The organism is Luteibacter sp. GL_149 (assembly GCF_057834065.1).
In genome coordinates this window covers 4,645,687-4,728,874 of sequence record NZ_CM174395.1, presented here as the reverse complement: position 1 = coordinate 4,728,874, position 83,188 = coordinate 4,645,687, and the positions used below count along the sequence as shown (strand labels likewise).

Genomic DNA, 83,188 nt, shown 5'->3' with positions numbered 1-83,188 from the left:
TAGGTATGCTTGCCACAGAAGAGGCGCTTGCGCGCGGGGTGGACGGCAAAGTCTACCAGTCTTGACCCTCTCCCAGAGGTCGGCGCAGGGATCGGGTCCGTCACCCCCGTTTGACACTCCCGTAATAACCCCGCATACTTTCTAGCCTTTTTTAATCTTCACCCGGATGTAAGAGCCATGAAGCGGACTTTCCAGCCAAGCAAGCTCAAGCGCGCCCGCACCCACGGCTTTCGTGCTCGCATGAAGACCGCGGACGGTCGCAAGATCCTCAACGCGCGTCGCGCGAAGGGTCGTAAGCGCCTGATCCCGTAAGCGGTTCGCCGTCGTGCGTGCCGCTGCCATGCCGCGCGAAGCGCGGCTCCGCCGCGCCGCCGATTTCGCCGCCCTGCGTACTGTCAGCGGCCGCCTCGGCGGCCGCTGCTTTCTTTTGCGTTTCGGAAACAACGAGACCGACACGGCCCGTCTTGGCCTTGCCATCTCGAAGCGTTGTTCCAAGCGCGCGGTTGATCGCAACCGCATCAAGCGCCTCGTGCGCGAATCTTTCCGTCGCGCCCGGCCCGGTCTTCCCACGGTAGACGTCCTGGTGACCGCCCGCGACATCGCGGTCGCCGAATCCGGCGCCGTGCTCCTGGCCGAACTCGATGCCCTGTGGAAGAAGTTGCGGCCGTTGAAGCCGGAGCAGTCGAGCGTCACAATCGCGCGTTGACCTTCCTGTCCCCACCGTCCTTCCGCGGTCGTATACCGCGGCGCCCTTCGGATTTGGCCCTGCAATGAATCAAACGCGCACGTTCCTCTTCTTCGCGCTCATGTTTGTGGCGTACATGCTTTGGATGGAATGGGAGAAAGACTATGTCACTCCGCCTCCTGCACCGACGCCCGCCGCGCAGACCACCGGGCAGGCCGCTGCCGGCGACTCCAGCATTCCAGGTGCCGCCGCTCCCGCTGGCGTTCCCTCCGAATCGGCTAACGCCACCGGCCCGGCGCAACTCGTCACCGTTACGACCGACGTTCTGCGTCTGACGATCAATACGCGTGGTGGCAGCGTCGTTCGCTCCGAATTGCTGGCTTATCCCAGCGAGCCGCGTACCAAGAAGAATCCGGATTCGCCGCCCGTCCGTCTGCTCGACGACGAAGACGCGCAGTTCTTCGCGGCACAGGACGGTCTGGTCAGCAGCGCCGGCGCGGCACCCGATCACAACGCCCTCTTCCACGCCGAGAAAACCGAGTACACGCTCGCCGACGGCGAAAAGAGCGTCAGCGTCGACCTGACCTGGACCGATCCGTCGGGCATCAAGGTCGTCAAGCGCTATACGCTGAAGCGCAACGACTATGTCGTCGACCTCGATCAGCGCATCGAAAACGGCAGCGCCACGGCCTGGACGGGTAACGCCTACCAGCAGCTGCAGCGCGTACCGGCCGCCAAGGTCAACTGGTTCAAGGCCTATACCGATCCGGCGCAGCACAGCTTTTTCGGTGCCGCGTGGTACAGCCCGGAAACCAAGTTCGACCAGCTGCTCTTCAACGACTTCGCCAAGAAGCCGCTGAACCGCCAGATCACCGGTGGCTGGATCAGCATGCTCCAGCATTACTTCTTCGTTGCGTGGATTCCGCCGGCGGACCAGGCCGTCACGTACACGACGACCACCGTCAATCCGGATACCGCGAATCCTCGCTATCTCGTCCGCGCATTCGGTCCGTCGTTGCAGGCCGCGCCGGGTCAGAGCGTCGACAGCGTCGCTCGTCTGTACATCGGTCCGAAACTGCAGGGCACGCTGGACGCGATCGCGCCGGGTCTGGAACTGACCAGCAACTACGGCTGGCTGACGATCATCGCGCAGCCACTGCACTGGTTGCTCTCGCAGTTGCACGCGATCAGCGGCAACTGGGGTCTGGCAATCATCCTGCTCGTGCTGCTGATCAAGGCCGCGCTGTACAAGCTGACCGACGCGCAGTTCCGTTCGGGTGCACGCATGCGCAAATTGCAGCCTCGCGTCCAGGCGCTCAAGGAGCGTTACGGCGACGACAAGGTCAAGATGCAGCAGGCCATGATGGAGCTGTACAAGAAGGAGAAGGTCAATCCGATGGCGGGCTGCCTGCCCATCCTGATCACCTTCCCCATCTTCATCGGTCTGCTCCGCGTTCTGTCCGAAAGCATCGAACTGCGTCACGCGCCGTTTTTCGGCTGGATCCACGATCTGTCGGCATCCGATCCGTATTACGTACTGCCGGTGCTGTACATGATGGTGACGCTGGCCACCCAGCGTCTGACGCCGATGACCGGCATGGACCCGACCCAGGCCAAGATGATGAAGGTGATGCCGCTGCTGTTCGGCGTCTTCTTCGCCTTCTTCCCGTCCGGTCTGGTGCTGTACTGGACCGTTAACGGTGCCACCAGCCTGCTTCAGCAGTGGTGGATCACACGAAGTGTCGACCGCGCCGAGCTCAAGGCCCGGACGTCCTGATAACCCGAAGCGGCGCGTCGAAAGACGCGCCGCTTCGCTATGAGGCTTGCGAAGTGACCCAACACGACGACACCATTGCCGCCATCGCCACGGGTGCGGGCGCCGCGGGCGTCGGCGTGGTGCGCGTATCGGGTCCGGGCGTTCCCTTCATCGCCGCCACCCTGCTCGGTCGCGAACCTCGTCCGCGTCACGCCCACTTCGCCGCATTCCGCGACGCGTCCGCTGAACTCGTCGATCGCGGATTGCTGCTGTTCTTTCCCGGTCCTGCTTCCTATACCGGTGAGCACACACTCGAACTCCAGGGGCACGGCAGCGTCGTTCTTCTCGACGCCCTGCTTCGTCGCGTCATCGAACTCGGTGCACGCCTTGCGCGCCCCGGCGAATTCACCGAACGCGCATTCCTCAACGGCAAGCTGGATCTTGCCCAGGCCGAAGCCGTCGCCGACCTCGTTGCCGCGCGATCGGAAGCCGGTGCGCGCGCCGCGCTTCGTTCCATGGAAGGCGTGTTCTCCGCGAAAGTCGACGACCTGCTGGCCGATCTTGTCGCGCTGCGCGTCCACGTCGAAGCGGCGATCGACTTCCCCGAGGAAGAAATCGACTTCCTCGCCGATCCGGCGATAGAGAAGCAGCTCACGTCATTGCGCGTACGTCTTGCCGATCTTCTCGTCGAAGCGCGACGCGGCGTTCGTCTCAACGACGGCATCGCGGTCGCCATCGTCGGACGTCCGAACGCGGGAAAATCGAGTCTGATGAACGCGCTTGCGGGCAGCGAACGCGCCATCGTCACCGACATTCCCGGTACGACGCGCGATGTACTGCGCGAATCGGTCGCGATCGACGGCGTGTCGTTCGAACTCGCCGACACCGCCGGTCTTCGCGAATCGGACGACATCGTCGAACAGGAAGGCGTGCGCAGAGCGCGCGCGCAACTGGAGCGCTGCGACGTCGCGCTGCTTGTCACGGAAGCATCGCATGCGGACAACGATCTGACGTTCTTCGCAAACCTTCCCGATAGCGCGGAACGCATCGTCGTCGTCAACAAGATCGACATCGCCGGCGACAGCGCACATACCGAGCAACGCGCCGGCGCGACATGGCTGTGGCTATCCGCGAAAAGCGGTAGCGGCCTCGATGCGCTTCGCACGACACTGAAGACCCTGGCCACCGCCGGAGCGGGCGAAGGCGCGTTCAGCGCGCGCCGCCGCCACGTCGTCGCACTCGAACACGTCGCCGCCCACCTTGCACGCACAGCGATCGTGCTGGCCGAAACCCGCTCCGGCGAACTTGCCGCGGAAGAACTACGCCACGCGCAGCACGAGCTCGGCGAAATCACCGGCACCTACACGTCCGACGATCTCCTCGGGGCGATCTTCGGTTCGTTCTGTATCGGGAAGTAGAGCGCCACTCGGCCGGCCATCAGGCGGGTGCACGATCCGCGAACTTCCACGACGACGCTACCCATGAACGGACACGCGACGCGATCCACCTCGTCATCGGACGTTCGATAAAACGATGTGCGATGCAGCCGGCCGCAATCGTCGCCAGAAGCGTGGCGCACCAGAAAGCGATCTCCAGGCCAGGCCCGTAGTTCCCGAGTTGAAGCAGTCCGAATGCACGGGACGCGGCGCCCAGTACGAAAACGTGAATCAGATACAACGAATACGACGCGTCGCCCAACAGCAACCACAATCGCGACGGCCTCGCCATGGCCCACGGCTCCAGCGACAGTGCGCCAACGACCAGGAGCGCGGCGGGAATACCGGCCTGCCACCACCGCTCGGACAGTACGAGCGCGCCGGGCATATTGAGCAGCGCGAACCCACCGATCCCGCTGGCCAGGCAGGCCAGTCCAGCCAGGACGGGCAGTCGCTCCCGGGCTTTCGCGAACCACGCGAAGATCAGCATGCCGAATGCGAATTCCAGCAGGAGCGGACTCGTAAACAGATAGGTAGCGAACATACCGGACAACGACCCGCAAGCCAGAAACAGGACGATTGCCAGCGCCGTCGTCAATCCCGCGCGGCGCGCAGGGATCAGAAAAATGAGAGTGAAGATCGTATAGAAGTAGAGCTCGAAACTAAGACTCCAGCCTGGTCCGATGAGGAAGGTGATATCGCTCTGTTGAAGAGTAGGAATCAAGGTGTAAGAGCGCCAGATGCTGGTTGGGCCGCTGTTGGCGTTTACCAGCGAAGGACTCAGCAGATACAGCGCAAGGGCGGCGGTCGTTACCAGCCAGTACATCGGGAAGATGCGCACGAAACGCTTGAGCCAGAAGTCTCCGGCAGACGGAATCCCATGGGGTGTCCGCCAGTAGATCATCGCCATAACGAATCCCGAGATGACGAAGAACACATCGACGCCGCTTGCGCCGATGCGGAATCCACCGAAGACGTCGGCACCCGCCACCTTGCTTTTGAAGGCGATGTGGGACATCACGACCATGATGGCCGCCATCGCCCGCAGATACTGAAGCGTGTATATCAAGGTATCCCCTTTTTGCGCGGCCAGGCATCGAAGTATAGGCGCCGCACCGGACATAGCCGGCTCCGGACGATGTCCCTTCCTTCGGGAGGCGCGCTGCGTGTCCTGTTTAGGAAGGTCCCGAGCATGGCATGACGGTGAGCTTCGTCGAGCGCACGCTATACGGCGGCGCTCGATATGCCTGAAGCAAACATCAACAACGTCAAACGGTTGCATGACAACCCCATATCGAACGTGAGCAACTGCGTTAAACTGTCTGACTTTGCACGGATGTCCCTCTGTCCGTGCGCTCACGACAGTCGATTCCACGCATGCTCAATTTTGTCTTCGGCGGCCTCGGCGTTTCCGTTCTCTGGCTGATTCCTCTTATCTGGCGTGTCGCGCGCGGGCTGCTGCGGCGCGGTCCCGACGTTCTTCGTGGGCAGGGCGCCATACGATTCTGGGCCGGTGCGCTGGTCGTGCTTGTCGCGAGCATGACGCTCGAGGGCCTCGTCATCGCGCATTACACCGACGATCCCGCCATGGGCGGTTATCTGTGTCGCGTTCTGGGCCATGCGTTTGGCGAATCGCTCGGCGGATTCCTTACCTCGTTGCTGATGCTTGCCGCGCTCGGCGCCGCGTTGCCCTGGTATCTCGGCGTCTCGTGGCGCGGCGCTTTCACCGGCGCGACGCGGGCGCTCGAGCCGCTCGGCGCATTGGCGATCGAAGGCACCCGGCAGACATTCGCTCGCCTGAATGCGCGGGGCCGCGGCGGTCGTTCCGGTGGCGCGGTACGTCGTGCCGATCGACCGGCAGCGCGTAGACGGTCGGCGCCGCCGGCCGTGCGCCGCGAAAAGACAACGGTGGAAGCAGCGGTCACCCTGCCGACACGCACCGGTCCCGTTTCCGCACCACCCGCTCGTCGACACACGCCGATGCGCGAAACGGTGATTCGGGAACCCTGGCTTGCGCCGAGGAACGCGTCGGCACCGCCGGAGCAGCTTCCGCGCATAACGCCCGCATCAATGCCGATGATGGCCGCCGCGCCAACGCCCGCCCCTCGCGCGCCGGAACGATACGAATCGCTTGCGACGATGCCTGTTTCCGAATTGAACGTAGTGCCCGTTGCGCCTGAGCCCGTGGTGAAACCGATCGTCGTTGCACCGGCACCGGCACCGCACGCTGAAGCATTCGATCCAACGGCTGGCTTGATACGTGCCGCGCCTGTCACCGCCGTACCGGCGAGATGGAAAGCGGCAAACGAAGAAAGTATTGCCGACGTTTCCGCCGTAACGGTTACGCCGGCTGCGACGCCCGTCGTTTCGCGCACACCCTCGCCCGTCGGCGTACCGCCGCTTTCGCTTCTGTCCGCATCGGCACACGAGCCGGCCACATCGCTCGACGAAGCCCAGCTTGTGGAAACGGGCGAACTGATCGAACAACGTCTGCGCGAGTTCAAAGTGCCCGTCACCGTAGTCGGTGCTTCGGCCGGTCCCGTGATCACGCGCTTCGAAGTGGAGCCCGCGGTCGGCGTGCGCGGCAATCAGATCGTCGCGCTGATGAAAGATCTGGCGCGAGGTCTCGGACGGACGTCTATCCGCGTGGTCGAAACGATCCCCGGCAAGACGTGCATGGGCCTGGAGCTGCCGAACGAACAGCGCCAGATGATCGCGCTTTCCGAAATTCTCGACTCTGGCGAATACCGCGATTCCGACTCGCTGCTGACGCTGGCCATGGGCAAGGGCATCACGGGAGAACCCGTGGTAGCCGATCTTGCGAAAGCGCCGCATATGCTCGTTGCCGGTACCACGGGTTCCGGCAAGTCCGTCGCCGTGAACGCGATGATCCTGTCGATGCTGTACAAAGCAACGCCCGACGACGTGCGCATGATCATGATCGATCCGAAGATGCTGGAGCTTTCGGTATACGAAGGGATTCCGCATCTTCTGGCACCGGTCGTCACCGACATGAAGCTCGCCGCGAACGCGCTCAACTGGTGCGTGGCGGAAATGGAGAATCGCTATCGCGTGATGTCGGATCTGCGCGTACGCAATCTCGCCGGGTACAACCAGAAGGTTCGCGAGGCACGCGCCGTGGGTCGCCCGTTGTTCAATCCCTTCCCTGCGCATCCGGAAGTACCCGAGCATCTCGACACATTACCGATGATCGTCGTCATCATCGACGAGCTGGCGGACCTGATGATGGTCGCCGGGAAAAAAATCGAAGAATTGATCGCGCGACTCGCCCAGAAGGCGCGTGCGGCCGGTATTCATCTGATCCTTGCCACACAGCGTCCGTCGGTCGACGTCATCACCGGTCTTATCAAGGCGAACATTCCGACGCGCGTTGCGTTCCAGGTATCGTCGAAGATCGATTCGCGAACCATCCTCGACCAGATGGGTGCCGAAAGCCTGCTCGGCCAGGGAGATATGCTGTTCCTTCCACCGGGCACCGGTTATCCGCAGCGCATCCACGGTGCGTTCGTGGCGGACGAAGAAGTGCATCGCGTCGTCGCATGGCTGAAGCAGTTCGGCGAACCCGACTACAAGGACGAGATCCTTGCCGGACCGCCAGCGGAAGGTTCGAGCGATATGTTCGGCGAGGACAATGCGGATGCCGAACTCGATCCGCTTTATGACGAAGCGGCGGCGTTCGTACTTCGCTCGCGTCGCGCGTCGATCTCGTTCGTGCAGAGGCAGTTCCGTATCGGCTACAACCGCGCGGCGCGTCTGGTCGAAGCGATGGAAGCGGCGGGGCTCGTATCGTCGATGGGTATCAACGGTCAGCGCGAGGTGCTCGCACCGGGGCCGACGGACTAGTCGAAGTCGTTCCGATAAAACGACTGTAGGAGCGCTCTCGAGCGCTCCTACACAAGAACTGCTTTTACGGCGTGTCTTTTGTCAGGAGCTTCAGCGGTACGGCGATCGTCTTGTCCACCGGCTGCTTGTCGATGAGCTTCTTTGCGGTTTCGACACCGAGACGGCCGATTTCCGCCGGCTGCTGCGCCACGGTCGCGGCCATCTTGCCGTCTTTCACCGCCTGCTTGCCATCGGGCGTTCCGTCGAAGCCGACGACAGCAACATTGTTGCGCTTGGCGCCGTCGAGCGCGCGCACCGCACCCAGGGCCATTTCGTCGTTCTGCGCGAAGATGGCTTGTACATCGCTATTGGCCTGCAACAGGTTCTCGCTGACCGACATACCCTGCGCACGATCGAAATTCGCAGGCTGCTGGGCAACGACCTTCAGGCCCGGCGTCTGTGCGATTTCGTCGTCGAAACCCTTGCCGCGATCGCGTGCCGCCGACGTGCCGGCAACACCTTGCAGCTCGATGATCTTGCCCTTGCCGTTAAGCTGCTTTGCCAGGTAATCGGCCGCCATCTTGCCGCCGGCGATGTTGTCCGACGCGATATGCGAAGCGACCTCCGCGCCGTCTACCGCCCGGTCGAGTGTAACGACGGGAATGTTCGCGCGATTGGCCGACTGCACGGCGCCCGCGAGCGCGGACGAATCGGTCGGATTGAGCAGGATGACCGAGACGCGCTTCTGGATCAGATCTTCCACGCTGGAGATCTGACGCGCGGGATCGTCCTGCGCATCGACGACGACGAGCGAAACATTCGCGTCCTTGGCGGCTTTCTGCGCGCCATCCTTCAGTTCGACGAAGAACGGATTGTTCTGGGTCGACAAGGCGAGACCGATGGTCGGCGTGCCGCTGGCCGGTGCGGCGCCCGCGGTCGATGCCGGCGCGGTGGACGATTCCCCCGGGCCCTGCTGGCTGCAGGCGGCGAGGAGCGTGGCCGCGGCTGCGGCGAGGTAGGCAAGTTTACGCATGGACGTTCTCCCAGAGGTGCGACGGTTCGTTACCGCCGGTCGAGCAGTACGGCGATGAGGATGACGATGCCCTTGACCACCTGCTGGTAGAACGAGGACACGCCCAGAAGATTCAGACCGTTGTTGAGGAAGCCGATCAGCAACGCGCCGATCAGCGTACCGAAGAGCCAGCCGCGACCGCCCGACAGGCTGGTGCCGCCAAGTACCACGGCGGCAATGGCATCGAGTTCATAGCCCGCGCCCGCGGTCGCTTGCGCCGAATAAAGACGCGACGTGAGCACGACGCCGGCGAAGGCGGACAACAGACCCGAGAGTCCATAGATCGCGAGTTTCATCGGGCTGATGCGTACGCCGGAAAGCCGCGACGCTTCTTCGTTGCCGCCGATGGCAACAACATGCCGGCCGAATACCGTGCCGCGAAGCAGGAAACCGCAAACCGCGAACACCACGAACATCAACACGACGGGAATGGGTATCAGCTGCCCGACATAGCCACCGCCAAGCAAGGCGAAATCGTTGTTGGTGACGGGAATCGGACGTCCTTCGGTATACGAGAGCGTCAGGCCGCGAATCAGCGTCATCGTGCCCAGCGTCGCGATGAACGGCGCCACGCGGCCCCACGACACCAGCGCGCCATTGATGACGCCGAGCAAAGCACCCAGGCCAAGACCGGCGACAACGGCCAGAACCACGCCGTGGCCTGCGGCCATCAGACCGGCGGTGACGGCGCCGGACAGCGCGAGGATCGCACCGACCGAAAGATCGATGCCGCCGGAAAGAATCACGAAGGTCATGCCGAAAGCGATCAGTGCATTGATCGAGACCTGGCGGAGCACGGTGAGCAGGTTGCCGGTGGTCAGGAATTCCGGGCTCATGATCGACAATACGATGAACAGCAGCATCAGGCCGATGACCGAACCCAGACGCTGTATCAGGGCCAGCGAACCATTCCAGGAAAAGTGCGTCGTCATATCACTTTCCTCCCGTCGCGGCGCGCATGATGCTTTCCTGCGTAGCCGTCGCCGCATCGAGTAGCGCCGTGGCGTGTCCTTCGTGCATCACCAGGATGCGGTCGCTCATCGCGAGCACTTCCGGGAGTTCCGAGGAAATCATGAGAATGGCCACGCCCTGCTCCGCGAGTTGATTGATGATGTGATAGATCTCGGCCTTGCCGCCGACGTCGACGCCACGCGTCGGTTCGTCGAGGATCAGTACGCGCGGTTTCAGTGCTAGCCACTTGGCCAGTACCACTTTCTGCTGATTGCCGCCGGACAGCGCACGCACGTCCAGTTCCATGTCCCGCGTACGTATCTTCAGCTGGTCGATCAGTCCGCGGGTCTGTTTCTTCTCGCTGCCGCGATCCACGAGACCCGCATGCGCGGGCACCTTCGGCAGGCTTACGTTTTCGCGAAGGCTCATGTCCAGCACCAGACCCAGTGCCTTGCGATCTTCCGTAACGAAACCGAAACCGGCGTGGATCGCTTCATTCGGCGAGCGTGCGGTAAGTGGCTTGCCGTCGAGCAGAACGCGGCCCTGCGTGGGCTTGTCGATGCCGAACAGCAGACGTGCCAGCTCGGTGCGTCCGGCACCCATGAGTCCCGCGACGCCAAGCACTTCGCCAGCGCGCAGATCGAAGCTGACGTCGTGCACGGCGCCATCGCCTATGCCTTCGACCTTCAGCAGTACATCGCCGGGCGTGGATGTGCGCTTGGGGAAGCGCGCTTCGAGCGTGCGTCCGACCATCATGCGCACGACTTCATCCAGCTCGAGTCCGGGTACCGGTCGGGTGCCGACGAACTTGCCGTCGCGAAGGACGGAAATGCGATCGCACAGCGCGAAGATTTCTTCCATACGATGCGAGACGTAGACGATACCCGCCCCCTGCGTGCGCAAGTCGCGGATCAGCGCGAACAACGTTGTCGTCTCGCGTTCGGTAAGCGCGGCGGTCGGCTCGTCCATGATGATGGCGCGCGCGTTCTGGCCGATGGCCCGTGCGATCTCGACCATCTGTTGCTGACCGACGGAAAGCTTTTCGATGCGCGTGTCCGGATCGAGCGCGGACATACCGATGCGCGCCAGCCATTCCTTCGCGCGTTCGCGCATGGCCTTGCGATCCAGCAGACCGAAGCGATGCACCTCGCGGCCGAGGAAAAGATTGTCCGCGATGGTCAGCGACGGAATCAGGTTGAGTTCCTGATGAATGATGGCGATGCCGTAACGTTCGGCATCCGCGGGTGTGGCGATGGTGACGGGCTTGCCGTCGACGAGGATGCGGCCTTCGTCCGGCGCGTAGATGCCGGTGAGGATTTTCATCAACGTGGATTTGCCGGCGCCGTTCTCGCCCATCAGCGCGTGCACTTCGCCGGCCAGGAGTTCGAAGTCGACGCCTTCCAGTACCTTCACCGGCCCGAAGGCCTTATGGATACCTTCCATCCGGATCAGAGGGGCGTCCATCAGAAGGTCACACCCGCATGAAGGATGACATTGGCGTACGGCGAGGTTTCGCCGGTACGGACCACCGCGACCGCGCGTGCGCATAAGCGCTTGAATTCTTCATGGGACACTTCGTCGACCGCCATGCCTTCGTTGCTGAGTTTGCCCGCGAGGGAGGCGAGCGCGGCATTGCGTTCGTGGATCTCGCGAGCAAAGGTCACGCTTTCTACCGCCAGTTCCGCGAACACGGCGTCAAATACGATCCGGAACGATGGCGTGCCGGGAAGCACGGCAAGGTCGATGCAGGGAACGCCGTGAGGCACGGGCAGTCCGACATCGCCGATGACCAGCGTATCGGTGTGGCCCATCGCCGCAACGATGCGATTGAGTTCGGCGTGCAACAGACCGTTCCGTTTCATGCGTGCCGTTCCAGAAAACGTTCGACTTCATCGGCGCGCGGCATGCCGCCTTGCGCGCCCAGCCGGGATACCGCGATCGCCGCGGTCGCGCACGCCTTGCGTACGGCGGTCGGCAACCCTTCGGACAGATACACCGCGAGCGCGGCATTGAAGGTATCGCCGGCGCCCGTGCTGTCCACAGCGTCGACCTTGAATCCGGTTTGATGCACAGGCTCGCCATCTTCGCGATACCAGGCGCCTTCTTCGCCGCGCGTCAGCACGACCGGGCAGGGCGCGCGACGCATCAGGTCGCGGAAATCCGACGAGGGGTCCGCATCGAGTACGGTCGCCAGTTCGTGCTGGTTCGGCGTCAGATAGCGCACCTGCGACAGCCATTCCAGCGGCAAACGCTGCGCGGGCGCCGGATTGAGGATGACGGGCACGCCGGCGCGCTTGCCGATGCGTAGCGTGGCTTCCACGGAAGCCAGCGGAATTTCCATCTGTACCAGCACGACATCGGCTTGTTCGATCGCGCGCGAGGCGGCTTCGACATATCCCGGCATCACGCGCGCGTTCGCCGCTGGCACGACGACTATCTGGTTTTCGCCGCCGGCCACGGTAATCGACGCCGTGCCGCTGCCGATACCGTCCATGCGCGAGACATGCGCAACGTCGATGCCTTCGGCGACCAGGCCGTCATATAACTGCGTTCCGAACGCGTCGTCGCCTACCGCGCCGACCATGGCGACTTTCGCGCCCAGCCGGGCCGCGGCAACCGCCTGATTGGCGCCCTTGCCGCCCGGTACGGTAAGGAAGCGTTCGCCGATCAAGGTTTCGCCCGGCGCGACGAAACGCGGCGCGAGCGTGACCAGATCCATATTGATACTGCCGATGACGACAATGCGCGTCATGTACTGCTCCACGGAAGCGTTTGAGAACACCGGTCCGTTGTCACACGATCCGGTCAGGCCGCCGACAAGCATAATCCCATCGTCGCGGACCGGCTTTCATGGATGTGCTGTCGTCATGTAGCTTCATCCGCGCGACAAGCCCTTAGCTTCGAGTTCCGCCAGGTACGCAGGCCATGCGGTGTCGTAGCTACGGCCAAGTTCCAGAAGCGTGTCCCAGCCGAAGATGCCGCTGGCGTGGCCGTCGTCGAAGCGCAGCAATACGCCGTAATGGCCGACCGGTTCGATGGCGGCGATATTCACGTTGCGTTTGCCGGGTACGGTCACTTTCTGGCTGGGCCCATGCCCCTGCACTTCGGCGCTGGGCGAATTCACGCGCAGGTATTCGCAGGGAAGCTGGAAACGTTCGCCGTTGTCGAACGCCACTTCGAGCACGCGCGAAGTGGCGTGCAACACGATATCGAGGGGATGGGGTTTCACGGTGGGGATCGGCTGGGGATTGGGGATGGGAAGTGGGGGCGTAGTTCCGGCGATCGCCTGAGGGAACGACAAGCATCAAGCGGACGCTGCTTCCGCCGGACGATACCTGTTCCCTCAGGCGATCGCCGGACACAGGCCCCCACTTCCCATCCCCAATCCCCTAAAGCAGGCAAAACGGGATTTCGATAACCCACCAACTCAATGGGCGTGTCCGACGCCACCGCCGGCATCGCCTTGTTCCAGTGGCGGCGGATCGCCGGCCACGGCGAGCAGCGACTGCGCGTACGCGTCTTCGAGGCTCACGGTCGAGACTTCATCCCACGCGAAGAACGACGGCTCGGTCAGCCATTCGGCATCCGGGGTGATTTCCTGCATGTTGAAGCCGTCTTCCTCGACGCTGACCATGCGCCCGATGTAGCAGACCTCGGCCTCGTCCTCGCTGTCGACATGCACGCCGATGACCGGCGCATGCTTCGATGCGGCGCCGACCACCTGCGCGATGTCGTCCAGCGGGAAGTCCGCGGGCGGCGTCGGCACGATGCCTTTCAGCGCAAGCGCCTTCTCCAGGAAGGACGAATGCTTGTCCGGGACCTCGAGTTCGGAAATATCGCGATGACGCATGATGTACATGCCGTCATAGCTGATGCCGTCGCCGATGACCCACAGCAGGAAAAATTCGCAGCCGACCCCGCCGACGTAGCCACAAAAGCTGCCGTGTTCGAGTTCGCCGCGCCATAGACGGACCAGCTGCTTCGATTCCTGCGCTTCGCGCAGGCTCGCTCGCTGTCCGTTGGTTTTCAGTTGGATGATCTTGCCCATATACGTCAATAGTTTAGCAGGAGGGGGGCCTTCCCATGTTTAGAGGATGTAACGGCTGAGGTCTTCGTCCTTGACCAGCGAGGCCAGGCTTTTATCGACATAATCGGCGTCGATTTCGTATTTTTCGCCGTTTTTATCGGCAGCTTCGAAGGAGATCTTCTCCAGCAGGCGCTCCATCACCGTATGCAGGCGGCGGGCGCCGATGTTCTCGGTGCGCTCGTTCACCTGGAAAGCCACCTCGGCCAGGCGATCGATGCCCGAATCGGTGAAGTTCAGCGCCACGCCCTCCGTATGAAGAAGCGCAACATATTGTTTTGTAAGTGCATTATTCGGTTCTCGCAGGATGCGCTTGAAGTCGTCCACGGACAGCGCCGATAGCTCCACGCGGATCGGCAGACGGCCCTGCAGCTCGGGAATCAGGTCGGACGGCTTGGCCAGCGAGAACGCGCCCGAGGCGATGAACAGGATGTGGTCGGTCTTGATGGCGCCGTACTTGGTGGACACCGTCGAGCCTTCCACCAGCGGCAGCAGGTCGCGCTGCACGCCTTCGCGGCTGACGCCCGCCCCGCCCCATTCCGAACGCTGGGCCACTTTGTCGATCTCGTCGATGAAGACGATGCCGTTCTGCTCGGCCGCTTCGACGGCCCGGGCGCGCAGCTCTTCGTCGTTCACCAGCTTGCCCGCTTCTTCCTCGACCAGAAGTGGCCGGGCGGCGCGGATCGTCATGCGGCGCTTCTGGGTTTTGGTGCCACCCAGGTTCTGGAACATCTTGCCCAGCTGCTGGCTCATTTCTTCCATGCCCGGCGGGGTCATGATTTCCACGCCGATGTTCGAGGCGAAATCGAGCTCGATCTCGCGGTCGTCCAGCGAGCCCTCCCGCAGCTGTTTGCGCAGCTTCTGGCGGGTATCGCTATCGATCGCAGGTGTCGTCGCGGCCGAATCGTCCCAGCCGCTGGGCTGACGCCGGGGTAGCAAGGCGTCGAGCAGGCGGTCTTCCGCCGCGTCTTCGGCCTGGCTTTGCACGCGGCCCTTGGCCTGGTCGCGCACGAGCTTGTAGGACACGTCGACGAGGTCGCGGATGATCGATTCCACGTCCTTGCCCACGTAACCGACTTCGGTGAATTTGGTCGCTTCGACCTTCACGAAAGGCGCGTTCGCCAGCGTGGCGAGGCGGCGCGCGATTTCGGTCTTGCCCACGCCGGTCGGTCCGATCATGAGAATGTTCTTCGGCGTAACCTCGTCGCGCATGGTCGGATCGAGCTGCATGCGGCGCCAGCGGTTGCGCAGGGCAATGGCCACGGCACGCTTGGCATCGTGTTGGCCGATGATGAAACGGTCGAGTTCGTTGACGATCTCGCGTGGCGTGAGTTCGGACATGGTCTGCTCTTGGATTCGTTAGGGAGACGATCGAAGCTCGGCGCGTGGCGCTCAGAGCTCTTCGATCGACACGTTGTGATTGGTGTAAATGCAGATATCACCGGCGATCTTGAGCGCTTTTTCGACGATCGTGCGCGCATCCAGGTCGGTGTTTTCCATCAGCGCAAGCGCCGCCGACTGGGCATACGGTCCGCCGGAGCCGATCGCGATCAGGCCATGTTCGGGTTCGAGGACATCGCCATTGCCGGAAATCAGCAGGGACGCTTCCTTGTCGGCCACGGCCAGCATGGCTTCCAGGCGACCCAGACGGCGGTCCGTACGCCATTCCTTGGCCATCTCGACCGCGGCGCGGGTGAGGTTGCCGCTGTGCTTGATCAGTTTTTCGTCGAACAGCTCGAACAGCGTGAAGGCGTCGGCGGTCGCACCGGCGAATCCGGCGAGGACGTCGCCCTTGCCGAGGCGGCGTACCTTGCGGGCATTGGCCTTCATCACGGTGTTGCCGAGCGTCACCTGGCCATCGCTACCGATAACGACCTTGCCGTTCAGGCGGACACAGACGATGGTCGTGGCGTGCATCGATTCCATATCGGGTGGGGTCCGTTGGGTGGGGAGACGAGAGATGTGGGGGTGGGGGCGAGACAGACCAAGAGTCGGCGAGCGCCTTGCCCAGCCCCGGTCAAAGCTCGTGTTTGCTCAGTACCCCACCGCGATACACGTATAACTCATAGCTGCGACGGCCGATGGATCGGACCTCCTCCACCATGATCCGGTCGGCCGCTTCGATCAGCCCGGCCGCCACGGCTTTCCGGTCGTCGGGCAGATCGTCCCAGTCGATCACGGTTTCGATCTCGAAACCCTCGTCGTAGGCGAATTCGAGGGTCACGCGACTGTCCGCCCAGTCGAGATACCCGTGGAAACCGTTCTTCGTACCGGTTGCCTGGAGGCCGATCCCGTGACGGGTGGCAATCGCCCCGCCCGCGTTGGTCGACATGATCGCCCCGGAAAGCACCATGGCGGCGTATCCGATGCGTTTGAACATCGCTTCGCTCAGGTAGGGCAAAACCCGGCGGGTCAGCCACGTCGCCGACAAGGCGGCGGCGCCGACGATCGCGCCCACGGTGAGGACATCGCCCGTAAGCAGCCCGAACAACCCGTAAAGCACGAGCTTGATCAGGTGCAGGATGATCTCGTTGGCCGCGCGCGTCGCGACGATTTCGTCCTTGGACAGGCCATAGCGCAGATAGAAACGATTGAAGATCAGACCCACGGCGCCGGTCAGACCCGAAATGAAGCCTGCCGCCGCACCCACGATGCAAAGCGCCCAGACAGGGCCTGGCCGTTCGTCGGACGGTTCGGCCTGTCGCCGGAACAGCATGGGAAGGTTTGCGAGGAGGAACAGGCCCAGAACAGCCTCTAGGTAAACCGGGTCGATGTACGTCAGCAACCACGCGCCCAGCCAGACGAACGGCAGCGCGGCAGGGACAAACCAGCGCACGACCCGCCAACGGATGTGTTTGAAGAACAGGGTAATTCGCGACGCGGAACTGATCGTGCTGCCGATCGACAACGCGGCCGGCACCATCGCGGCGGGCAGCACCATCCGCAGGACGGGCAGAAGTACCAGACCGGCACCGCCGCCGCTCATCGCGCTGACAGCGAACGCGGCTACCGCGGCGCCGAATACCAGAAACAACGACGTGACCATCGGATTTACCGCAAGCGAAACGCGCGAACCTAGCGCGCGCTGCCTTACTGAAACCTCAACGTACGCAGTGGCGCCGTTTCCGGGGCTAGCGCGCCGTTTTCTTCTTCGCCCGGGGATGAGAAGAATCGTAGACGCGGGCCAGGTGCTGGAAGTCCAGATGGGTATAAATCTGCGTCGTCGCGATGTCCGCGTGGCCGAGCAGTTCCTGCACCGCACGCAGGTCGCCCGACGACTCCAGCATGTGGCTGGCGAAGGTATGCCGCAGCAAGTGAGGATGTATCCGTTTGGCCAGGCCCTGGGCCAGCGCCAGGTGTTTCATACGTAGCTGCACCGCCCGCGCGCTGATGTGCGCGCCGCCACGTCCCTTGAAGACGGGCGCTTCCGGCGCGATGCCGCCCAGCGCCGCCAGTCCGCGCAAAGCGGCGATGGCGAAACGGCCCACCGGCAGGATGCGCGCCTTGTTGCCCTTGCCCAGCACCCTGACCTGCCCGTCGTCCAGGTCCAGGTCGCCCCAGCGCAGGCCGATCAGTTCGGACAGACGCAGACCGCTGGAATAGAAGAGTTCGAGCATCGCCCGGTCGCGCGGCGCGAGCGATCCGCCGACATCGGTTTCCACCAGTTCCTTGGCTTCGTCGGCATCCAGCACCTGGGGCAACTTGCGGCGGACTTTGGGGCCGCGAACGCCCGCGGCCGGATCGTGCGCCAGGTGGCCTTCGCGGGTGAGATAGCGGAACAGCGTGCGACAGGCGGACAGAAGTCGCTGGATGCTGTTCGGCGCCAGGCCACCGCGATGTTCGCGGGCGATCATCCCGCGCAGCCGTTCGGGCGCCAGACTGTCGAAGTCGGACAGGCCCTCGGCCTCCATGAAACGAAGCAGTTTGCCGAGGTCGCGCCGGTAGGCGTCCAGCGTGTTGGCCGACGGTGCCCGCTCCGCGGCGTAATGCCGGAGGAAGGCATCGACGGCCTCGGTCGGACTCACGCCACTTTCCGCGCCCGCTCGATGGCCGAACCGACCGTCGTCGAGATCATCTTCAGGAACAGCGTGCCCATGCCCGGCTGAAAACGGTCCGGATCGGCGCTGCCGATGGCCAGCATCGCGTCGTCGCCTATACGCATCAGCGCAGCGGAGCGCACGTCGCCGGCATCGTCGCCGAACAGGCGCTGGAGCTTGGGCTGCGCCAGTCGGCCGGCCATCGATTCGCCCTGCGCGAGGAAGCTCTCGAACTCGGGCAGACCCGCCACGCCGCGCGGTTCGCGCAGCAGCCAGCTTTCGTCGGGCAGACCGTTGAGGTCGCCGTAGAACAGCACGCGGACGCGCTCGGAATGGAAATCGTCGGCCAGCCGCGTCACGACGCGGCGTACGGTGTCTTCGACACTCTCGGCCTGAAGCAGCGCCAGCATCAGTGCGTGCACGCGCTGCATCAGGCTTTCGTTGTCGCCGGCGATGTCCGTCAGCTCGGCCAGCCGGGCTTCGAGCGCGGCGTTCTTTTCCCGCAGGTTCTGCAACTGATACAGCGACAGCGACGCCGCCGGGCCGTTCGACCGCGGCATAACCAGCTGCGTGGCCAGATCGGGGTAGTCGGTAAGGAATTCGGGGTGGCGACGCAGGTACGACGCCACGGTGGCTGGCTTCAGATCGCCTTCGAGCGCGGTGTCGGTCATGGGTACGTCCTGGTGCGGCATTGGGGATGAGTGTGCTGCGTTTACGCGTCGCGGGCCAGCGACGCGTCAGATCTCGCCTTCGAATACGAAGGCGGCGGGGCCGGTCATCCACAGCGTATGGCCGGGACCGTGCCACTCGATGGTCAGGGTGCCGCCCGGCAGGGAGACGTCGACCACGGCATCGACGAGGCCGCGACGCTGGAGGACGGCGGCGGCCGCGCATGCACCGGTGCCGCACGCGCGGGTCCAGCCGCTGCCGCGCTCGTGCACGCGCAGACGGATCGTCTTTCTGTCCACGCGCAGCGCGAAGCCGGTGTTTACGCCATCCGCAAAGCGCGCATGGCCCGTGACGACCGGACCGAGGTTTTCCAGATGCGGATCGCCAAGGTCGGGCACCTCCAGCACGGCGTGGGGGTTGCCCATCGATACGGCGCCGATCGTGACGGGCGTTCCGTCGACATCGAGCATGTACGAGCTGGCTTCCTGCGGCGCATCGAACGGGAGGTGCGACGGTGTGAAATCCGGCTCGCCCATATCGACGGTCACGCGATCCGCCGCCAGCACCCTGACGGTCACCGGACCCGACGGACTTTCCAGGCGCACGTCGGTATCGCGGGCGATGACGCCTTCGCGATAAAGCCATGCGGCCACGCAGCGCACGCCGTTGCCGCACTGCCCGGACGGCGAACCATCGGCATTCCAGACGCCGTAATACCAGTCGCAGGACGGATCGCGCGCCGGTTCCACGCTGAGCAGCTGGTCGAAACCGATACCGGTGTGTCGGTCGGCGAGCGCGGCAATGCGTTCCGCGGGCGGCAACCTGACGTCGTCCCGCCAGTCCACGACAACGAAGTCGTTGCCGATGCCATGCATCTTGGTAAAGCGCATGCTCACGATGGTCTACTGCACCATGTGGTTACTGAACGGCGTCAGCGGCGCGGTCGTGCTGGGCGCCGGCGCCGCCATGGTCGTCGGCGCGACCGTCTTCACGGCGGGCGCATTCGGCTTCGGCGGTGCGGGAACCAGCGGACCCTTGTTGCCGCAGCCGGCCAGCGCCATGCAGGCGAGCAGGAGCACCAGAAGTGGAATCGTTCGACGCATGGCTCGGATCCTCTTAAATACGCGCCCGAGTATGGCCTAGGCGAAGAGCTTTTCGAAGCGTAGCGCGTCCGCCCCGTCCTGGTAGTACTTCGGATAGGTCCCGATGCGGGTGTAGCCCAGGCGTTCGTAGATGCCAATGGCGGCGACATTATCCGTACGCACTTCCAGACGGAGCGACCGGCAGCGGTGCGCACGGGCAGCGATTTCGGCGGCTTCGATCAGCGCCGAGCCCACGCCCTTGCCCCGTGCCTCCGGCTTCGTCGCCAGGGAATAAAGACGGGCGACCTGTGAGCCACGGCGGAAGAACACCACGGCGGTACCGAGAAAGCGTCGATGGTTGGCGCTGGCGACCAGCACCTGCGCCGATTCGCTATCCAGATGTCGACGGTATTGCGCGCGACTCAGCCGGTCGTGCGCAAAGCTGCTTTCCTCGAGGGCGACGAGGTCGTCGAGATCGCTGAGTTCGGCGCGACGGACTCGCACCGGAACGGTAACCGGGGGGGGACGCATGCGGATGGACTCCGGCGCGGTGTAGGGCGGCGACGAGCCGGGGGAGGATAGCGACACGCGCGGCACTCTAGTCCTCGCGTGGGTGTCTATCAATCGTTTTCTTCGCCGGACGTTTACGCCAGCTTCAGCGCGCGGCCTTGTACCGTTGCATGGTCAACCCCACACTGCGCACGTGGTGAACCGTGGGCCCATGAGGGGCCTGTCGCGTGCTTCGCCCACATCTCGAGGTCTCATGAGTCGGCTCGTCATCGTCGTGGAAAAAGCCTCCGACTGGGGCTCGTACTACCCTTCCGTCGACGTCGTTACCGCAATGGATTACCTGCGAGAGCCGGTAGGTGGGGACGACGACGAGCGCACGCACGTCATCAACCTCTGCCGCAGCTATAAATACCTGGGTACGGGCTATTACGTGTCCCTTCTGGCCGAAGCGCGTGGCCACCGGGTCATCCCGTCCGTACGCTCGGTCAACGATCTGCGCCGACGTTCCCTCTATGGCCTGGATATCGACGACCTCAACCAGAAGCTCGCCAACTTCCTGCCTGCGGGCGGGCGCGACACGACCGATTTCGGCGTACTCGTCTATTTCGGCGAAACGGCTTACCCCGATCTGCAAGATCTTGCGAGGCAGGTGTTCGAAACATTCCCCTGCCCGCTGATGCGCATCGAGTTCGAGCGCGACCGGGTATGGCAGGTCGCGGCCATCAAGCCGGTCGGACTGCACACGCTGGACGACGCGCAGGAAGACGCGTTCGCGCAGGCGCTCGACAAATTCTCCAAGAAGCTCTGGCGCAAACCGCGCGCGCGCAAGCGCTTCCGTTACGACATCGCCATGCTCGTCGATCCGAACGAATCGATGCCGCCGTCAAACCGCAAGGCACTGAAGCAGTTCATCGAAGCGGGCAAGCATCTGGGTATCGAAGTCGATCCGATCGGCAAGAACGACTACCAGCGTCTGGCCGAATACGACGGCCTGTTCATCCGCGAAACCACGGCCAGCAACAACCATACCTATCGCTTCGCGCATCGGGCCGAAAAAGAAGGCATGGTCGTCATGGACGACCCGACGTCGATCTTGCGCTGCACGAACAAAATCTTCCTCAACGACCTGATGGTGGCGCGCAAGCTCGCCACGCCGCTGACGGAGATCCTCTACCGCGACGATCCGAAGCGCGTACGCGACCTGCCCGAGCGCCTGGGCCTGCCGATCGTGCTGAAGATTCCCGACGGCTCTTTCTCGCGAGGCGTGGTCAAGGTCGAAACCCAGGAAGCGCTGGAGAAAGCCGCGGCCGAACTCTTCAGTCACAGCGCGCTGGTGATTGCGCAGGAATATGTGCCCACGGACTTCGATTGGCGCATCGGCGTGCTCAACCACGAGCCGCTTTACGCGTGTCAGTACTACATGTCGCGCGGCCACTGGCAAATCTATAACCACGGCGCCAAAGGCACCGCCAAATCCGGCGGCTTCAAGACCGTGCCCGTGCGCGAAGCGCCCAGCGAAATCGTGAAGCTGGCGCTGAAGGCCACGCAGACCATCGGCGACGGTATCTATGGCGTCGACCTGAAGCAGGTCGGCGATCGCGCCGTGGTCATCGAGGTCAACGACAACCCGTCCATCGACGCGGGCGTCGAGGATGCGTATCTGGGCGAGGATCTCTACATCCGGATCATGCAGGAGTTCATGCGCCGGCTGGAACTGAAGCGACTGGGCCTTCCTCGCTGACGAAGTGTCTGCGGTCCTCCCGTAGGAGCGCTCTGGAGCGCGATCCCCACGAAGCGAATCGCCCGGCCAGCGGGTGACGTGAGTGGACAACGATCATCTGCCCTGATCGTCGGCTCTTCACGCACAGGGATCGCGCTCCAGAGCGCTCCTACAGCAGCGAGCACTTCAGCCCCGGCGGCGCAGCGCCACCAGCAGGCTCGCCGGCGCCAGCACCAGCCAGAACGCGGGTGTCCAGCCCAGGCTTTCGCTATGCATCGGCAACGGTGTCAGCGCCAGCAGCGTCGTGCCGGCGGCGAGCCAGCCCAGGGCAATCAATGCGCGGACACGGCGGGGCGAGAGCGATTCGTGGCGGTCGATCATGGCGGTTCCTCCCAGGTCTGGACCCGAGATTAGGCGGCGCCCGTCTCACGGATCGCGACCCCGGAGCCGGACTGCTCCGGACCGGTGCGGCCCGTTACAATGGCGCTAGCTGGCTCTTCGCCGGTGTTCCGTCCCAGGAGAGAAGCATGAGCGCAGTCGCGCACCGTTTTGCCGTCTTCGGTCATCCGATCGCGCACACGCTGTCCCCCGAAATTCATCAGGCGTTCGCCGCGCAGTTCGGCATTGCCCTGAGCTACGAAGCCATCGACGCGACGCCGGAGCAATTCCCCGAGGCGGTACGCCGCTTTTTCGCCGAAGGTGGACTCGGCGCGAACGTCACCCTGCCGCACAAAGGCGCCGCGTGCCTGCTGGCCGACCAACACACTGCCATGGCCGGGCGCTGCGGCACGGCCAACGTCCTGACGCCGCTGGTCGACGGCCGCATCGAGGCGCACAACACCGACGGCGACGGCATGGTCCGCGACATCACCGAGCGCCACTCACTCGACCTGCGTGGCCACAACGCCCTCCTTCTCGGCGCCGGCGGCGCGGCACGCGGCGTGGCGTGGGCACTGATGGATGCCGGCGTCGACACACTCACCATCGTCAACCGTTCGCCCGAAAAGGCCGACGAACTCGCCGACGCTATCGGCGACCCGGAACGCGCGCATACGCGCTATTGGGAAGACCTGGCGACCCTCGGCAGCTTCGACCTCATCGTCAATGCCACCTCGGCCGGCGTAGTCGGTGGCGGGCTCGACCTGCCGACGCACCTCGTCGGCAACCGCGCTCTCTGTTATGACCTTTGCTACGGCGCGGCAGCATCCGGTTTCGTCGGCTGGGCAAAAGCCGCCCATGCGAAATACATTCACGACGGTCTGGGCATGCTGATCGAAACGGCGGCGGACGCCTTCGAACGCTGGCATGGCCGGCGTCCCGACACCGATCAGGTCTACGCCGGGCTGCGCGAGCGCTACGGCTAAGCGATGAGCCTGACCTGCCGCGCCGGTTGCGGAGCCTGCTGCATCGCCCCGTCGATCAGCTCCGCCATCCCGGGCATGCCCAACGGCAAACCCGCCGGCGTCCGCTGCATCCAGCTCACCGACGACAATCGCTGCGCGATCTTCGGCCGGCCGGAAAGGCCGGCCGTGTGTTCCAGCCTGATGCCGGAGGTGACGATGTGCGGGCCTGATGCCGTGTGGGCGATGCGCTATCTCGCCGATCTCGAAAGAGCGACTGTAGCTACAGTCGACTGATCAATTTGTTGCCGCCGAGTCGAGTCGGACTCGAATCGTTGACAGCCTCGACAAGGGGAAATAGATTCCTTGTGGGGGATATCCAGTTCAACACACCGTTTGCCTATCAGCTTTTCATCAAGGCTCAGTGGCTCGCGGTGCGCGAATGCCGGAAAAAACGGCGTATGGGGATATCAAAGGATATGGCAAGCGTCGCTTGATCAAGCTTGCGCCGGCAAAGGAAACGCATGGGTTTTCACAGGGGGCGTCGGACCAAGCAATCTATTTTGTTTTTTACGATCGGGTGGATAGCAATATCCTCAGACGCAAGAGCTACTGAAACAGTTACGTACTACCTCACTGATCCGCAGGAAACCGTCCTCGCAACAACTGACGGTAACGGCCAGATCATCTCGACATCCGATTACCATCCATTCGGCGCGCAAGCCGTTGGCTCTCAGCGCTATGGACCGGGATTCACCGGGCATACCGGTGACGCGGATACGAATCTGATTTACATGCAGGCTCGTTACTACGATCCGGATGTTGGTCGGTTCATGAGCCCCGATCCACTCGATCTCGCTGCAGGCAGCGGCTTTACTTTCAACAGGTTTACCTATGTTGAGAACAATCCCACGTCGCTTGTGGACCCTACGGGCTTATACGCTGCCGGAATGAGTTCCTCCCAGATCGCTTGTGAGGTCTATCATTGTGAGAATGCGGGCTCTGGAAATACCGAGCGGGCTCAGATGGGCATTCGAGCTGCAAATATGGCCAATTCGGCTCTTGAGAAAGCTGGCGTAGCGGGCAAGGGCTTCAACTCGGAAGCTGTACTTGCCGTCGCATGGTCTGATGCAGTTGTTCCTGTCGCAACCAGGCTTCAGGTTGAGATTGGTTCGGATATGTTGTTCCGCACGGGACTGGGTTACTTATCGTCGCCGGCATATAGCACGGGAGAAAGGAACACCATCGATATGGACTTCTTACGAGCCATATCCCACGGTGCCGATAGTAAGACAGGAGAGATCCACACGCATCCGGACAACAACAATTTTTCCGGGATGACGGCTCTGGGTATTCCAATGGAAAAATTCTCGAGGAACGGGCGCGGAGATCTTCAAAGATACTTTATGGAAGGAATTAACGGTTACGTGGCCCTTCCTAATGGAGCGGTGTATGGCTGGCAGTACAAGCCGACAAAGAACCGTATCGACAGGAGTGGACCGGAGACGTTGGGGAATAGTGTGCAGACCATCCGACGGGGTCTTTAGATGAAAATTATTGTTCTACTGGTGCTGGCTCTAATGTCTGCCAATGCAGCGGCCCTCGGTCCAGAAAAAGCGTGCTTTCGCATGGGAAAAGACGAGGAAGATACGTGCTCGGTTTCGCTGAGTACGCTGATAGCTCGCGGCGAGGATTTTAATGGCAAGGTGGTGATTGTGAGGGGGTTTTTCGTTTACTCGGAGCGCCCGATGCTTTTCGTATCAAAGGAGGCATTTCTCCTTTCCGACACGGTGGATGGCATCGATGTAAAAATGCCGTCCGATACTGTGCTGGCGAAACGACTCGCTGGGTTCGACCCGCAGTCCGTGGTCATCAAGGGTAGATACCACGCTATCGCGGGCGACGTTACGAAGTATGGCGCCTACCGTACCGGAGGTCGCCTTTCGGAGATCGTAGACGTGTCCACGCGCCCGCTCATGCCATGGGGTTACAAAACCCCGCCTCCTTATGGAATGCGCACTGAAAAGCCTTGACGGTTGTACTGGTGGTTACATACCAGCACCTGGGTTGACTGTGTAAAACAGTCACGCATGACGGAAATGGTATGTGGTCGATCCCGTCGTACTGGCGACAAACGATTTGTCGCGTCGCTCATTCTTGTAAAGGTTTCCGAAATGAAGAAGGCGTTTTTCCTGGCACTGGCTCTGATGTCGGCCGACGTGGCAGCTCTCGGCCCCGACAAGACCTGTTTCAGACGCGGCGGCGAGGCGGAAGACATATGCGCGGTTTCTCTGAGCACGTTGATTGCCCGTGGAGAAGACTTCGACGGAAAGATGATTATCGTGCAGGGGTTTTTTGTTTACTCGGAGCGCCCCATGCTATTTACATCGAAAGATGCGTTCCTGTTATCCGACGCTGCAGACGGTGTGGATATCAGCATGCCAGCTAAGGTCCAGCTTGCCAAACGCCTGGCCGACTTCGATGGCCGCCCTACATACATCACAGGCAGATACCGTGCTATTGCTGGCGACGTTACAAAGTATGGTGCCTATCGCACGGGAGGCCAGATTTCGGAGATCGTTGAAGTAGGAACTCCTTGGCTCATTCCCTGGGGTTACTCTGGCCCTCCCGTTTACGGCGCGCCTAAACAGCCGTAACAACGATAAGTGCATCATTGGGCAAGGACACTGAGATGAAACGAGCGCTGTTCCTCGCTTTAGCGCTGATCTGCACCGACGCAGCCGCTTTGGGGCCTGAGAAGGTATGTTTTCGAGTCGCCGGTGAGGCGCAGGACACATGCTCGGTGTCGCTCGGGACGTTGATCGCGCGCGGAGAGGAATTCGACGGAAAGATCGTGATCGTTGAAGGGGTGTTCGCGTACTTCGAACAAGCCATGCTCTTCTCGTCGCGGGAGGCACTTCTTTCCTCCGATTCCTCCGACGGTGTGCTCATCAGAATGCCGGCCGATCCGGCACTTCTGAAACGTTTGCTGGGTTTCGATCACCAGCCGGTTTACGTCAAAGGCAAGTACAGCGCCCTTGCAGCCGACGTATCGGGATACGGTGGCTTCCGCACCGGAGGCGTTATATCGGGAATCGTCGGCGTGTCATCCGCCGAGCTTAAGCCTTGGGGCTATTTTGGCCCTGATCCCTATGGCACGTCGCGCGTATGGTGACGGTCATGAACTTGCCGGAGAACACGGCAAAGTACGAACCACTAATAAGGTTTTCGACGTGAAACGAGCACTGTTTCTCATGCTGGCTCTGATTTCCTCCAACGTCGCCGCGCTTGGTCCCCAGAAGAGTTGTTTCCGACGTGGAGGCGATGCAGAGGATACGTGTGCGGTGTCATTGAGTACGTTAATTACTCGTGGGGAGGACTTCGACGGCAAAGTCGTGGTGGTTAAGGGGTTCTTCGCTTCTGCCGAACAACCCATGCTCTTTGTGTCGAAAGAAGCGTTTCTTGTGTCCGACGCAGCAAATGGCGTCGACATCCAGATGCCCACTAAGACGGCTCTTGCCAAGAAGCTTGCTGAGTCGGATCACCAGATGGTGGTCGTTGTCGGTAGATATGACGCTATAGCCAGCGATGTCTCCCGTTTTGGCGCCTTTCGTACAGGTGGACGCCTTTCCGAGATCACATCGGCAGGCTCTACGGATGTGATCCCTTGGGGCTATTCGCTTCCGACGCCATACGAGCTCAGAACAAAGTCGCCCTGACCCGCAGGTTCGGCGAACCAGCTATTAACCGTGCGACCGATCCACGCGCGCGGCGTAACAACCGCGCTTGGCGTAATGCGCGTGCATGTAGTCGACGTCCGGTTGCTTGAAGAATGCTTCGATAGCTTCCCCGAGTTTCTCCCCATCGACCACGTCGGCGGCGACCATGTCGTGGTTGGCGTCGAACGCCCGGAGCGAGATCAGGCGACGTTTCAGGACCGCCGGTACGACATCTTCGCAGCGATATGCCTCGGTCGCGCCTTCTCGTACGAAGATGGCGTGGCTGGCGCGGTAGGGTGTATCGGCCGGTTGATGCGTGTAGTTGAGCAGCAGCAGGGTTTCGCCGGGGTCTACATCGCGTAACTCGACGCGGTCGGGAAACCCCGTGGGCGCATCGGCGACGTAGCGGCGTACGCCCTTCGCGCGCAGCTCCTCGTCGGGCAAGCCGTACAGCGCCAGGAACGGGGTGGGGTCGAGACCGGAAATGAGGAAAGACATCGACGTGGCCGGTGTTGGGAAGTGGCGTCCAGCATCGCGCGTCCGTTTTTAGCAAACCATCCGGTTCTTGCGCCGGTCGGGCCCGCCACATCGTTGCAACACAATCCCGTTACCGTGACGCGCCCGCCGGGGACGTCCGACAGGGGGACGTTCTGGATGCGGGTTCCCCCTGGCGTCACCTGTCATGTCCTCTCTTATTCCTGCTGCACTCGTGCGGCGCGCGCTTATCGCGACGGCGGTAATCGCCGTCGTGGGCGCGTCTGCGTACTTCGTCTTGCGCGGTCGCGACGATAGCCCCGCCCAGACGGCCACCGGACCGGGCGAGGTCGCCAGCGCGGCCGCACCAGCGGAAGGCGGTAGCGAAGTCGACATCCTGCTCGGTCTGGCGCGCGACGCCATGAAGGAAAACCGGCTGATCGCTCCGCAGGGCAATAACGCTTACGAGTACTACCTCAGCGTTGTGCAGCTGCAGCCGGAGAATCCCGTGGCGCTGGATGCGTTGCGCGAAACGCTGCCTTTTGCCTCGACCGAGGTCGAGCGACAGATCAACCAGCGCGAACTCGACGAAGCACGTCGTGAAATCGCCTTGCTTCGCGACTTCGATCCGACCAATTACACGCTCGTGATCCTTGGCGCCAAGCTCGATGCGCAACAGCGCGTCGTCACGGCGGAAGACGAAGCGAAAGCGGCGGCCATGCGCAATGTCGATGCTCCGGCCGCCCACGCGGCGCGGACGCCGGAAGCACCGACGCCCACGCCGCCTGCACAGCACGCCGTCGCGAAGACGGTCCCCGCGGCGGCGGCGCATGTCGCCGAACCGCAGGCCGCCGCGCCCGTGCCCGTCGCGCATACCGAAACCGCCCCGGTGCTTCGCCGGGAGGTCCCGCCGTTCTATCCCGCCGATGCCCGGCGCCAGAAGCGGCAGGGCTGGGTCGAGGTCAGCTTCACGATCGAGCCCGACGGGAAGGTAAGCCAGGCAGCCGTCGCCGACGCCGATCCGCGCAATGTGTTCGATCTGGCGGCCCTGGGCGCCGTGAAACGCTGGGAATTCACGCCCGCGACCCGCGATGGCCAGCCGGTGCGCAGTACGCAACGACGCCGGATTCAGTTCCAGCTGTAATTGCGAGTCCATAATCGGCGGGACATTCCACGAAAGGCGTGCCCCATGCGTTACCTGCCCGCAATCGCTTTCGCCGTCGCCTGTTCGGCCATGGCCATCTCCGGCTGCCAGACTGGCAACGTCGTCGCGCAGCCCAAACCGGTTTCCGGTTTCGTCACCGACATGAAAGCCTTCGACGCTTTCATCGCCACGCATCCGACGCCCGATCAATTCCGCGCCACCTATCCCGATGTGCAGCTGGTGCTGCCCGGCATGATCACGACGATGGAAATGCGCATGAACAACAGTCGTTATTCGGCGAAGCTGGATGCGCAGGGAAAAATTACGGGCGGTTCGTTCCAGTAAGTCCGGCATCTGTCCCTTGTAGGAGCGCTCGAGAGCGCTCCTACAAAAGCGCTTCGCTGCATAATCCGGTTACATCGATGAAAGGAGTCTCCCTATGTTTCGTATGTCAGCGGCTATCCTCGCCGTCGCGCTCGCGGGCGCTTCCCTTACCGGTTGCCAGACGGGCAATGTCGCCGCGCAGCCGAAGCCGGTGGCCGGTGTCGTGACCGACATGAAAGCGTTCGATGCCTTTATCGCAACGCACCCGACGATCGAGCAGTTCAAGGCGACCTATCCCGACGTGACGCTGGTGCCGCCCGGCACGATGGCCACACGCGAGATGCGTCACGACAACAGCCGGTATTTCGCACAACTGGATGCCGGGGGCCGCATCGTCGGCGGGAAATTCATGTGAGCCACATTCGTCCATTCAAAGGCGTGATGCCGCAGCTTGGCGAGCGCTGTTATGTCGATCCCGCTGCCGTGCTTATCGGCGACGTCGTCCTGGGCGACGACGTGTCGATCTGGCCGGGCGCCGTGGCGCGTGGCGATGTGCACTACATACGTATCGGTGCGCGTAGCAACCTGCAGGATGGCGCCATCGTCCACGTGACCCACGACGGCCCGTATTCGCCGGGCGGCTTTCCGACGCTGATCGGCGAGGACGTGACGATCGGTCATGGCGCGGTGATTCATGCGTGCACCATCGAGGATGGTTGCCTTATCGGCATGCATGCGACGGTGCTCGACGGTGCCGTCGTGAAAAAGAACGGTTTCGTTGGCGCGGGTGCCGTCGTATCGCCCGGCAAAGTTGTGGGCGAGCGGGAGTTGTGGCTGGGCAATCCGGCGCGGCTGGTGCGTGTGCTGACCGACAAACAGGTGGAGCAGCTTTATTATTCCGCGGCGAATTACGTGAAGCTGAAAGACGACTATCTGCGGTAACGCCACGCCGTTTGTAGGAGCCCGCTTCGCGGGCGAAAGCCAACAGGGCGAGGAAGACGGATGCTTACCTCCGCGAGCCCGATATCCTGGCTGCGGATGCAACCCACATCTTCACCACTCCGTTGGCTTTCGCCCGCGAAGCGGGCTCCTACAACGGCCGATTGAGTGCTTCGGCGGTATACGCATACCCCGCCTCCACCGCTCGCCGCCAGTTTCCCCAGTCCAGCATGCCGATGTGCTCCAGCGGCGGTGACAGCAGCAGGTCGGCCAGGGCGCGGCGCTCGGCGCTCGCCGCCTCCGCGTTCACCATGGCCGCGCGCACCAGGGTCGATACCAGCGACGGCCGCACGATGCCCCGGCGTCTCTGGAACCATACGTGCCAGGGATTCGGACTGATGGCCTCGTCGATGCTGGCGGTCAGCGAGGTGCCCGCACGGATATCCACGGCCGTGATGTGACCGATGCCGTCGTCGCGCATGACGTCGGTCGGCAGATTGTCGACCAGCGCGCCGTCGACGAACACGCCTCCGCCGTGCGTGACGGGAGGCAGCACGCCGGGAATGGCGCTGGTCGCGCGCAGCCATAGCCACAACGGCCCTGCGCGATGCACTGACTTGCCCTCGCCGCTCAGGCTGGTGGATACGCAGAAATAAGGTATGGGCAAGTCTTCGATGTCGATCGCACCGAATGTCCGGCGAAGCATCCGCGTGGCGCGGTGGCCACGGGTAAGCGCAACCAGCGGCAGCGTCCAGTCGGACAACGGGCGCCCCGAAACAAAGGCCTCCCGCATGGTTTCCGCCATTCTTTCGACGGGCCAGCCCATGGCCACGCCGGCGGCGATGATCGCCCCGATACTGGTTCCGCCCACGGCGTCGAAGGTGTGGCCCGCTTCGCCGAGCGCGCGCAGAGCACCCAGGTGCGCCATGCCGCGGGCGCCGCCGCCCGCGAGGACCAGCCCGCGTCCGTTGCCGGATACCAGCCTCGCGATACGGTCGATGTCGGCGCCAGCGCGGACATGGTGCTGGCGCGTCGCCGGGGAAAGCGTCGCCGCCCAGCGGGCGGCCGCACCGTGTGCCACGTCGTGGCCGGGATGGATCAGCACCAGGTGATGGGGCCGGTGGTCCGGAGCCATCCGGGTCCAGTCCTCGGGCCATGCCGCCGGCTGCTGGGCGGCGAGAACGGGCAGCAGAAGTGCATCGGCCTGGCGACGGCATCGATTCCGCCACAGGCCTTGCCCCTCCGTGTCGAGGTAGACCGTGTAGTCCAGTTCGGCTTCGCGTTCCGCGAACCAGGCACCACTGCGCCCTAGCCCATGCTCCGGACCGATCAATGCCGATCTGCCATGTTCGGCGAGTGCCTGGACCAACCGGGTGGCGAAGGCGCGCGCGGGCACGCCGGGGTCGTGGGCAAGCACGGCGAAGGTTCGGGGCGAACCCGCACGCTGATCCGCCAGCGAGTCGCGCAGACGGCGCACGGCGGTTCTCGCGGTGGCCAGCAGCACCGACGCATGATCCGCAGCCAGGTCTGCGAAGGCCGCGGACGGAAGCCACAACAGTTCCGAATCGCGCAGCGCGCGAACGGTACGTCGACGACAGTCGCCCGTGATCTGGCCGACGTCGCCCACGATGCCGCCGGCTACGATCAGATGATCCGTCGAACCGTCCGGCGCGAACGACGCCAGGCTTCCGCTGCGCAACAGGTACATGCCGTCGGACGGTTCGCCCTGCACGAACAGCGTGGCGCCGCCCGGCAACGACAGCCAGATCAGTCGCCGGGCCAGCGCCGACCGTGCGCCCGCGCCCAGGTGGCCGAACGTACCGGAGCGTTCGATCAGGGCGTCGACATCGTGTGGCAGCAGCATGGGGGACGAGGCTCGCAGACCAACATGACAAATACGGGGCGGGCCGCCGCACCCGGCTTGATTTGATACCGTCCTAGCACCACGCTTGCGGCCTAAGGAGACCCACCATGGATAGCAATCCGCTGCTTGCCGAAAATACTTTGCCCGCTTTCTCGGCCATTCGGCCCGAGCATGTCGAGCCGGCCATCGACACCCTGATCGCGGAACAGCGTGCCGCTATCGACGCCATCGCCGCGCCCGACGCGCCGCGCGATTTCGCCCACGTCATGCTCGCCCAGGAGCGGCTCGACCAGACGCTTTCCCGTGCGTGGTCGCCCGTCAGCCACCTCCATTCGGTGGTCGATTCCGAGGCGTTGCGCAAGGCGCATGGTTCGGCGGAAGAAAAGCTCACCGATCACGGTATCGAAGTCGGACAGAACCGGGATCTGTACGCGGCGGTCCAGGCGGTCGCCGACCGGTCGGATTTCGCCAGGCTTCCCATCGCGGAGAAAGCGTCCGTAGAACATGCGCTCCGCGATTTCCGGCTTTCCGGCGTCGCACTGGAAGAGCCGGCGCGCACCCAGTTTCGCGAAATTGGCGTCGAGCTGTCGAAGTTGAGCACCGAGTTTTCGAACGCCGTACTTGATGCCACCGAAGCCTGGCACCAGCACGTAACGGACGAACGCGATCTCGCCGGCATTCCGCCATCCGGTCGCGCTGTCCTGCGCGAATACGCGAAGGAACTGGATCTCGACGGTTACCTGGTGACGTTGAAACAGCCAAGCGTGCAGGCGGTGCTGACCTACGCCGAGAACCGCGAACTGCGCGAACGTGTTTACTGGGCCTACCAGACGCGTGCCTCGGATCAGGGGCCGAACGCGGGCAAGTTCGACAATAGCGCGCGGCTCGAAAGGATCGTGAAGTTGCGTCACGAAGCCGCGCAACTGCTCGGTTTCGCCAATGCCGCCGAGGAATCGCTGGCCACGAAAATGGCGACCTCTCCGCAGGTCGTCCTCGATTTCCTTGCCGATCTGGCCGGTCGCGCGCGTCCCGTCGCCCGTCGCGAACTGGACGAGCTGCGCCGTTTCGCCACCGAAACGTTAAAGCTGGACAACCTCGAACCCTGGGACGTCGGCTTCGCGTCGGAACGCCTGCGTCAGGAACGCTACCAACTGGACGAAGAGCAGCTGAAGCCCTACTTCCCGCTTCCCGCTGTCGTCGAAGGTCTTTTCACCGTGATCCAGCGCTTGTACGGCATCACGCTGAAGAAGCGCGAGGAGGTCGACACCTGGCACCCGGACGTAAGCTATTACGACGTCATGGATGCCGATGGCCGGATCTTCGCCGGTGCCTACATCGATCTGTATGCCCGCTCCGGCAAACGTGGCGGCGCGTGGATGGACGTATGCGCGTCACGGTTCAGGGACGGGGACCAGGTCCAACTGCCCGTGGCTTTCCTGACCTGCAACTTCGCGCCGCCCACGGAGGGTGCGCCAGCCTTGCTGACTCACGACGACGTACTGACGCTGTTCCACGAATTCGGCCACGGCCTGCACCATATGCTGACCGAGGTCGATATTCCCTCGGTGGGCGGTGTTGACGGTGTCGAGTGGGACGCAGTCGAACTGCCCAGCCAGTTCATGGAGAACTTCGCCTGGGACAGGCAGGCGCTGGCGCTGTTCGCGCGGCACTACAAAACCGGCGAACTGCTGCCCGACGATCTGTACGAACGCATGCTGGCCGCCCGGCATTTTCATGCCGGCCTGTTTCTGGTGCGGCAACTGGAGTTCGCGCTGTTCGACTTCCGCCTGCACCTGGAATACGACCCGGAGCGTGGCGCGTGTCCCATGGATGTACTGGAGAAAGTCCGCCGCGAGGTTGCCGTCATGCATCCGCCCGCGTGGCAACGCTTTCCGCATGCCTTCACGCATGTGTTCGCCGGCGGTTACGGGGCGGGTTACTACAGCTATCTGTGGGCCGAGGTCCTGTCCGCCGACGCATTCGAGCCATTCGAGGCCGCCGGGGTGCTCGACCGCGCGACGGGCGACGCTTTCCGCCGTGAAGTGCTGGCGGTGGGCGCGACGCGTCCCGCGCTGGCATCGTTCGTGGCGTTCCGCGGCCGCGAACCGCGGCCGGACGCCCTGCTGAAGAGTTATGGGCTGGGCTGATCCCGAGGTGGCGATCCGGGAAAGGAGATACACCTAAGGATGCTCTGAGCAAGTTTACGTAAACTTGTTCAGAGCATCCCTAGCCGGGGTGCGCCGCCTTTCCCTTACAATGACGCCATGAAAATCGCGTCGTGGAATGTCAATTCGCTGAAGGTCCGCCTGCCGCATCTGCAGCAGTGGCTGGCCGACGCCGCGCCGGACGTGGTGGCCCTGCAGGAAACCAAGCTCGAAGACAGCAAGTTCCCGGTCGACGAGATCGCGGCACTTGGCTATCGCAGCGTCTATTCCGGGCAGAAGACTTATAACGGCGTGGCGATCCTCGCTCGCGACGAGATCGCCGATGTCGTCACCGACATTCCGGGTCTCGACGATCCCCAACGGCGGATTCTCGCCGGGACCGTGGGAGGCGTTCGCGTGGTCAATCTCTATGTGGTCAACGGCAAAGCCGTGGGCGACGAAAAGTACGCTTACAAGCTCGACTGGCTCGCTCGCGTCCGCGACTTCCTTGCCGAGGAAATCGTCCGTTACCCGAAGTTGGTCGTGCTGGGCGATTTCAATATCTGTCCGGACGATCGCGACGTTTACGATCCCGTGGCCTGGGGTGAGGACATCCTGTGTTCTCCTCCGGAGCGGGCCGGCCTTGCCGCCATCACCGCGCTGGGCCTTGCCGACAGCTTCCGTCTCTTCGAAGCGGAGGCCGGCCATTTCAGCTGGTGGGACTACCGTCAGGCGGCCTTCCGGCGCAACATGGGTCTCCGGATCGACCTTATTCTGATCAGCGATGCGCTTAAATCGCTCGCGACATCGTCCGTTATCGATCGCACGCCGAGGACCTGGGAACGGCCGTCGGATCACACCCCGGTGGCGCTGGAGCTAGCTCTGTAATGAATACCCCGAAGTCCGATTGGCCCAGCTCGCTGGACGACAAGGAACTGGAAGAACTGGACCGCTACCTGCGTGCGCACGCGGGCGAAGGCGATCTGATGCTCGACGGCGTCCACGGCATGCTCTCGGCCATCGCCGTGGGTCCGCTGGAGGTGTTGCCCGACGAATGGCTGCCCGAAGTGCTGCATGACGCTTTCACCGACGAAGGCGAAGGCAATCGCGTGCTGGCGCTGCTGGCCAAGCTCAACGATTCCATCGGCGCTGAGCTCGAAGTGGATGCTTACGAGCCGATTCTTGGCGAGATCGATACGGAAAGCGGTCCCATGCTGTCGGCCGCCGGCTGGTGCGAGGGTTTCAGTCGCGGCATCGATATGCGCGCGGTGCTCTGGGAAACGCGTCTCGCGGAAGACCCGACGCTGATGGAGCTGCTGGGTCCGATCATGGCCCTGGCCGTCGATGAGGGCATCCTCTCCGCCGATACCGAATTCGAGAAGCTGACCGACGACGAGTACGACGACTGCCTCGCGCAGGTCCCGGTCGTCCTGGGCGCGGTGGGCGATTACTGGCATACGCACCAGCCGACCGAAGCCGAAGTTCAGGCCATGCTGAAGCCACGTAACGAAGAAGGCGAAGACGGCCCGCCGCGCCAGCGCAGCGGTCACTGGGTGCATTGACCGCCAACGCGGAAACAATCCGTTCGCCGTTGCACGCTTGGCGCGTGTGCCTGCAAGCCGCATTGTAGGTGTCTCTCACACGAGGACCTCCCCATGACCGACCGCAGCATTTCCCGCCGTGTACGCGGCATGGACACATCCGATGGCGCGGGCGTGAAGCTCAAGCGCGTCATCGGCCAGCCGGCGCTCGACATGCTCGACCCGTTCCTGCTGCTGGACGAATTCCGCTCCGACCAGGCCGGCGATTACATCGCGGGCTTTCCCGAGCACCCGCATCGGGGGTTCGAAACGGTGACCTACATGCTCGCCGGTCGCATGCTCCATGGCGATAACCACGGCAATCGCGGCGACCTTACCGCTGGCAGCGTCCAGTGGATGACGGCCGGGCGCGGCATCCTCCACTCGGAAATGCCGCAGCAGGAAGAAGGCCTGATGTGGGGTTTTCAGCTGTGGGTGAACCTGCCTGCCAGCGACAAGATGACCGCGCCGCGCTATCAGGACATCGCTCCGGAGCGCATTCCCGTGGCCCATCCGGCCGAGGGCGTGACCGTGCGTGTCATTGCCGGCGACATCGGCGGCGTGCATGGTCCCGTGGACGCCGTTGCCACGGAGCCGGTCTATCTCGATATCGCGCTGGAAGCCGGCGCCCATTTCGACCTCAGTGTGCCCGAAGGCCACAGCGCATTCGCGTATGTGTTCGAAGGAACGAAGGCCGAGGTAGCCGGCGAATCGCTGGAACGTAGCGAGCTGGCGGTGCTTTCGAGGGGTGATCGCGTCACGTTCGCCGCCGATCGGGCCGCGCGCGTGCTCTTCGTCGCGGGTCGTCCGCTGAAAGAGCCGGTGGCTCGCTATGGTCCGTTCGTGATGAACACGCAGGCCGAGATCCACGAAGCCATCGCGGACTTCCGCGCCGGCAAGTTTTAAGATCGGCGTTCCCCGACTCATTTCCGTGGCCCCCATGTCCAGAGCCAAGCACGCGTTTCTCTTCGATCTCGACGGCACGCTGGTCGATAGCGTCTACCAGCATGTTCTGGCGTGGAAGGAATCGCTGGATATGGAAGGCATCGATCTTTCGGTGTGGCGTATCCATCGGAAAATCGGCATGAGCGGGGGATTGTTCACCGACATCCTCCTGCGCGAAACCGGCACCGAGATCACCCCGGATCGCATCGAGCGCCTTCGCATCAATCATGCGAAGGCATACGGACGACTGGCGGAAGCGGGTGCCGTTCGTCCGCTGCCCGGTGCGCGGGAACTGCTGGCCTGGCTTACCGACGCGGGCATTCCCTGGGCGATAGCGACCAGCGGTCGCATGGAAACCGCGGCGCACAATATCGCGGCGCTTGGCGTCGATCCGAACAAGGTGCCCGTGGTGACGCGCGATCAGGTGCGTCACGCCAAGCCCGATCCCGACCTGTTCGTTACCGCGGCGGAGCGCCTCGGCACGGACATCCGCGATGCGCTGGTGCTGGGCGACAGCATCTGGGACATGCTCGCGGCTCAACGGGCACGGGCGCTGGGCATTGGCCTCCTGTCGGGCGGCTATGGCGAGAACGAACTGGAGCGCGCGGGCGCATATCGTGTTTTCGCCGATCCTGCGGACTTATTGCTTCATATCGACGAAGTTGCCGCTCGTAGCTGAACGGTGACGGGTCGTAAGACCTTGATGTTAAGCGGGGTTAATCGTTTCGGACGCGTGGGTGGCTAGGCTTGGGGTATCCGCTCCCCTGCAGGACCCGCCTATGCGTCTGTTGTTTACTATCGCTCCACTCACCCTCGCCGCGATCCTCGCGGCGTGCTCGCCCTCTTCCCGGGAACCCTCGTCCGCCTCCGCGCCGGCAACGGAACCCGCACCGGGTAAGACCGCGCCCGCCAATCCCGCGTTGGGCTCCCCGGACTGGTATGCCTGGGTCGACCGGACCCTTGCCGTCAGCGACGACGGTCACGGCCCAGCACCCGGCACGCCCGAGTGGAACTCGGCGGTGCAGACCAAACTCGGTGAGGAAGCGCCGCAGCAGAAGTCCGGATCGACGGAATGGCAGCAGGCGGTGGATGCGCTGCTGCGGACTCGCGTGGCGACTCACTGAGCCTTAGCTACCTACGAAGGACGAGGAACTGTGGGAGCGCGCAGGCGCGCTCCCACAGAAAGCGCGACTACAGCCGAATGTCGAGATGGGTCGCGGATTTCGCCACCCGCACCTCACCCTTCGGCAACGCCAGCACATAACCTCCCGGCGGATTCGCATCGCCGGTAATCGTCAGCACAACCTTCCCACCCTCGCGACGTAACGTGTAACCCAGCTTCCCGTATGGCGTACGCATATCGCGTACCGCGATGCCTTTACCATCCAGCCACGTCATCGGCACGCCTGCGCCAAGCACCATCGCGTGATCGCTGGCGCGCTCATAGGCGAACAGGTCCAGTGCTGACCGCACGTAGTCCGAAGCGATCCACGCATGCGGCATGTCGCCGACGAAGCGCGGCTTGCGCGGATCGCGGCCCACGACTTCAGCCCACTGGTTCCACGCGGCGGGTCGGCGATCGGCGAAGAAGAAGGCAAGCAGCTCCTGCACACGATCCCGCCAGCCGAGCCGGACGAACGTCGCTACCGTACGCAGCTCGTACGGCGTGTAATCGTCCCACGCGGTCTTGCCGTCGCGTCGCGCGACGAAACCCTGCCAGTAGCGTTCGAAGGTGCCTTGCACCAGGCCGGCGGCCAACCGCGTCTGCTCATCACCGGGCGATATGGCGATCGTCGTCGACGTCGCATCGAAGTCCCCGAGTTCCGCCGAACCGGGAATGAAATCGATGCCCTTCTCTTTCACCGCGGCGGCGATCGATGCATGCAGATCGGTACGGAACGCATCGCGCGACTCGCCCATGCGTTTCGTGTCGTCCGTCTTTCCGAGCGTCGCGGCCAGCTCGACAGCATCGTCATAGCCCTTCATGGCCCAAAAATCGTCCCAGTACGAATGCATCGGTTTGGCCGAATAGCCTTCGTGACTGATCGAGGCGGGCATCAGTCCATACAGCGGGCCGTTGCGCTGCGCGTCGGTGCGCTCGCTCAACCGCAGCTTGTCCATGTACGCAACCGCGCGTTCGACGTGCGGCCACAGTGCCATCAGTTGCGCGCGATTGTGCGTATAGCGGTAAAGTTCGGCAACGCTGAAGATCAGTTCGCCGTGGCTGTCGTTCTCCGGCACCGGATCGGAACCGCGACCATCCACGCAACACGGCACCTTGCCGTTGCTGAACTGATGCGGCGCGTACCAGTCGACGAACTCGCTCGCGACGTCGGCATGACCGGTGCGCAGCAAACCTTCGAGCATCATCGCGCCATCGCGTACCCAGGTACGTCCATACGAACGCGTGCCGGGCTGTAACGCGGGACCGTTGCGCGACATCAGTATCTGCGCGACGCCACTGCGCATCGTATCGACCACGGATTGCGCGGTCGCGGGGGCTTCGATCGAGACGCGGTTGAGCTTTTCGCGCCATGTGGACGCGATGGCGTTGAGTCGATCTTCCAGCCAGGTCACCGTGTTCGCGGGCACGTCGACATGCGCGGATGAAACGGAAGGAACGACCAGCCCAAGATCGACGTGGCCTTTCGCAGGTACATGCAAGCGATAGAGAAACGCGCCTTGGGCGAAGCCGAGGTCGTCGTGCAGCGTGGCAACCGAAGGATGCTGGCCCGCCGCGATGCGTTCGGGCAACGAACCATCGGTACTCCTGCCGGCAACGAAGTCATCCGTCTTTTGCAGCGGAACGACGACGTGCGCGCCATTGACGGTGAGCTTCTTGCCGTCCCAGGCGAAATCATGGATCGGGCTGATGCCACCGGGCGAATTGAGGAACTGCGTGGGCGGGTTGACCTGGAACGGGCGTGCCATCAAGGCCAGCGTGACATCGCGCGCGGCATCGCCATCGTTCGATACGCGGTAACGCATAACCAGCTCGGAGCGCCCCGCCTCGCCTTGGGCAAATACCGTCGTCTCGAGACCCAGCGTGCCGGTCTTCCACTGAACGGACGGTATCGGGAGATAACCGTCCAGCAGCGACTGCGATGTGTGCACGTCCGCCCAGGTAACGAGCTTGCCGTTGTCCAGCACGAAGGGCTCGATGGAAAAGCCGCCCTTACTCACTTCGATCGCGCCGTCCTCGGAGATCAGCGCGGACTCCGCGCTACCGCCGTCGACGCCGACCAGCGTCCAGTAAGACTGCTCGCCGGAGAATCCGCGCGGATAGAGTCCGCGCCGCACTTTCTTCGCCTGCGCCTGGAAGTACACATTGGGTGGCATCGCGGCTGCCGTGGGCGGAGCGGCATTCGCCGGCTCGGGCGGCAATGGTTTAAGGCGGAGATTGTCGAAGCAGACCTGACCCTTGCCGGCCTTCTCCGCGTAAATCATGAATTCGACGGCGGCGGTTTTCGTAAGCACGCGGTCCTTCGTCGGACCCCATGCGAACTCGATATCCGCGCGGCGCGCTTCGATGTGCCGCCAGTTCTTCGTGGGCACGAAAGCGGGACGCTGATACCACCAGACATTGTCGCCGCTGTCGTCGATGAGTTTCAGCTGCAGGGTATTCGGCGACATCGATCCGCGCACGTCGAACGAAAGCGCGAAGTTGCCGGGATGGTCGATAAGTAGCTCGCGCTTCAGCGACGCGGAACCGGACACGCCGTTGAAGTCGAAATCCAGGCACAGCGAACCACCGTCCTGACGCAGCGTCGCGCTGACATCGTCCGTGTGTCCGGCTGTCCAGTTCGCGGCACGGTCGAAACCGTCGAGAAGACGGCCGTCCGTCTGCGCATACGCGCAAGGCAGCAGACAGCCGGCGGTGAGCGCGGCTGTGGCGAGGATCGAACGAAGAAGCATGTGTTTATCCCTTGACGCTGCCCAGCAGCAGACCTTCGAGGTAGTAGCGCTGCAGTGCGAGAAAGAGCAGCAGTACGGGGAGAATCGTTACCACCGAACCGGCCATCATCAGTTCGCTGTCCTGCACGTGTTCGCGCGACAGCGACGCCAGCGCGATCGGTAGCGTGTAATGTTCCTGGCCGGTCAGCGCGATCAGCGGCCACATGAAGTCGTTCCATGCGGCGAGGAAGGTAAAGATCGCCAGCGTCACCATGATCGGCTTCAGCAACGGCATCACGATGGTGACGAAGATACGCATCTCGCCGGCGCCATCGATCCGCGCCGCTTCCATCAGATCGTCAGGAATGCCGCGTGCATACTGACGCACGAGGAAGATACCGAAAATGGTGGCCATGGCCGGCACGATGACCGCGCCGTACGTATTGACCAGACCCAGGTACTTCAGCAGCAGGAACAGCGGCAGCATCGCCACCTGCGCGGGAATGACCAGCGCACCGAGCAGGCCCTGAAACAATCGTTCGCGACCGGCGAACTGTAACTTGGCGAACGCGTAACCGGCCATCAGATTGAACGCGAGCGAGACGGCGGTGATCGCCGTGGAAACGAGCAGGCTGTTGAGCAGGTAGCGACCCATGCCCGCGTTGGCGAACAGTTCGCGGTAGTTGGCCCAGGTCGCATGTTTCGGGAACAGCGGCGCGGGCAACGAACTGGCCTCGCCCTGCGTCATGAACGATACGGACACCATCCACAGCAGCGGAAGCAGTGCGACGACGGCTCCTGCGATCAGCAAACCATGGATGATCGCTTTGGCGATACGCGGATTCATACGTCACCTCCGCGGCGCGACAGTCGCAGCATGACCGCCGTGACGGCGAACATGATGATGAAGAGCAGGAACGCAACAGCCGACGCGGAACCGAGGTTCCACCATTTGAAGCCTTCCTCATACATCAGGTACAGAACGCTGGTCGTGCTTTGCAGCGGTCCGCCTTCGGTCATCACATACGGTTCGGCGAACAGCTGGAAGTAGCCGGACACCGTCAGAATGCTCACCATCACCATCGTGGGTTTGAGCATCGGCAGCGTGATGTGCCGGAACTGGCGCAGCGCCGAGGCGCCGTCGATGCGCGCGGCTTCGTAGAGATCGGCGGGAATGGCTTGCAGACCGGCCATGAAGATAATCATGTTGTAGCCGAAGTTCTTCCACACGGCGAACAGGATGATCGTCGGCATCGACCAGTGCGGATCGCCCAGCCAGTCGATGGGTGCGACGCCGATGCCGTCGAGCACCGAGTTCACCAGGCCGTACTTGGTATTGAACAGATAACGCCAGATCACCGCGACGGCGACCACGGTCGTCACGACCGGCGCGAACAACGCGGTACGGAAGAACGGCTTGCATCGCGCCAGCGGCGAGTTCAGCAGCATGGCCGCACCCAGCGAGGCGATAAGCGAAAGCGGCACGCCTACCGCCACGAAATACACGGTGTGTCCAAGTGCGGACCAGAACAATGGACGATGCAGCAGCGTCCAGTAGTTCTCCAGACCGACGAAACGCAGGTTGCGGATATCCGCCAGCGCGTAGAGATCGTAGTCCGTCAGGCTGAGAATCAAGGCCGCGAGTACGGGCAACAGGAAGAACATGCCCAGCACGATCAGCGCGGGAGCGAGGAACAGCCAGGCGGCGCGCGAGGTATTCACTTGGCGTCACTCCGGGGATGGTCGAGGATCCAGCGCCGCTTTTCCAGGATTGCATCGGTACGCCGGTCGAGTTCGGCTGCGGCGTCGTCCACGGTTCGCTTGCCACTCGCGGCTTCCGCCGCGAGCAGCTGCATTTCGGTCACGATGCGTTCCCATTCGGGAATGGGCGGCGTCGGCTTCACCCGTTCCAGCTGATCGCGGAACGCGGCGGCTTCCGGGTCGTTACGCAGCGCGTCCATTTCCCATGACGAACGACGCGGTGGCATGTCGCCCAGAATCTCGTAGAAGCGCGCCTGTATATCGGGGCGCGACAGGAAGTCGATAAGCGCCCATGCGTCGTCCTTATGCTTCGACGCGCGGAAGACCACCAGACTGGAGCCGCCCGCATTCGATGCACCCGGACCGGCCGGACCCGGCAGCGGGGCCGTCGACCAGTCTTTCTGCTGCGCTTCGGGAAGCCGCTTGCGGAACTCGCCGATATTCCACGGACCCGAAAGATAGAAGGTGTAATACCCCTGGCCGAAGGCGGCCCACGGATTGCCGACGCCGACGTTCGTGATCAACGGCGCCTGCTTCAGCTTGAACGTATCGACATAGAACGTCAGCGCGCGCTTGAAGCCCGCACTACGGAAATTGCCGTACCGATTGTTATCGCGCAGCGGCGCATCGTCCTGCTGCAGCACCAGCGACAGCAACTGCTCGAATTCATTCGTCGGCATCAGGATGCCGTACGTCGTACCCACCGGCTGACTGAGCTTCGCCATCATCTCGCGCCATTCGATCCAGTCGCGAGGCGGATGGTCGAAGCCAGCCCTGGCCAGCAGGTCCTTTCGATAGAAAAGCAGGCGCGTGTCCACATACCAGGGCACGCCGTAAAGCGTGCCGTCGATGACGTTGGTTGCCCAGATGCTGGGGAAGTAATCGTCGGTCCGGATGATCTTCGATGCATCGACGCGCGACTGCAGCGGTTCCAGCGCGCCCAGCGCCGCCATTTCGGGCACCCAGGTATTGCCGAGCTGCGTGACGTCCGGTGTCGAATTGCCCGCGAATGCCGTCAATAGTTTCTGGTGTGCGGCAGTCAGCGGCAACTGCTGCACATTGACGTGCAAGCCGGGATGTTCTCGTTCGAACTCCGGCAGCAATTTCTCGACCGCCTGTCCCTCGCGGCCGATGGTCCAGAAATCGAGTGTGCGCGATGACGCGTCTTCTTTCGCACAACCGGCAAGGATCATGGCGCCGGTGAGGGCCAGCGCCATGATCCCGCCACGTCGCATGCCGCGTTTGCTCATTCGGCTTTGGCGCCCTGCTCGAGCCAGCCGCCAGTGAAGCCCGCCCGCTCGAGACCCTTGCGGATATATGGGTTCTTCTTCATCACGTTCCAGACGAAATCGCTGCGATGGTTTTCGATCATCAGCACGATCGGACCCTGGTCGATGCCCAGGTGCACGGTATCGAACCAGCCCACGTCCGGCACGAGTTGGCCCGTGCGGATATCGGTCTGCGTATGGAAACTGAGGTTGAACGCATCGACGAAGCCGTATTTCGTATAGGCGTACTGACCGTACTTCTTCTTCATTTCTTCAAGCGCGGGAATGACGATCTCCGGCGCGAACGCGATCGATCCGCCCGCTGCCGTCGGTACGATGGTGCCGTCGTCGGAGATGTAGTCGATGCCGGCACCGCGCGCGGTATAGCCGTGGAACGTACGCTCGGTGTCGCCGTTCTTGACGATCAGGCCGCCCGGGCCGTTGCTGGCCGTGAGACCCCAGACGTTCTTGCCGTACCCGGTCCACTTGCCAGGATTGGCGACCGCATAAGCCTGCTGCGAGTACGTGGCGCGGCGGCTGTTTTCGAAATAGTCGAGGTTGTGGTCGCGGCTCCAGGCATCGCGGATGCCGCGGAAATCGACCCACGTATGACTGTACTGGTGACCGAACATCGGCGCGAAGCCGAGATGCGTCTGACCGTAGAATTCGCCCCAGGTCTTGTCGTACGTCGCCGACCACGCGCTCCATGCATCGTCGCCGATCGGATGGGTGGGCGAACCCAGTGCGAGGATATAGACGAGCATGCCTTCGTCGTAACCCTTCCAGTCGTGCGGAATGAACTTGCCGCCCGGCGTCCAGCCCATGCTGATCAACGGCTTGCGCTGCTGTGCCCAGGTCCACTCGACGCGACGGTAGATGTCGTCGGCGAGCTGGCGGATTTCTTTCTCTTCGGGCGTATCGCGGTCGTAGTAACTCTGCGCGAACAGCACGCCGCCGAGCAGCAGCGTGGTGTCGACCGTCGACACTTCGACCCAGCGCGCAAAGCGCTTGCCGGACTGCATATCGAGGAAGTGGTAATAGAAACCGTGGAAGCCGGTCGCACCGTCTTCCGAATCGTTCTGTGCCGAGTCGTTGAAGAAGCGCAGCGTCGTCAGCGTACGTTCGATAGCCTGCTGACGGGTCACGTAGCCGCGTTCGACGCCGACGCCATAAGCGGTCAGCCCGAAACCCACCGACGCGATCGACGCGAAGGAGTTGGTCGGATAGTGATCGGGAATAAGTCCGTTGGACGGATTGGCGCTGTCCCAGAACCACTGGAACGTCCGCTTCTCAAGATCGGCGATCATCGGTGGAACGGCATGCACCTGTTTCAGTGCCGATGCCGTTGCGACTTCTTTCTCTTTCTTCACCGGTGCCTTGGCGGTCGCCGCGAACGGAGCGGCGCATGCTAGCAGCGCGCCGAGGGCGAGGGAAAGACGCTTGATCTTGTTCACTTGCATGACGCGGATCCTTAAACGGTACGGGGCGGATTCCTAAGGGCGGAACCGGCGGTGGAGCCTCCAGGTGGGAGAGTATGCATGCCGGCCGTGGCATGCACGTAAACGTTTACGTCGTCAGGGCAAATAAAGGGGCCCAAGGGCCCCGATACCATAACGATGTGCGACGGGTTCCGTACCGGAGCCCGTCGCACGGTTCGTCAGAACTTCAGGCCGACCGTGAAGCGGGCTGTACGCGGCACGAACGTGATGTTGCCGTTCGGGTTGTACTGCGCGCCGTTGGCGTTGAACACGCCATTGGAGCCCCAGTTCGTCAGGTAGTCGTTGTAGTTCTTCCAGTTGAAGACGTTGAGAATATCGAAGCGTGCATAGACCTTCGTGTCTGCGTTGATCACGAAGTCCTTGGTCAGCTGAAGATCGATATCGCGGTAGCCCCAGATGTCGCCACCGACCAGGAACTTCGAGCCGCGCGGAATGGCCGAGACCGGGCGGCAACCGCTGCCATTGGAGAACACGGCGTCGTAGCAGGCGATGTCGTTCTTCGGCAGCGGGGTGGCTAGCGTCATCTTGATGGAGCCCGTGATGCCCCAGGGCAGATCGAGCGCACCGGTTGCAACGAAGCGATGCTTCGCGGCGGCATCCGACGTGATGAACGGATAGTCGCTGATGGACGCCTCGTCGAACGCATAGTGCTCGGAGATGGCGCGGTTCTGCTTGGCATGCGTGAAGGTGTACGCGAAGGTCGCGCTCCAGCCCGATTCCACCGTATACGGCTTCTGTGCGGACAACAGAACCTGCGTGGTACGGGTAGCGATGCCGTTGTTACCGATGATCAGACCGCCCAAGCCCGGGATTGGGTTGCCCCACGGCTGGCTCTTGTTCTGGAAAAAGCCGGGGGTCGGGTAACGATTGCCCAGCGTGAACACGAAGCCGTCGTGCGTCAGTACGCGGGTGACGGTCGCGTCGGTCTGCCATTCACCGATGCGGTTGGACATGCCGAAGCTGAACTGGTCCGAGTACGGAGCCTTCAGCTTGTTGTTGAGCATGTCGACTTCCTGACCCGCGTTGGTCGCGCCAACGGCACCGGCAAGAGCCGCCTGACCTTGCAGGAAGCGCGGATCCCACTGCACGCAGTTGGATGCGGCGAGGTCGCAGGTGCGGCCGCCCGGAGCGCCATTGAAGTACAGCGTGGTCTGCGGCAGCGACGACTTGGTCTGCTCGAGCTGCAGGTAGTCGTACAGGTTGCGGTCGTAGGCACGACCGGCACCGCCATGGAACACATGGGCTTCATCGGCGAACAGGTCGTACGAGAAGCCGAGACGCGGCTGCCATTCGCCCTTGTACGCCTTACGGTTCTTGCCCGTGCTGATGTAGTCGTTGATGTTGAGACCGCTGAGTGCGAGCGACTGTGCGTACGTCTGGCCTACCGGCGCACCCTTGTTCGTGTCCTGCGAGTTCAGCGCGTCGATCACGTTCTGCGGCGTCACGAAGTTGGTGTACGACGGTGTGACTTCGTAATCCCAGCGAACGCCGAGGTTCAGGGTCAGGTGATCGTTAACCGCCCAGTCGTCCTGCGCGAAGATGCCGTACTGGCGCGACGTCGTCTGCGAGACAGCCGAAAGGCCCGGGATCGGCGTCGCGAAGAACGCTTTCCAGGGAGTGGCGGCCGTGCCGTTAACGGGATCGACGTCGTAGTAGAACTGCGGATTGTTCGCGGCGGCATCCTGAGCCTTCAGCTCGACCGACTTGAACTTGTAGCCGAACTTGACGACGTGGTCGCCCTTCCACTGCAGATCGTTGAACGTGAAGGTGTCCTGGATCGACGGACCTTCCTGGCTCTTCTTCTGCGTGGCCAGCGGCGAGGCCGAGCCGGTCTGCAGGATCAGTGCATCCTGCTGCGGCTTGAACGTGTAGTTCGAACCGATGGCATCGTTCACTGGTGTCGGGTTCACGAACGCGTTTTCGTACGTGAACATCAACTCGTTGAACCAGCTTTCGCCGCTGTGCTGCCACTTGAAGGTGGCGCGTGTATCGTGATTGACGTTGTTGAAGCCCGCGGAGCCGGCGATCGGACCCGAGCCCACGCCGTCCAGCTGCGTTTCGCGGCGAACCTGCGTGCTGATTTCGATGCGGTCGCGGTCGGTCAGTTCCCAGTCGATCTTGCCGAAGTACAACTTCTCGTTGAACGGCAGGTTCGTCGGCCCGAGTTCCGCCTGCGCGGAAGCCGGCAGCAGGGACTGGACGTTGGAGTAGTTGACAGTGCCGGGGACGACGGAGATCGGCGAATTGAATTTCTTTTCTTCATACGCGATGAAGAAATGCATCTTGTCCTTGATGATCGGACCGCCGACTGCAAAGCCGTATTCCTTCGAATCCGACGTCGACTTCTTGCCGGTATATTCTTCGGCCGCCGTGCGGTTGCGGAAGGCATCGTTGGTGTAGGTGCCGAACACCTCACCGTGGAACTCGTTCGTGCCGGACTTCGTCTCGGCGGTCACGGCCGCGCTCGACACCTGGTCGTATTCGGCCTTGTAGTTCGAGGTGATGACCTTGTATTCGCCGATGGCGAGCTGCGGGAACGGATTGCCCTGGCTGGCGTTCTGACCCGAGATACCGCCTTCCTTCACGTAGCTCTTCTGGCCCACGCCGTCGATGTAGACGTTGGTCGAGCTGTTGTTCTGGGCGCCACCGCGCAGCGAGGTATGACCCTGCGCGTCGACGCTGAAGACCATGCCCGGCACGGTATCGGCGAATTCGAGGAAGTTGCGCGACACCTGCGGGATCGTGCTGATCTGGTGCAGCGAAATCGTCTGGCCGACTTCCGGCGTCTTCACTTCCGTCAGCGTTGTCGCCTGGACGGTCAGACCTTCGAGCGACGCGGCGTTGGCCGCATTAGCCGTGGTGGTAGCGGCGGCAGCCGCTTCGGCGGAGAGGTTCAGCGTGGCGTTCGAGGCCACGGTCAACGTCACCGTCTTCTGGGTGCCCGGGCCGGCGTCGACCTGATAGGTGCCGGGGGGCAGGCCGATGAGGCCGTAGCTACCGTCCGCGCTGACCGTCGTCCTACGGGTGGTGCCCGTGGCGATGTTCTTGGCGGTAACGGTGGCGGCAGGCGTGGCCTTGCCGCGCAGGCTGGCATCGGCCGACTGGGCATAAGCGCTCATCGGCGAGACCGCAGCGGCGGCAACGCTGGCGGTGATGACGCTGGTGAGTAACTTCTTCTTGAACTGCATCGAGGCTCTCATGATTCCCCTCCCAAAAGGTGCTGAATTAAGTGTTTCGACGCGACTGGCCATGAGCACGGATACCGACGTCGTTGTGTCGTTTCGGGCGGTCGCAGCCACCCTTTGTCTGGAGCTTGTTGTCCGTGTCTCATGCCTTCCCGCGTGCCCGGGTCAGCGGATGTCGCGCGTCCTTGGTGTTGAAGCCGTCCTGTGTAAACGTTTCCATGGCGAGGCGAAGTTATGCCCGGCCGTGCGAATCAGAGTCGTCGGGGTACGGTTTCGCCGCCGCCACAGGAGGCCCGGATCACCAGCTCGGTGCTCACGGTCTCTCGAGGTAGGGGCGGTGCGTCGTCGGGTGCTTCGATAATTCCGACCAGGCGTTCGAGCGCCGCGGCGCCGAGTTCGGCGATCCGCACGCGCACCGTGGTCAACGGCGGCGAGACGTAACGCGCCATGGGGATGTCGTCGAAACCGGCGACGCCGATGTCTTCGGGGACGAAGACTCCAGCTTCTTCCAGCGCGGACAGGCAGCCGATGGCCATCATGTCGTTGGCTGCGAAGATCGCGTCCGGACGGGGCGACATTTCCAGCACCTGCTTGCCGGCGCGGTAGCCGGATTCCTCGGTGAAGTCGCCGGGCAGAATGCAGGCCGTGTCGGCCTTGCCCGCGACTTCCAGCGCATCGCGATAGCCGCGAGCGCGTTCCTGTACGTCGTGATTAACTTCGGGACCCGCGATGAACGCGATGCGCTGACGGCCACTAGCGAGCAAGTGCTCGACCATCGCCCGCGCGCCGCCGTAGTCGTCGACATCCAGTACGGCATGACGGTCCGACGTCACGTGGCTGTTCATCAGCACTGTGGGCAGCAGGACCGGAAGGTTGTCGTCGAGGAATACCTGGTCGGCATGCGGCGACATCACCAGCAGACCGTCGACACGTCCCTGCATGGCGCGCAGGGCAACCGCCGCTTCGGCCGCATCGCCGTGCGAGCTGGAGACCAGCAGGTACAGGCCGCGTGCGCGGGCGGCGATGTCGATGCCGCGAATCAGTTCGGAGAAGAAGGCGCCGTGCAGGTCGGGCAGCAGCGCGCCGATCGTCTGCGTCCGCCGGGTGATCAGACTGCGGGCGGCGCTATGGGGTACGTAACGCAGGCGCGTGGCGACTTCACGGATGCGCTTCTGCGTCTCCGGCGTTACGCCGCCGTGGCCATTCAGGGCACGCGAAACCGAGGCCACCGATACGTTGGCCATTTTTGCGACGTCTTTGATGGTGACGCTCACAGTGTCTCGCCTACCCTTGCCCCTGCCCCTGATGGGCTGTCGGCGCGGAACGTAAACGTTTTCATGTGAACTTGTAAAGCCTATTAAATCAAGCGCTTGCTGCACTGCGGGAGGATTGGCCCGGGGGTCGCGGGAAATGTGTCGGAATAGTTAAGAATTCATGTCGGCTCAAGAGCTTGCGACTCGATTCCCAAATGCGGCGACGCAGCATGCGGAACCTTGCGAATCTCGACCATCTGAAAGACTGTCGTGTCAGGCAACGTCCCGAGCCAGCGTCGTTCCAGCCCGTCGATGGCCTGCCCAGACACTGTTCGGATCACCCTCGACGACGCGTCGGCGGGTAGCGACGGCAAGCCAGCCGAAACCGACGCCCATGGCGATGGCCACCGCATCGACACCCGCCACCGCCCAGCGTCCTTCCAAAAGCGATCGCGCGAGGCGTTCGCCGTTGATTGCCACATCGAGCAGGGCAATGGACAGGCTGGCGATTGCCGTGGCCCAGAGCAGCTCGACCGCCGCGCGGGCGGGACGTCGCCATAAGGTCCACGTCACGGCCAGCGCGAATACGCCGAAGCAGACCGGTTGGACGATAGCCTCGGGACGTCCGCCGAAAACGGGGGCCAGCACGTTGGCCACGAACGTGGCGGAAATCGCCAGGCACGAACCGATGCAGACACCGACGGTCGCTGTCGCCATGGCCCGCACTTTCAGCGGCTGATCGGCCTGTCGCCGTTTCCGGCGCGTCTCGATATAGAGCAGGTTGCCCGAATAGAAAAGGAAGGCGCCGGCCAGGCCCAGCACGAAATAAAGCCAGCGCACCGACAGGTTGCCGAAGCTGCCGAAATGCAGCCCGAAGATCGCGGAATAGGTCGCATGATTTGCATCGCGCGCGCCCGCCACCTGCACGGCAAGTACATGGCCGTCGACCGCGTCCAGCGACACCATGCCGTACTCGCCGAGCGTCTTCGTCGATGTGCCGCGGACCTCCGCGGCCGCGCCCGCATCGCCATAGTGCATGTAGCGCATGTAGTCGGGCTCGAAGTCGGCCGCGCCCGCTGCCATCGCAGCACGGCGCGCACGTCCTCCCAGCTCCCGCGGCGACAGCATCGTGGCCTCGCGGCCCGTGGTGTGCGTCGCGGGCATCGCGCTGGTCATGCGTTCCGAAGCGGGTACCAGTTTGCCGTCGAATGCGGCGTAGTCGAAAGCCATCATCGTCACCAGCGAAAGGCATAGCAACGCGCCCGTCACGGCGAAGACGATGTGGAAAGGCAGGCTGAGTATGCCGATGACGTTGTGGGCATCCTGCCAGAGCCGCTTCAGGTTATGCCCCGGACGCAGCGCCGCCAGATCGCGCACGAGATGGGGCAGATGGATCAGAAGACCGGTCAGGAGCGCCAGGCCGTAGATGATGCTGACGACGCCCATCAGGTAAATGCCGGCGACAGGTACGCCCAACGTGTAATGCAGTTCGTAGACGAAGTCGGCCAGGCCGTGTTCGTGGTCTTCCGAGTCGCGCGCTCCACTGTCGGCAAGCGTCTGCGTCTTCCAGCCGTCCTTGTCGAACCAGTAGGCGGCGACCTCGTGCGACGGATGATTGGCGGGGTAGGTCAGGCCGATCTGTTCCTTCGCCGCCGGATGGCTGGCCACGATGTCGGCCAGCATGCGCTGCGCCCGGTCCATGGTGTCGGTTTCGACCGCGGCCGTTTTCGGCACGGCCCAGGTGTCGATTTCGTCGTGGAATACCGCGAGTGCGCCGGCGTAGAACGCGATGAACAGCGCGAACCCGGCAAGCAGGCCGGTCCAGGTGTGGACGGCGGTGAAGATGCGGAGCGTGGCGGGTTTCATTGTCTAAAGGCCGGGCATGGTGTGCTTAAGCGCCCACAGCAGGGCGAACGCGCCGACGTCGGCAACAGCCAGCCACGCCCAGGCGCGCGCGCCGCTGCGGAACAGGAAGGCGGCTGCCATCACGCCGATCCACAGGGGAAAAAACAGGATCAGGAAAGGCATGACCACCGATTCGCTGGACCCGGGCCATGCCCAGATCGCGCAGGCAATCAGCGCGATCGACAGCGGTAGCCCCAACAAAATGCCGGCGAAGCAGCGGGCAAGCATCAGGTGCGCTCCCGTTGGCGTGCGGCGACGGGACGCAGCCACCATGCCAGATAGGGCAATGCGATAGCGCCGAGCATCGCGGCGGTCAGCGTCGCGAAGAAGCCCGGCAGGCCGCGCTCGACCGATGCCCAGAGGGCGATGGCTCCGATGGATAGCACCATGCCGACCAGCCGCATGCTCCGGCCAAGGCCGCGCTTCAGCAGCCGCTGGCTCGGAAGAGTCAGATAGACAAGGGTCACGGCGACGAAGGCCATGGCGCACGCGAGGAGGGTCATAAGTGCCCGAGGTCGAAGGGTGGTTTCCTAATTGATAATTATTATCATTTAGAACCCGGGGGTCAAACCGACGCAACGACGCGGCTCTATACTCCGCGTCACAACGTCGGAGGGGGGCCGGCCATGAACGACGCTCGTAATGGCGACCGGTACCGTATTGCGAAGGACCTGGCACACGAAGCGCTGGAACAACCCGTTCACGAGCGAGCGGCATTCCTTGCGTGCGCTACCGGCGACGACGACGACCTGCGCGCCGAAGTTCAGTGGATGCTCGATGCGATCGAGGTCAGCCATACGACCGATCTGCCTGAGCTCCCACGCGTCGCACTCGACCTCGACGGTCTCGAAGCCGCCAACACGACGCCCCGCCACTACCGTATCGGGCGGCGCCTGGGCGAAGGCGGCATGGGGGTGGTGTACCTGGCGGAGCGCACCGATACCGGGTTCGTCCAGCAGGTCGCGCTGAAATTTCTGCACGCGTACGCGGAAGCCTCGCCGGTGGCACTGGACCGTTTCGCGCAGGAACGGCAGTTGCTGGCGCGGCTGGAACACACCGGTATAGCCCGCCTTCTCGATGGCGGCGTTTTCGCGGATGGCCGTCCCTTCATTGCGCTGGAATACGTGGATGGCGAGCGCATCGACAGTTGGTGCGAGCGACACAAGCTGTCGCTGCGCGAACGGCTCGAACTGTTCCTGAAGGTCTGCGCCGCCGTCGAGTACGCGCACAGCCACCTGATTATCCATCGCGACATCAAGCCCGCGAATATCCTGGTCACGGTCGACGGTCAGCCGAAGTTGCTCGATTTCGGTATCGCGCGCCTCATCGACCCCACGGGCGACATGGAGCTGACCGCAACGTCGCAGCAAGCGCTGACGCTGGCCTATGCCAGTCCGGAACAGATCGAGAAACGAGCACTCACGACCGCCGCGGATGTTTACTCGCTGGGCGTCGTTCTTTACCAACTGGTCACCGGCGCTCGTCCGTTCCAGCAGATCGTCACGCCGCATCTTTTGTACAGCGCCATCATGGGTGGCGATATCGTCGCGCCAAGCCGGCAGATGCGGAAGTCCAGGGACGAAGAAGGTCGCCGCGCGCCGAAGGCGCCTTACACGGTGCCCACCGATATCGATGCGATCGTCCTCAAAGCGATGCGTCGCAAGCCCACCGATCGCTATCTGTCGGTGGCGGAATTCGTCGCCGACGTGCGCCGGTTCCTCGATCTTCGGCCGGTGTATGCCCACCGTGGGCGCCTCAGTTATCGCGCGCGGCGTTTCGTACAGCGCAACCGTTGGATGATCGTCGGTACGTCCCTGGTGTCGGCGTCGATCTTTGGCGGACTGATCGCCGCGTTGCTGGCGCTCTCCAGCGCCAGGGAGCAGCAACAGCTCGCCGTACTGCGTCAGGCCGAACTGCGGCGCGCCGTGAACTTCCAGCAATCGCTGCTCGAAGGGGCCGACATCGATGCGATGGGCCATTCGATCGAGGTCGGATTGCGCCGTGCGATGGCCAAAATCCTCGACGGCAAGACGGATCCGCGGATGGAACGGGCGCTGGACGCACTGACGCCATCGGACATCGCGCGCGAAGCGCTGGACCAACACATCGTGACGCATGCGCTGGACTCGCTGGACGCGCGTTTTATCGACGATCCGTTGCTTGCGGCCAATATTCGCCAGTCGCTCGCCCGTGTGCTCATCACCATCGGAAGTACCGATCACGCCATAAGCGAACTCAACAAAGTCATCGATGTTCGCAAGGCGCTTCCCGCGAGCCAGGAAGCCCGGCTATCCGCGCAGGTCGATCTCGGCAGGGCGCTGCTGAATCGCCATGATTTACCCAATGCGGCGAAAGTGTTTACCGATGCCAATACGGAGACCGTGAACCTTCCCGAGACCGATCCGCTGCGTATCGCCACGACCGCCGGTCTGGCGCGAGTGATGTACGAGCAAGGACATCCGGTCGAAGCCCTGGCCGTGCAGCAAAGCCTTTCCACGCTCCTGGCAGCCCGGCTTGCCGACGACGATCCGCTCTTGCTGCAAACCCGTCGCGAAGAAGCCGATATCCTCATCAAGCTCGGGCGACGGGACGAGGCCCGCGCGATACTGGAGTCCCTGGACCGCCGCTATCGCAACGGCACCGAAAACGAGAGTCCCGCGGCGCTCGACACCATGTCGACACTGGCCGACTTGCTGAATAATCAGAACGAATACGAGCGTTCGCTTACGCTGGCTCGCGAGGTCGCGGCTATCCGCACGCGCCGTTTCGGCGCCAACCATCCCGCGACGCTTCGCGACGAAAACATGATTGCGATGAACCTGATGCGCCTGCGGCAATACGACGAAGGAAAACGTATCTTCGAGCACGTCATTGCCGCGCGTCGCGACTCTCTCGGCGCCGACAATCCCGAAACGCTGGGATCGATGAACCAGCTGGTGTGGCTGCTGGCGAAGGTCGGCGATATGGTTGCGGCAGCCAAGCTGCAGCGAACCATTGTGGAAGGCCGAACGCGAGTGCTTGGTCCGGACCATCCCGACACGCTGTTCGCGCGTGGAGGCCTCGCCACCTTTCTCAATATCGAAGGACAGCATGCCGAAGCGTTGCGCGTAGCTCAGGACGTGTTGGAGGGGCAACGACGCGTACTCGGCGCGAGCCACCCCGTTACCTACGCCACGCTCGACCTCATCGCACGCATCTATCAGGCAGGTGGCGACTGGAAGAACGCCAGTGCCGCCCACGGCGAGGCACTGGATGGGCGCGTTCGTTTGTATGGGCCGATGGATGGACACACGCTGGAAAGCGCGGGGCGTTACTACACAGCTCTGATGGCGATCGGCGAAGACGATAAGGCACGCGATATTCGCGATACCTATCTCGATCCCCTGATTGCGATGAATCCGGCCGACCTGAATGCCTCCGCACGCTCGAACCGCGACGCGGCGATCGATGCCATCGCCCACGCGCAGCGTCTACGCGTGCCCAATGTGACGCTTATTCCCCGCTGAGTTCGCGCTTCAGCCATTCGCGCGCGATGCGCCACTCGCGCTGTACCGTTCGCTCGGAAATGTCGAGCGCCGTGGCGATGTCGCGTTCGGTAAGACCGACGAAGAAGCGCAATTCGACGATGCGTGCCTGGCGTTCGTCCATTTCTTCCAGCCGACGAAGCGCATCGTCGAGATCGTCCGGCGAGGCCTCTTGCCCAAGCGATCCCGCGACCTCCGTAAGCGCTACCCGATCGGCGGAGTTGGGACGTTTCTGTGCCTGACGATATCGCGCGGCGTCGATGAGCACGCGGCGCATGGTGCGCGCGGCCAATCCTATGAGGTGGCCGCGGTCCTGCATGCGTGGCAGCGAAGCACCGGCAAAAATGCGCAGGAACGCTTCGTTGACCAGTTCCGTCGCACTGAGCGTGCAGTCGCCGAACTCGCGTTTGAGCTGGGACTGTGCCACGCGGTGAAGACTGCTGTACATCCGCTTCAGTACTTCGTCGATCGCGGTGTCGTCCTGCCCCAGGCGCGCGGCGTTGAGCAGCTGCGTGATCTCGTCGCGATTCACCGGCGCTATAGCGTCGGACGCGATATCGGCTGGACTGTTGGAATCCGTTGTCATGCAAGCTCCCGGGTGACGCAAGCGCACGCAGAATGCGGCCAGATGGCTGGCCAGACGTGACTATGCGTTTTCCCCCCGAACAGCGATCGCGGGCGAGCGTCGATCGCTCCGTCCCGGGCCACCGCCCCTTCCGTCGCGCAGCGTACATCAAATGTGAAGACGGTGTGGCGGGTTCTGGCCGACGCCTGCGCATACCTCTATAGAGCCCGCATGTCGCGAGCCTGTAAACCGGGGGATCCATTGAGCCTGATGTACAGCGCACTGCGTCGGATGCAGTCGGAGGAGAACGCGCGTGCTCCAGGTATGCCCTTGCCTACCGTGGACCTGACCCGCGCCGTCCGGCCGAGCCACGGACTGTGGTTTGGCATGCCCTTGGCTGCGCTGGCCGGGTTCGCCTTTTCGTGCGCGGTCTTCGTCCTGCGCAACGACATTGCCATTGTCGAAGTCCAACCGTTGTCGGTGCCTGCGTCGCAGGCACGAGTAACCGCTGGTGGCGATGCGACGGGTAGGCGTCAGCGGCTCGCCCGCGCACGCATGAATTTGCCGGTTTCGCTCATTGGCGACAACACGCTGCGCACAGTAGAGGTCATGCAGCCATGAACCCGCTTGCCGGAAACGTCCTGTCCCAGCTCGGCCTGACCCGGCCGCCGTTTCCGCCCACGCCGGATGCGCAATGCTATTTCCACACGCCCGCGCTGGAACGCGAACTGGCGGAAGTCACCCACTGTCTGCGCGAGAGAAAAGGTTTCGTGCTGCTGACGGGCGAGGTCGGCATGGGCAAGAGCACATTCGTGCGGCATCTGCTCGACACCCTGGAAGGAGGCGGAGTCACCGTCTCGCTCGTGTTCAATACGTTCCTGCAGGGTAGTGCCCTGCTTGCCGCCGTCCTGCGCGACTTCGGGTTGGAGTCCGCAGCCGATATGGCCACGGATATCGACACGTTGAATCGCTTCCTCGTGCGGCGCTGGAATGAGATGGCGATCTGTGTGCTGGTAATCGACGACGCACAGAACCTGGCGGTCGAAAGCCTTGAGCTGCTGCGTCTGCTGTCCAATCTGGAAACCGGTCAGGAGAAGCTGCTCCAGGTGGTACTTTGCGGCCAGCCGGAGTTGCGGACCTTGTTGGCGCGGGAAGATATCCGTCAGCTCACGACGCGCATCGTGAAGCATGTCGTACTTGAGCCGCTGGATGCGGAACAGACGCGGCGCTATGTGGACTACCGCCTCGCCACGGCGGGTGCGGCAGGGCGGATATCACTGGACTCAGCCGCACATAAAGCACTGTACGAAGACAGCCGCGGCAATCCGCGGCGTATCCATCTGGTGATGGATCGTTGCCTCTACGGTGTGCTGGCCGCGACGAATGGCGGCATCGACGTACGACTATTACGCGCGGCGTCGGCGGAAGCGGGCGTACTTCCGCTGAAGCGCAGACGTGGCATCGACGTCACGTGGGAACCATTCGTCGCCATTGCGATGTCGGCGTTGCTCGCCGTCATTCTGGCGTGGGCACTTTTCGGCCGGACATAGTTGCTGCGGCGAAGGTGACTACGTAATCGACGCGCAACGCGCCTATTCCCTAATCGTGGTTCCTGAACCGTCGCTCCTGCGCAGGGACGACAGCAGGGCGGATTGCCGGATCACCAACTGCTCAAGTTTTGACCAAACCGACCGCTAACTGAATAGGGCGGTATGTAAAGCTAGCGTTAACCACTCGCGTTAAATTAGAATTAACCACGCCGTATTCATCGAGATGCCCGTCATACGACGACCATCTGAACAGGAATAACTGGTAACTAACTGAATTATAACGCTATGTACCTTCCCATCCTCACCAGCCTCGCCCTTTGCATCGTCGCTCTCGCGGCGCTGTCGGTGAAGCGCATTCCGGAAGGCAAGGTCTATAGCGTGCGTCGCCTGGGCGGCCAGGTCGCTCTTCTGACGGCCGGTACCCATGTCGTGATGCCCATGTTCGAGCGGGTTTCCCACAAGATCGACCTCAACGGCCAGGTGCTCCGTTTCGACGGCGGCACCGTGTACTGGCAGGTGCTGGAGCCCGAGCGGGCCGACGCGGTCATCGACCGGGCCGACGAAATGATCCGCAAGCGTGCCGTCGATGCCCTGCACGATGCCGCCATGGAAATCGCCGACCGTCGCATGGCGGGCAACCTGCTCAAGCAAACCATGAACGGCTCGCTGCGCGAGAGCGGCATGCTGGTTACCCGCGTCGAACTCGACGCCGCCGCGTAATCTCCGGCTGGCTTACGCCGGCCAACCCCACGATACTTCCCGCCCCGCCGTTCCTCCAGGTAGCCGCATGTCCGGGCGCGATCTTCTGCAAACCCAGCTCGAACGTGGCATTGCCGCGCTCGGTACGTCCTTGCCGGACGGCGCCGTTGCGCGCCTGCTCGACTACCAGGAGCTGCTGCACCGCTGGAATTCGGCCTATAACCTGACCGCCGTGCGCGATCCCGCCGAGATGGTCACGCGCCATCTGCTCGATTCGCTGGCGATCGCTCCCTTCGTGGAAGGCGCGACGCTGGCGGACCTGGGTACCGGACCGGGTTTGCCGGGCATCCCGCTTTCCATCGCCGCGCCAGAGCGCGAGGTGACGATGGTCGATTCCAACGGCAAGAAGGTTCGCTTCCTGCGCGAGGCCATCCGTTCGCTGAAGCTCACCCGTGCCCACGCCGTCCAGAGCCGTGTGGAAGGCGTCGAGGGCAGCTTCGACTGCATCACCGCCCGCGCTTTTGCCAGCCTCGCCGACATGCTGGGCTGGGGCGGTCACCTGCTGGCGCGCCATGGCGTATGGCTGGCCATGAAGGGCCGCCATCCGGCGGAGGAACTGGACGGCGTGCCGCCCGGTTTCCGCGTGGAAGGCATCCATCTGCTGAGCGTCCCCGGGCTGGATGCCGAGCGGCATCTGGTCGTGATCCGCCGCGAAGGCTGATCGCTCCTAGGGTCCGATGGGCGGTCGATGTTACGCTAGCGCCCTTTCCGCGCACGGCATCGACGACTTCATGGCCCGCATCATCGCAGTCGCCAATCAGAAAGGCGGCGTCGGCAAGACCACCACATCCGTGAACCTCGCGGCGGCGCTCGCCGCTGCGAAGCGCAAGGTGCTGCTCGTCGACCTGGATCCCCAGGGCAACGCCACCATGGCGTCGGGCGTCGACAAGCACCAGGCCAAGCCCAACGGTTGCGAAGTGCTGCTGGACGAAGTCTCGATCGACGACGTGCTGGTCCGCACCGAAGCGGGCTTCGACCTGATGCCGGGCAATGGCGATCTGACGGCTGCCGAGCTGAAACTGATGGACGGTCTCGCACGCGAGCATCGCCTGAAGGAACAGCTGGCCAAGGTTGCGGACCGCTACCAGACGATTCTTATCGACTGCCCGCCTTCGTTGCACCTGTTGACGCTCAATGCGCTCACGGCCGCCGACGGCGTGCTGATTCCGGTGCAGTGCGAATATTTCGCGCTGGAGGGACTGTCCAGCCTCCTCGATACGATCAAGGCCGTACGCCAGCGCCTGAATCCGGCGCTGGAAGTCGAAGGCCTGTTGCGCACCATGTACGACGTGCGCAACAACCTTGGCAATGAAGTTTCCGCCCAGCTGACCCAGCATTTCGGCGACAAGGTGCTGCGCTCGATCATTCCGCGCAACGTGCGCCTCGCCGAGGCGCCCAGCCACGGTCAGCCCATTCATCTTTACGACCGCGGTTCGCGCGGCGCCATCGCCTACATCGGCCTCGCCGGCGAAATTATCCGTCGCGAACGCAATCAGGCCGCCGAGGATGCGCGCGAAGCCGAAGACGCCGCGGCCGGTTCGGCGCCCGACGTCGCGCCGACGACCCACTAGGAGTTTTCATGGCAGCAGCGAAGAAACGTGGCCTCGGACGCGGTCTGGACGCCTTGCTCGGCGGTGGAGACAGCGGTCCGTCCGTGGTCGAACAGGAAGGCGAGCTGCGCCTGCTGCCTATCCAGCAGATCCAGCCCGGCAAGTACCAGCCGCGTCGCCACTGGAACGACGAAGCGCTCGACGAGCTCGCGGCATCGATCAAGGCCCAGGGTCTCATCCAGCCGGTCGTCGTGCGGGCCATCGGCAAGAACAGCTATGAGCTGATCGCCGGCGAGCGCCGCTGGCGCGCGGCGCAGCGCGCGTCCATGAGCGAGATTCCCGCGCTGGTGAAGGACGTACCCGAGCAGTCCGTGCTGGCGATGGCGCTGATCGAAAACATCCAGCGCCAGGAACTGACGCCGCTGGAAGAAGCCCAGGCACTGAAGCGCCTGATCGACGAATTCGATCTGACCCACCAGCAGGCCGCCGATGCCGTCGGTCGCTCGCGCGCCGCCGTATCCAACATGCTTCGCCTGATGGAACTGCCGGCGTCGATCAAGCAGTTGCTCGACGAATCGAAGCTGGAAATGGGTCACGCCCGTTGCTTGCTGACGCTGCCGGCCACGATTGCCGAACCGCTGGCTCTGGAAGCCGCGCGCAACGGCTGGACGGTGCGCGAACTGGAAGAAGCCGCCCGTCGCGCCCAGGTGGCGCCGAAGGGCAAGGCGAAGACGGCCGCACAGGACCCGAACGTTGCCAATCTGGAGCGCGAACTGGCCGAACGTTTCGCTACCCGCGTCGAAGTAGCGCAGGGCCGTGGCGGTAAGGGCAAGCTGGTCATCCACTACCACAGCCTCGACGAACTCGATGGCATCCTGAGCAAGGTTCGGTAGAGCCACCCCGTCGCTGAAAGGAAATAGCCATGGCTCCGGTCCATAAGGATGTGAATCCGAAGCAGCGACAATACGAAGCCATGGTGCGGGCCTGGTCCGCGGACCTTTACCGGTTCGCGTTCTGGCTGTGCCGTAACGAAACCCTGGCTCAGGATCTCGTGCAGGAAACCTTTCTGCGTGCCTGGAAAAACCTCGATTCGCTGCGCGACGCGGAACTGGCCAAGCCCTGGCTCATCACCATCCTGCGCCGCGAGCATGCCCGTCTGTACGAGCGCAAACGTTTCGATACCGTGGAGCTGGACGACTCCGTACCCGAAGACACCGCGTGGGCCAGCCCGGAACGCAGCGGCGATGCCGCGGGCGTGCGCGACGCGATGATGAAATTGCCCCAGAAATATCGCGAGCCGTTGGCGATGCAGGTGCTTGGAGGGATGAGCTGCGACGAGATCGCGGTCGCCACCGAGCAGCAGCCCGGCGCGGTAATGACCCAGCTGTTCCGTGCGCGCCAGCGACTGAAGTCGCTGCTCGGCGGACGGGCCGCGGCCGAAGGAGGCCTTTCATGAACTGCCTCGAATTCCGTCGCCGCATCACGGCCGAGCCGCACTCGCACGATCCGGAACTACTGGCTCACCGCGACGAATGCGCGCAATGCATGGCCTTCTGGCAGCGTGCCCAGCGTTTCGAGGACGAACTGGCCGAAGCCATGGCGGTGCCGGTGCCGGCCGGTCTGGCCGACCGCATCCTGCTCGCCCAGGCGACCGGCGTGCGCCGCCGGCAGATGGTCAGCCGCCGTGGCTGGATGGCCCTGGCGGCCAGCGTGCTGATCGCCGTGGGCGGCGGCACCGTCATGTGGAAACAGGCACAGGCCGGTTCGCTGCCGGCGCTGGCGGTCGCGCATATGCCGATCGAGCGTGCGGCGCTTGCCCTGACCCAACCCATCGGCGAGACGATGGTCGCCGAGGGCTTCGCCGAACGCGGCACGAAAATGCGCGGACCGATGCCGGCGGGAGTCACCTATGTGCACGACTGCCAGGTAGGCCCGTACAAGGCCGTGCATGTGGTGACGCGGGTGGACGACCAGCCCGTGGTCGCGCTGTACATGCCCGGCAAGATGATCGACAAGTCGGACGACTTCAGTCGCGACGGCTGGACGGGGCGCGAGATTCCGCTGAACAACGGCACCCTGGTGGTGCTGGCGCAGAACGCGAACCCGCGTGCGCTGGACGCTGCCGAGGCGGGCTGGCGGATGGCGATCGACGGGGCGGGCGGTCCGGTATTGACCCAGATCTGAGGGGGCCGTTCGGGTACCCATCCCCAACCCCCGCTCCATAAGGGATAATGTCGCCCCGACCCCTCCCGGATCCTCAAGCGATGACTCAGCTCGCCGTGGTCGTGCCCGTCTTCAACGAGCGCGACAACATCCCACCGCTTCTCGCCGAGATCGCATCGGCCCTGCGCGGCCGGATCGACTTCGAGATCATCTACGTCGACGACGACAGCACCGACGACAGCGTCGCGGTACTTAAAGCCGCGCGTGCCGACTACCCGGAACTGCGGGTTATCCGTCACATCACCCGCAGCGGCCAGAGCACGGCCGTATGGAACGGCGTCCGCGCCGCGCGATCGCCGTGGATCGCCACGCTCGACGGCGACGGTCAGAACGATCCGGCGGATATCCCGAAGCTGATCGCGGCTCGCGAAACCGCCAGCCCCGACGTGCGTCTGTTCGCCGGCTGGCGCGTCACCCGGCGCGACAGCTTCAACAAGCGCATCTCGTCGAAGATCGCCAACGCGGTCCGTTCGCGCATGCTGCGCGACGACACGCCGGACACCGGCTGCGGTCTGAAGCTGTTCGAGCGCGAAGTGTTTCTGCGCCTGCCTTACTTCGACCACATGCACCGCTACCTGCCGGCGCTCGTCAAGCGCGCGGGCTTCGCCAATATCAGCGTGCCGGTCGGCCATCGTCCGCGCACGGCCGGTACCTCGAAGTACGGCATGCTCGATCGTCTGTGGGTCGGCCTGGCCGACCTGCGCGGCGTGGCGTGGCTGATGCGCCGGGGCAAGGTCACGCGTACCGAAGAGCTCTGAGCGGGACCAGCAAGATTTGCCGCGGGCTATTTGCTCCCACAGCGATCACAATCGCGCGCCTGTCAGGCCCGGTGATCCAGCTCCAGCTCCATCGCCGGCTGCCATGCGTCCAGCGACTTGCGCGTGCGTTCGCGCCCCAGCTCGATCAGTTCGCGGGCGCGGTAGAACTCATACATCGTCGACACGTTGCGCGGAATTTCGATCAGCAGGTCGGGCTGGTAGGCGGCCAGACGAATCCGCGACAGGTTCGACTGCATCAGGTCCATGGCCTGCGTCATCAGATCGAACGCGCCAGGATCCTTCGGCCTGGCATCGGCATGGGGAATGACCCGTCCGAGGAACGCGCCGATCCTGTGGCGGTAGCTGTTCTGGTCGCCCGCGATCGAGGCATCGCGTTCCGGCGGTATCGGCAGTTCCGCCGCACCGTCGACACTGACGGCGACCACGTAGTCGGCGTTCTCGCGCATCAGGGGCATCACCGGTAACGGATTGAGCAGCGCGCCGTCGACCAACCGGCGTCCGCCGACAAGGTGCGGACGAAAAATCGTGGGAATGGCGATCGATGCGCGAATGGCGTCGAAGAGCGGGCCGCGCGTCAGCCAGACCTCGCGTTCGCGATCGATATCGGTGGCCACCGCCGTATAGCCGATGGACAGGTCCTCGATATTCACCTCGCCGATCAGCTCGCGTAGTGCGCCGATGATCTTGTCGCCCTTGATGAAGCCGCCGCCGGAGAAACTCCAGTCGACCAGCTTCAGCACGTCGAAACGCGCCAGCGTCGAGACCCAGTCCCGGTAGATATCGAGCTTGCCCATGCCGTAGATGCCGCCGATCAGGGCGCCCATCGAAGTTCCCGAGATGGCGACGATCTCGAAGCCGCGCGCTTCCAGCTCTTCTATCGCGCCGATGTGGGCAAGCCCCTTCGCCCCGCCCGCGCCAAGCGCCAGGGCGACGCGCGGACGTCGCGAGGCGCCGCTTACGGCCGGAACCGCACCGGATGCGGCGATATCGGTATCACTCATGCAGGTGGACTCAATGGGTGCGCTGGTAACCCGTCAGGGCCAGCTGGAGCAGGATTTTCATTTCCTCGCGCAACGGCAAGGGCGCCACGATCTCGGCGTCCGGCCCGTATTTGAGTACGTCCATCAGGAGTTCGCGCGAATTGGAGTAGGGCACTTTCAGTTCATAGCGGCCATCGGGCATCCATTCGCCGCGCTGCTGCGAATGCCAGTGCTCGTCGGCCACCCAGCGCGCCGCGTGCGCGGAAAAACGGATGGTGGCCCATGCCTTTGGCTTGCCGGCGAAAATGCCGTAGCTGGATGCGAGCATATCGTTCAGTTCGCCGTCCTCGACGTCGCGTGCCGGTGCGTCCAGCGGCCGTGGATCGACGATACGGTCGACGGCGAAACTACGCAGCGCTTCGCGGTCGTGGTCCCATACGTCCAGATACCAGTTGTCGCGGTAATGCGTCAGGCGTTGTGGCGACACCGTGCGGCCGCTGTCCGAATTGGTGGTGCGTGCGCGATAGCGGAAGCGTAGCTGGCGCCGTTCCAGCACCGCGCCCGCCACGATGCGGAACACTTGCTGGTCCATCTTGCGCGCGCCCCACGAAATGACGCGGATGCGATCGACGGGCAGCGCCTTGCCGCTGCCGTGATCCGACAGCAGTTTTTCGATGCGCGCCTTGAAGGGGGCGAGCGCGCCCGCGAGTACGCCCGGGTCCGAACGGCCGATCAGCTCGTTCAGCGCCATCAGGGCGGCAAGCTCGTCGCTGGTCAGCCATAGGCCCGGAAGCTCGAAGCTGTCGCCCTGCTCGGCTTCGTACCGGAAAGACGCCTGTTCGCCCGGAACGCTCTGTACCGGGGCGCCCAGACCGTCGCGCAGGAAGGCTACGTCCCTGTAGAGCGTGGCGCGCGAGCATTCCAGTTCGTCCATCAGGCGCGAAAGCGGAACCGGATAGTGCGCGGACTTCAGCAGTCGGTGGAGGGTAAGAATGCGCTCGTAGCGGTCCATGGAAGTCGCCGGCTGTGACGCGAAAGAGGCCCTGCAGTGTGTCCGCGGGGGCGTGACGTGTGCATCTACGGTCTCGTGCCCTGCGAGGCGCCAAGCATGGCCTTGGCCTTCGCGAACCGCAAGCGCCGGAAGGCCCGGCGTTGCGTCGAATGCCGATCGGCGCAAAAATGTAGGCTTTGCGGTTCGCCACAAGGGCGTCTCCCCGACCATGGCGGAACATAACGATGCGTCTTATGCAGACGCCGGCGCGTCGGGCCGGTCGGACGACGCTGTCCGCATGGAGACTCTCTTTTCGTTCTCCGGCGTCCTGCTCCAGGTAGCGACGGCGACGGGTTACGGCCTGTGGATGGTCCTGGGTACCGCGCTGGCGCTGGGTTTGTACAGCGACGGACGGGGTGAAGTCCTGGCGCCGCTGGCGCTCGGTCTCGTGCTGGTCAGCCTGGGTCTGATCGCCGCCTGCATGCATCTGCGCTTCGCGCCGGAGTGGCATGGATGGAATCCCCTGAAGCGCACGATGCCGACCCGCGAGGGTATGGTGGCCATGGCCAACTACCTGCCGATGCTGGCGCTGGCGGGTCTGGCGCGGGGCGAGAACGATTTCTGGGCGACCCGTCTGGCTGGCGCGGCGCTGATGCTGTGCAGTCTGGCGACCCTGATCTACACGGCGCGCGGCGTGTCGCGGCGGATGTCGGTAAGCGTGGCGTCGTTGGCCAATGTGCTTCCGCTGGGTCGCACGGTGTCCGCCGTTTTCGCCGGTGGCCTGTGGTTCTGGTTGTGCGTTGACCTTCAGACCGACGTGCCGATCGACCCGGTCAGCCCGTGGCGACTGGCGTTGCTGGCGGTGGCCCTGGTGCTTGGCGTCGTCGAAGGCACGCGCTGGCAGGCGTTGCGGCGCCTTGCCGAAGAGCGTGGCGCCATCGTCCGGCTGGAGCCCGGGGTGTCGCCTGTATCGTTGCTGGGTCGACGTTTCGCGGCCGCGGCGCTCTCGGTCGGACTTCCCTGTCTGCTGCTGGTCGTGCACGGCGGGGGCATGCATGCCGGTGTCGCCGGTCTGGCGGCGTTAAGCTGCGTTGTCGGTCAATGCCTCGAGCAACGCCTTTATGGCTACGCCTATGCCTTCGCGCTGGACGGATCGAAGACGTAACGCGCGTTACGCACTACGCTCAGTCTTCAGACATGGCCGTCCAGGCGGCCAATGCGGTCCATGTTCCCCCATGGACCGCGCAAAACTTCACCTTTCTTTTCAAATACTCGGGTAGACGATGAACAAACTTACTCTCGCCGCACTCATCCTGGTTGCGTTGCCGTTGGCCGCTCAGGCCGACGATTTCCAGACCCCGGCCGCGCCGTCGGGCAATGCCGCCAACAATGGCGGCTGGTCGGGTTCGGGCGAGTTCGGTTTCGCATCGGCTCGCGGCAACTCGCGTTCGGAAAACGCCAACGCCAAGCTGGGCCTTAGCCAGGAAAACGAGGTCTGGAAAAATAACTTCTACCTCAACGGCCTGCGCTCGAAGGGCAACGTCGATGTGCAGGACGCCGCGGGCAACACCATCGACAAATTCAGCACCACCGCGAACCGTTACGACACCGGCGCATCGGTGGGCTACAAGTTCGATCCGCGCAGCTACGTGGTGACCGCGGCCCGTTACGAGCACGACGACTTCGGCGCGAACCTCTGGCAGGGCATCGTCTCGATCGGCTACGGCTACATCGCGCTCAAGAACGAACGGGCGGAGCTGTCGTTCGAAATCGGTCCCGGTTTCAAGCGCTACCAGCCGGCCAAGACCACGCGTGAAGTTGCCGATCCCGCCAATCCGGGTGCGACCATCAGCGAACCGTATAAGCCGAACGCCGAAAGCGAAGCCGTCGGCCGTGGCCTGATCAACGCCAAATACCGTCTGACGGACAATACGGCGCTGGAAGATACGCTGCTGGTCGAAGCGGGCTCCAAGAATCAGTACTACCAGAACGACGTCGGTGTGTCGGTCAGCATGACGCAGAAGATGGCGCTGAAGGTGGGTTACCAGATCCGCTACAACAGCAATACGCAGCCGGGCACGGTCGCCACGGACAAGCTGATGACGACGAACCTCGTCTATAACTTCTGATCGAAAGTGCCGCTATGGGAGTAGGAGCCCGCTTGCGGGCGAAGGCCAACGGAGCGGTGAAGATGTGCGTGACATCCGCAGCCTATAGATCGGGCTCGCGGATGTGGGCATCCGTTTCCCTCGCCCTGCTGGCTTTCGCCCGCAAGCGGGCTCCTACAAAGAGCCGGTCGTTTCAGGCCCGATGCGGCGTCAGGAATTCGTCGGCGCCCAGTTCCAGCAGCATCGCCGCTACCGTACGCCCCAGTTCCACGGGGGCATCGTTGTTGCTGTCGGCTTGCGCGTGCAGCAGTTCGCCAGTGTGCGCATTGCCGACCAGGCCGTGGAGCGTCAGGCCATATTCGGCCACCACGCACCACGCACCGATGGACACCGCGCAGCTGCCGCCCAGCGCCTCGTTCATCGCCCGCTCGGCATCGACGGCCAGACGGGTTTCCGGATCGTCCAGTGCGGCCATCAGTTCCGCGACGCGCGTGTCGCCCGCGCGGGATTCGACGGCGATAGCCGCCTGGCCCGGCGCCGGCAACCATTCCGGGGCCATCAGGCGCGAGCTGATGCGATCGGCCAGCCCCAGCCGCTCGAGTCCGGCGCACGCAAGCACGATGGCGTCGTAGTGGCCGGCGTCGAGTTTCGCGAGTCGCGTATTCACGTTGCCGCGAAGATCCAGCAATTGCAGATCCGGCCGCACCGCGCGAAGTTGCGCCTGCCGCCGTAACGACGAGGTGCCGACACGCGCACCATGCGGCAGTTCGGTGAGATTGGCGAAGTGCACGCTGACGAACGCATCGGCGGAATCCGCACGCGGCAGGATCGCGGACAGCACGAAGCCCGGTTCGAGTTGGGAGGGAACGTCTTTCAGCGAATGCACGGCAAGATCGGCCCGATCTTCCTGCATCGCGACTTCCAGTTCCTTGAGGAACAGCCCCTTGCCGCCGATGGTCGCCAGCGAACGGTCGAGGATTTCGTCGCCCCGCGTACTCATGGGAACCAGCTCGACCTGCAGGCCGGGATGGGCCTGACGCAGCAGCGCGGCCACGTGCTCTGCCTGCCAAAGCGCGAGCGCGCTCTTACGGGTGGCGATGCGTAGCGGCTGAATCATCGGAGTCCTGGGTATGAACGGGCAGGCGCGGATTGTCCCGCAATTCACCCGGCCGCGCAGCGCGGCCCGACGTCACACGCCCGGTGCGCGCAGCAACTGGCGCACGGTCGCAAGATTGCGCCGGCTGACCTCGGGCATGACCTCTGTGCCAGCCAGCCGGGCCAGCACCCGGCCATCGGCCAGGGTTTTCAGGCCCAGCAGCCGCTGCCGGGGAACAAGGCAGTTGCGATGCAACCGCACCAGCCGGCTGCCATGCGCCTGTTCTAGCTGGCGTAGGGACTCGTCGATCAACCAGGCGCCACCGGCGTGGTGCAGGGCCACGTACTTTTCGTCCGCGAGCAGGTAGTGGATATCGGCAAGAGCGACACGGACTTCCTCGCTGCCCGCGCGCGCGCGTAGCCACGATTCCTGGCCAGGCGGGCGCGCCGTCCGTCGCTCGCGGACGCGATCGAGCGCTTCGGCCAGGCGTTCGGGACGCACCGGCTTCAGCAGATAATCCGTTGCGCCCAGATCGAACGCATGCACGGCGTGCTGGTCGTACGCGGTGCAGAACACGATCTGCGGTACCTGCGCCAGTCCAGCGATGCGCCGCGCGAGCGCGGTGCCGGTCATACCGGGCATTTCGATATCGAGCAGGATCAGGTCTACCTGGCGGTCGGCACATGCCGTCAGCACGGCCTCGCCATCGGCGACGCTGCCGACGATTTCCACATCGGAGGCACCGGCGAGCAGCGTCGCCAGCCGTGCGCGCGCCAGCGGCTCGTCATCGGCGATCAGGACGCGCATGCGGCGTGGTCTCCGGCAAATGGATGGTGACGACGAAACGCCCGTTTCCGGACGCGACGTCTACTCGGGAGCGTGCACCGAAATGATAGGCGACACGCTCGCGCACGCTACGCAGGCCGTGTCCGGTACCGCCCGCGGCGGGCAATTCGGGAAGCGGATTGTCGACGACCAGTTCGATGCCGCCATCCACCCGCCGTCCCGTCAACCGGATCGTCCCGCCTTCGCGTAGCGGCTGGATGCCGTAACGGATCGCGTTCTCCACCAGCGGTTGCAGCAACATGCACGGGAGCGGCAACCCAGCGGGTACATCGACATCGCGTTCCACGTGCAGACGACCGCCGAGGCGCAGCGATTCGATCTCCAGATAACGATCGACCAGCAGCAGTTCCTCGCCAAGCGTTCCCACCGCCGACGTATCGCTGCCAAGCGCCGCGCGAAACAGTTCGGCGAGATTGAGCACGGTGCGCTCGGCGGCGTCCGGGTCGACGCGCACCAGCGCAGCGACCGTATTCATGCTGTTGAACAGGAAGTGCGGCCGAATCCGCGCCTGCAAAGCGGCCACCTGGGCATGCGCGGCGGCGGCAAGACGTGCCTGCCATTGCGCCACGACATAGAAATAACGCAGCAGTCCGGCGCCAAGCAGTCCGGTGGCCATACCGCAGTCGCGCACGAAGCCGGACAGCGAGGGAGGCGTCAGACCGGTACCGATGGCGTGATCGAGCCATGCGACCACCGTGCTGGATACGAGCACCGTCGATACCAGCAGCAACCAGACGGCCGCATAAGGCCACAGGCCAGACAGACGCTGCATCCACGGTCGAAGTTTGCACAGCGCGACCGTCAGCAGCATGGCGAGCCAGACCACGAACAGCATCGCCACGCAGTAGCCGCGCAGGGTGGAATCGTTGCCCGGCGCCAGCCACATCAGGGAGACGGTCAGCGCACCGACGATCAGCAACGCGAACAGGACCGGCAGGCTACAGAAGTCGGGAAGATCCGCCGATGCGGCGCGCGTGCGTTCGGGCGTTGGCGTGCTGGTCGACATGGCGCGGAGTATGCACGATGGGCCGCGGCGCCATCGTGCGCTTCGTCACCCGTTCGTCAGGCGCTTGCCCAACCACGCGCGAAGGTCGGCGATCTCCTGAAGGCTGACCTGATGACCCATCGGGTAGGTATGCCAGTCGACCCGATGGCCGAGGGCCACGAGCGTGTCGCGCGACAGGGTCCCCAGCGCGATGGGAACGATCGGATCGGCCGTGCCGTGGCCCCAGAAAATGGGTGTCTCGTGGTTGGCGCCGTGGCGTTCCGCTTCCACCGTCTCGTGCATCGGCACATACGTGGACAGCGCCACGATGCCGGCAAGGGTGGCCGTATGACGAAGCCCGGCAGCCAGAGCGATCGCGCCGCCTTGCGAGAATCCCGCAAGCACGATGCGCGATGCGGGTATCCCACGCTCGATCTCCCTGGCGATCAGCGCTTCGACTTCGCCCACCGATGCGCGGATACCCTCGGCGTCCTGCTTGTCCGCCAGCGCGAGTCCCTTGATGTCGTACCAAGCACGCATCGGCATGCCGTTATTGACCGTGACCGGCCGCACCGGTGCATGCGGAAACACGAAGCGCAGCGCCGGCCATGCATCGTCGACGAGCTCGGGCACGATGGGTGCGAAATCGTTACCGTCCGCGCCGAGGCCGTGCAGCCAGAGAATCGCATGCGTCGGCTGGGCGCCGGTTTCTTGTTCGACGGTGGGCAGGGGCATGGGGGTTGACTCGGATTGGTGCGGGTTGTGCATGGTATCAGCCGACTCGACAGGCCTCGTCCCGATTTGTTCCTGCTCTTAAAAGCGAGGCCATGCGCGCCACGTGCTTCCGTTAGTTGTCGCACTGGGTCCCTGCCTGCGCAGGGACGACGGTGAAGGATAGGTATGTTTTCGAATCCGGGGACGCTGTGAACTACAGATCAGCCTCATCAATGCCTCGTCGTCCCTGCGCAGGCAGGGACCCAGTGCGATGCAAAGAGCTTTCGCGATCGGGTCCGTTCACGCTCTTAAAGCGAGATCGCGTGCGCCATGTCCTTCCGTTCGCGAAGGAACTTTACAACCCCAACTCCGTCGCAAAGAACGTCATCGCCAACGCAGCGTTACCTACGCGCTGACTGAACGGCGCACCGATGCCGTGACCCGCGTTCATGCGGGTCAGCAGCAACACGGGTTGCCCCGAGGTAGTCGCGCCCTGCAGCGCCGCCGCGAATTTCCGCGACTGCCACGGCGCGACGCGCGGATCGTTCGCACCCGTCGTGAGCAGGACGGCCGGATACGCGGTGCCTGCTTTGACGTTGTGTAGAGGCGAATACGCCAGCGTGGCTTTTGCCTGTGCCGGATCGGACACGGTGCCGTACTCGCTGACGTTATACGGACCGTTGGCGAAAGCCGTCTCATGGCGCGGCACGTCATAGATACCGACGCTGCCGACCACCGCGCGGTACTGCTCCGGATGCTGGACCAGCGACGCCCCCATCAGCAGGCCGCCGTTGCTGCCGCCGAGGATGCCGAGGTGCTTCGTGTCGGTCCAGCCGGTCTTCACCAACGCCTGGGCGGCGGCGTAGAAGTCGTCGAAGACGTTCTGTTTCAGCAGCTTCTGGCCCTGCTCGTGCCAGCCCTCGCCGAACTCGTTACCGCCACGGATATTCGCGTAGGCAAGCACGCCGCCGCGTTCCAGCCATGCCAGGTTCGCGCCGACGAAGCCCGGCGTGACGGGAATGCCGAAGCCGCCGTAGCTGTACAGAATGGTCGGGCGCTTGCCGTTCGCCTGCACGCCGTCCATCGCGATAATCGTCACCGGCACTTTGCTGCCGTCCTTCGATACGCCATCGATGCGCGTGACGCGAACCTTCGAATAGTCGGCCGCGGCTTTCACTTCGAACACGGTTTTCAGTGCACCGTTCTTGCCGTCGTATTCCGCCCAGCGAGTCGGCGACGTCCAGCCGGCGTAGGTGATCAGTGCCTTGTCCTGTCCCGATTCGGACGCGATGCCGTTGATCGAAACGCCGCTGGCCGGCAGCGGTACGCGACGCACCAGTTTTCCGCTGGCGTCGTACTGCTCGGCCGACCAGTCGGGACCGGCGCTGCGCGTCACGATGAAACCATCGCCCAGGGGCGCCACGTGCTGGATGGCGGTATCGCCCTGCGGCACGACATCGGTGTGTTTGCCGGAAGCGTCGATCGCGACGATCTTGCCGCGCGGTGCGCCTTCGAAGGCCACCACGAACAACCGGCCGTTGACCCAGCTGGCCGAACGAACGTCGGCATCGCGGCCGAGTACTCGCTCGAGCTTGCCGTCGCGACGGAAATATACCTCGGCCGGACCGCCGTCGCCTTCGTTCGCGAGGACGGCGACGTCCTTGCCACCGGGCGCTTCGAGCAGGATGTATTCGGCGACTTTCGAATAGCCCTTGCCGAACACCGTTTTATCCAGCGCGACGGCATCGCCCAGGCGATGATGCGCGAGCGTCGCGTCGAACTCCTTCACCTCGGCGCCGGCCTTCGGTGCGTCGAAGCGCACATAGGTAAAGCCCTTTTCGTCCGCGTCCCACGCCAGACCCTGCGGCGTCGTGCCGCCGCCGGCGTAGGGCAGCGAATCGTTCAACGCCTTGCCGGTTTCCGTGTCGAGTACATGGATCGTCGTCAGTTCGCTACCGCCTTCAGCCGTGCCGTACGCGAGGTAACGACCGCTGGGCGAAGGCCAGTATTCGGTGATCGCCGTGCCGCCGCCGTTGGCATTGAGATCCACCAGGGTGCGCGGCTGGCCGTCCGGCCACTTCTGCGCGACGAGTACGGGCTGCGGCTGCGGCGGCGTGTTCTGCATATAGAACAACGTGCCGCCCGCGAGTGTCGGCGACGATCGTGTGGTGGACGTAATCGCCAGTTCGCGGATACGCGCCGATAGTTCCTTGCCGTGCGGCATCGCCGCGATCGTCGCTTCCGTGTGCGCGTTCTGCGCCTCGATCCACGTCTTCACTTCCGGCGAATTCGCATCTTCCAGCCAGCGGTACGGGTCGTTGACCGGCATGCCGGCCAGCATTTCGGAAACCACGCGCTTCGGTGTGGCCGGAGCCTGGGACGTCGCGGCGTGCGCGGTGCCGGCCAGCGCAAGCGCGGCCGCGAAAAGGTAGGGGACGGTGGACCGCATGTCTGTCTTCCACGGGGTGAAAACACCGAGGGTACCTCTGTGCCGCCCTCCCGTCAGCGGGACCCCTGGCGGTTGCGGTCATCGGCCGCTCGGCTATGCTTTGACCTATTTGCCCGCAGGAAGTCCCGCATGCGTTCCCTCGTCGTTGCCCTCCTCGCCGCTCTCGGCGCCGGTTCCGCCATGGCCGCCACTGTCGAACCGCTCGACATGGAAAAGATCATGGCCAATCCCGACTGGATCGGGCAGGCGGTCGAAAAGCCGTACTGGGGCATCGACGGGCAGACCATCTACTACTCGTTGAAGCGCGATGGCAGTCCGGTACGCGATCTGTGGCGGGTATCCGCCTCGGGCGGCGCGCCCGAACGCCTCGACCCGGCCGCCGTGGCGACCGCCGATGGCCAGGCGGTGTTCGACCGCGAGCATCGGCGTGCCGCGTTCATCCGTCATGGCGACGTGTTCCTTCGCGAAGGCGGGCGCACCATCCAGGTCACGCGCACCAGCGACGACGAAACGGCGCCGCGGTTCTCCGCCGATGGCCGCACGCTTCAGTACCGCGTCGGCAACGACTGGTTCGCCTATGACATCGCCGCCGCCGTGGCGGCCCCCGCGGTCGTGTTGCGGGCTGGCGACGACCCGGACGAGAAAGCCACCGATACGCTCGAAGACGGCCAGCAGGCGCTTTTCAGCACCTTGCGCAAGCTGAAGGCCGACAAGGATGCGAAGCGCGACGCCGAACGCGATCTCGCCGCCGCCGATCCGGGCCGCGCACCGCGTCCGCTGTACGTCGGCAAGGATCTGAAAATCGTCGACACCGAACTGTCGCCCGATGGCCGCTGGATGCTCGTGATCACCGAGCCGAAGGATCACGACGCGGGCAAGACACCCAAGCTCACCCACTACGTCACCGATTCGGGCTATGCGGAGGACGAGGACGTCCGTCCGTACGTCGGCCGCAAGGACCCGGCGCCGCAGTCGCTGCTGCTGTTCGATCTGGGTTCGCGTCAGCGTTATGCCCTGAAAACCGACGGACTGCCGGGTATCGGCCAGGACCCGCTCGCCGCGCTGCGTTCCCAGAGCGCCGCCGCGTTGCGCAAGGCGGGCAAGAACGACGAAGCCGATGCACTGAAGGCACCCGCGGTGCGGCCGGTCATCGTCAACGCCGATTACAGTCCGGGCGTCGTCTGGAGCGACGACGGTCGCCATGTCGCGGTGGAACTGCGCGCCATCGACAACAAGGATCGCTGGATCGCGTCCGTCGATTTCGCGCATCACACGCTGGTCAGCGAACACCGGCTGACGGATACGGCGTGGATCAACTGGAATTTCAACGATTTCGGCTGGCTGAAAGACAGTGGCACGCTCTGGTACCTCAGCGAGGAATCGGGCTATTCGCAGCTATATACGCGCAAGGCCGGTGCATCGGCGAAGGCGTTGACGTCCGGACGTTTCGAAGTGAGCCACCCGGTTCTTTCCGACGACGGCCGCTGGTTCTACCTGCGCGGCAACCGGACCGCGCCGTATAGCTACGACATCTACCGCGTCGCGGCCACCGGCGGCGACATGCAGCGGGTAACGCATTACGAAGGCATGGACGACTTCGTCCTGTCGCCGGATGGCCAGCATCTCGCCGTGCTGCACTCGACGTCGTACATGCCTTCGCAGCTTGCCGCGGTGAGCGTCGAAGGGGCGGCTCCCCGCGAGTTGACCGATACGCGTAAAGCGGATTTCAAAACGCGCGAATGGATCGCGCCGAAGATCGTCGAAGTGCCCTCGGCGCATGGCGCCGGTACCATCTGGGCGAAGTTCTACGGACCGGCGGATGCCGCGCGGGCAAGCGGCCGTCCCGCCGTGATCTTCGTGCATGGCGCGGGCTATCTGCAGAACGTGCACCTGTCCTACCCGGCGTATTTCCGCGAGCAGATGTTCCATAACCTGCTCGTGCAGCGCGGCTACGTCGTTCTCGATCTGGACTATCGCGCATCGGAAGGCTACGGCCGTGCGTGGCGCACCGCGATCTACCGCAATATGGGTCACCCGGAACTCGACGATCTGCTCGACGGCAAAGCGTGGTTGGTGAAGAACCAGGGCGTCGATCCGAAGCGCGTAGGCATGTACGGCGGCAGCTACGGCGGTTTCATGACGTTGATGTCGCTGCTGCGCGCACCGGGCGAATTCGCGGCCGGCGCCGCGCTGCGCCCGGTCACGGACTGGACGACGTACAACCACGAATATACGTCGAACATCCTCAACGATCCGCAGATCGACCCCGAGGCCTATCGCACCAGTTCGCCGATCGAATACGCGGACAAACTCGCCGATCCGCTGCTGATCATGCACGGCCTCATCGACGACAACGTACTCGCCAGCGATTCGATCCGCCTGTACCAGCGTTTTATCGAGCTGCACAAGAAAAACTTCTGGATGTCGCTGTACCCGATGGAACGGCACGGCTTCGTACACCCGGATTCCTGGTACGACGAATACCGCCGCATCGACGAGCTGTTCCGCGAAAAGCTGGGCCAGTAACGACTGCTACATCTTCCTGTAGGAGCCCGCTTGCGGGCGAAAGCCGACAGGGCGAGGAAGCCGGATGCTCACATCCGTAAGCCCGATACCCGGGCTGCGGATGCAACCCACATCTTCACCGTTCCGTTGGCCTTCGCCCGCAAGCGGGCTCCTACAAGGTATTCAGTACTGCAACGCCACGACACGAAGCGCGGCGTCGACAAGTTCAAGATCGGCAAGGTCGAAAGTCGCGCGGGTCACGCCAGCTCCGCTTATGTCCACGTGACCGCTTCTGGCAAGCGAGGCCAGAAACGCCCGATCCATCTCTGTGCGTGGAATGTAAGCAGCGACGCCATCGAGGCACGTTGCCTGAAAATGCATGTCCCGGCCTCCGATCTTGTACAGAGAGTCGGCATGCTTGCCGGATGCGCATGCCTTCCGCGGATTTTCCGTTGGGACGATGCCGAGAATGACGCGCGTGCCATCGCGCTCGATGCTCGCCGCCATGGAAACGGCGGCGCTATTCGTTGCATCGAGCAGATAGACCCGGGCAGACACAGGCCGCCACTGCGGGCGGCTCTTATCGACCGGATGGCGACTTTGCACTTCATCGAGGTGCCTGAATGCATCGTCCAGTCGCAGGTTACGTGCCGCATCCGCTGAAGACGAAAGCGGGAGAGGCGCGAGACGAAAGTTGTCCTGCGCGCGAATGGCCGCCGAAAAGCCCACACAAGCCACGATGGCGAACGGGAGCCAGATGGAGAGGTGACCACTTCGAAACGGCCTCTCCGGATAGCGCCATGACGACGGCGAACGACAGTTCGCTTGCGGCATCATCCAGCAGCCTGCCGGGCCAGATACCGTCCCGGCGATTCGCCGAATGCCTTGCGGAACATCGCCACGAATGCGCTGGGCGTTGCATAGCCCAGCGCATCGGCGACGGTCGCTACCGCCTCGCCTGTCGCAAGGCGTTCCAGTGCGCGGGTGAGGCGTGCCTGCTGGCGCCATTGGGCGACGCTGCACTGGGTTTCCTGACGGAACAGCCGGCTGAGCGTGCGCGACGACATGCCTGCCCACGTTGCCCAGTCCTCGATGCCGCGCGTGTCGTCGGGGTGTTCCATCATCGCGAGGGCGACGCGGCGCAGGCGACGGTCGATGGGCATGGGGAGATGCAGCGATTCGACGGGCGCGCGGCGGATTTCGTCCAGAAGTACCGAGAGGATGCGTTCCTGCTCGGGTACGAGGTCGTCGGTGTACGTCCAGCTGGCTGCGCGCTCAACCAGCGAACGGAGCAAATCGTTCGCGCCGACGACACAGGTGTGATCCGGCAATCCGACAGCGGCATCGGGGGCGATGAAGACCCCCCAGCCACGGCTGGGGCCGGCGATGCTGACCGTATGCAGCACGCCCGGAGGCAACCAGCCCGCGCGATGCGGCGGCAACAGCCACGAGCCGCTCTCGGTACGCGTTATGAACAGGCCCTCCTCTACGTAAAAGAACTGGCCGCGCACGTGGCGGTGCCAGTCCGATTCGGTTAGAGGGATGTTTCCTTCCGCGCGGTAGGCGATCAGCGGCGGTCCGTCGGCGCGTTCCAGCGCCTGCATCAGCAGTTCGTGCAGCATTGGCCGATTCTCGACATAAGTTGACCCGATAACGATATCAGGACGCCACGTTCCGCACCTAGGATGTTCGCTCGCCCTATTGGGCGACCGAACCCACGCGCAAGCTGAAGGCCGGTTCCCCCTATCCCCGTGGGAGATTCCGATGCACCGTCATGCCCGTTTGCAAGTCGTCGAGCGCGGTAACGAAGCGCCCGATGCCCTGACCACCTTCGTTGCCTGTGCTCTGGCAATGCTCGATCCGATGACACCCGAGGCGCTGCGGCGAACCCTGGAGCCGCGCTTGCTGGCCCAGCTGCCGACCCTCAAGGCCTTGGGCGTGTTCGATTTATTCCAGATTCGCGATGAGGACCTGGCCGCCCTGATCGCGGACGAGCTCGGATGAGTCTCGCCGCGAACTGAGAAATTACTCAATTTAGCTGTCATTGGGTTATTTGCCTTGACAACTATATTGTGAGCAATAGAATACGCGGCCATGAACACCCCCTATTGCTTTCCGATCGACGGCCGGGACAGCCTCGGCGCCCTGGTCGGCCAGGTCCGCACGGAGATCGTCCGTCGGCTTGAGACCGAGCTGGCCGCGCAAGGGGTTGGACTTCGCTTCACCCAGTTCCTGGTGTTGAAGCGGCTGGCCTTCAGCGGCCCGATGTCCGCCACCGAGCTGGCCCGCGCCATCGATCTGGACGGCGGCGCGATGACGCGCCTGCTCGATCAGCTGGAAAAGAAAGGGTATCTGCGCCGGCAACCGCACGAGCAGGACCGCCGTGCGCTGCGCATCGAACTGACGGAAGCCGGCGAAGCACTCTGGAAACACATGCATGAGAGCAACGTCGCCACGCTGGAATGCGCCCAGCGCGATCTGAATCAGGAAGAGCGCGATCGTCTGCACGACTATCTAGAGCGCGTTCTCAACGCCCTTCGCAATTAGAAACTCTGCCCAGGCAATTACTTATGCGTCTGCACACACTCGTGGCGGCCACCGGAATGGCGTTGGTTCTTGCTGGCTGCGCAAGCAGCGGCGGCCTGCATCCGGACGGTACCCTCACCGACCCCAATTCGCTTCACGCCGAGCGCAGCCTGTCGAAGGTCGCCGTGTCGCCGGCCGCGTGGCCGGCCGCCGACTGGTGGACGGGACTCGGCGACAGCCAGCTCAACGGACTGATCGAAGAAGCGCTGAAGGACAACCCCGATCTCGCCTCGGCCGATGCCCGCGCGCGTCAGGCGCAGGCGCAGGCCGGTGCGGCCGACGCCACGCGTAAACCGACCTTGAGCGCCGGCGCCAGCCTCGCGGGTGCCCGTCTGCCGAACTCGCTGATCCCCTCGCCCATCGGCGGCCACTTCGAATGGGTGAAGTACGGCTACGCCAGCTTCAGCTGGGACCTCGACGTATGGGGTGGCAAGCGCGCCGCATGGGAAGCGGCGGTGGGCTCGGCCCACGCGCAGGAAATCGATGCACGTGCAGCGCGTATCGAATTGTCGACCAACGTTGCCCGCGCCTATTCGCAGCTCGGTTATGCGTTCGCGCAGCTCGACGTGGCCAAGGCCGAGCTCGACCGCAGCAAAGCGTCCTATGACCTGACCCGTCAGCGCGTTGCCGCCGGCGTCGATAACCAGATCACGCTGAAGCAGGGCGAGACCGAAGTCGCCAGCGCCGAGCGCGAAGTGGCGGTCGCCGAACGCGACATCGACTCCGCCCGTATCCAGTTGGCCGTCCTGCTGGGCAAGGGGCCGGATCGCGGTCTCGATATCGCCCGTCCGGCGACGCTGAATCCGGCGGCGGTTGCCGTTCCGTCCAGCTTACCCGCCGAGCTTGTCGGCCGTCGCGCCGACCTCGTCGCCGCACGCTGGCGCGTCGAAGCGACGTCGAAAGACATCGCTTCGGCAAAAACCCAGTTCCTGCCCAACGTCAGCCTGAGCGCTCTCGGCGCTCTCGTCAGCGGCGGGTCGGGAGGTCTGTTCAGTTCGCGCGACCGTTTCTACCAGGTCGCCCCGGCGGTCAGCCTCCCGATCTTCGACGGCGGTCGCCTGCGTGCGAACCTCGCCGGTAAGGACGCCGATTACGACCTGGCGGTCGCGCAGTACAACAAGACGCTGGTCGGCGCGCTCAACGAAGTGTCCGACGACCTGTCGGGCCTGACTTCGATGACCACGCAGATCGACGCGCAGCAACGCGCCCAGGACGCCGCGCAACAGGCTTACGACTTGTCGCAGCAGCGTTACAAGGCCGGTGTCGGCAGCTATCTGGAATCGCTGATCGTGCGCCAGCAACTGCTCCAGTCCGAGCAGCGCATGGCCGCATTGCGTTCGCAGCAGGTCGATCTTTCCGTCCAACTCATTCAGGCGCTCGGCGGCGGTTTCCGCCCCGAGGCGGGCGACCAGCCGGTCGCCGCCGTCGCGCCAGTCAATAACTAAGTCCCGAGGCTGCTCCGATGTCCACTGAAACTTCCGCCCCCGCCGGCGCCGTCGTTGCGCCGCCCCCGAAGAGCCGTCGCGGGTTCTTCCTTAAGCTGCTCGTCGTTATTCTCGTGCTTGCGATCGCCGCATGGGTCGTCTGGTATTTCGTCGACGGCCGCTGGTACGAAGATACCGACGATGCCTACGTCAACGGCAACGTTGTGCAGATCACGCCGCAGGTGCCGGGTACGGTCATCAGCATCGGCGCCGACGACGGCGACCTCGTCCACCAGGGCGACGTGTTGGTGAAGCTCGATCCGAGCGATGCCGATGTCGCGTTGGAAAGCGCCCGCGCCAACCTCGCCAACACCGTGCGCAAGGTGCGCGGCCTGTACAACAACGTGACCAGCGCGCAGGCCGATATGGCCGTGCGCAAGACCGCCGTCGACAAGGCACGCGCCGACTACAACCGTCGTCGCGACCTGGCGAAATCCGGTGCGATCTCGGCCGAAGAACTGTCGCACGCGCTGGATACGCTGACCTCCGCCGAAAGCTCGCTTTCCTCGGCGCAGCAGTCGTACAACAGCAGCAAGGTGTTGGTCGACGACACCGTCGTCGCTTCGCATCCGGACGTGCGCGCCGCCGCGGCGAAGCTGCGTTCGGCGTATCTCGACGACATCCGCGCCACGCTCGTGGCGCCGGTCGACGGTTATGTCGCCAAGCGTTCCGTGCAGGTCGGCCAGCGCGTCCAGACGGGCGCCGCCCTGATGGCCGTGGTGCCGCTCCACCAGGTGTGGATCGATGCCAACTTCAAGGAAACGCAGCTGGGCCATATGCGCATCGGTCAGCCGGTCGAAGTCACCGCCGATGTGTACGGCAGTGGCGTGAAGTACGACGCGAAGGTACAGAGCCTGGGCATCGGCAGCGGCAGTGCGTTCTCGTTGCTGCCCGCGCAGAACGCCACGGGTAACTGGATCAAGATCGTCCAGCGCGTGCCGGTCCGCGTGGTGTTCACCAAGCCCGAACAGCTCGACAAGAACCCGCTGCGCCTCGGCCTGTCGACCAAGGTAACGGTCGGCCTGCACGACCAGAACGGTCCGCTGCTCGCGCAGCAGGCGCCGGGCAAGCCGGCTTTCAGCACCACCGTATACGACCAGCAGCTGAAGAGCGCCGATATCGAGATCGAGTCGATCATCCACGAGAACGTGGCGGCCGGCGACACGAAGGCGCCGAAGTAAGCAAGCGGAAGAACTCCCAGCCGTGGGAGCGACGGGCGGCGTGGCGCATGAAGCGCCGCTCCGCCGGTCATCCCGGTAACCCCTTCCGGATCAGGCCTACCCGATGAGTACCACGTTCCGTCCACCCAACCTTGCGTTGTCTACGATCGGCCTTTCGCTGGCGACGTTCATGCAGGTGCTGGACACCACGATCGCCAACGTCTCGCTGCCCACCATCGCGGGCAACCTGGGTGTCAGCTCGAACCAGAGCACGTGGGTCATCACCTCGTTCGCCGTGAGCAACGCCATTGCGCTGCCGCTCACCGGCTTTCTTACGCGCCGCTTCGGCGAAGTGAAACTCTTCGTCTGGGCGACCCTGCTGTTCTCGCTGGCCTCGTTCCTGTGCGGCATGGCGCAGAGCATGGGCATGCTGATCCTGTTCCGCGCGATCCAGGGTGCCGTCGCGGGCCCCATGTATCCGATCACGCAGAGCCTGCTGATCTCGATTTATCCCCCAGCCAAACGAGGCATGGCGCTTGCCCTGCTGGCGATGGTCACCGTCGTCGCGCCCATCGCGGGCCCGATCCTTGGCGGTCTGATCACCGATAACTATTCGTGGCCGTGGATCTTCTTCATCAACGTGCCCATCGGCATCTTCGCCAGCATGGTTGTCGCGAACCAGATGAAGGGACGCCCGGAAGTCACGGAGCGGCCGAAGGTCGATTACGTTGGCCTCATCACGCTGGTCATAGGCGTCGGCGCGTTGCAGATCGTGCTCGACAAGGGCAACGACGAAGACTGGTTCTCGTCGCAGTTCATCGTGATCACAGCCATCATCGCCGCCGTCGGCCTGCTGGTGTTCCTGATCTGGGAACTGACCGACAAGGACCCGATCGTGAACCTGCGCCTGTTCCGTCATCGCAATTTCGCGATGGGCACGTTGGCGCTGGTGCTTGCATACGCGGCGTTCTTCGCGATCGGCCTGCTGGTACCGCAGTGGTTGCAACGCAACGTGGGATATACATCGACATGGGCGGGTTTCGCCGCCGCGCCGTTGGGCATCTTGCCCGTGATACTGACCCCGTTCGTCGGCCGCTACGCGCATAAGTTCGATCTGCGCGTGCTTGCTTCGGGCGCCTTCATCATCATGGGGGCGACGTGCTTCATGCGCTCGGAGTTCTATCTCGACATCGATTTCTATCATGTCGCGATGGTGCAGCTGATCCAGGGCCTTGGCGTCGCGTTGTTCTTCATGCCGGTGCTCAGCATCCTGCTGTCGGATCTGAAACCGAATGAAATCGCCGCGGGTTCGGGTCTGGCGACGTTTCTGCGTACGCTTGGCGGCAGTTTCGCCGCCTCGCTGACGACGTATCTGTGGGAGCGCCGTGCGGTCGTGCACCATGCGCAACTGACCGAACACATCACGGCATTCGATCCGGGAACGCAGACGGCCATCGCGCAGATAGGCCATGGCGACAATCAGCTCGCGGCCGCGTCGATCAACCAGATGATCACCCAGCAGGGATTCCAGATCTCGTTCAACGAGGTCTTCCATGTGCTGGGCTGGATCTTCGTCGGTCTGATCTTCGTGGTCTGGCTGGCCAAGCCACCGTTCGCCGCGAAGGCGGGACCGGCCGCGTCGGGACATTGATCCCGGCGCGAACAGGCGGTGCGCTCATATGCGGTATCGACATTTTCCCGTTCGCCGCACATCGGCGAGCGGGACTGGAAACCCGATGTCGATTTCTGTGAGGGTGCCTGCGCGCGAAAGCCGACAAAGTCGGCGATGCGGCAGACTCTCCGCCGGTTTCGCATGCGGAGAATGCGCTTCCGAATTTACGTCGGCCGCTTACCTTCGGCCACGAATTCCAGTATTTCCGTATAGCGCGCCATCACTTCTTTCCATGCGTCAAGCTGCTCCTTGTTGAACTCTTCCTGCTCAGGCTCCGGTGGCTTGTCGATCAACAGATCGACAAGCTTTGGCTGCATCTGACGCCACACATCCAGAAGTACTCCGGGACTCGGATGGGTATACACCAGCGCATCCACTATCTGATTCGTGGCATGAAGACGGCTGGCGATGCGGGCCATCTGGCACAGCGCCGGGTTCATCTGCTCCTGAAGCCATGCTTCCATATCCATTACGGGGGTATTGTTATCGGCCAGACCTTTCGCCACGATGCGCTGTGCCATCCACCCGAACACGCTCATCGGCCAGCCGGCGTGAGTTGATGCGATGGCTGGTGCGATTGCGAGTTCGTTAGTTCCCGCTGCATCTGGAACTGCAAATCCTGCTGATGCTGAAGTTGCGTTATTTCCTGAAACGTCTGATAGGACTGCTCGGGAGGCGCGATCGCCGCCTGCTGCACGCTCGTATGGCTGCGCAAGGTACAGCCAAGATCGGGGTCGCCCTCATAGGCAAAGACATTGCCATTCACGTTGGGCTGGCCCGTCGCGCGATCCACGCTGAGTTCAAGGCAAGTCACCCGTGTCATGCCGCAGCGCCGCGCATCCGCCATCACCGCCGCCGTGGTGCATTCGAGCTTCTGGTCATCGAGTGGGACGCCATGCTTTCCATACAAGCTCTGTATCTGCTCGCGCACGCTGCGATTCATCTCGTAATCGGGGTGGTTGACGTCGCGCGGATCGAACGCCCGCGTGCGTTCCGGCATACGCATCGGCGGTGACCAGTCGTGCTGGGGTGCTTCGATAGTCGCGGCCCTGGTCGGTGAAGGCTGCCATGCCTTGCTGCTGTCCTCGATGGAGGTATTCATCCCCCCCGCCACCGCCACACTCGCGCGCCGGGCAGAATCAGGCGTGTGACCCATCTGAACAGCGACGACTGACTGCGTGGAAAAATCGACGTGTAGTGTATCGATTCGTTCCAATCCGTTGCGACGCGCCTCGACGACTACCGCTGCCGCGAGCATGTCGCTATGCCTGTCGGGTGTGCGTTGATGCTGTGCATCAAGCTGATGCACAGCAGCCAATGCCTCTTGGTACATCGGATAGTCGGGATGAACGAAGGTATTCAGTTGGGGCTTGTCGATGGCGGCGACGACGGAGTTTTCATAGGCCCGCTCGTGCTGTCGCGCCAATGCGTGGATCGCAGAGAGCGTCTTGGCGCCTGCAATGCCATCGGGCGTAAGGTCGTAGTTCCGTTGAAATGCTACAACGGCATCCCTTGTTGACGGGCCGAAGTCGCCGTCGGTCGACAACGACTTCCCGCGACTGTCGGTGTAGCCGAGTGC

82 protein-coding genes (1 of these 82 cut by a window edge) are annotated in these 83,188 nt (G+C 63.6%); 41 read left to right on the top strand and 41 right to left on the bottom strand.

Annotated elements, in window-relative coordinates; genetic code table 11:
* Positions 1-177 precede the first annotated feature (177 nt).
* The 4 genes from rpmH to mnmE all read left to right on the top strand — a co-directional run bounded on the left by rpmH (position 178) and on the right by mnmE (position 3,859).
* The gene (gene rpmH / locus AC3IR3_RS20730; RefSeq protein WP_132145636.1) at positions 178-312 is read left to right on the top strand and encodes a 50S ribosomal protein L34; all 135 of its coding nucleotides are present in this window, start codon (positions 178-180) and stop codon (positions 310-312) included.
* 13 nt (positions 313-325) lie between these two features.
* Positions 326-706 (top strand): ribonuclease P protein component, encoded by a 381-nt coding sequence (gene rnpA / locus AC3IR3_RS20725; protein ID WP_243649307.1) that lies wholly within the window; start codon positions 326-328, stop codon positions 704-706.
* Positions 707-770: 64 nt separating this feature from the next.
* Positions 771-2,462 carry a membrane protein insertase YidC gene (gene yidC / locus AC3IR3_RS20720; protein WP_489194964.1) on the top strand — a complete coding sequence of 564 codons (1,692 nt, stop codon included), beginning with the start codon at positions 771-773 and terminating at the stop codon, positions 2,460-2,462.
* A gap of 53 nt (positions 2,463-2,515) precedes the next feature.
* Positions 2,516-3,859, top strand: a complete 1,344-nt coding sequence (mnmE, locus tag AC3IR3_RS20715) for a tRNA uridine-5-carboxymethylaminomethyl(34) synthesis GTPase MnmE (protein ID WP_489194963.1) — start codon at positions 2,516-2,518, stop codon at positions 3,857-3,859.
* A gap of 19 nt (positions 3,860-3,878) precedes the next feature.
* Here mnmE and AC3IR3_RS20710 read toward each other — a convergent pair whose 3' ends face one another.
* The gene (locus AC3IR3_RS20710) at positions 3,879-4,946 is read right to left on the bottom strand and encodes an acyltransferase family protein (RefSeq protein WP_489194961.1); all 1,068 of its coding nucleotides are present in this window, start codon (positions 4,944-4,946) and stop codon (positions 3,879-3,881) included.
* Between the two features lie 308 nt (positions 4,947-5,254).
* On the opposite strand from AC3IR3_RS20710, the gene AC3IR3_RS20705 reads away from it, so the two are divergent.
* Positions 5,255-7,741 carry an FtsK/SpoIIIE family DNA translocase gene (locus AC3IR3_RS20705; protein WP_489194959.1) on the top strand — a complete coding sequence of 829 codons (2,487 nt, stop codon included), beginning with the start codon at positions 5,255-5,257 and terminating at the stop codon, positions 7,739-7,741.
* A 64-nt stretch (positions 7,742-7,805) separates the two neighbouring features.
* Here AC3IR3_RS20705 and rbsB read toward each other — a convergent pair whose 3' ends face one another.
* The 15 genes from rbsB to AC3IR3_RS20630 form a co-directional block, all read right to left on the bottom strand.
* Complete coding sequence (gene rbsB, locus AC3IR3_RS20700; protein ID WP_489194957.1) at positions 7,806-8,753, bottom strand: ribose ABC transporter substrate-binding protein RbsB; 948 nt, start codon at positions 8,751-8,753, stop codon at positions 7,806-7,808.
* Between the two features lie 29 nt (positions 8,754-8,782).
* On the bottom strand, positions 8,783-9,724 hold the full coding sequence (locus AC3IR3_RS20695) for an ABC transporter permease subunit (protein WP_489194955.1): 942 nt from the start codon (positions 9,722-9,724) through the stop codon (positions 8,783-8,785).
* A 1-nt stretch (position 9,725) separates the two neighbouring features.
* On the bottom strand, positions 9,726-11,207 hold the full coding sequence (locus AC3IR3_RS20690) for a sugar ABC transporter ATP-binding protein (protein ID WP_489194954.1): 1,482 nt from the start codon (positions 11,205-11,207) through the stop codon (positions 9,726-9,728).
* Positions 11,207-11,605 (bottom strand): D-ribose pyranase, encoded by a 399-nt coding sequence (gene rbsD, locus AC3IR3_RS20685; protein WP_489194952.1) that lies wholly within the window; start codon positions 11,603-11,605, stop codon positions 11,207-11,209. The genes AC3IR3_RS20690 and rbsD overlap by 1 nt, the downstream gene beginning before the upstream one ends.
* The gene (rbsK, locus tag AC3IR3_RS20680) at positions 11,602-12,495 is read right to left on the bottom strand and encodes a ribokinase (RefSeq protein WP_489194951.1); all 894 of its coding nucleotides are present in this window, start codon (positions 12,493-12,495) and stop codon (positions 11,602-11,604) included. The genes rbsD and rbsK overlap by 4 nt, the downstream gene beginning before the upstream one ends.
* A gap of 123 nt (positions 12,496-12,618) precedes the next feature.
* Positions 12,619-12,972: a gamma-butyrobetaine hydroxylase family protein gene (locus tag AC3IR3_RS20675; protein ID WP_489194950.1), complete on the bottom strand. Its 354-nt coding sequence runs from the start codon at positions 12,970-12,972 to the stop codon at positions 12,619-12,621.
* Positions 12,973-13,170: 198 nt separating this feature from the next.
* Positions 13,171-13,791, bottom strand: a complete 621-nt coding sequence (locus tag AC3IR3_RS20670) for a hypothetical protein (protein WP_489194948.1) — start codon at positions 13,789-13,791, stop codon at positions 13,171-13,173.
* Positions 13,792-13,830: 39 nt separating this feature from the next.
* On the bottom strand, positions 13,831-15,168 hold the full coding sequence (gene hslU, locus AC3IR3_RS20665) for an ATP-dependent protease ATPase subunit HslU (protein WP_489194947.1): 1,338 nt from the start codon (positions 15,166-15,168) through the stop codon (positions 13,831-13,833).
* Positions 15,169-15,219: 51 nt separating this feature from the next.
* On the bottom strand, positions 15,220-15,753 hold the full coding sequence (gene hslV / locus AC3IR3_RS20660) for an ATP-dependent protease subunit HslV (protein WP_132145609.1): 534 nt from the start codon (positions 15,751-15,753) through the stop codon (positions 15,220-15,222).
* 91 nt (positions 15,754-15,844) lie between these two features.
* The gene (locus tag AC3IR3_RS20655) at positions 15,845-16,873 is read right to left on the bottom strand and encodes a sulfite exporter TauE/SafE family protein (protein ID WP_489194945.1); all 1,029 of its coding nucleotides are present in this window, start codon (positions 16,871-16,873) and stop codon (positions 15,845-15,847) included.
* A gap of 85 nt (positions 16,874-16,958) precedes the next feature.
* The gene (locus AC3IR3_RS20650; RefSeq protein WP_489194944.1) at positions 16,959-17,852 is read right to left on the bottom strand and encodes a tyrosine recombinase XerC; all 894 of its coding nucleotides are present in this window, start codon (positions 17,850-17,852) and stop codon (positions 16,959-16,961) included.
* Entirely contained in the window at positions 17,849-18,535 is a 687-nt protein-coding gene (locus AC3IR3_RS20645; RefSeq protein WP_132145603.1) for a DUF484 family protein, read from the bottom strand. The genes AC3IR3_RS20650 and AC3IR3_RS20645 overlap by 4 nt, the downstream gene beginning before the upstream one ends.
* 66 nt (positions 18,536-18,601) lie before the next feature.
* Positions 18,602-19,429 (bottom strand): diaminopimelate epimerase, encoded by an 828-nt coding sequence (gene dapF, locus AC3IR3_RS20640; protein WP_489194942.1) that lies wholly within the window; start codon positions 19,427-19,429, stop codon positions 18,602-18,604.
* Between the two features lie 6 nt (positions 19,430-19,435).
* Positions 19,436-19,636, bottom strand: coding sequence for an LPS translocon maturation chaperone LptM (lptM, locus tag AC3IR3_RS20635; RefSeq protein WP_489194941.1), 201 nt, complete (start codon positions 19,634-19,636; stop codon positions 19,436-19,438).
* A 36-nt stretch (positions 19,637-19,672) separates the two neighbouring features.
* Entirely contained in the window at positions 19,673-20,146 is a 474-nt protein-coding gene (locus AC3IR3_RS20630) for a GNAT family N-acetyltransferase (protein ID WP_489194939.1), read from the bottom strand.
* A gap of 232 nt (positions 20,147-20,378) precedes the next feature.
* On the opposite strand from AC3IR3_RS20630, the gene AC3IR3_RS20625 reads away from it, so the two are divergent.
* Positions 20,379-21,866 (top strand): RimK family ATP-grasp domain-containing protein, encoded by a 1,488-nt coding sequence (locus AC3IR3_RS20625; protein WP_489194937.1) that lies wholly within the window; start codon positions 20,379-20,381, stop codon positions 21,864-21,866.
* A gap of 165 nt (positions 21,867-22,031) precedes the next feature.
* On the opposite strand, the gene AC3IR3_RS20620 is transcribed toward AC3IR3_RS20625, so the two are convergent.
* Positions 22,032-22,226, bottom strand: coding sequence for a hypothetical protein (locus AC3IR3_RS20620; protein ID WP_132145593.1), 195 nt, complete (start codon positions 22,224-22,226; stop codon positions 22,032-22,034).
* 146 nt (positions 22,227-22,372) lie between these two features.
* Between AC3IR3_RS20620 and aroE the strand changes: the two genes are divergently transcribed.
* The 7 genes from aroE to AC3IR3_RS20585 all read left to right on the top strand — a co-directional run bounded on the left by aroE (position 22,373) and on the right by AC3IR3_RS20585 (position 26,904).
* A complete protein-coding gene (aroE, locus tag AC3IR3_RS20615; RefSeq protein ID WP_489194935.1) occupies positions 22,373-23,209 on the top strand; it encodes a shikimate dehydrogenase in 837 nt (278 codons plus the stop codon).
* 3 nt (positions 23,210-23,212) lie between these two features.
* Positions 23,213-23,482: a YkgJ family cysteine cluster protein gene (locus AC3IR3_RS20610; protein WP_489194933.1), complete on the top strand. Its 270-nt coding sequence runs from the start codon at positions 23,213-23,215 to the stop codon at positions 23,480-23,482.
* 227 nt (positions 23,483-23,709) lie between these two features.
* Entirely contained in the window at positions 23,710-24,732 is a 1,023-nt protein-coding gene (locus AC3IR3_RS20605) for an RHS repeat-associated core domain-containing protein (protein ID WP_489194931.1), read from the top strand.
* Positions 24,733-25,218 (top strand): hypothetical protein, encoded by a 486-nt coding sequence (locus tag AC3IR3_RS20600; protein ID WP_489194929.1) that lies wholly within the window; start codon positions 24,733-24,735, stop codon positions 25,216-25,218.
* A 57-nt stretch (positions 25,219-25,275) separates the two neighbouring features.
* On the top strand, positions 25,276-25,842 hold the full coding sequence (locus AC3IR3_RS20595; protein ID WP_489194927.1) for a hypothetical protein: 567 nt from the start codon (positions 25,276-25,278) through the stop codon (positions 25,840-25,842).
* A gap of 35 nt (positions 25,843-25,877) precedes the next feature.
* Positions 25,878-26,360: a hypothetical protein gene (locus tag AC3IR3_RS20590; RefSeq protein ID WP_489194925.1), complete on the top strand. Its 483-nt coding sequence runs from the start codon at positions 25,878-25,880 to the stop codon at positions 26,358-26,360.
* A 58-nt stretch (positions 26,361-26,418) separates the two neighbouring features.
* The gene (locus tag AC3IR3_RS20585; RefSeq protein WP_489194924.1) at positions 26,419-26,904 is read left to right on the top strand and encodes a hypothetical protein; all 486 of its coding nucleotides are present in this window, start codon (positions 26,419-26,421) and stop codon (positions 26,902-26,904) included.
* 24 nt (positions 26,905-26,928) lie between these two features.
* Here the strand turns inward: AC3IR3_RS20585 and AC3IR3_RS20580 are convergent, their stop codons facing one another.
* Positions 26,929-27,402 carry a DUF1203 domain-containing protein gene (locus tag AC3IR3_RS20580; protein WP_489194923.1) on the bottom strand — a complete coding sequence of 158 codons (474 nt, stop codon included), beginning with the start codon at positions 27,400-27,402 and terminating at the stop codon, positions 26,929-26,931.
* A gap of 184 nt (positions 27,403-27,586) precedes the next feature.
* On the opposite strand from AC3IR3_RS20580, the gene AC3IR3_RS20575 reads away from it, so the two are divergent.
* The 4 genes from AC3IR3_RS20575 to AC3IR3_RS20560 all read left to right on the top strand — a co-directional run bounded on the left by AC3IR3_RS20575 (position 27,587) and on the right by AC3IR3_RS20560 (position 29,788).
* Complete coding sequence (locus AC3IR3_RS20575; protein WP_489194921.1) at positions 27,587-28,522, top strand: energy transducer TonB; 936 nt, start codon at positions 27,587-27,589, stop codon at positions 28,520-28,522.
* 45 nt (positions 28,523-28,567) lie between these two features.
* Positions 28,568-28,867 carry a hypothetical protein gene (locus AC3IR3_RS20570; RefSeq protein WP_489194919.1) on the top strand — a complete coding sequence of 100 codons (300 nt, stop codon included), beginning with the start codon at positions 28,568-28,570 and terminating at the stop codon, positions 28,865-28,867.
* A gap of 94 nt (positions 28,868-28,961) precedes the next feature.
* Positions 28,962-29,261, top strand: a complete 300-nt coding sequence (locus AC3IR3_RS20565; RefSeq protein WP_489194918.1) for a hypothetical protein — start codon at positions 28,962-28,964, stop codon at positions 29,259-29,261.
* A 26-nt stretch (positions 29,262-29,287) separates the two neighbouring features.
* Positions 29,288-29,788 (top strand): gamma carbonic anhydrase family protein, encoded by a 501-nt coding sequence (locus tag AC3IR3_RS20560; RefSeq protein WP_489196987.1) that lies wholly within the window; start codon positions 29,288-29,290, stop codon positions 29,786-29,788.
* A 148-nt stretch (positions 29,789-29,936) separates the two neighbouring features.
* Here the strand turns inward: AC3IR3_RS20560 and AC3IR3_RS20555 are convergent, their stop codons facing one another.
* Positions 29,937-31,649, bottom strand: a complete 1,713-nt coding sequence (locus AC3IR3_RS20555) for a patatin-like phospholipase family protein (protein WP_489194916.1) — start codon at positions 31,647-31,649, stop codon at positions 29,937-29,939.
* 107 nt (positions 31,650-31,756) lie between these two features.
* Here AC3IR3_RS20555 and AC3IR3_RS20550 point away from each other — a divergent pair, with 107 nt between their 5' ends.
* From AC3IR3_RS20550 to AC3IR3_RS20525, 6 genes are all read left to right on the top strand, one after another.
* Positions 31,757-33,796, top strand: a complete 2,040-nt coding sequence (locus AC3IR3_RS20550; protein ID WP_489194914.1) for a M3 family metallopeptidase — start codon at positions 31,757-31,759, stop codon at positions 33,794-33,796.
* Positions 33,797-33,913: 117 nt separating this feature from the next.
* The gene (gene xth, locus AC3IR3_RS20545) at positions 33,914-34,681 is read left to right on the top strand and encodes an exodeoxyribonuclease III (protein WP_489194913.1); all 768 of its coding nucleotides are present in this window, start codon (positions 33,914-33,916) and stop codon (positions 34,679-34,681) included.
* Complete coding sequence (locus AC3IR3_RS20540; RefSeq protein ID WP_132145570.1) at positions 34,681-35,355, top strand: YecA/YgfB family protein; 675 nt, start codon at positions 34,681-34,683, stop codon at positions 35,353-35,355. Before xth ends, AC3IR3_RS20540 begins: the two co-directional genes overlap by 1 nt.
* 93 nt (positions 35,356-35,448) lie before the next feature.
* Positions 35,449-36,279 carry a pirin family protein gene (locus AC3IR3_RS20535; RefSeq protein ID WP_489194911.1) on the top strand — a complete coding sequence of 277 codons (831 nt, stop codon included), beginning with the start codon at positions 35,449-35,451 and terminating at the stop codon, positions 36,277-36,279.
* 34 nt (positions 36,280-36,313) lie between these two features.
* Positions 36,314-36,997 carry an HAD family hydrolase gene (locus tag AC3IR3_RS20530; RefSeq protein WP_132145566.1) on the top strand — a complete coding sequence of 228 codons (684 nt, stop codon included), beginning with the start codon at positions 36,314-36,316 and terminating at the stop codon, positions 36,995-36,997.
* A 100-nt stretch (positions 36,998-37,097) separates the two neighbouring features.
* On the top strand, positions 37,098-37,442 hold the full coding sequence (locus tag AC3IR3_RS20525) for a hypothetical protein (RefSeq protein ID WP_489194908.1): 345 nt from the start codon (positions 37,098-37,100) through the stop codon (positions 37,440-37,442).
* Between the two features lie 67 nt (positions 37,443-37,509).
* On the opposite strand, the gene AC3IR3_RS20520 is transcribed toward AC3IR3_RS20525, so the two are convergent.
* The 10 genes from AC3IR3_RS20520 to AC3IR3_RS20475 all read right to left on the bottom strand — a co-directional run bounded on the left by AC3IR3_RS20520 (position 37,510) and on the right by AC3IR3_RS20475 (position 51,586).
* Entirely contained in the window at positions 37,510-40,233 is a 2,724-nt protein-coding gene (locus tag AC3IR3_RS20520; protein ID WP_489194906.1) for a glycoside hydrolase family 15 protein, read from the bottom strand.
* Positions 40,234-40,237: 4 nt separating this feature from the next.
* Positions 40,238-41,059 carry a carbohydrate ABC transporter permease gene (locus tag AC3IR3_RS20515; protein ID WP_489194905.1) on the bottom strand — a complete coding sequence of 274 codons (822 nt, stop codon included), beginning with the start codon at positions 41,057-41,059 and terminating at the stop codon, positions 40,238-40,240.
* Positions 41,056-41,877: a carbohydrate ABC transporter permease gene (locus tag AC3IR3_RS20510; RefSeq protein ID WP_489196986.1), complete on the bottom strand. Its 822-nt coding sequence runs from the start codon at positions 41,875-41,877 to the stop codon at positions 41,056-41,058. The genes AC3IR3_RS20515 and AC3IR3_RS20510 overlap by 4 nt, the downstream gene beginning before the upstream one ends.
* Before the next feature lie 53 nt (positions 41,878-41,930).
* A complete protein-coding gene (locus AC3IR3_RS20505; RefSeq protein WP_489194903.1) occupies positions 41,931-43,223 on the bottom strand; it encodes a sugar ABC transporter substrate-binding protein in 1,293 nt (430 codons plus the stop codon).
* Entirely contained in the window at positions 43,220-44,701 is a 1,482-nt protein-coding gene (locus AC3IR3_RS20500) for a glucoamylase family protein (RefSeq protein WP_489194901.1), read from the bottom strand. Before AC3IR3_RS20500 ends, AC3IR3_RS20505 begins: the two co-directional genes overlap by 4 nt.
* A gap of 197 nt (positions 44,702-44,898) precedes the next feature.
* Entirely contained in the window at positions 44,899-47,940 is a 3,042-nt protein-coding gene (locus AC3IR3_RS20495) for a TonB-dependent receptor (RefSeq protein WP_489194899.1), read from the bottom strand.
* Positions 47,941-48,176: 236 nt separating this feature from the next.
* Positions 48,177-49,169 carry a LacI family DNA-binding transcriptional regulator gene (locus AC3IR3_RS20490; protein ID WP_489196985.1) on the bottom strand — a complete coding sequence of 331 codons (993 nt, stop codon included), beginning with the start codon at positions 49,167-49,169 and terminating at the stop codon, positions 48,177-48,179.
* 282 nt (positions 49,170-49,451) lie between these two features.
* Positions 49,452-51,044: a PepSY-associated TM helix domain-containing protein gene (locus tag AC3IR3_RS20485; RefSeq protein ID WP_489194897.1), complete on the bottom strand. Its 1,593-nt coding sequence runs from the start codon at positions 51,042-51,044 to the stop codon at positions 49,452-49,454.
* A 3-nt stretch (positions 51,045-51,047) separates the two neighbouring features.
* Complete coding sequence (locus AC3IR3_RS20480; RefSeq protein WP_489194895.1) at positions 51,048-51,311, bottom strand: hypothetical protein; 264 nt, start codon at positions 51,309-51,311, stop codon at positions 51,048-51,050.
* Positions 51,311-51,586 (bottom strand): hypothetical protein, encoded by a 276-nt coding sequence (locus AC3IR3_RS20475; RefSeq protein ID WP_489194893.1) that lies wholly within the window; start codon positions 51,584-51,586, stop codon positions 51,311-51,313. The genes AC3IR3_RS20480 and AC3IR3_RS20475 overlap by 1 nt, the downstream gene beginning before the upstream one ends.
* A 123-nt stretch (positions 51,587-51,709) precedes the next feature.
* On the opposite strand from AC3IR3_RS20475, the gene AC3IR3_RS20470 reads away from it, so the two are divergent.
* Entirely contained in the window at positions 51,710-54,589 is a 2,880-nt protein-coding gene (locus AC3IR3_RS20470; protein ID WP_489194891.1) for a serine/threonine protein kinase, read from the top strand.
* On the opposite strand, the gene AC3IR3_RS20465 is transcribed toward AC3IR3_RS20470, so the two are convergent.
* Positions 54,576-55,193, bottom strand: a complete 618-nt coding sequence (locus tag AC3IR3_RS20465) for an ECF-type sigma factor (RefSeq protein ID WP_489194890.1) — start codon at positions 55,191-55,193, stop codon at positions 54,576-54,578. The genes AC3IR3_RS20470 and AC3IR3_RS20465 overlap by 14 nt on opposite strands.
* Before the next feature lie 210 nt (positions 55,194-55,403).
* Here AC3IR3_RS20465 and AC3IR3_RS20460 point away from each other — a divergent pair, with 210 nt between their 5' ends.
* The 9 genes from AC3IR3_RS20460 (at position 55,404) to AC3IR3_RS20420 (ending at position 62,012) form a co-directional block, all read left to right on the top strand.
* On the top strand, positions 55,404-55,793 hold the full coding sequence (locus AC3IR3_RS20460; RefSeq protein WP_489194888.1) for a hypothetical protein: 390 nt from the start codon (positions 55,404-55,406) through the stop codon (positions 55,791-55,793).
* Positions 55,790-56,722 carry an ExeA family protein gene (locus tag AC3IR3_RS20455; RefSeq protein WP_489194887.1) on the top strand — a complete coding sequence of 311 codons (933 nt, stop codon included), beginning with the start codon at positions 55,790-55,792 and terminating at the stop codon, positions 56,720-56,722. The genes AC3IR3_RS20460 and AC3IR3_RS20455 overlap by 4 nt, the downstream gene beginning before the upstream one ends.
* A 285-nt stretch (positions 56,723-57,007) precedes the next feature.
* Positions 57,008-57,442, top strand: a complete 435-nt coding sequence (locus AC3IR3_RS20450) for an SPFH domain-containing protein (RefSeq protein ID WP_132145538.1) — start codon at positions 57,008-57,010, stop codon at positions 57,440-57,442.
* A 67-nt stretch (positions 57,443-57,509) separates the two neighbouring features.
* Positions 57,510-58,142 carry a 16S rRNA (guanine(527)-N(7))-methyltransferase RsmG gene (gene rsmG, locus AC3IR3_RS20445; RefSeq protein ID WP_489194885.1) on the top strand — a complete coding sequence of 211 codons (633 nt, stop codon included), beginning with the start codon at positions 57,510-57,512 and terminating at the stop codon, positions 58,140-58,142.
* A 70-nt stretch (positions 58,143-58,212) separates the two neighbouring features.
* Positions 58,213-59,052, top strand: a complete 840-nt coding sequence (locus AC3IR3_RS20440) for a ParA family protein (RefSeq protein WP_132145534.1) — start codon at positions 58,213-58,215, stop codon at positions 59,050-59,052.
* A gap of 8 nt (positions 59,053-59,060) precedes the next feature.
* A complete protein-coding gene (locus AC3IR3_RS20435; protein ID WP_132145532.1) occupies positions 59,061-59,924 on the top strand; it encodes a ParB/RepB/Spo0J family partition protein in 864 nt (287 codons plus the stop codon).
* Between the two features lie 29 nt (positions 59,925-59,953).
* Entirely contained in the window at positions 59,954-60,487 is a 534-nt protein-coding gene (locus tag AC3IR3_RS20430; protein WP_132145530.1) for a sigma-70 family RNA polymerase sigma factor, read from the top strand.
* Positions 60,484-61,215 (top strand): DUF3379 family protein, encoded by a 732-nt coding sequence (locus AC3IR3_RS20425; RefSeq protein WP_489194883.1) that lies wholly within the window; start codon positions 60,484-60,486, stop codon positions 61,213-61,215. The genes AC3IR3_RS20430 and AC3IR3_RS20425 overlap by 4 nt, the downstream gene beginning before the upstream one ends.
* An 80-nt stretch (positions 61,216-61,295) precedes the next feature.
* The gene (locus AC3IR3_RS20420) at positions 61,296-62,012 is read left to right on the top strand and encodes a glycosyltransferase (RefSeq protein WP_489194881.1); all 717 of its coding nucleotides are present in this window, start codon (positions 61,296-61,298) and stop codon (positions 62,010-62,012) included.
* A 62-nt stretch (positions 62,013-62,074) separates the two neighbouring features.
* On the opposite strand, the gene AC3IR3_RS20415 is transcribed toward AC3IR3_RS20420, so the two are convergent.
* On the bottom strand, positions 62,075-63,034 hold the full coding sequence (locus AC3IR3_RS20415) for a patatin-like phospholipase family protein (protein ID WP_489194879.1): 960 nt from the start codon (positions 63,032-63,034) through the stop codon (positions 62,075-62,077).
* 10 nt (positions 63,035-63,044) lie between these two features.
* Entirely contained in the window at positions 63,045-64,025 is a 981-nt protein-coding gene (locus AC3IR3_RS20410; protein ID WP_132145522.1) for a helix-turn-helix transcriptional regulator, read from the bottom strand.
* A gap of 277 nt (positions 64,026-64,302) precedes the next feature.
* Between AC3IR3_RS20410 and AC3IR3_RS20405 the strand changes: the two genes are divergently transcribed.
* Complete coding sequence (locus AC3IR3_RS20405) at positions 64,303-65,169, top strand: hypothetical protein (RefSeq protein ID WP_489194878.1); 867 nt, start codon at positions 64,303-64,305, stop codon at positions 65,167-65,169.
* A gap of 118 nt (positions 65,170-65,287) precedes the next feature.
* Positions 65,288-66,133, top strand: coding sequence for a DUF481 domain-containing protein (locus tag AC3IR3_RS20400; RefSeq protein WP_489194876.1), 846 nt, complete (start codon positions 65,288-65,290; stop codon positions 66,131-66,133).
* Positions 66,134-66,305: 172 nt separating this feature from the next.
* On the opposite strand, the gene hemC is transcribed toward AC3IR3_RS20400, so the two are convergent.
* The 5 genes from hemC to AC3IR3_RS20375 all read right to left on the bottom strand — a co-directional run bounded on the left by hemC (position 66,306) and on the right by AC3IR3_RS20375 (position 72,202).
* Positions 66,306-67,229, bottom strand: a complete 924-nt coding sequence (hemC, locus tag AC3IR3_RS20395) for a hydroxymethylbilane synthase (protein ID WP_489194875.1) — start codon at positions 67,227-67,229, stop codon at positions 66,306-66,308.
* A 72-nt stretch (positions 67,230-67,301) separates the two neighbouring features.
* Positions 67,302-68,015 (bottom strand): LytR/AlgR family response regulator transcription factor, encoded by a 714-nt coding sequence (locus AC3IR3_RS20390; RefSeq protein ID WP_489194874.1) that lies wholly within the window; start codon positions 68,013-68,015, stop codon positions 67,302-67,304.
* Positions 67,993-69,060, bottom strand: a complete 1,068-nt coding sequence (locus AC3IR3_RS20385) for a sensor histidine kinase (protein ID WP_489194872.1) — start codon at positions 69,058-69,060, stop codon at positions 67,993-67,995. The genes AC3IR3_RS20390 and AC3IR3_RS20385 overlap by 23 nt, the downstream gene beginning before the upstream one ends.
* 45 nt (positions 69,061-69,105) lie before the next feature.
* Positions 69,106-69,774 carry an alpha/beta hydrolase gene (locus AC3IR3_RS20380; RefSeq protein ID WP_489194870.1) on the bottom strand — a complete coding sequence of 223 codons (669 nt, stop codon included), beginning with the start codon at positions 69,772-69,774 and terminating at the stop codon, positions 69,106-69,108.
* Positions 69,775-70,108: 334 nt separating this feature from the next.
* Positions 70,109-72,202: a prolyl oligopeptidase family serine peptidase gene (locus AC3IR3_RS20375; RefSeq protein WP_489194868.1), complete on the bottom strand. Its 2,094-nt coding sequence runs from the start codon at positions 72,200-72,202 to the stop codon at positions 70,109-70,111.
* A gap of 129 nt (positions 72,203-72,331) precedes the next feature.
* On the opposite strand from AC3IR3_RS20375, the gene AC3IR3_RS20370 reads away from it, so the two are divergent.
* The gene (locus AC3IR3_RS20370; protein WP_489194867.1) at positions 72,332-74,728 is read left to right on the top strand and encodes a S9 family peptidase; all 2,397 of its coding nucleotides are present in this window, start codon (positions 72,332-72,334) and stop codon (positions 74,726-74,728) included.
* 162 nt (positions 74,729-74,890) lie between these two features.
* Here AC3IR3_RS20370 and AC3IR3_RS20365 read toward each other — a convergent pair whose 3' ends face one another.
* Together AC3IR3_RS20365 and AC3IR3_RS20360 are read right to left on the bottom strand one after the other, a co-directional pair.
* The gene (locus tag AC3IR3_RS20365) at positions 74,891-75,265 is read right to left on the bottom strand and encodes a hypothetical protein (RefSeq protein WP_489194865.1); all 375 of its coding nucleotides are present in this window, start codon (positions 75,263-75,265) and stop codon (positions 74,891-74,893) included.
* Between the two features lie 275 nt (positions 75,266-75,540).
* Positions 75,541-76,329, bottom strand: a complete 789-nt coding sequence (locus tag AC3IR3_RS20360; RefSeq protein WP_489194863.1) for an AraC family transcriptional regulator — start codon at positions 76,327-76,329, stop codon at positions 75,541-75,543.
* A 142-nt stretch (positions 76,330-76,471) separates the two neighbouring features.
* On the opposite strand from AC3IR3_RS20360, the gene AC3IR3_RS20355 reads away from it, so the two are divergent.
* The 5 genes from AC3IR3_RS20355 to AC3IR3_RS20335 all read left to right on the top strand — a co-directional run bounded on the left by AC3IR3_RS20355 (position 76,472) and on the right by AC3IR3_RS20335 (position 81,588).
* Positions 76,472-76,711 carry a hypothetical protein gene (locus AC3IR3_RS20355; protein WP_489194861.1) on the top strand — a complete coding sequence of 80 codons (240 nt, stop codon included), beginning with the start codon at positions 76,472-76,474 and terminating at the stop codon, positions 76,709-76,711.
* 90 nt (positions 76,712-76,801) lie between these two features.
* Positions 76,802-77,254, top strand: coding sequence for a MarR family winged helix-turn-helix transcriptional regulator (locus AC3IR3_RS20350; RefSeq protein WP_489194859.1), 453 nt, complete (start codon positions 76,802-76,804; stop codon positions 77,252-77,254).
* Positions 77,255-77,277: 23 nt separating this feature from the next.
* The gene (locus AC3IR3_RS20345) at positions 77,278-78,738 is read left to right on the top strand and encodes an efflux transporter outer membrane subunit (RefSeq protein ID WP_489194857.1); all 1,461 of its coding nucleotides are present in this window, start codon (positions 77,278-77,280) and stop codon (positions 78,736-78,738) included.
* 17 nt (positions 78,739-78,755) lie between these two features.
* The gene (locus AC3IR3_RS20340) at positions 78,756-79,958 is read left to right on the top strand and encodes an EmrA/EmrK family multidrug efflux transporter periplasmic adaptor subunit (protein WP_489194855.1); all 1,203 of its coding nucleotides are present in this window, start codon (positions 78,756-78,758) and stop codon (positions 79,956-79,958) included.
* Between the two features lie 103 nt (positions 79,959-80,061).
* Positions 80,062-81,588, top strand: a complete 1,527-nt coding sequence (locus AC3IR3_RS20335) for a DHA2 family efflux MFS transporter permease subunit (protein WP_132145495.1) — start codon at positions 80,062-80,064, stop codon at positions 81,586-81,588.
* Between the two features lie 185 nt (positions 81,589-81,773).
* Here the strand turns inward: AC3IR3_RS20335 and AC3IR3_RS20330 are convergent, their stop codons facing one another.
* On the bottom strand, positions 81,774-82,148 hold the full coding sequence (locus AC3IR3_RS20330; protein ID WP_489194853.1) for a hypothetical protein: 375 nt from the start codon (positions 82,146-82,148) through the stop codon (positions 81,774-81,776).
* Positions 82,145-83,188, bottom strand: the 3' portion of a protein-coding gene (locus AC3IR3_RS20325; RefSeq protein ID WP_489194851.1) for an XVIPCD domain-containing protein. It continues 747 nt past the right edge of the window; the window shows 1,044 of its 1,791 coding nt (coding positions 748-1,791); the start codon falls outside the window, past its right edge; its stop codon occupies positions 82,145-82,147. Before AC3IR3_RS20325 ends, AC3IR3_RS20330 begins: the two co-directional genes overlap by 4 nt.

Coding starts and splice junctions, on each gene's coding strand:
- AC3IR3_RS20515 (WP_489194905.1), bottom strand. CDS start 41,059: ATGAATCCGCGTATCGCCAAAGCGATCATCCATGGTTTGCTGATCGCA.
- AC3IR3_RS20575 (WP_489194921.1), top strand. CDS start 27,587: ATGTCCTCTCTTATTCCTGCTGCACTCGTGCGGCGCGCGCTTATCGCG.
- AC3IR3_RS20485 (WP_489194897.1), bottom strand. CDS start 51,044: ATGAAACCCGCCACGCTCCGCATCTTCACCGCCGTCCACACCTGGACC.
- AC3IR3_RS20435 (WP_132145532.1), top strand. CDS start 59,061: ATGGCAGCAGCGAAGAAACGTGGCCTCGGACGCGGTCTGGACGCCTTG.
- AC3IR3_RS20450 (WP_132145538.1), top strand. CDS start 57,008: ATGTACCTTCCCATCCTCACCAGCCTCGCCCTTTGCATCGTCGCTCTC.
- AC3IR3_RS20620 (WP_132145593.1), bottom strand. CDS start 22,226: ATGATCGACCGCCACGAATCGCTCTCGCCCCGCCGTGTCCGCGCATTG.
- AC3IR3_RS20480 (WP_489194895.1), bottom strand. CDS start 51,311: ATGCTTGCCCGCTGCTTCGCCGGCATTTTGTTGGGGCTACCGCTGTCG.
- AC3IR3_RS20415 (WP_489194879.1), bottom strand. CDS start 63,034: ATGAGTGATACCGATATCGCCGCATCCGGTGCGGTTCCGGCCGTAAGC.
- AC3IR3_RS20625 (WP_489194937.1), top strand. CDS start 20,379: ATGAGTCGGCTCGTCATCGTCGTGGAAAAAGCCTCCGACTGGGGCTCG.
- AC3IR3_RS20690 (WP_489194954.1), bottom strand. CDS start 11,207: ATGGACGCCCCTCTGATCCGGATGGAAGGTATCCATAAGGCCTTCGGG.
- AC3IR3_RS20420 (WP_489194881.1), top strand. CDS start 61,296: ATGACTCAGCTCGCCGTGGTCGTGCCCGTCTTCAACGAGCGCGACAAC.
- xth (WP_489194913.1), top strand. CDS start 33,914: ATGAAAATCGCGTCGTGGAATGTCAATTCGCTGAAGGTCCGCCTGCCG.
- AC3IR3_RS20340 (WP_489194855.1), top strand. CDS start 78,756: ATGTCCACTGAAACTTCCGCCCCCGCCGGCGCCGTCGTTGCGCCGCCC.
- AC3IR3_RS20530 (WP_132145566.1), top strand. CDS start 36,314: ATGTCCAGAGCCAAGCACGCGTTTCTCTTCGATCTCGACGGCACGCTG.
- AC3IR3_RS20495 (WP_489194899.1), bottom strand. CDS start 47,940: ATGAGAGCCTCGATGCAGTTCAAGAAGAAGTTACTCACCAGCGTCATC.
- rbsB (WP_489194957.1), bottom strand. CDS start 8,753: ATGCGTAAACTTGCCTACCTCGCCGCAGCCGCGGCCACGCTCCTCGCC.
- AC3IR3_RS20630 (WP_489194939.1), bottom strand. CDS start 20,146: ATGCGTCCCCCCCCGGTTACCGTTCCGGTGCGAGTCCGTCGCGCCGAA.
- AC3IR3_RS20500 (WP_489194901.1), bottom strand. CDS start 44,701: ATGCAAGTGAACAAGATCAAGCGTCTTTCCCTCGCCCTCGGCGCGCTG.
- AC3IR3_RS20505 (WP_489194903.1), bottom strand. CDS start 43,223: ATGAGCAAACGCGGCATGCGACGTGGCGGGATCATGGCGCTGGCCCTC.
- AC3IR3_RS20355 (WP_489194861.1), top strand. CDS start 76,472: ATGCACCGTCATGCCCGTTTGCAAGTCGTCGAGCGCGGTAACGAAGCG.
- AC3IR3_RS20475 (WP_489194893.1), bottom strand. CDS start 51,586: ATGACCCTCCTCGCGTGCGCCATGGCCTTCGTCGCCGTGACCCTTGTC.
- rbsD (WP_489194952.1), bottom strand. CDS start 11,605: ATGAAACGGAACGGTCTGTTGCACGCCGAACTCAATCGCATCGTTGCG.
- AC3IR3_RS20580 (WP_489194923.1), bottom strand. CDS start 27,402: ATGTCTTTCCTCATTTCCGGTCTCGACCCCACCCCGTTCCTGGCGCTG.
- AC3IR3_RS20695 (WP_489194955.1), bottom strand. CDS start 9,724: ATGACGACGCACTTTTCCTGGAATGGTTCGCTGGCCCTGATACAGCGT.
- AC3IR3_RS20525 (WP_489194908.1), top strand. CDS start 37,098: ATGCGTCTGTTGTTTACTATCGCTCCACTCACCCTCGCCGCGATCCTC.
- AC3IR3_RS20540 (WP_132145570.1), top strand. CDS start 34,681: ATGAATACCCCGAAGTCCGATTGGCCCAGCTCGCTGGACGACAAGGAA.
- AC3IR3_RS20465 (WP_489194890.1), bottom strand. CDS start 55,193: ATGACAACGGATTCCAACAGTCCAGCCGATATCGCGTCCGACGCTATA.
- AC3IR3_RS20600 (WP_489194929.1), top strand. CDS start 24,733: ATGAAAATTATTGTTCTACTGGTGCTGGCTCTAATGTCTGCCAATGCA.
- hslU (WP_489194947.1), bottom strand. CDS start 15,168: ATGTCCGAACTCACGCCACGCGAGATCGTCAACGAACTCGACCGTTTC.
- AC3IR3_RS20645 (WP_132145603.1), bottom strand. CDS start 18,535: ATGACCGACACCGCGCTCGAAGGCGATCTGAAGCCAGCCACCGTGGCG.
- AC3IR3_RS20350 (WP_489194859.1), top strand. CDS start 76,802: ATGAACACCCCCTATTGCTTTCCGATCGACGGCCGGGACAGCCTCGGC.
- AC3IR3_RS20385 (WP_489194872.1), bottom strand. CDS start 69,060: ATGTCGACCAGCACGCCAACGCCCGAACGCACGCGCGCCGCATCGGCG.
- AC3IR3_RS20560 (WP_489196987.1), top strand. CDS start 29,288: ATGCCGCAGCTTGGCGAGCGCTGTTATGTCGATCCCGCTGCCGTGCTT.
- AC3IR3_RS20670 (WP_489194948.1), bottom strand. CDS start 13,791: ATGGGCAAGATCATCCAACTGAAAACCAACGGACAGCGAGCGAGCCTG.
- AC3IR3_RS20425 (WP_489194883.1), top strand. CDS start 60,484: ATGAACTGCCTCGAATTCCGTCGCCGCATCACGGCCGAGCCGCACTCG.
- AC3IR3_RS20330 (WP_489194853.1), bottom strand. CDS start 82,148: ATGAGCGTGTTCGGGTGGATGGCACAGCGCATCGTGGCGAAAGGTCTG.
- AC3IR3_RS20570 (WP_489194919.1), top strand. CDS start 28,568: ATGCGTTACCTGCCCGCAATCGCTTTCGCCGTCGCCTGTTCGGCCATG.
- AC3IR3_RS20610 (WP_489194933.1), top strand. CDS start 23,213: ATGAGCCTGACCTGCCGCGCCGGTTGCGGAGCCTGCTGCATCGCCCCG.
- yidC (WP_489194964.1), top strand. CDS start 771: ATGAATCAAACGCGCACGTTCCTCTTCTTCGCGCTCATGTTTGTGGCG.
- AC3IR3_RS20470 (WP_489194891.1), top strand. CDS start 51,710: ATGAACGACGCTCGTAATGGCGACCGGTACCGTATTGCGAAGGACCTG.
- AC3IR3_RS20440 (WP_132145534.1), top strand. CDS start 58,213: ATGGCCCGCATCATCGCAGTCGCCAATCAGAAAGGCGGCGTCGGCAAG.
- AC3IR3_RS20565 (WP_489194918.1), top strand. CDS start 28,962: ATGTTTCGTATGTCAGCGGCTATCCTCGCCGTCGCGCTCGCGGGCGCT.
- AC3IR3_RS20595 (WP_489194927.1), top strand. CDS start 25,276: ATGACGGAAATGGTATGTGGTCGATCCCGTCGTACTGGCGACAAACGA.
- rpmH (WP_132145636.1), top strand. CDS start 178: ATGAAGCGGACTTTCCAGCCAAGCAAGCTCAAGCGCGCCCGCACCCAC.
- aroE (WP_489194935.1), top strand. CDS start 22,373: ATGAGCGCAGTCGCGCACCGTTTTGCCGTCTTCGGTCATCCGATCGCG.
- AC3IR3_RS20555 (WP_489194916.1), bottom strand. CDS start 31,649: ATGCTGCTGCCACACGATGTCGACGCCCTGATCGAACGCTCCGGTACG.
- rbsK (WP_489194951.1), bottom strand. CDS start 12,495: ATGACGCGCATTGTCGTCATCGGCAGTATCAATATGGATCTGGTCACG.
- AC3IR3_RS20460 (WP_489194888.1), top strand. CDS start 55,404: ATGTCGCGAGCCTGTAAACCGGGGGATCCATTGAGCCTGATGTACAGC.
- AC3IR3_RS20520 (WP_489194906.1), bottom strand. CDS start 40,233: ATGCTTCTTCGTTCGATCCTCGCCACAGCCGCGCTCACCGCCGGCTGT.
- AC3IR3_RS20490 (WP_489196985.1), bottom strand. CDS start 49,169: ATGGCCAACGTATCGGTGGCCTCGGTTTCGCGTGCCCTGAATGGCCAC.
- AC3IR3_RS20360 (WP_489194863.1), bottom strand. CDS start 76,329: ATGCTGCACGAACTGCTGATGCAGGCGCTGGAACGCGCCGACGGACCG.
- hemC (WP_489194875.1), bottom strand. CDS start 67,229: ATGATTCAGCCGCTACGCATCGCCACCCGTAAGAGCGCGCTCGCGCTT.
- AC3IR3_RS20405 (WP_489194878.1), top strand. CDS start 64,303: ATGGAGACTCTCTTTTCGTTCTCCGGCGTCCTGCTCCAGGTAGCGACG.
- AC3IR3_RS20550 (WP_489194914.1), top strand. CDS start 31,757: ATGGATAGCAATCCGCTGCTTGCCGAAAATACTTTGCCCGCTTTCTCG.
- AC3IR3_RS20400 (WP_489194876.1), top strand. CDS start 65,288: ATGAACAAACTTACTCTCGCCGCACTCATCCTGGTTGCGTTGCCGTTG.
- AC3IR3_RS20455 (WP_489194887.1), top strand. CDS start 55,790: ATGAACCCGCTTGCCGGAAACGTCCTGTCCCAGCTCGGCCTGACCCGG.
- AC3IR3_RS20390 (WP_489194874.1), bottom strand. CDS start 68,015: ATGCGCGTCCTGATCGCCGATGACGAGCCGCTGGCGCGCGCACGGCTG.
- AC3IR3_RS20535 (WP_489194911.1), top strand. CDS start 35,449: ATGACCGACCGCAGCATTTCCCGCCGTGTACGCGGCATGGACACATCC.
- hslV (WP_132145609.1), bottom strand. CDS start 15,753: ATGGAATCGATGCACGCCACGACCATCGTCTGTGTCCGCCTGAACGGC.
- rsmG (WP_489194885.1), top strand. CDS start 57,510: ATGTCCGGGCGCGATCTTCTGCAAACCCAGCTCGAACGTGGCATTGCC.
- AC3IR3_RS20345 (WP_489194857.1), top strand. CDS start 77,278: ATGCGTCTGCACACACTCGTGGCGGCCACCGGAATGGCGTTGGTTCTT.
- AC3IR3_RS20705 (WP_489194959.1), top strand. CDS start 5,255: ATGCTCAATTTTGTCTTCGGCGGCCTCGGCGTTTCCGTTCTCTGGCTG.
- AC3IR3_RS20590 (WP_489194925.1), top strand. CDS start 25,878: ATGAAACGAGCGCTGTTCCTCGCTTTAGCGCTGATCTGCACCGACGCA.
- AC3IR3_RS20335 (WP_132145495.1), top strand. CDS start 80,062: ATGAGTACCACGTTCCGTCCACCCAACCTTGCGTTGTCTACGATCGGC.
- AC3IR3_RS20430 (WP_132145530.1), top strand. CDS start 59,954: ATGGCTCCGGTCCATAAGGATGTGAATCCGAAGCAGCGACAATACGAA.
- AC3IR3_RS20375 (WP_489194868.1), bottom strand. CDS start 72,202: ATGCGGTCCACCGTCCCCTACCTTTTCGCGGCCGCGCTTGCGCTGGCC.
- AC3IR3_RS20510 (WP_489196986.1), bottom strand. CDS start 41,877: ATGTTCTTCCTGTTGCCCGTACTCGCGGCCTTGATTCTCAGCCTGACG.
- AC3IR3_RS20370 (WP_489194867.1), top strand. CDS start 72,332: ATGCGTTCCCTCGTCGTTGCCCTCCTCGCCGCTCTCGGCGCCGGTTCC.
- AC3IR3_RS20655 (WP_489194945.1), bottom strand. CDS start 16,873: ATGGTCACGTCGTTGTTTCTGGTATTCGGCGCCGCGGTAGCCGCGTTC.
- AC3IR3_RS20605 (WP_489194931.1), top strand. CDS start 23,710: ATGGGTTTTCACAGGGGGCGTCGGACCAAGCAATCTATTTTGTTTTTT.
- AC3IR3_RS20380 (WP_489194870.1), bottom strand. CDS start 69,774: ATGCCCCTGCCCACCGTCGAACAAGAAACCGGCGCCCAGCCGACGCAT.
- lptM (WP_489194941.1), bottom strand. CDS start 19,636: ATGCGTCGAACGATTCCACTTCTGGTGCTCCTGCTCGCCTGCATGGCG.
- AC3IR3_RS20410 (WP_132145522.1), bottom strand. CDS start 64,025: ATGGACCGCTACGAGCGCATTCTTACCCTCCACCGACTGCTGAAGTCC.